At 59.3% G+C, this 115,343-nt stretch carries 110 protein-coding genes (2 of these 110 only partly in view); 24 read left to right on the top strand and 86 right to left on the bottom strand.

Annotation, left to right across the window (positions count from 1 at the left end):
• The 26 genes from M5G26_RS01825 to M5G26_RS01700 all read right to left on the bottom strand — a co-directional run.
• A protein-coding gene (locus tag M5G26_RS01825) for a phage tail sheath subtilisin-like domain-containing protein (RefSeq protein WP_122608697.1) crosses the window boundary here: on the bottom strand, positions 1-1,382 show its 5' portion. The gene continues 115 nt to the left of window position 1, outside the view; only the first 1,382 of its 1,497 coding nucleotides appear in the window; its start codon is at positions 1,380-1,382; the stop codon falls past the left edge of the window.
• A complete protein-coding gene (locus M5G26_RS01820) occupies positions 1,382-1,561 on the bottom strand; it encodes a DUF2635 domain-containing protein (RefSeq protein ID WP_007908782.1) in 180 nt (59 codons plus the stop codon). Before M5G26_RS01820 ends, M5G26_RS01825 begins: the two co-directional genes overlap by 1 nt.
• On the bottom strand, positions 1,558-2,142 hold the full coding sequence (locus M5G26_RS01815) for a phage tail terminator protein (protein WP_273914293.1): 585 nt from the start codon (positions 2,140-2,142) through the stop codon (positions 1,558-1,560). Before M5G26_RS01815 ends, M5G26_RS01820 begins: the two co-directional genes overlap by 4 nt.
• A gap of 143 nt (positions 2,143-2,285) precedes the next feature.
• Positions 2,286-3,317, bottom strand: coding sequence for a phage late control D family protein (locus M5G26_RS01810; RefSeq protein WP_273914292.1), 1,032 nt, complete (start codon positions 3,315-3,317; stop codon positions 2,286-2,288).
• A 9-nt stretch (positions 3,318-3,326) separates the two neighbouring features.
• Entirely contained in the window at positions 3,327-3,539 is a 213-nt protein-coding gene (locus M5G26_RS01805; protein WP_134176885.1) for a tail protein X, read from the bottom strand.
• A complete protein-coding gene (locus M5G26_RS01800) occupies positions 3,532-3,915 on the bottom strand; it encodes a phage tail protein (RefSeq protein WP_116254554.1) in 384 nt (127 codons plus the stop codon). The genes M5G26_RS01805 and M5G26_RS01800 overlap by 8 nt, the downstream gene beginning before the upstream one ends.
• Positions 3,915-6,122 carry a phage tail tape measure protein gene (locus tag M5G26_RS01795; protein WP_273914291.1) on the bottom strand — a complete coding sequence of 736 codons (2,208 nt, stop codon included), beginning with the start codon at positions 6,120-6,122 and terminating at the stop codon, positions 3,915-3,917. The genes M5G26_RS01800 and M5G26_RS01795 overlap by 1 nt, the downstream gene beginning before the upstream one ends.
• Positions 6,123-6,251: 129 nt before the next feature.
• Complete coding sequence (locus M5G26_RS01790; protein ID WP_273914290.1) at positions 6,252-6,833, bottom strand: phage tail assembly protein; 582 nt, start codon at positions 6,831-6,833, stop codon at positions 6,252-6,254.
• Positions 6,834-6,990: 157 nt separating this feature from the next.
• Complete coding sequence (locus M5G26_RS01785) at positions 6,991-7,497, bottom strand: phage major tail tube protein (protein ID WP_016985055.1); 507 nt, start codon at positions 7,495-7,497, stop codon at positions 6,991-6,993.
• The gene (locus tag M5G26_RS01780; protein WP_273914289.1) at positions 7,497-8,663 is read right to left on the bottom strand and encodes a phage tail protein; all 1,167 of its coding nucleotides are present in this window, start codon (positions 8,661-8,663) and stop codon (positions 7,497-7,499) included. Before M5G26_RS01780 ends, M5G26_RS01785 begins: the two co-directional genes overlap by 1 nt.
• 2 nt (positions 8,664-8,665) lie before the next feature.
• Positions 8,666-8,851: a hypothetical protein gene (locus M5G26_RS01775; RefSeq protein WP_016985057.1), complete on the bottom strand. Its 186-nt coding sequence runs from the start codon at positions 8,849-8,851 to the stop codon at positions 8,666-8,668.
• A 100-nt stretch (positions 8,852-8,951) separates the two neighbouring features.
• A complete protein-coding gene (locus M5G26_RS01770) occupies positions 8,952-9,494 on the bottom strand; it encodes a DUF4376 domain-containing protein (RefSeq protein ID WP_273914288.1) in 543 nt (180 codons plus the stop codon).
• Positions 9,495-9,503: 9 nt separating this feature from the next.
• The gene (locus M5G26_RS01765) at positions 9,504-11,402 is read right to left on the bottom strand and encodes a phage tail-collar fiber domain-containing protein (protein WP_273914287.1); all 1,899 of its coding nucleotides are present in this window, start codon (positions 11,400-11,402) and stop codon (positions 9,504-9,506) included.
• The gene (locus M5G26_RS01760) at positions 11,403-12,038 is read right to left on the bottom strand and encodes a phage tail protein I (RefSeq protein WP_273914286.1); all 636 of its coding nucleotides are present in this window, start codon (positions 12,036-12,038) and stop codon (positions 11,403-11,405) included.
• Positions 12,035-13,030, bottom strand: coding sequence for a baseplate J/gp47 family protein (locus M5G26_RS01755; RefSeq protein WP_273914285.1), 996 nt, complete (start codon positions 13,028-13,030; stop codon positions 12,035-12,037). Before M5G26_RS01755 ends, M5G26_RS01760 begins: the two co-directional genes overlap by 4 nt.
• A complete protein-coding gene (locus tag M5G26_RS01750; RefSeq protein WP_038357957.1) occupies positions 13,027-13,359 on the bottom strand; it encodes a phage baseplate protein in 333 nt (110 codons plus the stop codon). The genes M5G26_RS01755 and M5G26_RS01750 overlap by 4 nt, the downstream gene beginning before the upstream one ends.
• Positions 13,360-13,373: 14 nt before the next feature.
• The gene (locus tag M5G26_RS01745; RefSeq protein WP_273914284.1) at positions 13,374-13,982 is read right to left on the bottom strand and encodes a phage baseplate assembly protein V; all 609 of its coding nucleotides are present in this window, start codon (positions 13,980-13,982) and stop codon (positions 13,374-13,376) included.
• Between the two features lies 1 nt (position 13,983).
• On the bottom strand, positions 13,984-14,505 hold the full coding sequence (locus M5G26_RS01740; RefSeq protein WP_273914283.1) for a hypothetical protein: 522 nt from the start codon (positions 14,503-14,505) through the stop codon (positions 13,984-13,986).
• A gap of 71 nt (positions 14,506-14,576) precedes the next feature.
• Entirely contained in the window at positions 14,577-14,915 is a 339-nt protein-coding gene (locus tag M5G26_RS01735; protein WP_038357950.1) for a phage holin family protein, read from the bottom strand.
• A gap of 144 nt (positions 14,916-15,059) precedes the next feature.
• Positions 15,060-15,482, bottom strand: a complete 423-nt coding sequence (locus M5G26_RS01730; RefSeq protein ID WP_273914282.1) for a tail fiber assembly protein — start codon at positions 15,480-15,482, stop codon at positions 15,060-15,062.
• 554 nt (positions 15,483-16,036) lie between these two features.
• Entirely contained in the window at positions 16,037-16,771 is a 735-nt protein-coding gene (locus M5G26_RS01725) for an XRE family transcriptional regulator (protein ID WP_150691980.1), read from the bottom strand.
• Positions 16,772-16,909: 138 nt separating this feature from the next.
• Positions 16,910-17,092 (bottom strand): hypothetical protein, encoded by a 183-nt coding sequence (locus M5G26_RS01720; protein WP_007908822.1) that lies wholly within the window; start codon positions 17,090-17,092, stop codon positions 16,910-16,912.
• An 89-nt stretch (positions 17,093-17,181) separates the two neighbouring features.
• Positions 17,182-17,562 carry a DUF1090 domain-containing protein gene (locus M5G26_RS01715; RefSeq protein WP_273914281.1) on the bottom strand — a complete coding sequence of 127 codons (381 nt, stop codon included), beginning with the start codon at positions 17,560-17,562 and terminating at the stop codon, positions 17,182-17,184.
• Positions 17,559-17,918 (bottom strand): hypothetical protein, encoded by a 360-nt coding sequence (locus M5G26_RS01710; RefSeq protein ID WP_273914280.1) that lies wholly within the window; start codon positions 17,916-17,918, stop codon positions 17,559-17,561. Before M5G26_RS01710 ends, M5G26_RS01715 begins: the two co-directional genes overlap by 4 nt.
• A 198-nt stretch (positions 17,919-18,116) precedes the next feature.
• On the bottom strand, positions 18,117-18,608 hold the full coding sequence (locus M5G26_RS01705) for a hypothetical protein (RefSeq protein ID WP_273914279.1): 492 nt from the start codon (positions 18,606-18,608) through the stop codon (positions 18,117-18,119).
• Positions 18,575-19,333 carry a winged helix-turn-helix domain-containing protein gene (locus tag M5G26_RS01700; protein ID WP_273914278.1) on the bottom strand — a complete coding sequence of 253 codons (759 nt, stop codon included), beginning with the start codon at positions 19,331-19,333 and terminating at the stop codon, positions 18,575-18,577. Before M5G26_RS01700 ends, M5G26_RS01705 begins: the two co-directional genes overlap by 34 nt.
• A gap of 251 nt (positions 19,334-19,584) precedes the next feature.
• Here M5G26_RS01700 and mutS point away from each other — a divergent pair, with 251 nt between their 5' ends.
• Positions 19,585-22,155, top strand: a complete 2,571-nt coding sequence (gene mutS / locus M5G26_RS01695) for a DNA mismatch repair protein MutS (RefSeq protein WP_191625112.1) — start codon at positions 19,585-19,587, stop codon at positions 22,153-22,155.
• 163 nt (positions 22,156-22,318) lie between these two features.
• On the top strand, positions 22,319-22,642 hold the full coding sequence (gene fdxA, locus M5G26_RS01690; protein WP_007908827.1) for a ferredoxin FdxA: 324 nt from the start codon (positions 22,319-22,321) through the stop codon (positions 22,640-22,642).
• A gap of 527 nt (positions 22,643-23,169) precedes the next feature.
• On the opposite strand, the gene rpoS is transcribed toward fdxA, so the two are convergent.
• The 8 genes from rpoS to M5G26_RS01650 all read right to left on the bottom strand — a co-directional run bounded on the left by rpoS (position 23,170) and on the right by M5G26_RS01650 (position 30,390).
• Positions 23,170-24,180 (bottom strand): RNA polymerase sigma factor RpoS, encoded by a 1,011-nt coding sequence (gene rpoS / locus M5G26_RS01685; protein WP_038357938.1) that lies wholly within the window; start codon positions 24,178-24,180, stop codon positions 23,170-23,172.
• A gap of 106 nt (positions 24,181-24,286) precedes the next feature.
• Positions 24,287-25,168 carry a peptidoglycan DD-metalloendopeptidase family protein gene (locus tag M5G26_RS01680; RefSeq protein WP_273914277.1) on the bottom strand — a complete coding sequence of 294 codons (882 nt, stop codon included), beginning with the start codon at positions 25,166-25,168 and terminating at the stop codon, positions 24,287-24,289.
• Between the two features lie 212 nt (positions 25,169-25,380).
• Positions 25,381-26,016 carry a protein-L-isoaspartate(D-aspartate) O-methyltransferase gene (locus tag M5G26_RS01675; RefSeq protein ID WP_171057346.1) on the bottom strand — a complete coding sequence of 212 codons (636 nt, stop codon included), beginning with the start codon at positions 26,014-26,016 and terminating at the stop codon, positions 25,381-25,383.
• 41 nt (positions 26,017-26,057) lie between these two features.
• Positions 26,058-26,807, bottom strand: coding sequence for a 5'/3'-nucleotidase SurE (gene surE, locus M5G26_RS01670; RefSeq protein ID WP_007908831.1), 750 nt, complete (start codon positions 26,805-26,807; stop codon positions 26,058-26,060).
• A complete protein-coding gene (truD, locus tag M5G26_RS01665; protein ID WP_273914276.1) occupies positions 26,795-27,853 on the bottom strand; it encodes a tRNA pseudouridine(13) synthase TruD in 1,059 nt (352 codons plus the stop codon). Before truD ends, surE begins: the two co-directional genes overlap by 13 nt.
• A complete protein-coding gene (ispF, locus tag M5G26_RS01660) occupies positions 27,850-28,323 on the bottom strand; it encodes a 2-C-methyl-D-erythritol 2,4-cyclodiphosphate synthase (RefSeq protein WP_034149878.1) in 474 nt (157 codons plus the stop codon). The genes truD and ispF overlap by 4 nt, the downstream gene beginning before the upstream one ends.
• Before the next feature lie 43 nt (positions 28,324-28,366).
• The gene (fghA, locus tag M5G26_RS01655; protein ID WP_273914275.1) at positions 28,367-29,212 is read right to left on the bottom strand and encodes an S-formylglutathione hydrolase; all 846 of its coding nucleotides are present in this window, start codon (positions 29,210-29,212) and stop codon (positions 28,367-28,369) included.
• Positions 29,213-29,277: 65 nt separating this feature from the next.
• Entirely contained in the window at positions 29,278-30,390 is a 1,113-nt protein-coding gene (locus M5G26_RS01650; protein WP_007908835.1) for an S-(hydroxymethyl)glutathione dehydrogenase/class III alcohol dehydrogenase, read from the bottom strand.
• A gap of 116 nt (positions 30,391-30,506) precedes the next feature.
• On the opposite strand from M5G26_RS01650, the gene M5G26_RS01645 reads away from it, so the two are divergent.
• Positions 30,507-31,403: a LysR substrate-binding domain-containing protein gene (locus M5G26_RS01645; protein WP_038357927.1), complete on the top strand. Its 897-nt coding sequence runs from the start codon at positions 30,507-30,509 to the stop codon at positions 31,401-31,403.
• 87 nt (positions 31,404-31,490) lie between these two features.
• On the opposite strand, the gene ispD is transcribed toward M5G26_RS01645, so the two are convergent.
• The 23 genes from ispD to rpsB form a co-directional block, all read right to left on the bottom strand.
• The gene (gene ispD / locus M5G26_RS01640) at positions 31,491-32,198 is read right to left on the bottom strand and encodes a 2-C-methyl-D-erythritol 4-phosphate cytidylyltransferase (RefSeq protein ID WP_038357925.1); all 708 of its coding nucleotides are present in this window, start codon (positions 32,196-32,198) and stop codon (positions 31,491-31,493) included.
• The gene (ftsB, locus tag M5G26_RS01635; RefSeq protein WP_007908838.1) at positions 32,195-32,473 is read right to left on the bottom strand and encodes a cell division protein FtsB; all 279 of its coding nucleotides are present in this window, start codon (positions 32,471-32,473) and stop codon (positions 32,195-32,197) included. The genes ispD and ftsB overlap by 4 nt, the downstream gene beginning before the upstream one ends.
• Before the next feature lie 171 nt (positions 32,474-32,644).
• Positions 32,645-33,934 (bottom strand): phosphopyruvate hydratase, encoded by a 1,290-nt coding sequence (gene eno / locus M5G26_RS01630; RefSeq protein ID WP_042557893.1) that lies wholly within the window; start codon positions 33,932-33,934, stop codon positions 32,645-32,647.
• 157 nt (positions 33,935-34,091) lie between these two features.
• Positions 34,092-34,937: a 3-deoxy-8-phosphooctulonate synthase gene (gene kdsA / locus M5G26_RS01625; RefSeq protein WP_016985082.1), complete on the bottom strand. Its 846-nt coding sequence runs from the start codon at positions 34,935-34,937 to the stop codon at positions 34,092-34,094.
• Positions 34,938-34,942: 5 nt separating this feature from the next.
• Positions 34,943-36,574: a CTP synthase gene (locus tag M5G26_RS01620; RefSeq protein ID WP_093436570.1), complete on the bottom strand. Its 1,632-nt coding sequence runs from the start codon at positions 36,572-36,574 to the stop codon at positions 34,943-34,945.
• Positions 36,575-36,848: 274 nt separating this feature from the next.
• Entirely contained in the window at positions 36,849-38,177 is a 1,329-nt protein-coding gene (tilS, locus tag M5G26_RS01615; protein ID WP_273914274.1) for a tRNA lysidine(34) synthetase TilS, read from the bottom strand.
• A 108-nt stretch (positions 38,178-38,285) separates the two neighbouring features.
• Positions 38,286-39,233, bottom strand: a complete 948-nt coding sequence (locus tag M5G26_RS01610) for an acetyl-CoA carboxylase carboxyltransferase subunit alpha (protein WP_038357918.1) — start codon at positions 39,231-39,233, stop codon at positions 38,286-38,288.
• A 139-nt stretch (positions 39,234-39,372) separates the two neighbouring features.
• Complete coding sequence (dnaE, locus tag M5G26_RS01605) at positions 39,373-42,894, bottom strand: DNA polymerase III subunit alpha (protein ID WP_273914273.1); 3,522 nt, start codon at positions 42,892-42,894, stop codon at positions 39,373-39,375.
• 76 nt (positions 42,895-42,970) lie between these two features.
• A complete protein-coding gene (gene rnhB, locus M5G26_RS01600) occupies positions 42,971-43,597 on the bottom strand; it encodes a ribonuclease HII (RefSeq protein ID WP_038357914.1) in 627 nt (208 codons plus the stop codon).
• An 11-nt stretch (positions 43,598-43,608) separates the two neighbouring features.
• The gene (gene lpxB / locus M5G26_RS01595) at positions 43,609-44,739 is read right to left on the bottom strand and encodes a lipid-A-disaccharide synthase (RefSeq protein WP_122600842.1); all 1,131 of its coding nucleotides are present in this window, start codon (positions 44,737-44,739) and stop codon (positions 43,609-43,611) included.
• A 2-nt stretch (positions 44,740-44,741) separates the two neighbouring features.
• Positions 44,742-45,518 carry an acyl-ACP--UDP-N-acetylglucosamine O-acyltransferase gene (gene lpxA, locus M5G26_RS01590; RefSeq protein ID WP_007908847.1) on the bottom strand — a complete coding sequence of 259 codons (777 nt, stop codon included), beginning with the start codon at positions 45,516-45,518 and terminating at the stop codon, positions 44,742-44,744.
• Positions 45,515-45,955 carry a 3-hydroxyacyl-ACP dehydratase FabZ gene (fabZ, locus tag M5G26_RS01585; RefSeq protein ID WP_003222142.1) on the bottom strand — a complete coding sequence of 147 codons (441 nt, stop codon included), beginning with the start codon at positions 45,953-45,955 and terminating at the stop codon, positions 45,515-45,517. The genes lpxA and fabZ overlap by 4 nt, the downstream gene beginning before the upstream one ends.
• Positions 45,956-46,061: 106 nt before the next feature.
• The gene (gene lpxD, locus M5G26_RS01580) at positions 46,062-47,117 is read right to left on the bottom strand and encodes a UDP-3-O-(3-hydroxymyristoyl)glucosamine N-acyltransferase (protein ID WP_273914272.1); all 1,056 of its coding nucleotides are present in this window, start codon (positions 47,115-47,117) and stop codon (positions 46,062-46,064) included.
• A 3-nt stretch (positions 47,118-47,120) separates the two neighbouring features.
• The gene (locus M5G26_RS01575; protein WP_007908849.1) at positions 47,121-47,624 is read right to left on the bottom strand and encodes an OmpH family outer membrane protein; all 504 of its coding nucleotides are present in this window, start codon (positions 47,622-47,624) and stop codon (positions 47,121-47,123) included.
• A gap of 45 nt (positions 47,625-47,669) precedes the next feature.
• A complete protein-coding gene (bamA, locus tag M5G26_RS01570; protein ID WP_038357906.1) occupies positions 47,670-50,045 on the bottom strand; it encodes an outer membrane protein assembly factor BamA in 2,376 nt (791 codons plus the stop codon).
• A 74-nt stretch (positions 50,046-50,119) separates the two neighbouring features.
• Positions 50,120-51,472 carry a sigma E protease regulator RseP gene (rseP, locus tag M5G26_RS01565; RefSeq protein ID WP_095119289.1) on the bottom strand — a complete coding sequence of 451 codons (1,353 nt, stop codon included), beginning with the start codon at positions 51,470-51,472 and terminating at the stop codon, positions 50,120-50,122.
• Positions 51,473-51,526: 54 nt separating this feature from the next.
• Entirely contained in the window at positions 51,527-52,717 is a 1,191-nt protein-coding gene (gene ispC / locus M5G26_RS01560) for a 1-deoxy-D-xylulose-5-phosphate reductoisomerase (RefSeq protein ID WP_273914271.1), read from the bottom strand.
• Positions 52,714-53,520 (bottom strand): phosphatidate cytidylyltransferase, encoded by an 807-nt coding sequence (locus M5G26_RS01555; protein ID WP_095119291.1) that lies wholly within the window; start codon positions 53,518-53,520, stop codon positions 52,714-52,716. Before M5G26_RS01555 ends, ispC begins: the two co-directional genes overlap by 4 nt.
• Positions 53,520-54,275 (bottom strand): polyprenyl diphosphate synthase, encoded by a 756-nt coding sequence (uppS, locus tag M5G26_RS01550; protein ID WP_034156332.1) that lies wholly within the window; start codon positions 54,273-54,275, stop codon positions 53,520-53,522. Before uppS ends, M5G26_RS01555 begins: the two co-directional genes overlap by 1 nt.
• Before the next feature lie 14 nt (positions 54,276-54,289).
• Positions 54,290-54,847, bottom strand: a complete 558-nt coding sequence (gene frr, locus M5G26_RS01545; RefSeq protein WP_007908855.1) for a ribosome recycling factor — start codon at positions 54,845-54,847, stop codon at positions 54,290-54,292.
• Complete coding sequence (pyrH, locus tag M5G26_RS01540; protein WP_003222124.1) at positions 54,844-55,587, bottom strand: UMP kinase; 744 nt, start codon at positions 55,585-55,587, stop codon at positions 54,844-54,846. Before pyrH ends, frr begins: the two co-directional genes overlap by 4 nt.
• 210 nt (positions 55,588-55,797) lie before the next feature.
• Positions 55,798-56,661, bottom strand: coding sequence for a translation elongation factor Ts (gene tsf / locus M5G26_RS01535; protein WP_034156334.1), 864 nt, complete (start codon positions 56,659-56,661; stop codon positions 55,798-55,800).
• Between the two features lie 192 nt (positions 56,662-56,853).
• Entirely contained in the window at positions 56,854-57,591 is a 738-nt protein-coding gene (gene rpsB, locus M5G26_RS01530; protein WP_003222119.1) for a 30S ribosomal protein S2, read from the bottom strand.
• A gap of 373 nt (positions 57,592-57,964) precedes the next feature.
• Between rpsB and map the strand changes: the two genes are divergently transcribed.
• From map to M5G26_RS01510, 4 genes are all read left to right on the top strand, one after another.
• The gene (gene map, locus M5G26_RS01525) at positions 57,965-58,747 is read left to right on the top strand and encodes a type I methionyl aminopeptidase (protein WP_007908857.1); all 783 of its coding nucleotides are present in this window, start codon (positions 57,965-57,967) and stop codon (positions 58,745-58,747) included.
• A 41-nt stretch (positions 58,748-58,788) separates the two neighbouring features.
• Positions 58,789-61,491, top strand: coding sequence for a [protein-PII] uridylyltransferase (locus M5G26_RS01520; protein ID WP_273914270.1), 2,703 nt, complete (start codon positions 58,789-58,791; stop codon positions 61,489-61,491).
• A 43-nt stretch (positions 61,492-61,534) separates the two neighbouring features.
• A complete protein-coding gene (dapC, locus tag M5G26_RS01515) occupies positions 61,535-62,734 on the top strand; it encodes a succinyldiaminopimelate transaminase (protein WP_273914269.1) in 1,200 nt (399 codons plus the stop codon).
• A gap of 204 nt (positions 62,735-62,938) precedes the next feature.
• Complete coding sequence (locus M5G26_RS01510) at positions 62,939-63,616, top strand: M12 family metallopeptidase (protein ID WP_273914268.1); 678 nt, start codon at positions 62,939-62,941, stop codon at positions 63,614-63,616.
• Position 63,617: 1 nt separating this feature from the next.
• On the opposite strand, the gene M5G26_RS01505 is transcribed toward M5G26_RS01510, so the two are convergent.
• Positions 63,618-65,249 carry a Na+/H+ antiporter gene (locus M5G26_RS01505; RefSeq protein ID WP_134176915.1) on the bottom strand — a complete coding sequence of 544 codons (1,632 nt, stop codon included), beginning with the start codon at positions 65,247-65,249 and terminating at the stop codon, positions 63,618-63,620.
• A gap of 278 nt (positions 65,250-65,527) precedes the next feature.
• Here M5G26_RS01505 and M5G26_RS01500 point away from each other — a divergent pair, with 278 nt between their 5' ends.
• The 4 genes from M5G26_RS01500 to M5G26_RS01485 all read left to right on the top strand — a co-directional run bounded on the left by M5G26_RS01500 (position 65,528) and on the right by M5G26_RS01485 (position 68,700).
• Positions 65,528-65,890 (top strand): ArsC family reductase, encoded by a 363-nt coding sequence (locus tag M5G26_RS01500; protein ID WP_134176916.1) that lies wholly within the window; start codon positions 65,528-65,530, stop codon positions 65,888-65,890.
• Between the two features lie 31 nt (positions 65,891-65,921).
• Positions 65,922-66,956, top strand: coding sequence for a 2,3,4,5-tetrahydropyridine-2,6-dicarboxylate N-succinyltransferase (gene dapD / locus M5G26_RS01495; RefSeq protein WP_011332675.1), 1,035 nt, complete (start codon positions 65,922-65,924; stop codon positions 66,954-66,956).
• A gap of 131 nt (positions 66,957-67,087) precedes the next feature.
• Positions 67,088-68,293: an aminotransferase class V-fold PLP-dependent enzyme gene (locus tag M5G26_RS01490; protein ID WP_134176917.1), complete on the top strand. Its 1,206-nt coding sequence runs from the start codon at positions 67,088-67,090 to the stop codon at positions 68,291-68,293.
• Positions 68,290-68,700 carry a SufE family protein gene (locus M5G26_RS01485; RefSeq protein WP_273914267.1) on the top strand — a complete coding sequence of 137 codons (411 nt, stop codon included), beginning with the start codon at positions 68,290-68,292 and terminating at the stop codon, positions 68,698-68,700. The genes M5G26_RS01490 and M5G26_RS01485 overlap by 4 nt, the downstream gene beginning before the upstream one ends.
• Positions 68,701-68,840: 140 nt before the next feature.
• On the opposite strand, the gene tcdA is transcribed toward M5G26_RS01485, so the two are convergent.
• Positions 68,841-69,659, bottom strand: a complete 819-nt coding sequence (gene tcdA, locus M5G26_RS01480) for a tRNA cyclic N6-threonylcarbamoyladenosine(37) synthase TcdA (protein ID WP_134176919.1) — start codon at positions 69,657-69,659, stop codon at positions 68,841-68,843.
• A 213-nt stretch (positions 69,660-69,872) separates the two neighbouring features.
• On the opposite strand from tcdA, the gene M5G26_RS01475 reads away from it, so the two are divergent.
• The 4 genes from M5G26_RS01475 (at position 69,873) to M5G26_RS01460 (ending at position 75,078) form a co-directional block, all read left to right on the top strand.
• Entirely contained in the window at positions 69,873-72,461 is a 2,589-nt protein-coding gene (locus M5G26_RS01475; RefSeq protein WP_273914266.1) for a glycosyltransferase, read from the top strand.
• Between the two features lie 203 nt (positions 72,462-72,664).
• Positions 72,665-73,816 carry a succinyl-diaminopimelate desuccinylase gene (gene dapE / locus M5G26_RS01470; protein ID WP_038357869.1) on the top strand — a complete coding sequence of 384 codons (1,152 nt, stop codon included), beginning with the start codon at positions 72,665-72,667 and terminating at the stop codon, positions 73,814-73,816.
• Positions 73,816-74,625 carry a putative RNA methyltransferase gene (locus tag M5G26_RS01465; RefSeq protein ID WP_134176921.1) on the top strand — a complete coding sequence of 270 codons (810 nt, stop codon included), beginning with the start codon at positions 73,816-73,818 and terminating at the stop codon, positions 74,623-74,625. Before dapE ends, M5G26_RS01465 begins: the two co-directional genes overlap by 1 nt.
• Positions 74,626-74,700: 75 nt before the next feature.
• A complete protein-coding gene (locus tag M5G26_RS01460) occupies positions 74,701-75,078 on the top strand; it encodes a hypothetical protein (RefSeq protein WP_122609637.1) in 378 nt (125 codons plus the stop codon).
• A 91-nt stretch (positions 75,079-75,169) separates the two neighbouring features.
• On the opposite strand, the gene M5G26_RS01455 is transcribed toward M5G26_RS01460, so the two are convergent.
• Positions 75,170-75,379, bottom strand: a complete 210-nt coding sequence (locus M5G26_RS01455; RefSeq protein ID WP_007908870.1) for a cold-shock protein — start codon at positions 75,377-75,379, stop codon at positions 75,170-75,172.
• 237 nt (positions 75,380-75,616) lie between these two features.
• Here M5G26_RS01455 and plsB point away from each other — a divergent pair, with 237 nt between their 5' ends.
• From plsB to M5G26_RS01440, 3 genes are all read left to right on the top strand, one after another.
• Complete coding sequence (plsB, locus tag M5G26_RS01450) at positions 75,617-78,118, top strand: glycerol-3-phosphate 1-O-acyltransferase PlsB (RefSeq protein ID WP_273914265.1); 2,502 nt, start codon at positions 75,617-75,619, stop codon at positions 78,116-78,118.
• 124 nt (positions 78,119-78,242) lie between these two features.
• Positions 78,243-78,641, top strand: coding sequence for a YbaY family lipoprotein (locus M5G26_RS01445; protein WP_134176923.1), 399 nt, complete (start codon positions 78,243-78,245; stop codon positions 78,639-78,641).
• 40 nt (positions 78,642-78,681) lie between these two features.
• Positions 78,682-79,371 carry a DUF4197 domain-containing protein gene (locus tag M5G26_RS01440; RefSeq protein ID WP_273914264.1) on the top strand — a complete coding sequence of 230 codons (690 nt, stop codon included), beginning with the start codon at positions 78,682-78,684 and terminating at the stop codon, positions 79,369-79,371.
• Here M5G26_RS01440 and M5G26_RS01435 read toward each other — a convergent pair.
• From M5G26_RS01435 to M5G26_RS01425, 3 genes are all read right to left on the bottom strand, one after another.
• On the bottom strand, positions 79,368-80,759 hold the full coding sequence (locus M5G26_RS01435; protein ID WP_273914449.1) for a Fic family protein: 1,392 nt from the start codon (positions 80,757-80,759) through the stop codon (positions 79,368-79,370). The genes M5G26_RS01440 and M5G26_RS01435 overlap by 4 nt on opposite strands.
• 772 nt (positions 80,760-81,531) lie before the next feature.
• Positions 81,532-84,600 (bottom strand): efflux RND transporter permease subunit, encoded by a 3,069-nt coding sequence (locus M5G26_RS01430; RefSeq protein WP_273914263.1) that lies wholly within the window; start codon positions 84,598-84,600, stop codon positions 81,532-81,534.
• Positions 84,601-84,606: 6 nt separating this feature from the next.
• Entirely contained in the window at positions 84,607-85,707 is a 1,101-nt protein-coding gene (locus tag M5G26_RS01425) for an efflux RND transporter periplasmic adaptor subunit (protein ID WP_134176926.1), read from the bottom strand.
• Positions 85,708-85,801: 94 nt separating this feature from the next.
• Between M5G26_RS01425 and M5G26_RS01420 the strand changes: the two genes are divergently transcribed.
• Positions 85,802-86,437 carry a TetR/AcrR family transcriptional regulator gene (locus M5G26_RS01420; RefSeq protein ID WP_095119312.1) on the top strand — a complete coding sequence of 212 codons (636 nt, stop codon included), beginning with the start codon at positions 85,802-85,804 and terminating at the stop codon, positions 86,435-86,437.
• Positions 86,438-86,569: 132 nt separating this feature from the next.
• Here M5G26_RS01420 and M5G26_RS01415 read toward each other — a convergent pair whose 3' ends face one another.
• Positions 86,570-87,352, bottom strand: a complete 783-nt coding sequence (locus M5G26_RS01415) for a class I SAM-dependent methyltransferase (protein ID WP_134176927.1) — start codon at positions 87,350-87,352, stop codon at positions 86,570-86,572.
• Between the two features lie 92 nt (positions 87,353-87,444).
• Here M5G26_RS01415 and M5G26_RS01410 point away from each other — a divergent pair, with 92 nt between their 5' ends.
• A complete protein-coding gene (locus M5G26_RS01410; RefSeq protein ID WP_102900554.1) occupies positions 87,445-88,065 on the top strand; it encodes an energy transducer TonB in 621 nt (206 codons plus the stop codon).
• Between the two features lie 3 nt (positions 88,066-88,068).
• On the opposite strand, the gene M5G26_RS01405 is transcribed toward M5G26_RS01410, so the two are convergent.
• The 7 genes from M5G26_RS01405 to ppc all read right to left on the bottom strand — a co-directional run bounded on the left by M5G26_RS01405 (position 88,069) and on the right by ppc (position 95,353).
• Positions 88,069-88,761: an extensin-like domain-containing protein gene (locus tag M5G26_RS01405; RefSeq protein ID WP_273914261.1), complete on the bottom strand. Its 693-nt coding sequence runs from the start codon at positions 88,759-88,761 to the stop codon at positions 88,069-88,071.
• Positions 88,762-88,763: 2 nt separating this feature from the next.
• Positions 88,764-89,585: an isocitrate lyase/PEP mutase family protein gene (locus M5G26_RS01400; protein WP_273914260.1), complete on the bottom strand. Its 822-nt coding sequence runs from the start codon at positions 89,583-89,585 to the stop codon at positions 88,764-88,766.
• Positions 89,586-89,615: 30 nt separating this feature from the next.
• On the bottom strand, positions 89,616-90,476 hold the full coding sequence (locus tag M5G26_RS01395; protein WP_273914259.1) for a DUF72 domain-containing protein: 861 nt from the start codon (positions 90,474-90,476) through the stop codon (positions 89,616-89,618).
• Complete coding sequence (locus M5G26_RS01390) at positions 90,476-90,784, bottom strand: hypothetical protein (protein ID WP_007908889.1); 309 nt, start codon at positions 90,782-90,784, stop codon at positions 90,476-90,478. The genes M5G26_RS01395 and M5G26_RS01390 overlap by 1 nt, the downstream gene beginning before the upstream one ends.
• Before the next feature lie 222 nt (positions 90,785-91,006).
• Complete coding sequence (gene tsaB / locus M5G26_RS01385) at positions 91,007-91,681, bottom strand: tRNA (adenosine(37)-N6)-threonylcarbamoyltransferase complex dimerization subunit type 1 TsaB (protein ID WP_123374582.1); 675 nt, start codon at positions 91,679-91,681, stop codon at positions 91,007-91,009.
• A gap of 93 nt (positions 91,682-91,774) precedes the next feature.
• Entirely contained in the window at positions 91,775-92,422 is a 648-nt protein-coding gene (gene adk / locus M5G26_RS01380) for an adenylate kinase (protein WP_134176932.1), read from the bottom strand.
• Positions 92,423-92,722: 300 nt separating this feature from the next.
• Positions 92,723-95,353, bottom strand: a complete 2,631-nt coding sequence (gene ppc / locus M5G26_RS01375; protein ID WP_273914258.1) for a phosphoenolpyruvate carboxylase — start codon at positions 95,351-95,353, stop codon at positions 92,723-92,725.
• 213 nt (positions 95,354-95,566) lie between these two features.
• On the opposite strand from ppc, the gene M5G26_RS01370 reads away from it, so the two are divergent.
• The 3 genes from M5G26_RS01370 (at position 95,567) to M5G26_RS01360 (ending at position 97,524) form a co-directional block, all read left to right on the top strand.
• On the top strand, positions 95,567-95,911 hold the full coding sequence (locus tag M5G26_RS01370; protein WP_008078374.1) for a hypothetical protein: 345 nt from the start codon (positions 95,567-95,569) through the stop codon (positions 95,909-95,911).
• Between the two features lie 365 nt (positions 95,912-96,276).
• Positions 96,277-96,681 carry a DUF4398 domain-containing protein gene (locus M5G26_RS01365; protein ID WP_016983303.1) on the top strand — a complete coding sequence of 135 codons (405 nt, stop codon included), beginning with the start codon at positions 96,277-96,279 and terminating at the stop codon, positions 96,679-96,681.
• A gap of 54 nt (positions 96,682-96,735) precedes the next feature.
• Positions 96,736-97,524, top strand: a complete 789-nt coding sequence (locus tag M5G26_RS01360; protein ID WP_273914257.1) for an OmpA family protein — start codon at positions 96,736-96,738, stop codon at positions 97,522-97,524.
• 461 nt (positions 97,525-97,985) lie between these two features.
• Here the strand turns inward: M5G26_RS01360 and M5G26_RS01355 are convergent, their stop codons facing one another.
• From M5G26_RS01355 to M5G26_RS01285, 15 genes are all read right to left on the bottom strand, one after another.
• On the bottom strand, positions 97,986-98,315 hold the full coding sequence (locus M5G26_RS01355) for a hypothetical protein (protein ID WP_273914256.1): 330 nt from the start codon (positions 98,313-98,315) through the stop codon (positions 97,986-97,988).
• Positions 98,312-99,217, bottom strand: a complete 906-nt coding sequence (locus M5G26_RS01350; protein WP_273914255.1) for an alpha/beta hydrolase — start codon at positions 99,215-99,217, stop codon at positions 98,312-98,314. The genes M5G26_RS01355 and M5G26_RS01350 overlap by 4 nt, the downstream gene beginning before the upstream one ends.
• 166 nt (positions 99,218-99,383) lie before the next feature.
• Complete coding sequence (locus M5G26_RS01345) at positions 99,384-100,634, bottom strand: flavohemoglobin expression-modulating QEGLA motif protein (RefSeq protein WP_191625110.1); 1,251 nt, start codon at positions 100,632-100,634, stop codon at positions 99,384-99,386.
• Positions 100,635-100,694: 60 nt separating this feature from the next.
• Positions 100,695-101,249: a hypothetical protein gene (locus M5G26_RS01340; RefSeq protein WP_150691954.1), complete on the bottom strand. Its 555-nt coding sequence runs from the start codon at positions 101,247-101,249 to the stop codon at positions 100,695-100,697.
• A gap of 151 nt (positions 101,250-101,400) precedes the next feature.
• On the bottom strand, positions 101,401-102,114 hold the full coding sequence (locus M5G26_RS01335; RefSeq protein ID WP_016983549.1) for a TetR/AcrR family transcriptional regulator: 714 nt from the start codon (positions 102,112-102,114) through the stop codon (positions 101,401-101,403).
• Positions 102,115-102,219: 105 nt separating this feature from the next.
• Positions 102,220-103,722: a lysine--tRNA ligase gene (gene lysS, locus M5G26_RS01330; RefSeq protein WP_007908910.1), complete on the bottom strand. Its 1,503-nt coding sequence runs from the start codon at positions 103,720-103,722 to the stop codon at positions 102,220-102,222.
• A gap of 111 nt (positions 103,723-103,833) precedes the next feature.
• Positions 103,834-104,929 (bottom strand): peptide chain release factor 2 gene (prfB, locus tag M5G26_RS01325; protein WP_104995687.1). Its coding sequence is split into 2 segments (ribosomal slippage): positions 103,834-104,856 and positions 104,858-104,929, totalling 1,095 coding nucleotides; the frame shifts between segments, so codons are not numbered across the junction.
• Between the two features lie 312 nt (positions 104,930-105,241).
• Positions 105,242-106,243 (bottom strand): response regulator, encoded by a 1,002-nt coding sequence (locus M5G26_RS01320; protein WP_095126472.1) that lies wholly within the window; start codon positions 106,241-106,243, stop codon positions 105,242-105,244.
• Between the two features lie 48 nt (positions 106,244-106,291).
• Entirely contained in the window at positions 106,292-107,302 is a 1,011-nt protein-coding gene (locus tag M5G26_RS01315; RefSeq protein WP_273914254.1) for a chemotaxis response regulator protein-glutamate methylesterase, read from the bottom strand.
• On the bottom strand, positions 107,299-109,587 hold the full coding sequence (locus M5G26_RS01310; protein WP_122600879.1) for a hybrid sensor histidine kinase/response regulator: 2,289 nt from the start codon (positions 109,585-109,587) through the stop codon (positions 107,299-107,301). Before M5G26_RS01310 ends, M5G26_RS01315 begins: the two co-directional genes overlap by 4 nt.
• Positions 109,584-110,267, bottom strand: a complete 684-nt coding sequence (locus M5G26_RS01305; protein WP_134174854.1) for a chemotaxis protein CheW — start codon at positions 110,265-110,267, stop codon at positions 109,584-109,586. Before M5G26_RS01305 ends, M5G26_RS01310 begins: the two co-directional genes overlap by 4 nt.
• Positions 110,264-111,535: a CheR family methyltransferase gene (locus M5G26_RS01300; protein WP_273914253.1), complete on the bottom strand. Its 1,272-nt coding sequence runs from the start codon at positions 111,533-111,535 to the stop codon at positions 110,264-110,266. The genes M5G26_RS01305 and M5G26_RS01300 overlap by 4 nt, the downstream gene beginning before the upstream one ends.
• Positions 111,532-112,068 carry a chemotaxis protein CheW gene (locus M5G26_RS01295; RefSeq protein ID WP_134174850.1) on the bottom strand — a complete coding sequence of 179 codons (537 nt, stop codon included), beginning with the start codon at positions 112,066-112,068 and terminating at the stop codon, positions 111,532-111,534. The genes M5G26_RS01300 and M5G26_RS01295 overlap by 4 nt, the downstream gene beginning before the upstream one ends.
• Entirely contained in the window at positions 112,068-113,690 is a 1,623-nt protein-coding gene (locus tag M5G26_RS01290; RefSeq protein ID WP_095112550.1) for a methyl-accepting chemotaxis protein, read from the bottom strand. Before M5G26_RS01290 ends, M5G26_RS01295 begins: the two co-directional genes overlap by 1 nt.
• Positions 113,691-114,058: 368 nt before the next feature.
• Complete coding sequence (locus M5G26_RS01285; protein WP_134174846.1) at positions 114,059-114,781, bottom strand: tellurite resistance TerB family protein; 723 nt, start codon at positions 114,779-114,781, stop codon at positions 114,059-114,061.
• A 177-nt stretch (positions 114,782-114,958) separates the two neighbouring features.
• Here M5G26_RS01285 and M5G26_RS01280 point away from each other — a divergent pair, with 177 nt between their 5' ends.
• Positions 114,959-115,343: the 5' portion of a LysR family transcriptional regulator gene (locus M5G26_RS01280; RefSeq protein WP_007949637.1), read on the top strand. The gene runs 530 nt beyond the window's last position; 385 of the gene's 915 nt are visible here — the first part of the coding sequence; its start codon is at positions 114,959-114,961; its stop codon lies beyond the right edge, outside the window.

The raw sequence follows: 115,343 nt of genomic DNA, 5'->3' as shown, positions 1-115,343 counted from the left end.
CGCTCGACGATCAGGTGCTCGGCGAACAGCTCGGCGTTCTCCACGTGGCCTTCCAGTTCGAGCTTGGCGTACTGCGCGATCAGCTCACCGCGAATGGTCGCTGGCGTCACGATCGGCTGGCCGGCGCCGAAGCGGGTGCCGTCGGAAGCCAGTTTGTGCCGGCCGTACTTGCTGGTGATCACGCTTTGCAGACGACGCACGATGAACGCCGACTGGTGCATGGTTTCGCTGTCCAGATAGGAGTTGTCGGCCTGGCCGTAAGCATTTTTCTGGTAAGTAGTGATCGAGCGCTGGATGCGCACGTAACCGCCTTCGTAGTACGCAGTGGCAATGCCGTAGTTGAGCAGCGACTGACGTTCGGTCAGGGTGAAGCGCTCGCTGGCCGGTGCCGGGTCAACACCCGGCAGGCTGCCGCTCTGGGTTGGACGGCTGGCGTCGGCGGAGATGAACACCGCGGTGCGTGCAGCCAATGCAGCGGCTTGTACCCAGAACGGTTGTGGAACGCCCGGCTCCAGCGCCTGAATGGTCATGTGCTGGTCATTGCGTGCCTGGCCTGCTGCAACCAGCGTACCGACAGTGCCGCGTTTGGCGCTGTAGACGTGACCGAACAGTTGCTTGGCCCACGACCAGCGACCGGTGCTGTCATCCATGACCGCTTGCCAGGTGTTGAGGGTCGACAGATCGGACCATGGCAGCGCGATGAATTCGAACGGCTCGTCACCCAGCGCGGCGATAGCCGCGACCTGATCCGGAACACCGGCGCCGCCCGTCATGGCGGTGATTGCAGTGGTCAGGCCGGCCGGAGTTTCTTCGCCGTTGCTCTTGCCCAGGCGGTTGAATTGCAGGCTGATGTCGTTGCCGCTGTCGCCAGTCCATTTGGCGTTCAGAGTGACCACACCTTCGGCAGCGGCAGCGCTGACCGGCAGGTCGGCGGTGGCGTTGATTTTCTGCGCCAGGGCGGTGGCCGCTTGCGCAGCAGTGGCACCGTTGACCACGGTGGCTTGCACACGCACGCCGCCGACATACAGATTGAGCACGCCGGCCTGAGTGGCGGTGCCGGTCAAAGTCAGCACGCCTTTGGCGATGGCGCCTTCAGCGTTGTGCAGCGGCAGGCACCAGATCTCACCGATCGGGTCAGCCTTGCGGAAGGTTTCGTACATCGAGGCGAGCATCGAGCCTTGGCCGCCGATGCTCTTGGCAAGCGCGGTGCTGGAAACCAGCACCAGCTTGCCGACTTCGGTCGGGGCAATGTTGTCGTTGACCTGAGCGACGATCAAACGACGCAGGGTCGAACTCGCGCTATTGGCAGCCGAGTTGTCCATTTCGGCATAGAACAGCGGTACACGAATGTCCGCGGGGATGTTGCTGAATCCGATCGCCATTATTTGGCTCCCTTTTGTTTGGCTGGTGCGGTTTTGAGGGTGATATCGCCGTCGGCCAGACGTCGGCGCCACCAGGCGCTGTCCAGCACTTCACGGCCTTCCAGCGGCAGCAGATCGCCCGCCTCCGGGTCAGGTACAACGCGGCCTTCGGCCGGCAGTACGGTGATGCGATTGCTCATGGGGTTACGTCTCCAGAGAAAGTCATTTCCACGCGCCCATCGGGGCCCGGGCGTTTCAGGTTGGGGTCGGCGGGGTCGATCGCATCGACCCGCACGGTGGCCCCGGTAAAGGACGACAAACCGTCCAGTTCGCGTTCGTGCCAACTCTCCGCAGGCTGACTTGGCAGATTGCGGCCGAGCTGGAACTCGGCAAAAAAGCGCAGCCGGTAGAAGGCGCGGCTGCTGTTGATCAAGACCAGTTCGCCGCCGTCGTAAACGATGGCGCTGTAGTCTTTGTCGGGCTTGAACCCCACCACTGCGCGCCACAGTTCGGCGCGCAGGTCGTGCAACAGATCCAGCGCTTTTGTAGCGTCAGTGGCGTCAAGCGCCAGGACGATTTCGAAGCGGTCGCGGATCGGTTGGGTGATGAGGTTTTGGGTGGTGCTTTCACTCGCCAAGTCGGCCAGTGGCAGCACGTGGGCCGAGGGTGTCGGCAGATCCGGGTTGCCTTGCAGCAACGCCAGGTCGACACCCGCCGAAATGTGATTGGCAAGGCCAGGGCATTGCCCACGCAGTTGCGTGAGGATCGGGGTGATCTTCATGGGGGGTGTTCCAGAATGATGAGAATGGCGCAGGACCCAATGTGGGAGCGAGCCTGCTCGCGAAAGCGGTGTCTCAGTCGCATTCAATGCTGGATGTTCCAGCCTCTTCGCGAGCAGGCTCGCTCCCACAGGGAGTTGTGTCGTCAGTCTTCGGCTTCGGCTTTGGGATCGAGGCCGCTGGCATCGATCAGGCAGCGATAGCTGTTCTCGCGATTACCACTGGCGGTGACCTTGTCGATCGACCAGCGCCCGCGCATGAAGTCCGGCCAGGTGTCATCGAGCAGTACCAAGCCCTCAGCGGCCAGTCGCGGATCGCCGGGGCAGGTGATCTTCACCTTGTACTTTTGCCGGAGCATTTTGCGCACTTCGCCCTCACCGACGGCGATGGCATCCGCTTCATTGGGTTGCTTCTGGCGGATGGTCTTGAACGGCGCAAGTCCCGTCTCGACCCAATGCAAAACGCCTGTAACAGCATCGACAAAACAGGTCTTGCAGCCCTTGGCCTGTTCGCGGGCGGCCTCTTCCAGCGTGGCGCTGATGAAGGCGTGATCGCCGGGACGATTGTCGTGGGTGACCGACAACGTCACATCCTGCAGTTTCTGCCCCGAGATGGATTTGATCTGCCCAGGCCGCGCCAGCACATACGCATCGCCATAAGGTTTGGCGACCAGGTTGTACTTCTTCGCCAGCCGCGTCAGAAAGCCCATATCGGTTTCATTGGACTGGTCGACGTGGGCGATCTTGATCATCGACACGTCCGCAGCGACACGCGATGAAAAACCGTGCTGCGACACCAGTTTGCTAAACAGTTGGCCGAGCGTCGTCGGTCCATGACTGGCGGTGCGGCGCTGCTTGAAGCCGGTCTCATCATCCTTGCTGAAAGGCGCTGCAGTGGCCACCAGGGTCAGGCGAAACGGAAACAGCGTCGGCGTCAGGCGAGTGACTTTGAACTGGCCCTTGTCGACCATCTCTTCCATTTCCAGATAACCCACCAGCAGGCCGATTTTCCCGCCCAGATTTGGCAGCCCTTCGAGACCTTCCAGATCAATGGTCAGGGTCAGTTGATCCGACTCGATACCGGCGGCATCAATGTGCTCCCAACTGATCAGACGCTGGTTGAGCAGATCCGCGTTTGCGCCATAAATCTGCACGACCGGGGTATAACCCAATGCCATACAACCTCCTTAATCCCAGGCCGTGAGCGCTTTGATCGCGGCGGCTTTGCTGTCGAGTTCAGGCAACGCGACCCAGATACCCGCAGGCAGGATCGGGCCGTGCTCGGCCAGGGTCGGATTGAGTTTCCACAGGGCTTCTTCAGCGACGTCATCACTGCGCCCGGTTTCGCGGTAGAGCAGCAGATTTACCGAATCACCGGCCACGCTTCGAACCTTACGCATTGTTGAACTCCGCCAATTCGATGACCCAATCGACGACCATCGCCGTGCCGTCATCGATGATCTGGGTCTGGGTTTCCTGAACGTTGTTGATCCGCCACAACCCCCAGTTGCGACCAATGCCATCGATCAGCGGCAGCGGAATACGCAGCGCCTGCAAGGCGCGCAGCTCATCCAGCCGATCCATGGCCACGGCGTACATCGATTTGCCGGTGATGGTCAGGGTTTCCGGTTTCTGTCCGGTCTGGCTGGATTTCGGTTTGCTGGTGAGGATCTGTATTTCGGTCCAGCCGCCATCGGATTTGCGCAACAACGAGTGGTACGCAAATTGGCGCGAGAGGCCGAAGATGAAGCTGCCTAATGCCATTTGTTGTTTCATCAGGCGACTCCATCGGTCAGGGCTGCGTCACGGCGGGTGGCGAGTGGGTTGTTGGTCAACAGCGGCAGGAACTGGCCGTGGAATTGTCCACTCAGTTGCTGCCCGATGATTGTGCGGATTTGTTCAGCCGTGTCCGGAGCCGGACAGGTGACCTGGATCAACGGTGAAAAGCTCACCTGCTGATTTTGCGTCTGCGCGCTCGGCAGTTCTTTGGCGACGTCTGCCGGCGGGGCGAGTTTGTCGGAGGTCGGTGCCAGTTTTTCACCGAGCCAAGAACCGCCCATGCCGCCCATCGTACTGCCGACGATGCCGCCCACCACGCCACCGATGGCCGTGCCGATGACGGGAATGAAACTGCCGATCATCGCGCCGGCAACCGCACCGGCATAACCACCGGCCAGACTGCCGCCGGCTGAACCCAGCGCACCGCCGACCAGTTTGTTATCACCTTCCTCCAGCCCCTTCAACACATCGGGAGCCGCAGCGGCCACGGTCAGCAGTGCATTGGTTTTGCTGAATCCCTTGGCCAGGGATTTGGCGTCGGTGAAACGGCTGCGCAATGTCGGGCGTGGTTGCTCAGGTGCTAGCGGCTCGACAGATGGGAGGTTGACGGAGGCTTTGGGTTTGGCCGGGTTTCGGCGCTTTTTGGGCTTGCCGGTTTTTTCGGGTTTGTCAGTTTTTTCAGGCTTTTCGGGCTTGTCGGGCTTGCCGGTGTCGCCAGCGCTGGCAGGCTGATCCAGAACATCAATAAGAGGACCGGCGCCTGCCGTCGTCAGCAATTTTGTCGCCGCACCGCGAATGATCGAGGTCGTGGCGGCTTTGATTTGCGCGCCCCGGGACAAGGCAATAACGCCGCCCAGCATTAGCAGCGCCGCCGTCGCCCTGGGTTGCTCCTCGGCAAAACGGGCCATGCCACTGGCGACAGCATCCAGAGAGACCACCACAACATCGAACGCATTGGTCAGTGCGCCGCCAGCGGCCGTAGACAACCGCGTGACACTGGCGTCCAGCGCATTGACGCGTCCTTGCGAGGTGCCCCCCAATTGCTCAGCGTCTTTGGCAACTGACCCGGCGTAATCGAGCTTCGACGGGGCTTCGGGATTCGGCACAGTCAGCAGACTGAACGCCTTGGTCACGTCCTCAGGCTTTTTCAGCAACTTGAGAATGGCGTCGTTGCCACTGAAGAGGGTCTTGGTCAAAGCCTCCTTCTCTTCGGGCTTCTTGTCCTTGAGGGCTTCCATGACCTTGATGATGGTCGCCGACGCATCGGTCTTCATGCCAGTGGCGACTGCCTCCGGCCCCAGTCCATTGCCCAGCGAAGCCCAGGCAGTGCGCTGCTCATCCGTGGCCGTGTCGGCCTTGGCTAGCACCGTCATCAGACTGTTGAGCCCGGCTCCCGCTGCGGACTTGTCGACACCACTGTTCAAAAACGCTGCGGCCAGTGCCGCGACCTGCTCCGGCGTGAGTCCGCCAGCGACGGCTTTTTCACCAACATTCTGTACGACCGAGCCGATGTCCGCCGATGTCGCGTCCAGCGTGCTGTGCCCCAGATAGTTGGTCGCATCGGCCAGGGTTTGGCTCTTGCCACGATCAAGGTTCATCGCGGATTGCCAGGCCAGCATCATCTCGCTGGCTGTTTTCACATCAACGCCGAACGCCGAAGCGTTGATCGCCGCGTCACGAGCGAAGTCGGTCAAGGCGGCAACTTTAAGCTCGGGTTGAAGGCCTTCACCCACCCCCGACTTGGCCGCAGCCAGTTGCACCTGCAGCAGATCGACGCCGGTGGCGCCACTGGGAGCAACCTGTTTCTCGCTGGCCATCCTCAGGGTTTCTTGTGAAAGCGCCTCAAGCTGATCTTTATCCAGTTTCAGAACTCTGTTGAGTTCTGACAAAGAGGTCTGCTGCGCCATCGCTGCTTGCATGGTTTTAGGGGGTGAGCGCTGCTCGACCTCCGCCTTGAGCTTTGACTTCGGCTCACTATTGGCAGCAGGGGCTGCCGCCACAACCTTGAATAGCGATCGCTGGCTGACCAACAGTTCGCGCAGCTTGATCTGCTCCTGAGTCAGCAAACGAATATCCACGCTTGCCAACGCCAACGTGACGTTCAAATCCTGCAGCGGTTTTCCGAGGTTGTCGGGCAGCGTAAATCCGCCCGTTGTATTGCCGCTCTCACCGGCGTATGTGAGCGCATATCTGTTCTCTGCCATTGCCGCTCTACTCCTGTTTCACGCCAAGGCGAGTGATCGCTATGTCGTAGCGGCGCAACGCCTTTTCGGCGTCCCATTCGAGAATCTCCGCCTCACTTACCGGGTAAATGAGCGGGACGATATCGAGGATTACTTCGATGTCGCGTTCCGAAAGTAGGCCGCCGGCTGGTTTAAAAAATCGTCGATGCGCACCTGCAATTGCGTCCAGTCCGGGACGGTCATCAGGGCCAGATCGGGGATCATCAGGCCGGTGCAATGGGCGGTGATGAACTCGGCGCGTTCCTTGGCCGTTTTCAGTTTCTTCATCACTTTGGTGGCGCGCAGCACGGGCATTTCCAGGCTCAGCGAGGTCACGGTGCGGCCGGTGACGGCGAGCGGTTGCAGCAGCTGGATCTGATCGGGATCGTCGGATTTTTCCGCGTCTTCGACCTGATCGAGAAAGTACGCCGCCGGTTGGGTCGACATCTCGTGCACGTACTGGGCGATGCTCACGTAGTCCGGGCGCTTGAGCTGGTCGAGTTCCTTGACCGACAGGCCGGTGGCGAGCAGCGCCAGTTCGAAGAACTGATCGTCTTCGTCATCGCCGGCGCGTTCCAGCGCTTCTTTTTGCGCGGCGTAGAACAGCGGCTTGAGCTGAATTGTCTCGATCTGCGAGCCGTCGTCGCCGGTGATCGGCGACAGCAGGTCATGCTGGGGTGGCATCCACGACATGTATGAATTCCTTGGTGATTCTTTTTTAGGGGTGTCGCTATTCCCTTGTAGGAGTGAGCCTGCTCGCGATAGCGGTCTTGCAAGCACATTGATGTTGCATGTGCTGACCTCATCGCGAGCAGGCTCACTCCTACAGGGTTTTGTGTTGTGCCGAGGGTTACGGCATCAGCACCGCACGCCGCGCATCACCAAGGATGTCGACGCCGTTGAGCACGAACTTCTGGGTACGCACGTCGATGTCGATCACCGGCACGCCGTTTTCCAGGCGGTTATAAGTGCGGCAGGACAGCTCCAGATTGGTCTTGGGTTTTTCACCCATTTTCACTGCGGTTTCTTCGAGGGATTTCAGCTTGCCGCCGACGGTGTGATAGGTGAACCAGGTGTTGCCATCCTGATCCTGACCGGCTTCACGCACATTCAGCAGGATGTCGTCACCCAGCTTCACGCCGAGTGCGAGCATGACTTCAGCGCCGAGACCTTGCAGGGTCAGCTTGGCGTTGAGCGCTTTGCCGCCCTTGGCCATTTCTTCGACGATAAAGCGGCCGCCACGCATCTCTTCCACGTCGAATTCGATCTTCGGCGGGGTGAATTCTTCAACGGTCGCCGACAGCGGCAGGCCTTGCAGGGTGGCCGCGATGGCCTGTCTTACGCGGTTGGTAAACATTAGAGAACGTCCTCCAGGAACTGCTCGATGATTTCATCGCGGGCGTTGAGTTGATAAACCATGTGTTCGTTCGGCGCGTAGCGGCCGTAGTCGATGACCACGTACCAAGTACCGTTCTTGTATTTCTCGACGCTGTTGAGTTCCGGGTGCAGATACACGCTGCCGCCAGGAATGGTTTCGTCGGCGACCAGGGTCTGCAGCCAGTCGTTGATGCGCTTGACCTCTTGATCCATGAAGGACTTGGTGAGGTTCTTGGCCATGGCTTTCTGGCCGGCCTTGACCAGCTTGCGGCTGATCGCATCTTCGAGGCCGACGTAGCTGATGAACTTGCCGGTGATCGAGCGGTTACCCAGCAACGAGAAGCCACCGAGCACGGTACGGGCGTAGTAACTGACGCCGTAGCGGTTGAGCAGATCGCCTTCGGTAGAAGTGTCGAGGATGTTGTATTCAACGACCCGCGAAACGTCTTCGGCGTAGGTCACCTGATTGCCCGGGCTCTCCCACTGCTTGACCTTGGCCAGCGCGGCAATCGCCAGACTCGACGGCGACAGGAAGACGTTTTTCTTCGCCGCTTTCGAATACACGGCAGGCATGTTGTGCACCACCAGGCAACGGTCGAAACCAAGGTCGGCGCCGCCGAGTTCCTGGCTGTACACCACTTGATCAGCGACCGAAGCGTCCTTGCCATCCAGCACCACACGGGCCTTGATGCGCTTGCCGAACGAGGCGAACTCGCCGGCCACCGCTTTGGTGCCGGTGAAGCCCGGCGCGCCGATGATGGTCAGGTCTTCCGGGACGCTACCCAGTGCAGCCAGACCCAGTTTGCGACCGGTCGCCGGCTCAACACCACCGATCACTGCGTTGACCGTGTCGGCCGGGGTCGCGCCCGCTTCGACGATGACCACGTACACCGGCACCTTGACCACTTTGAGGATCTGGTAAACCGCGTGATACAGGGTGCCCTCTTCGGAACCGGTCGGATCGAGCAGCGCGTGGGTGGTGAAGCTGTTGATGCGGAACGGCGCGTTACGCGGAATCAGCGGATCGGCTTTCGGCGCAGTGCCGACCAGACCGATAACGTTGTCACCCAGGCCACCCGTGGCCTCAGGGGATTCGGTGGCATTGACGGTAATGCCGTTGTGCTCGAAGTTCAGAACCTCAGCCATATTCAGTCAGCCTTCTTGGCAGCGGCCTTTTTGGCCTGGGTGGAGGGGGTTTTCAGTTCCAGTCGACCGGCGAAGTGCAAGGCACTGGCCTCGACGTCGAGCAGATCAAGGTCTTGACCGATGCTCGACCAATGCCCACCGCCGGTGGGGAATGGGACGAGCACGGTGTAGGTTTGGCGGGTTGCCATTTTTCGTTTCTCCATAAACGGGAAAGCCCCTCGTGGGGAGGGGCTTGGCGGGTGTTGAATGCGTTTGGGGGATAAGAAAACGCCCCGAGGTGCGGGGCGTTTATTGCAGATTTGCGGATTCAGGTAGCGATGAATCCGGCCAGCCCTCGGCGAGCATTTCATCGCGATACTCGCCCGCCTCGATTGCACGCAACAAGGTGAGCTCACGGTCAAAACAGGCTTGGACGTGTGCCCGAACTGCCTTGGCAATGACGATGATCTGCGCGGATCCGATCTCGACGAAACCGGTCAGGGTTTTGAAATTGCAGCGGTAATTGGGGTCGAGGACGGCAGCCAATCCGGTACTCGCAATGAGCGCCTGGCTATCGCGAGTGGTTTCGACGTGTAGGCCTTCGACAAAGACCCCCGTAGCCTCGCGCTTATACCGCTCAGCGGCGACTAGCTGCTTATAGTTCGGAACCACGGCCGGGAAAGGCTGTTTGACAATATCGTCACCCACCCGTCGCCAGATTCCGTCAGTTTCTTGGGTTATCTGAAAAAACAACGATTCGCTCAGTTTTACAGCAGAGTCCGGAATGACGTGTAGACCATCGATCAGACAGGTTTGCAGCGTCGAGTCATCGTTAAATACAGCGTATTTCATATGCCCCCCTTAATGACCAATGGCGATGTAGCGGGCAGAGGATGCTCCTTGACCGTCTGTGCCGATTGATCTGACTGTCAGCGTTGTTTTGGATGTCATACCGGAAGCGGTCGCGTAGAGGGTTATGCCAGCGATTACGCCAGCCGATTTATCCCCCATGCTCACGACGGCTTGAAAGACCCCGTTGGGGAACGCAATTGGATATAGCGCCGACTGATCTCCGGTTGTGCCGTTGACAGTGCCCCACTGAATGATCATCCCCCCCAACCAACTCGGGAAAACGATATAGCCATTCGTGGCCTTTTGGATCTGAACCCCCCAGCGCAGCTTTTTCGGGGTCACAATTGTGGCGTCGTCAGACCCTTCTACCATTTGAGTCTGGGTGGCAACCTTCGCCGTACCTTGATTAATTTCCGAGGCTTGCTGCGCGAGAACGGCCAACGCGGCGATATCGATGTTGCCCTGATTGATCGGCGCGTTCCAAGCTTTGATACACCACATGACTGCGAGGTTTCGGGGACGGGTTTCCGTGGAAGTACGCGCCACTTTCGAAGCATCAAAGTACACGCCATGGTAGGCGTTTTTCTGGTTGAGCGGAGTTGAAGAGATGCTCATGTTATTTAACGAGAACGCACCGGATGCCGTGGTGATATCAAGATAGCCATCGAAGTTTCCGGTAATGTTCTGCAGGGTATCTACCTGGGAACTTCCGATTGCCCTTCCCACATCAACACCGCGCCCATGATCCCAGCCACGCAAGAACTCACCGCGCCCATCCGGCAAACGGAAATTGCCCGCCCCTTCATCGCCTTTGTTGTACTTGCCGGCCAGGTAAGCATTCAGGTCAGGATAAAGAGCCGCACTCTTGACACTGTTATCGAGTTCGAGAAAACCCACCGGTGGTGTAGCGCCCGGGAACGCAACGATCGTCCCTACTGGTAGCATCGAGGCGTTTGCAATCATTCCCTCGATTTCAGTTTTGGTGTAGGAGTCCTTGATCCCGAATCCGGCCAGCGTCTGAGGATTTGCTCCCCCCGTTGCCCGGCCATATTCGTCGACGGTCAGAGTCTTGTAAGTCCCGGCCGCAATTCCGGTGCGGCCCGCGAGCATCTTGAATGTCAGCGCAGTCGTACCGAGTGTAATTGGCGCATTGGTAGTCAGGTGCCACAGCGAATCACCGTTGGCCATCCCCTCCTCGACCATGACTGTCAGGCCCGGCGTCACCTTGGCGCTGCTGTTGGCATCGGTCGCCCGCACCCAATCACCATTGGCGACAATCCACAGGCCGTTATCCTTGGCCAAGGTCTGGTTCGCAACCAGCACGCGGTCCCCGGCAATCACTGCAACACCATCGATTTGCTGCGCACCGTTCAGCACCACGTTGGTGGTAGCCGCAACACGCACCGATTGCTTGCCATCGAGTTTGCCGAGTTCTTCGGCGAGGTAACTCATGACCCAGGCACGCGTGGCTTTAACCACGGTGTCATCGATCAACAACGTCACCAGCGACGCATTACTCGTTTCGAAAATCGAGCGAATGTAGAACTCTTTACCCGAACCCGACGTCGCCAGCACCGGTTTGAACGACTCCGGATATTTGACGATGGCGTAGAGAATCCCGGTATCAGTCCACAGCCCCGCTTCACGCACATACCAGCCACCCACATCCGGCGGAATGGTCACTTCGGCGAGCAGCCAGCTCGGATTCTTCTCGTCCTGGAACAGCGCATTCAGCGGCCCGCGCCAGACTTCGCGTTTCAGCGCAGTGGCCGTCGCGGCCGGGTTGTAGACCGAGCCGCCGCCGTCGCCGACGGAAATCTGCGTCAACTTGATCGGCGTGCCCGCGGCTTTACACGCCGTTTCGTAGGCAATCCCTGCGTTGGTGAGCAGGGTGTAATAGTCAGCCATTCAGGCCCCCTGAGGATAAATAGTGGATGTTTCGACGGTGTACATACCGGCAGCCATGAACGCCTCTCCCGAGGTTTCGAGCCCTTCGATGAACACCGGATAAACCGTGGTCAGTTCGCCGCAGAACGTCGCGGCGCCGATGACGTGATTGCCGAAAGTGCTCAGGCCGACCGAGACCGACAGCACATCGCGCTCGCTCTTGGCATCAGCCAGACGTCGGTCGAGACGGGCGTCGATTTCTTCGCTGTAGGGTTGGTCGCTGAAGGCTCGTACGGAAAAGCTGTACGGCGCACCGGGCGGTGTCTGTTCGTACCATGCGCGGATCTCGGGTCTTAACTGCAAACCCTTGGCGGCGTTTTCCAGCGCCTTGCGAGTGCCGGCCTGGCGCGCGGTGGGCCAGGCCAGCTCGACGGTCAGGCGTTTTTCTGCCTCCGGCGCGGTGGTGCTCCATTCAGCAACACCGCGATCAGCTGCCAGATACGGCAGAAAGGCGACCGGGGTTTCTGCGGGGTTCATCAGTTCGGGAAATGGCGGCGCGATGCGATCAAGCAGTGCGCCGAAACCCAGATCCAGACCTCGTTCAAGTGCCGAACTGTTGGCCGGCAACAGCGTCGGGCGCTGAGTCTTTTCACTCATAGCGTCAGCACCTCGACTTCGACTGCGGTGCAGTACGGCGCTTGAAACGCTGTCGTCACGATCGGCGCCAGCGGTTCGAGAATCTGCAATTGCACAGCGCCGGCGCTGTGCAGCGTGTAATCGATCCAGCTTGGATCAACGCGGCCTTCAAGACGATGGCAACTGTCGGCGTAAGCCTGCAATTGCTGTTGCGCGGCGACTTTGGTCAGGCCTGAATCGGGGCCGGAATTGATCTTGGCGACGACGCGAATCTTGTAGCGCTGAATGTCGGCAGCCTTGACGGTGACGAGGTCGGTTTCAGGTCGTACATCCGGTCGTGCGAAGTGCTGACGAACGCCGTCGAGCAATGTCGCGGAAGGCGTGCCATCGCCGTCGCGGGACAGCACAGTGACCTGCACTTCGCCCGGTGCCGTGCGACGCCCGTTGCCATCCTTGACCTGCGCGGCGAGGCCGTCCGGGTTGAAGGTGTAAGTGACATTCACCACACCCGCCTCAGTGGATTCGACTTGCACCGTCGGACGCTCGCCGAGGGTGAAAACTTCGCGGCGATACTGCATGCGCGAGCCAGCCGCCGGAGCGTGTGGCGCCAGGTAATAACGCAGGCGGGCGTCGTCGTCGCTTTCGTAGATCGCTGGCACCGGCGGGAATGCTGCCGGGTCGCCCGCATCCAGCAACTGCCGCTCCAGGCCCATGTCCGCCAGCCGCGCATCAAGGTTGCTACCCGTCGCCCACCACGCCAGCATCTGTTTGATGCGGGCGTTGTATTTGCGCTCGTGGGTTTGCAGCCGCACGCAGAAAGCCTCAAGCGCCAGGGTCAGCAGTTCACTCTCGTTTTCCAGGCTGGTCTTGAGTTTTGCGGCGCTGTCCGGCGAGCGCGCACCGACGTATTCGATGACGAAAGTCTTGAACTCGGCGAGCAGATCTTCGAAAGCCTCGACGGTAATCAGCGCGGGTTCGGCCAATTGGTTCTGGCCGGGGATCAACATGCTCATGTCACGACCTCGAAGGTTTGTTGACGGTTTTTCCAGGTGCCGGCGAAACGCAACAGCAGGCCGGCGCCCTGACGGCTGGCGACGATCACTTGCGGTTGAAAATCGCTGATGCCGTTCTGCGCGTTGTAAAACGCTTGCGCCGCATGGCTCTGGGCTAACAGCAGGACGTCATCGCCAAGGTTCTGCCCCAACAGCGTGGGGATCAGCGATCCGTACAAGGGCCGTTTTTGCCGGGTGCCCAGCGGCGTGGTCAGGGCCCGGGTCGCGCGCTGCACAAACTGCAGCCAATCGTCGACCGTGGCCCCGCTGTCTCTATCGATTCCGATCATGGAAGGCTCTTGAATCAGGGGCTGATGACGCGGCCCTGGTGATCGACCAAGGGGCCGCTGAAGTGCACGCCAGAAGCGTCGATGGTCAGGCCGACCGCACCCAGTTGCAGGCTGATCAGTTGTTGCGTCATTGCCAGGCGTGCCGGGCCGATGCTCAGTTCGAGTGATTCGCGTGAGCCGCTGAATGCTGCCGGACCGTTCTGCCAATGCAGGGTGTGCGAGGCATCGTCGTAACCGCTTTCACTGCCGTCCTGATGCACTCGACGGGTCAGCGTCGGCACCGTGGAGGTTGGCGGAAAGCGGTCACTGTTCAAACCGAACAACGCCACGCTCTGTGCACCGCTTTCGCCGCTGCCGTAGTTGAACAGCAGACACTGCTCGCCCACTGTTGGAATCCGCGACTCACTTTGTGCGCCGGCGCTGGGGTTGAAAAACTTGATGGCTGGCGTGAGCAATCCACCGTGACTGACCTGACAGGTGTTGCTCGCGGCGTCGACGGTCTGGCAAATTCCGATGCGGCAAAAGCTTTCGGCGCGGCGGTGCAGGTCGTCGATTTCCGCTTCCATCTCGGCCAGGCGCTCGATGATCGGGCCGAGTTGCATGCGCAATAGTCCATCGAACATCTCAGGCCTCCAACGCGGTGTATTGGTCGGGGTCGTCGATGTTGCTGACTTCCCAGGTGCGAGCGAATTTCGGCGTGCCCAGCGGATCGTCAAGTAAGGTCGGGCCGAGGTAGAGGGTCTGGTTGAACGTCAGTGTCCAGGCCTTGTATTGCTGGTCGGCGCGGATGAGCAATGACGGCAAGCCATCGATGTTCATTGGCAGATCGCACTGGTCGCCGGGCAAGTTCCAAGCGTTGTCGGTGATCAGGTTTTTCAACACAGCGATCAGATCGCACGCCGCAAATGCGCTGGCGGCAAGGGCCGGGATGACTTGCAGGGATACCGTCATGACATGAGCAATTCGCCCGTCAGCGGCGCGCATTCCAGGTGCATTGCGGTCGAAGCCAATCAGCACCCAGGCCTGATCGTCCGGTGCAGTGAAATCATCGTGATTGCCGACATTGAGGTTGAGCCCGGCGGTGTTGCGCAGCGTCGTCGCGATGGCGGTGAACAGTTGCGACGGCTGCTGGATCGGTGTGGGCATACATGACCTCCTTTTCAATCGTCCACGCGAAACCCTGCCGCCAAAATGGCGGCACGGAAAATTGGTTTTGGTTAAGGTTGGTCGCGAGGCGGAACTTCGCAGACGCCGATGCGCTTGGCGGCCCAGCGTTCGTACAACCCGATGGCGACGTCGGCGCCGGCCATCGCTGTCAGGCAACCGAACGCGCCGGCGGCCCAGATCGAAAGTCCTGCGGCATACAGCAGCATGATTGCCGACACGCCGCAGATCATGCAGGCGCCGGAGCGCAGGGCCAGGCGTCGCAGCAATGACCAGCCGCGTGCGCCCTCCTTGTCGGCGCGCCACATTTCGCCGGACACCCCGCCGACGACGGCCAGGAGGATGACCAGCCAGATCGGCATGTCCGCCAACGCTTGTTGCTCGCTTGTCATGTCACGCCTCCCGGGGGTGATTGATGAGTGATGTGTGTTGGGTTCAATCGTTTTCTCTTGAGGTAGGCATTCCAAAAAGCCCGGAGCTAGAGCCGGGCTTTTCAGTAATGCGGTCCCCGAGCAGGGCTGATTCGCGTAGTTGAATCAGAAGGGAGCTACCGGCCAATTGACGATGTTCGGGTAGCCGGATTGTTTTTTAACCTCGCTGACATCGATGCAGTACTGCTTGTACGCAGTTAACAGCGCCTGCTCTTCAGGTGTGGCAACGCCGACGTCGTCCTTATATTGGAGCGGGTGCAACAACAGCCACTGGCCAGCCACATTCATCAACGTCAGAACATCGTGAGCGACGTCTTTTTCACGTTCTTCATAGGTTGGTTCACTGAATATCCAATCAACGTAATTTACAGTGGTGGCCTTCCACCCCAGTTGAACGTCCGTGTTTCCGGTGATATCAACCCAGAAACCATTAGAGAGCCACTCTGGGGTCTCCTCAGAGTCGACAAACTTCATCACTTTGTTAAACGGTTTTGCATAGTCAACTCGAACATAAGCATAACGATTCATTCATTGCTCCTTTTGGTAACTAAACGGCGTATTTGCCGTTACGTTCTGCACTCCAGAATGTCCGCACCATTGTCTAGAGCGGAACAAATCAGGCAGGCATTCCAAAAAGCCCGGCAGTCCGCCGGGCTTTTCAGTAATGCGCTCCTTCGCCTTCCTTCCAATCCTGTGTTCAAGAAGGAAGCTGACTTTTCGGCGCTACTGGCGCGGTACGAGTCCATTCAGATTGTTTTTCCGACCGCGGTCCCTGCCCGCCGGATAACTGCTTCTGGTGCTTTACGCTGCACACCCGGGTCAGTTGCCAACCCTCTGAACCGTTGAGGCCGGTTCATCGCTGCCTGTTCTTGTGGAACTAAAGAGCTTTCTTGCCAGCCGCTTTGTCGAGCGGCTTGGTGGCAATAATATGCACGAATGCATATCCAGTCAATGCGTAAATGCATTTATTTATGCATTAGAAATGCGCAAGCGCATGAAAGCCCCGCAACTCAAGGGTTTGGCGGTTTCATCAAGGCGAAAAAAAACCCGCCGATTGGCGGGTTTGTCTGAAGAGGGTCGGGTTAACGGGCGTACATGCCCCACCAAAAGACGTGACCGAGGATTACGATCTGCTCTTCCTGGATTTCCTGGAAGCTGTAGTCCTCGTCCGGATGCTCATCGCGATTGAAGCTGCGCAGACGAATGCCGGTAGGCAAGCGGTAAAGCTGCTTTACGCGTAACTGGCCGTTGTGATTGATCGCGTACAGGTCGCCATCAATGATGTCGCCGATGCCGCATTTACCGGCGTTGACGCCGACGGTGGCACCATCACGCAACACCGGCAACATGCTGTTGCCGCGCACTGTCACGCATTTGGCCTGGTCGAACTGCACGCCGTTATGGCGCAGGCTGCGCTTGCCGAAGCGCAGGCTAGAGCGCTCGCTCTCTTCGATGACGAATCTTCCTGATCCAGCAGCCAATTCAACCTCGCGAAGGAACGGCACCGATACTTCGTCATCATCGACAGGTGTATCGTCGTCCCACAGCATTATGTCCTTGAGTTCCGCGTGTACGTCATCACGCACGGCACCGGTCGACTGCGCGACATCTGCGCGCCCGCGCAATTGATCGGTGCTCACGGCGAAGTACTCGGCGATCTTCGAGATATGTTTATCCGAAGGATCGACGATCTTCCCGCTGAGAATCCGCGAGAGAGTGGATTGAGGCACGCCGGTGCGACGGTGGAGCTCCGTGGGGGAGATCCCGTGCTGGTCGAGCAGTGCTCTTAAGACGGAGGCTACGTTGCGTTTTTGCATAACGCGCATAGTGCTTGAAGTTATCCGCGAAGACAAATGCTGATTTGCATAATTAACGCATAAATATGAATTCAGCCACAAAATGATATTACCGAGCCATCACTTTGAATTGAATAACGGCCCGGTTCCAGCGTGCGGTCATCCCTTGACGCGACGCGCGGCAGCATTGGCTTTTTTAAGTCGATCGGTTCTGGCCTTCCTGTCGTAATCGTCCTTGGCGCCCATGATTCCACCGGCAGCATGTACCCAGTCGGTAGCGGTACAACCAGAGATCAGCACAGCAGAAGTAAAAACCGAAGCAAAGATAAGGATGTTTTTCATATTCGATTTCCCGGTGTCACTGATGAATACATTGAATTGCAGGGTTGAAAAAGAAGACCTGCTGCGGTTCGTTGACGGTGATTGACCCTTTACTCATCCATGAGCCTTTGCAGCTTTGTCTGAGCCCGTTCGAGCCTGGCTTCCTGTTTCTTGATCACTTTCACATCGCCATACTGACGCGCGGCCTTCAGATAGTTCTGTCTGCGCCGTACTTCGGCTTCTGCCTTTTGGATGGCGCTTGAACGGTTATTTTGCGCGGAGGGTTCTTGGCAATAGCGCTCGACATTGGCAAGGGCCTGTTCCAGACCTGACCTGCGATAAACATTGCTCGTTGCCTCAGCGCGTTCAATTTGGAACAACAGTTCGGCGCGACGCTGCGCACAACTTTCCCGCGCGCCAGCCCAAGAACTATCGATGATAAAAACACCACCAACTAACAGAGACAGATTCCAGAGCAGGGTCGATCTCATGAGACAAACCCCAGATAATTTTTTTCTCCCGCGCGCCCACGAAAATGGCTCACCCGAGACCATGCTCTACGACAACCCAACGCTTCTTGTACACCAGAAAGTGCCGCCATCATCATGTCGCGACAGCGAGTTCTGCACATCGGAAAGTGTTCAACCATCCACGCAACTGGTACGTAAACATGATCGAAACAAAGCAAAACCGGAGTGCGATCAAACAACGTGGAAATACTCACATCCTTTTCTTTCCCAGCAATAACCGCCGGCACAAACACAATACCTTCCCGATTTATTGCAATTGATCGCTTCCAGGCGGGAGACTTGGTTCCATGAGAACTGCGCAGGCAAAACCAGAGCATCTATAACGTTCCTCAACAGCCTAAACATCGTCATGTTATTCAAGGCAACTAACAGCCAGACTGCGCTGACTCTCCGGCAGTCGCAGGGGCTGTAGACTTGACTCGAATCACATTAACAACGAAGGACCGTTGAGTCCTTACTGGCGTCTTACTTAGTCTTACTTAGTCGCCGGAGGCCTTGCACCCTGGGGGTTTGAGCTAGCGAGGGACGTGGCATACGCCATTGATCAGGTTATTGACATTGTAGTAATACTCGGTATCGGAGAAGTAATTGAACGTCACCATACCGCCTTGAAAACCTCTTTCCATAAACGGAAGTTCATCGCCGGCGGTGTCCGCGTCAAACTTTACAATCGAGCGCGTCTTGAACAGAAACCTGGATGTATCCAGATGCGTTAGTACAATTTCGAACTTACGATCATAAGTATAGACCTTGCCTTCAGGGGCTTTAACGATGTAGTGCACATAGAGAGCGCCCTCCGTTGGGTCGATCGTCATTTCCCCAACGCCATGCCAGCGAACTTTGTGATCATTCGTATGGACAAAATCTATGGATGCAAAACAGGGTGCGCGTGGAATATCGCGATTGATCAAATAAAAATGCTTTACAACCAGAATACCGAAGACAAATACAGACAAAGCGGCAATCACTGCGATTATTTTTTTCCAACGAGTTGGTAGTTCACGCATATGGCCTCCCCTTTGCTTTCTGGCTTGATGCACTTGACCAGTAATTGGGAGAGTGGTTTCCGTACATAGTAGTTGATATCGGACAACACAATGGGTGGTTCGAACTCGCTGAGCGCCTTGACAATATCCTCTTTGGACATTCTTTCACTTTCTTCTACATACAATTTCGCTTCGCCTTCTTGCCAGATGAGTTTCCACTCCTCCAGATCGGCTGGTTTTTTTAACACCAGGTATGCGTAAAAGACCGGAAGAGCAATCGCTGGCACCAGGATTGTCGCCAAAAGAAAGCGCCAGTAACGACTGAATGGCTTTTTCGCCGTGGGGGCGTCGACGATAAATGGTTCAGCATCGTTTACCAGCGCAGGCGGCGACTCAGAGGATTGAGTCTGCGCGGTGACCAAGCGGATTTCACACAACAGCACCACGCCCCGGCGTGGCAAAGTCTTGAGACTGTCCCGTGGCAAACCAACGTCAGCGAAATGCGCGCGGAGCATGTGCAGCGTCTTGTAATAACTGCTGTCGGAAATCACCAGCCCGCGCTCCCCCCAGACTCGGGAGATAAGCAGTTCCTTGTCGGTCACGCCGGCTATCAGCGCCAGCAGCAGGTCGCTTTCATTGCTGCCCAGCAAAGCTGTCCGCCGCGCCCGGCTGAGGGTCATTTTTTCTGCATCGTAGTAACAATCGCTCGCTGACGCTTGTGAGCCGATGCCCTCTGATTGTTCCAAGCTGCGTCCTCAACTGATCTGCAATCCTCGAATTCCGATCATTCGATAGCTTTTCGGCACTATAGGACACAATGCCAACCCAAGCGGCGGTGCGTTGCTGCATCCACCTCAAAAAAACTTCATACTCGGCCCCACTGAATCAACCCACGGGCCGCATCGCTGGCAAACACTCGCCATTTTGAAGATGCGAACGACCCCGTTATTGCCTCGTCACTTTTTCCGGTAAAGCTAAACCACTGATGAATAAAGCTATTTCTGACCTGTCCTCCCACACCCCGATGATGCAGCAATACTGGCGCCTGAAGAATCAGCACCCGGATCAGCTGATGTTCTACCGCATGGGCGACTTCTACGAGATCTTCTACGAAGACGCGAAGAAGGCGGCCAAGTTGCTCGACATCACCCTGACCGCGCGCGGACAGTCGGCGGGGCAGGCTATTCCGATGTGCGGGATTCCGTATCACGCGGCGGAAGGCTATCTGGCAAAACTGGTCAAGCTTGGCGAGTCGGTGGTGATTTGCGAGCAAGTCGGCGACCCGGCAACCAGCAAAGGCCCGGTGGAGCGTCAGGTCGTGCGCATCCTCACGCCGGGCACGGTCAGTGATGAGGCGCTGCTAGACGAACGCCGCGACAACCTGATTGCAGCGCTACTGGGTGACGAGCGCCTGTTCGGTCTGGCCGTGCTGGACATCACCAGCGGTAACTTCAGCGTCTCGGAAATCAAAGGTTGGGAGAACCTGCTGGCTGAACTGGAGCGGATCAATCCGGTTGAGTTGCTGATCCCGGATGACTGGCCAAGGGACCTGCCAGCGGAAAAACGCCGTGGCGTCAGTCGTCGTGCGCCGTGGGACTTCGAGCGTGATTCAGCACTGAAAAGTCTTTGCCAGCAGTTCTCCACCCAAGACCTGAAGGGCTTTGGTTGCGAGAACCTGACCCTGGCCATCGGCGCTGCCGGTTGCCTGTTGGCGTACGCCAAGGAAACCCAGCGCACCGCCCTGCCCCATCTGCGCAGCCTGCGCCACGAACGTCTCGACGACACGGTGGTGCTGGACGGTGCGAGCCGCCGCAATCTTGAACTCGACACCAACCTGGCCGGTGGCCGCGACAACACCCTGCAATCGGTGGTCGATCGCTGCCAGACCGCCATGGGTAGCCGTTTGCTGACCCGCTGGCTGAATCGCCCGTTGCGCGATCTGACGGTATTGCTGGCGCGCCAGACCTCGATCACTTGCCTGCTCGATCGCTACCGTTTCGAAAAGCTGCAACCGCAGCTCAAGGAAATCGGCGACATCGAGCGAATTCTCGCGCGGATCGGCCTGCGCAACGCGCGTCCTCGTGACCTTGCCCGGCTGCGCGACGCCCTTGGTGCCTTGCCTGAATTGCAAGTGGCGATGACCGATCTGGAAGCGCCGCACCTGCAGAGTCTGGCGACAATCACCAGCACCTATCCGGAGCTGGCGGCGTTGCTGGAAAAAGCCATCATCGACAATCCGCCTGCGGTCATCCGTGACGGCGGCGTGCTGAAAACCGGCTACGACAGCGAACTCGACGAGCTGCAATCGTTGAGCGAGAACGCCGGCCAGTTCCTCATCGATCTGGAAGCCCGCGAAAAAGCCCGAACTGGTCTGAGCCATCTGAAAGTCGGCTACAACCGCATTCACGGCTACTTCATCGAGCTGCCGAGCAAGCAGGCTGAATCGGCGCCAGCGGATTACATCCGGCGCCAGACGCTGAAAGGCGCCGAACGCTTCATCACGCCTGAGCTGAAAGAGTTCGAAGACAAGGCCCTCTCTGCCAAGAGCCGTGCCTTGGCGCGCGAAAAGATGCTTTACGAAGCGCTGCTGGAAGATCTGATCAGCCAGTTGCCACCGTTGCAAGACACCGCCGGCGCGCTGGCTGAACTGGACGTGTTGAGCAACCTCGCCGAGCGTGCGCTGAATCTCGACCTGAACTGCCCGCGCTTCGTCACCGAGCCTTGCATGCGCATCACCCAGGGACGTCACCCGGTGGTCGAGCAGGTACTGACCACGCCGTTCGTGGCCAACGACCTGAGCCTGGACGACAACACGCGCATGTTGGTGATCACCGGCCCGAACATGGGCGGTAAATCCACCTACATGCGCCAAACCGCACTGATCGTGTTGCTGGCGCATATCGGCAGCTTCGTGCCGGCCGCCAGTTGCGAACTGTCCCTGGTCGACCGCATTTTCACCCGTATCGGTTCCAGCGATGACCTCGCGGGCGGCCGTTCGACCTTCATGGTCGAAATGAGCGAGACCGCCAACATCCTGCACAACGCCACCGAGCGCAGCCTGGTGCTGATGGACGAAGTCGGTCGCGGCACCAGCACCTTCGACGGTCTGTCGCTGGCATGGGCGGCGGCGGAGCGCCTGGCCCATTTGCGCGCCTATACGCTGTTCGCTACGCACTACTTCGAACTGACCGTGTTGCCGGAAGCCGAGCCATTGGTGGCCAACGTCCACCTCAACGCCACCGAGCACAACGAACGCATCGTGTTCCTGCACCACGTGCTGCCCGGCCCTGCCAGCCAGAGTTACGGTCTGGCAGTGGCGCAATTGGCCGGTGTGCCGAGTGAAGTGATCGTGCGTGCCCGCGAGCACTTGAGCAGACTGGAAGAAACCGCTTTGCCCCATGAAGCGCCGAAACCTGCCGCCAAAGGCAAACCGGTAACGCCGCAGCAAAGCGACATGTTCGCCAGCCTGCCGCATCCGGTACTCGATGAGCTGGCTAAACTGGATCTGGATGACCTGACCCCGCGTCGTGCGCTCGAAATGCTCTATGCATTGAAGAACCGGATATAAGCACTGAAGAAGCGGATATAACGCAAACGGCTTCAAGCTGTTAGAATCTCGCGCGGTTTGGGATGCTGCTGGCTAATAGCCTGGCCAGCAGGTATCGCTCCCGAACCTGGCGACCCCAACCGTGAAGGGGCAACGCTGCCGCCGCCTGAGGAGAAAATTAGAAATGACCTTCGTCGTCACCGACAACTGCATCAAGTGCAAGTACACCGACTGCGTAGAAGTCTGTCCGGTGGACTGCTTTTACGAAGGCCCGAACTTCCTGGTGATTCACCCGGATGAGTGCATCGACTGCGCCCTGTGCGAACCGGAATGCCCGGCCGTAGCCATTTTCTCCGAGGACGAGGTTCCGGAAGAGATGCAGGAGTTCATTCAACTCAACGTTGAGCTGGCTGAAATCTGGCCGAACATCACCGAGAAGAAAGAATCGCTGCCGGATGCCGAAGAGTGGGATGGCGTCAAAGGCAAGATCAAAGACCTCGAACGCTGATCTGCCCCGCGCTCGAATGAAAAGGCCCCTCGCGGGCCTTTTTGCTTTTCTGTGTTTTACTTTTCTGCGGGCAAAAAAAGGGGCGGTATGACCCGCCCACATTTTTTCCCTATTCCCTGTATTCCTTTTCATCGTCCTGATGAATCGCGTCCTGCGATGTCCGTTCCCCTCATCCTTGAAGGGCGTGTCTGTCCGTCGACACAACCCAGATACTAGAGAATTCCCCGGCGAGAGCAATCGGCCCTAAGACCGCAAAAGTGCTGTAATAAGCACTTCACATTAAAAAATAAATATACAAATCAACAAGTTAAATTGCTCTACCGAAAGTGATCGACGTCTACCGTACTGTAAAAATAGTGAACACTTACGAAAGAGTAAGCCAAGGCTTACACCGAGAGACTACAAACGATGGAATTGCCAACCGTACGTCCGGCAATGAACCGGGTGGCGTGAGATAACCAACAAATCCATGCCAACAAAAAGCCCCGAACCAGTCGGGGCTTTTTGCGGGCGGGCGTGTGAGGCGCTTACTGAAACAGCGACTCGCTCGACAGGCCATTCTTCTCGAGGATTTCACGAAGGCGTTTGAGGCCTTCTACCTGGATCTGCCGTACCCGTTCCCGGGTCAGACCGATCTCCAGGCCTACGTCTTCCAGCGTGCTGCTCTCGTGACCGCGCAGGCCGAAGCGACGCACAACCACCTCGCGCTGCTTGTCGGTCAGCTCCGACAGCCATTGATCGATGCTCTGCGACAGGTCGTCATCCTGCAGCAGTTCACACGGATCGGTCGGACGATCATCGGTGAGGGTGTCCAGCAGGGTTTTATCCGAATCCGGACCCAGCGAGACGTCGACCGAAGAAACCCGTTCGTTCAGGCCGAGCATGCGCTTGACCTCGCCCACCGGTTTTTCCAGCAGGTTGGCAATTTCTTCGGGTGAAGGTTCGTGGTCGAGCTTTTGCGTCAGCTCCCGTGCAGCCCGCAGGTACACGTTGAGTTCCTTGACCACATGGATCGGCAACCGGATGGTCCGGGTCTGATTCATGATCGCGCGCTCGATGGTCTGACGAATCCACCAGGTCGCGTAGGTCGAGAAGCGGAAGCCGCGCTCGGGATCGAACTTTTCCACCGCGCGGATCAGCCCGAGGTTGCCCTCTTCGATCAGATCCAGCAGCGACAGCCCCCGATTGACGTAACGCCGGGCGATTTTCACCACCAGCCGCAGGTTACTTTCAATCATGCGCTTGCGCCCGGCCGGATCGCCACTTTGCGACAGTCGCGCAAAATGAACTTCTTCCTCCGGGGAGAGCAATGGGGAAAAGCCGATTTCGTTGAGATACAACTGTGTGGCATCAAGTGCCCGCGTGTAGTCGATGTACTTATGTTGTTTAAGTGAAGCGGAGTGTTTGGATTTGGAACGAACGGAAGGTGGAGCAGCCCCTTCATCATTCGACATCGAAGATTCCGAATCGATGCCGGTCTCCATAAGGAGAACCTCATCGTCGATGTCAAACTCCGGCACTTCTTTACTGAGAGCCATTGTTATAGTCCTTTGGTGAGTTCGACCCCAAGCTCAAGCGACGCCTTTATCCTTGGCAGCGCTGGAGCCTGTCCCCTCTACGCGACGGAACAGGCTGGCTTACAAATCAACGTCTTGGCAGGAACTGCAGTGGATCTACAGGTTTACCTTGGCGGCGAATCTCAAAATGCAGTTTCACCCGGTCTGTACCCGTTGACCCCATTTCGGCAATTGTCTGTCCGACCTTGACCTGCTGTCCCTCCCGAACCAACAGCCTGCGGTTATGTCCGTAGGCACTGACGTAGGTTTCGCTGTGTTTGATGATGACTAATTCGCCGTAGCCCCTTAAGCCACTCCCGGCGTATACCACCGTCCCATCAGACGCAGCTAAAACAGGCTGTCCCAAATCTCCGGCGATATCAATTCCTTTATTCAAACTACCGTTTGAAGAGAATTTTCCAATCAGAATGCCATTAGATGGCCATCCCCAGCCGGTCGGGGCCGGGCCAGCCGGAGGCAGTGGAGCGGGTGCCGACTTGTTGGCGACGGACGGTGCAACGCCCGCCGAACCGCCCGTAGAACCGGTGGTTGTGGTGGTCGTCGTGCCATTTGCCTGGCGCCGGATTACCGTGGTTTTGCTCGACGAAGAAGGCGAAGAACTGCTGTTGCTCACCACCGCGGTCGACGTTGAACCGGTGCGACCATCAAAGCGAATTGTCTGACCCGGATGGATCGTGTACGGCGTAGGAATATTGTTCCGGGCGGCGAGGGCTTTGTAGTCCCAGCCGTAGCGAAACGCGATCGAAAACATCGTATCGCCGGGACGGACTACATACTGCCCGGTCGTCACGGTAGGACGCTGGGCCACCGCGCTGTTGCGATCGACCACCCGGACATTGCTCGATTTGGTGCTGGAGCAACCGACCAGCAAGGTGCTCAAGACAAGGCCAGTCACCAGGCGCTGAAAGCTCGTGTTACCTATACGCTGCGCAATGACTGTGAGACTCACCCGCCGCTCCCTTTGTGGTGGCTGAAAAATGTGAAATGCCGGATTTCGGCATGAGGTGTCGCCAGTATAACGGGCCGGATCGGCTTTACCTTTAATGAAGCGAAATCGCTTCGCGCACACGTTTGCAAGTTGACAGTCTGCTGCGTTTAAACCATCGCTGCCGGAGTAAGACACAGACGAACGAAAGGAATTCAGCGCACCTGAATAAATGCTCAGGCCAGTGGCCCATTGAGCAACGGCACGAAACGAACTGCCCCCAGAACGTGTCGGGAAAAGCCGTTTTCCTCACGCACGATCAGCAACAATTGCTGCACTTCTCCGGAACCCACCGGAATCACCATGCGCCCGCCCGGAGCCAATTGGTCGAGCAAGGCTTGCGGGACATCGGTGGCCACGGCGGTGACGATAATGCCGTTATACGGCGCCAGCGCCGGCCAGCCTTCCCAGCCATCCCCCCAACGAAACACCACGTTGCGCAGATTCAGCTCGACCAGGCGTTCCTTGGCGCGATCCTGCAGCACCTTGATGCGCTCAACCGAGAAGACGCGCTCGACCAGTTGCGACAACACCGCTGTCTGGTAACCGGAACCGGTGCCAATCTCCAGCACTTTATCCAGTGGCCCAGCCTCCAGCAGCAGCTCGCTCATGCGCGCCACCATATAAGGCTGAGAAATCGTCTGGTTGTTGCCGATCGGCAGCGCCGTGTCTTCGTAAGCGCGGTGTGCCAGCGCCTCGTCGACGAACAGGTGACGCGGTGTACGCCGAATCACTTCCAGCACCTTGGCGTTGGACACACCTTCTTCGTACAGGCGCTGGATCAACCGCTCGCGGGTACGCTGGGACGTCATGCCGATGCCGCTGCGCAGCCGGTCTTCGTGTTCACGGGCCATCAGCGCAGTCCCTCCAGCCAGCCGTCGAGGCTTCTGAACGCATCATTGAAGGTGCGATCGAGCTGCAACGGCGTGATGGAAACGTAGCCCTGCATCACCGCGTGAAAGTCCGTACCCGGACCGCCATCTTCGGCATCGCCGGCAGCGGCAATCCAGTAACCGGCCTTGCCACGCGGATCGACCACCTTCATCGGCGCCGCCGCCCGGGCGCGATGGCCCAGTCGGGTCAGCTGGATGCCGCGAATGTGGTCGATGGGCAGGTTGGGAATGTTCACGTTGAGCACCGTGCGCGGCGGCAGATCGAGCCCGGCATGGGCTTCAACCAGTTTGCGCGCAAAGTACGCCGCCGTCGGTAGATTATCCACTTGACGCGAGACCAGCGAGAAAGCGAACGACGGACGCTCGAGAAAACGTCCCTCAAGGGCGGCCGCCACTGTCCCGGAATACAGCACATCATCGCCAAGGTTGGCACCGAGATTGATCCCGGAAACCACCATGTCCGCCTCGCGCTCCAGCAGGCCGTTGAGGCCCAGGTGCACGCAGTCGGTCGGTGTACCGTTGAGGCTGATAAAGCCGTTGGCCAGGTATTGCGGGTGCAGCGGACGGTCGAGCGTCAGCGAACTGCTGGCGCCGCTTTTGTCCTGCTCCGGGGCGATAACCACGCACTCGGTGTAATCCGCCAGCGCAGCATAAAGCGCGGCAAGACCGGGAGCGGTTACCCCATCGTCGTTAGAAATCAGAATACGCATGGGCTGTCCGTCTGCCCCACCGGCACCAGATCAACGAGCTCGCGCACCAATACGGTGGCGAAGCATCCGGCCGGGAGGACGAATTCCAGTTGCAGAATGTCAGGCTGAGGATAATGCCACGTCAACCCGCCAATGGGCAGCCGCAGGATGCGACGTTCATGGCTCATGCCGGCATGAACCAACCAATCGCGCAGCTCTGCTTCATCGGCGGCAATCCCCTGCTCCAGTTCATGGACAGCGCCTGCGGTCGGCGAGTCACCTTCGCCCCACTGCGGGCCGGTCGGATGCAGATCGAGTATCGCCAGCCGCGGGTCGCTGCACTCGGCCTCACCGGCCGGAAAAAAGCTGCGGCTGTCGGTGAAGGCCAGCAGATCGCCGACCTGGGCTTTTTGCCAGGTGCCATCGGCAACACGCGCCGCCAGCACCTTGTTGAAGAGGAAGCTGCGCGCGGTCGAGAGCAGGCGCGAACGCACATTACGTTGCTCCGGCAAGGCTTTGCGCGCAGCCCACGCACGGGCATCAACGACGTTGCCGCCGTCATGGCCAAAACGCTGGGCGCCGAAATAATTGGGAATGCCTTGTTTGGCGATCAGTTGCAGACGCTCTTCGATTGCAGCTTTGTCGCCGGCGAATTGGGTCAGACGCAGCGTGAAACCGTTGGCCGAATGCGCACCGCGTTGCAGCTTGCGTTTGTGGCGGATGGTCTTGAGGATCTTCAGCGTATCGTTTTCCGCCGCTGTCAGATCCGGATCGGCCTTGCCCGGCAATTGCACGCTGAACCACTGGCGGGTCAGCGCCTGACGATCCTTGAGACCGGCATAGCTGACGGTACGCAACGGCACGCCGGCAGCCTTGGCGATACGCCGTGCGGCTTCCTCAGTGTTGAGGCCACGCTTTTCAACCCAGATCCACAGGTGTTCGCCGTCGCCGCTGAACGGAATGTCGAGGACTTCATCCACCTGAAAATCTTCAGCGATGGCTTTCAGTACCGCGGTGCCCAAAGGTTCGCCATAGGCGCGCGGGCCGAGCAATTGCAGTTCATTCATGCGCGCAGCAACAAGGCAACGGAGTGCACGGCGATGCCTTCTTCGCGACCGACAAAGCCAAGCTTTTCGGTGGTGGTAGCTTTCACGTTCACTTGATCCAACTCAACTTGAAGATCCGCCGCGATCAGCGCGCGCATCGATTCGATATGCGGGGCCATTTTCGGCGCCTGGGCAACGATGGTGTTATCGACGTTGCCGACTTTCCAGCCTTTGGCATGGATCAGCGCGACCACATGACGCAGCAGCGCACGGCTGTCGGCGCCCTTGAATTGCGGGTCGGTGTCCGGGAAATGCTTGCCGATATCACCCAGCGCAGCGGCGCCGAGCAAGGCATCGCTCAAGGCGTGCAGCAGGACGTCACCGTCGGAATGAGCGAGCAGCCCGAAGCTGTGTGCAATGCGCACGCCGCCCAGAGTAATGAAATCGCCTTCAGCGAAACGGTGCACATCATAGCCGTGGCCAATACGCATAAAAAAACGCCCCGATTTTTGTCAGGGCGTGATTCTACCTGCATTAACCGCGCAGGGCGCGTGCGTGATGCTGCAAGTGGTCGTCTATAAAGCTTGAGATGAAGAAATAGCTGTGGTCGTAGCCCGGTTGCAGACGCAATGTCAGCGGATGGCCCGCTTGTTTTGCCGCTTGTTGCAGGGCTTCGGGTTTGAGCTGATTTTCGAGGAAGTCGTCGCGATCACCTTGATCAACCAGCAGCGGCAATTTTTCATCCGCTTCGGCGATCAGTGCGCAGGCATCCCACTCTTTCCACTTCGAACGGTCCTCGCCCAGATAACGGGAGAACGCCTTCTGGCCCCAAGGGCAATCCATCGGATTGTTGATTGGCGAAAACGCAGACACCGATTGGTAACGCCCCGGATTGCGCAACGCGCAGACCAGCGCACCGTGACCGCCCATGGAGTGGCCGCTGATGCTGCGTTTATCCGAAGCAGGGAAATGCGCTTCAACCAGTGAAGGCAATTCCTGCACGACATAGTCATGCATCCGATAGTGGCGCGACCAAGGTTCTTGCGTGGCATTCAGATAGAACCCGGCGCCAAGGCCGAAATCCCAAGCGTTGTCCGGATCACCCGGGACATCGGGGCCGCGCGGGCTGGTGTCCGGCGCAACAATGATCAAACCCAGTTCGGCAGCCATGCGCATCGCGCCGGCCTTCTGCATGAAGTTCTCATCGGTGCAGGTCAGGCCTGACAGCCAGTACAGCACCGGCAACTTACCGCCCTGCTCCGCCTGTGGCGGCAGGTACACGGCGAACACCATGTCGCAACCGAGCACGTCGGAGCGATGGCGATAGCGCTTGTGCCAACCGCCAAAACTTTTCTGACAGGAGATGTTTTCCAGACTCATGTAAAGACTCCTACGCGGTCACGGCAACAAGCCTTCACGACTTGTTGCCATGTCGCCACGATTGATCAGAAATGAATGACGGTACGGATGCTCTTGCCTTCGTGCATCAGGTCGAACGCCTTGTTGATGTCTTCCAGGCCCATGGTGTGGGTGATGAACGTATCCAGCGGGATCTCACCGCTCTGAGCCATGTCGACATAGCTTGGCAATTCGGTACGACCGCGCACGCCACCGAACGCCGAACCGCGCCAGACGCGACCAGTCACCAACTGGAATGGACGGGTAGCGATTTCCTGACCGGCACCGGCAACACCGATGATGACCGACTCGCCCCAACCTTTGTGGCAGCACTCAAGGGCGGCGCGCATCAGTTGCACGTTGCCGATGCATTCGAAGGAGAAGTCCACACCACCATCGGTCATGTCGACGATCACTTCCTGGATCGGACGATCAAAGTCTTTCGGGTTCACGCAGTCGGTGGCGCCGAGTTGTTTGGCGATCTCGAACTTGGCCGGGTTGATGTCGATGGCGATGATGCGCGCAGCCTTGGCTTTCACTGCGCCGATGACTGCAGACAGACCAATGCCGCCCAGACCGAAGATGGCCACGGTGTCACCGGGTTTGACCTTGGCGGTGTTGAGCACCGCACCGATACCGGTGGTGACGCCGCAGCCCAGCAGGCAGACCTTTTCCAGTGGCGCATCCTTGGAGATCTTGGCCACGGAGATTTCCGGCAACACGGTGTATTCCGAGAACGTCGAAGTGCCCATGTAGTGGAAAATCGTTTCGCCCTTGTAGGAAAAACGCGAAGTACCGTCCGGCATCAAACCTTTACCCTGAGTGGCGCGAATTGCCTGACACAGGTTGGTCTTGCCCGACTTACAGAATTTGCACTGGCCGCATTCCGGGGTGTACAGCGGAATAACGTGATCGCCCACGGCAACCGAGGTCACGCCTTCGCCGATGGCTTCAACGATGGCGCCACCTTCGTGGCCGAGGATCGACGGGAAGATGCCTTCCGGATCAGCACCGGACAGCGTGTAGGCGTCGGTGTGGCAAACCCCGGAAGCCACCACGCGCAGCAGGACTTCACCGGCCTTGGGCATGGCGACATCGACTTCTACGATTTCCAGCGGCTTTTTGGCCTCGAAGGCAACGGCGGCGCGCGACTTGATCATGCTGACTCTCCAGTGAATCCAATGAATAAAAAACCAGACAAGGAGTGTAATACACAGCTTTACGATGAATAATCAGGACAAAAGCAAAACATTATTGCCATACAGGGATAATCCTGATGTCCGAAAACCGCTGGGAAGGCATCGACGAGTTCGTCGCCGTTGCTGAATGCAGCCAGTTCACTGCCGCTGCCGAACGTCTTGGGGTTTCGTCCTCGCACATCAGTCGACAAATCGTACGCCTGGAAGAAAGACTTCAGACGCGACTTCTCTATCGCAGCACACGCCGGGTGACGCTGACCGAGGCCGGGCAGACCTTTCTGCAACATTGCCAACGCTTGCAGGACGGTCGCGAAGAAGCCTTGCGTGCAGTCGGCGATCTGACCAGCGAACCGAAAGGCATGCTGCGCATGACCTGCGCCGTAGCCTACGGTGAGCGTTTCATCGTGCCGCTGGTGACGCGGTTCATGGGCCTGTATCCGCAGTTGCGCATCGATATCGAACTGAGCAATCGCCAGCTCGATCTGGTGCATGAAGGTCTGGATCTGGCGATTCGCTTGGGCCGCCTGCAGGACTCGCGGTTGGTCGCGACACGTTTGGCGCCAAGGCGAATGTATCTCTGCGCGTCACCGTCCTACGTTGAGCGGTACGGCCGCCCCCACAGCCTGTCGGAGTTGAGTCGGCATAATTGCCTGATTGGCAGCTCGGACATCTGGCAGCTTGAGCAGAACGGGCGCGAGTTTTCTCAGCGCGTGCAGGGCAACTGGCGCTGCAACAGTGGGCAAGCTGTGCTGGATGCGGCGCTTCAGGGAGTGGGGTTGTGTCAGTTGCCGGATTATTACGTGCTGGAACATTTGCACAGTGGCGCGTTGATTTCGTTGCTGGAGGCGCATCAGCCGCCGAATACGGCGGTGTGGGCGTTGTATCCGCAGCAGCGGCATTTGTCGCCGAAGGTGCGCAAGTTGGTGGATTTTCTCAAGGAAGGGTTGGCTGAGCGGCCGGAATATCGAGGTTGAAAAGCAAAAGATCGCAGCCTTCGGCAGCTCCTACAAAGGCATGCGAACCCATGTAGGAGCTGCCGAAGGCTGCGATCTTTTGATCTTTTAGCGGCGATTCGCCCAACGCTGGCGCAACCATTCAAGATCTTCCGGCCGGGTGACCTTGAGGTTATCCGCCCGCCCTTCAATCAGACGCGGCTTGAGACCGGCCCACTCCATCGCCGAAGCTTCATCAGTAATCAGCGCATCAGCCACCAGACTGTCCGCCAACGCCCGATGCAACGCGCCGAGGCGAAACATCTGCGGCGTATATGCCTGCCAGATCACGCTGCGATCGACGGTTTCCACCACCCGACCATGCTTGTCGACTCGCTTCAAGGTGTCGCGCGCAGGGACGGCGAGCAAACCGCCGACCGGATCATCCGCCAGTTCATCCAGTAACTTGTCGAGGTCTTCGCGACTCAGATTCGGTCGTGCCGCATCGTGCACCAGCACCCAATCTTCATCATCGGCACCCTGCGCATGCAAGTGCAGCAAGGCATTGAGCACCGAACCAGAACGCTCGGCCCCGCCTTCAACCCGCTGAATGCGCGGATCGCTGACGCACGCCAGGTTTGGCCAATAAGGATCATCAACAGCAAGACTGACCACCAGCCCTTTAAGGCTTGGGTGATCAAGGAAACAGCCGAGGCTGTGTTCGAGAATTGTGCGCCCGCCCAGTTGCAGATATTGCTTGGGACGGTCCGCGGCCATTCGGGCACCGACGCCCGCGGCAGGAATCACGGCCCAGAAGGCCGGCAGGGAATTGATCATTGGGCCAACTGGTAAAGGGTTTCGCCGTCCTTGACCATGCCCAGTTCGTGACGAGCCCGTTCTTCAACGGTCTCCATGCCCTTCTTCAACTCACTGACTTCAGCGTCCATCACTCGGTTGCGCTCCAGCAAACCTTCGTTCTCGGCGTGTTGATCAGCAATCTGCTGATTCAGCTCGGCGACTTGCGCCAGACTGCCATTGCCCACCCACAGGCGGTACTGCAGACCGGCCAGTAGCAAGAGCAAAACGAGAAACAACCAGTAAGGACTGCGCATCGAATATCAGGTATCCAGTGAAAAAAGACAGCCACGCCAAAACTTTGAAGCATCTGATAGCACGAAGCCTGGAAGACCCAGGCTTGTGCTGTTAAGGCATCAGATTAGTGGCAAATCCATCGCTGTCACGACTTTTTCGACACAATCCGGTGTCCTTCCATCGATTTGTACTTAGCCGCGGAACTCGCTGCGACCGTTGTACTTGGCCTTGCCATTCAACTGCTCTTCGATACGCAGCAGTTGGTTGTACTTGGAAACGCGGTCGGAACGGCACAGCGAACCGGTTTTGATCTGGCCAGCCGAAGTGCCCACAGCCAGGTCGGCAATGGTCGAATCTTCGGTTTCGCCCGAACGGTGCGAGATCACTGCGGTGTAACCGGCAGCCTTGGCCATCTGGATGGCTTCCAGGGTTTCGGTCAGGGTGCCGATCTGGTTGAACTTGATCAGGATCGAGTTGGCGATCTTTTTATCGATGCCTTCTTTCAGGATCTTGGTGTTGGTCACGAACAGGTCGTCGCCCACCAGTTGAACCTTCTCGCCGATCTTATCGGTGAGGATCTTCCAGCCAGCCCAGTCGGACTCGTCCAGACCGTCTTCGATCGAGATGATCGGATAACGTTCGGTCAGACCTTTCAGGTAGTCAGCGAAACCTTCAGCGGTGAACACCTGGCCTTCGCCGGACAGGTTGTACTTGCCGTCTTCGTAGAATTCGCTGGCCGCGCAGTCCAGAGCCAGAGTCACGTCAGTGCCCAGCTTGTAACCGGCATTGGCCACCGCTTCGGAGATCACTTTCAGCGCGTCTTCGTTGGACGCCAGGTTCGGTGCGAAACCGCCTTCGTCGCCAACAGCAGTGCTCAGGCCACGGGCCTTCAGCACGGCTTTCAAGTGATGGAAAATCTCGGTGCCCATGCGCAGACCTTCCGAGAACGACTTGGCGCCAACCGGCTGCACCATGAATTCCTGGATGTCGACGTTGTTATCGGCGTGCTCGCCACCGTTGATGATGTTCATCATCGGCACCGGCATCGAGTAAACACCCGGAGTGCCGTTGAGGTTGGCGATGTGTGCGTACAGCGGCAGGTCCTGATCCTGTGCAGCAGCCTTGGCCGCAGCCAGGGACACGGCGAGGATGGCGTTGGCGCCAAGGGTCGCTTTGTTTTCCGTACCGTCGAGCTTGATCATCGCGTGGTCCAGAGCTTTCTGGTCGCTTGGGTCGGTGCCCAGCAGCAGATCGCGGATCGGACCGTTGATGTTGGCTACCGCTTTGAGCACGCCCTTGCCCAGGTAACGGCTCTTGTCGCCATCACGCAGCTCGAGCGCTTCACGCGAGCCAGTGGATGCACCGGACGGCGCGCACGCGCTGCCGATGATGCCGTTGTCGAGAAGCACGTCCGCTTCCACGGTGGGATTGCCACGGGAGTCGAGAACTTCACGACCTTTGATGTCGACGATTTTTGCCATTGTTGTAAACACTCCAAAGTTGACGAAAACGACGCAGCTAGAGGAAATCTTTTTACCGTCGGCAAGGAATGTGCAGCGGGCAGACTTGCAGACGATAACGCTCATGCCCGAGGGCATGAGCGACAAATCGTGCGGTACTTTACCGGAGAATTGAGTGTTACGCGGTTTCTACCGTCGGAAAACTCTTCACCAGTTCGTCCAGAGCTTTGAGCTGGGCCAGGAAAGGCTCCAGTTTGTCCAGACGCAAGGCGCAAGGGCCGTCGCATTTGGCGTTGTCCGGGTCCGGATGCGCTTCGAGGAACAGACCCGCCAGCGACTGGCTCATGCCGGCCTTGGCCAGATCCAGAACCTGTGCGCGGCGACCGCCAGCGGAGTCGGCACGACCACCCGGCATTTGCAGCGCATGGGTCACGTCGAAGAATACCGGGTACTCGAACTGCTTCATGATGCCGAAGCCGAGCATGTCGACCACGAGGTTGTTGTAGCCGAAGCTCGAACCACGCTCGCAGAGGATCAATTGATCGTTACCCGCTTCCACGCACTTGTTCAGGATGTGTTTCATTTCCTGAGGCGCGAGGAACTGGGCTTTCTTGATGTTGATCACTGCATTGGTCTTGGCCATCGCGACGACCAGATCGGTCTGGCGCGACAGGAAGGCCGGCAGCTGAATGATGTCGCAGACCTCAGCGACGACCGCGGCCTGATCAGGCTCGTGGACGTCGGTGATGATCGGCACGCCAAAGGCTTGTTTGATGTCCTGGAAGATGCGCATGCCCTCTTCCAGGCCAGGACCACGATAAGAGGTCACAGAAGAACGGTTGGCCTTGTCGAAACTGGCCTTGAACACGTAAGGGATACCGAGTTTTTCGGTGACCTTCACGTACTCTTCGCAAACCTGCATGGCCATGTCACGGCTTTCCAGCACGTTCATGCCGCCGAACAGCACCATGGGTTTGTCGTTGGCAATCTCGATGTCGCCGACGCGGATGATCTTCTGTGCCATCGGGGTTACGCCTTCTTCTGGTGTTGAGCCAACGCAGCTTTGACAAAACCGCTGAACAGCGGATGGCCATCGCGTGGTGTCGAGGTGAACTCAGGGTGGAACTGGCAAGCGACGAACCATGGGTGATCGGCCGCTTCAACCACTTCAACCAGCGCCGCATCAGCGGAGCGGCCGGAGATTTTCAGGCCGGCTTCGATCAGCTGTGGCAGCAGGTTGTTGTTCACTTCGTAACGGTGACGGTGACGCTCGACGATCACGTCCTTGCCGTAGCAGTCGTGAACCTTGGAGCCGGCTTCGAGCAGGCAGTCCTGAGCGCCAAGGCGCATGGTGCCGCCCAGGTCGGACGACTCGGTACGCACTTCAACGGCACCGGTCGCGTCTTCCCACTCGGTGATCAGACCGACAACCGGATGGCCGCTGGCGCGATCGAACTCGGTGGAGTTGGCGTCTTTCCAGCCCATTACGTTACGGGCGAACTCGATAACTGCCACTTGCATACCGAGGCAGATACCCAGGTATGGAACCTTGTTTTCGCGAGCGTACTGAACGGCAGTGATCTTGCCTTCCACGCCGCGCAGACCGAAGCCACCCGGTACGAGGATCGCGTCGACACCTTCGAGCAGCGCAGTGCCCTGGTTTTCGATGTCTTCGGAATCGATGTAACGCAGGTTGACCTTGGTGCGGTTGCTGATGCCGGCGTGACTCATCGCTTCGATCAGCGACTTGTAGGCGTCCAGCAGCTCCATGTACTTGCCGACCATGGCGATGGTCACTTCGTGTTCCGGGTTCAGCTTGGCGTCAACCACCGCGTCCCACTCGGACAGATCAGCGCTGCCGCATTGCAGGCCGAAACGCTCGACAACGAAGTCGTCCAGACCCTGCGAGTGCAGGATGCCCGGGATCTTGTAGATGGTGTCGGCGTCTTCCAGCGCGATCACCGCACGTTCTTCAACGTTGGTGAACTGAGCGATCTTGCGACGCGACGAGATGTCGATCGGGTGATCGGAACGGCACACCAGCACGTCTGGCTGCAGGCCGATCGAACGCAGCTCTTTTACCGAGTGCTGGGTTGGCTTGGTTTTGGTTTCACCAGCGGTGGCGATGTACGGCACCAGCGTCAGGTGCATCAGCATTGCGCGCTTGGCGCCAACTTCGAAACGCAGTTGACGGATGGCTTCGAGGAACGGTTGCGACTCGATGTCACCGACGGTGCCACCGATTTCAACCATCGCCACGTCAGCGTCACCGGCACCCTTGATGATGCGGCGCTTGATTTCGTCGGTGATGTGCGGGATCACCTGGATGGTTGCACCCAGGTAGTCACCACGGCGCTCTTTGCGCAGCACGTGCTCGTAGACACGGCCAGTGGTGAAGTTGTTGTTCTGGGTCATGGTCGTGCGGATGAACCGCTCGTAGTGACCCAGGTCCAGGTCGGTCTCGGCGCCGTCGTGGGTGACGAACACTTCACCGTGCTGGAACGGGCTCATGGTGCCCGGATCGACGTTGATGTACGGATCCAGCTTCAGCATGGTGACCTTAAGTCCCCGCGCCTCCAGGATGGCTGCCAATGAAGCCGATGCAATGCCTTTCCCCAATGAAGAAACAACACCGCCCGTGACGAATATGTAGCGCGTCATGAAAAACCCTAGAAGTCTGCGTTAAAGCGGTACGAGCCGCCGGGGAAAGCGAAGGAAGGCCGAAGCCCCCGATCACCTGCATTAATCACAGTGCACCTTTCAAAAAAACCGCCGCGTTGGGACAGACCGGCAGGTGAAACACCGGTACGTTGCTCGCTACACATTTTTTGGAATCGCCCAGCAAAGACTGCTTGGTAATCGGCAACTCCTGCAATTCAGGCGAATCCACAGAAGTTGTATCAAGAAGGGAGCGTAGTCTACCGGAATGCTCCTTTCAGCTCAAACCTTGATCTTCGTCTGTTGGCAGCCAATGCAATTTCCAACCGTGCTGCAAATGGCCATCAAGTCCCGGCAGGTTCGCCACCGCGAGCAATTCATCGCCGCGAAACAGCAGCGGCAATCTGCCACGGACGAAGCCCGGCACTGCGCGCTCATTGAGCAGGCGCTTGAGATCACGGTGGCCGCGATCCGCGATTTGCATGACTTCGCCGCCCTGCCGATAGCGAATCTGCAAAGGCCCGGAGGGAGCCTGCCCGCTGAGCATGACACGTCCATTATCAGCCAAGCGTAGCGCTGACGCCGGGCTCTGCCACTCGCAGCCGATCACTGGCGTACGCAGCCAGCCGCCGCTGAGCCACCACAGGCGCCCGGCGCTGCGGTGCAGTTCGCCATCTGCCAGACGCCAGATAGGGGAAGCATCAGGAGCGGCATCACAGAGATCCGTCCAACCCGACCAATGGTCGGTGTCGGGTAACTGTGTGAAGGGTTCAAGCCAATGGCTGATCGCGTTCCGTTGGCGGGCGGCAGACAGTGCGGCGAGTGGCGCCAGCTCCAGCGACGGCAATCCCAGCCATTCGAATTCATGAGCGATGGCGGCGTGCGCCAGATCAATCTGCGCCAATTCATCGAGCAGCCCCTGCGCCTCACGCAGATGCGCGGCGCTGCGGGCCATGCTCGCCAGCGCTTGCGGCCAGCGCCCGGTCAGCAATGGCATAACCTGATGGCGCAGGTAGTTGCGCGAGAATTGCTGATCCTGATTGGACGGGTCTTCGATCCAGACCAATTGGTGAGCCTGCGCATAGGCTTCCAGCTCGGCTCGAGAGACATCCAGTAACGCGCGAATCAGTGCGCCCTGCCCCATTGGCCGCTGCCTGGGCATCCCCGCCAATCCGCGCACACCCGTACCACGCATGAGTCGAAACAACAGCGTTTCCGCTTGATCATCACGATGCTGGCCAGTGAGCAACACGTCATTGGCTTGCGTCAGCGAACTGAACACGGCGTATCGCGCATTCCGCGCCGCCTGCTCCAGACTCGCGCCCGGTTGCACCTTCACCCGCTCAATCAGCAACGGCACCCCCAGCGCATCACAGACAGACTGGCAGTGTTGTGGCCACGCATCAGCCGCAGCCTGAAGGCCGTGATGGATATGGATGGCGCTTAGCGCAGGGAGGGATTCAGATTTTGCCAGAGAGGCAAGCAGATGCAGCAGGACGGTGGAATCGAGACCACCAGAGAAGGCGATGCGCCAATGAGCGGCGTTGCGCCAAGGCTCAAGGTTCAGCAACAGCCGGGAAGGCAAATCACTCTTCGAAGAATTCATAGAGAGGGTCGCTTCTCAAGGATCCTGTAGGAGCTGCCGAAGGCTGCGATCTTTTGATCTTGAAAGATCGCAGCCTTCGGCAGCTCCTACAGGGGTATTGCGTTCGACTTAGAGACCGTAGCTCATCAGTCGATCATAACGACGCTTCAACAGCGCTTCGTTATCGAACTTCTTCAGCATCGCCAGTTGCGAGCTCAGCTCGGCACGGATCGACGCAGCAGCGGCGGCCGGATCACGGTGCGCGCCGCCCAGAGGCTCGCCAATCACCTTGTCGACAATGCCCAAACCTTTCAGACGCTCAGCGGTGATGCCCATCGCTTCAGCAGCATCCGGCGCTTTTTCTGCGGTTTTCCACAGAATCGAAGCACAACCTTCCGGCGAGATCACCGCGTAGGTCGAGTATTGCAGCATGTTCAACTGATCGCAGACGCCGATGGCCAGCGCACCGCCGGAACCACCCTCACCGATAACGGTGGCGATGATCGGGGTTTTCAAGCGCGACATCACGCGCAGGTTCCAGGCGATCGCTTCGCTCTGGTTGCGCTCTTCAGCGTCGATACCAGGATAAGCACCCGGGGTGTCGATGAAGGTCAGGATCGGCATTTTGAACCGCTCGGCCATTTCCATCAGGCGGCAAGCCTTGCGGTAGCCTTCCGGACGCGGCATGCCGAAGTTGCGGCGTACCTTCTCGCGCACTTCACGGCCCTTCTGGTGACCGATGATCATCACCGGTTGGTCTTCCAGGCGGGCGATGCCGCCAACGATTGCTGCGTCGTCTGAGAAGTGACGGTCGCCGTGCAGTTCGTCGAACTCGGTGAAAATGTGCTCGATGTAGTCGAGGGTATACGGGCGTTTCGGGTGACGCGCCAGACGTGCGATCTGCCAGCTGGTCAGCTTGCCGAAGATGTCTTCGGTCAGCGTTTTGCTCTTGTCCTGCAGGCGGGAGATCTCATCGCCGATATTCAGCGAATTGTCATTACCGACCAAGCGCAACTCTTCGATCTTGGCTTGCAGGTCGGCGATCGGCTGTTCGAAATCTAGAAAATTCGGGTTCATAGGCGTCCGTCTTGGGTCGTGTCCCAAATGAGCTTGGGCCGGCCGGTTGTCTATTCGCGCCCTACCTTAAGGGAGAGGCGCGCTGAGGTCGAGATTAAAAATTCAGGTTGCGGGCAAGCGCAATCATGGCACTTGCCGGTCAACGGTATTGGAGGAAGACGTTGTCTCGCCCGAACTGGTCACGCAGGGCTTGAATCAACGCATCCGCCGGATCAATTCGCCAGGTCTCGCCGAACTGCAGCAAGGTCTTCGCATCCGGGCTGGTGTACTCCATGGTGATCGGGCACGCGCCGCGATGACGCTTGAGCAAATCACCCAACCAGCGTAGCTGATCGCCTTTCAGGTCCTGGGTTTGCAGCTTCAGGCGCAGGCTCTCGGCGAGGTTGGTGCGCGCATCTTCCATGCTCATCACGCGTTTGACCCGCAGGCGCAGGCCGCCGGAGAAGTCATCGTTGCTGACTTCGCCCTCGACCACCACCATCGCGTCGGTCTGCAACAACGACTGCGCAGAATGGAACGCATCGGCAAACAACGATGCCTCGATCCGACCAGAGCGGTCGTCGAGGGTGATGAAGCCCATCTTGTCGCCTTTTTTGTTCTTCATCACGCGCAGGGCAATGATCATCCCTGCCACGGTTTGCGTGTCGCGCGCCGGCTTCAGGTCGATGATGCGCTGACGGGCGAAACGGCGAATCTCGCCTTCGTATTCGTCGATCGGGTGACCGGTCAGGTACAGGCCCAAGGTGTCTTTTTCACCTTTGAGGCGTTCCTTGAGGGTCATCTCCTTGGCCTTGCGATGGGACGCATAAACGTCGGCGTCTTCCTCGACAAACAGCCCGCCAAACAGGTCGGCGTGGCCACTGTCGTGGGTGCGCGCGGTCTGTTCGGCCGCCTTGATCGCCTCTTCCATCGCCGCCAGCAGCACCGCGCGGTTGCGGTCGATGTTGGCCTGATAAGCCTTCTGTTCGTCATGGAAATACGGCCCCAGACGATCCAGTGCACCGCTGCGGATCAGACCGTCCAGCGTACGTTTGTTAATGCGCTTGAGGTCGACCCGCGCGCAGAAATCGAACAGATCCTTGAACGGACCTTCCTGACGCGCCTCGGTGATCGCCTCAACCGGGCCTTCACCGACACCTTTGATCGCGCCGAGGCCATACACGATGCGGCCGTCGTCGTTCACCGTGAACTTGAACTCCGACGTGTTCACGTCCGGCGCGTCGAGGCGCAGCTTCATCGTGCGCACTTCCTCGATCAAGGTCACGACCTTGTCGGTGTTGTGCATATCCGCCGAGAGTACCGCGGCCATGAACGGCGCCGGGTAGTGGGCTTTCAGCCATGCAGTCTGGTACGACACCAGACCGTAAGCGGCGGAGTGGGATTTGTTGAAGCCGTAACCGGCGAATTTTTCTACCAGGTCGAAAATGTTACCGGCAAGGTCGGCGTCGATGTTGTTGGTCGCGCAACCTTCAATGAAACCGCCGCGCTGCTTGGCCATCTCTTCGGGCTTTTTCTTACCCATGGCGCGACGGAGCATGTCCGCACCGCCGAGGGTGTAACCGGCCATGACCTGAGCAATCTGCATCACCTGTTCCTGATACAGGATGATGCCGTAAGTCGGTGCCAATACTGGCTTGAGGCCTTCGTACTGATAGTCCGAGTGCGGGTACGCCAATTCGGCGCGACCGTGCTTACGGTTGATGAAGTCGTCCACCATGCCGGACTGCAGCGGGCCCGGACGGAACAGGGCCACCAGTGCGATCAAGTCTTCCAGGCAGTCGGGTTTGAGCTTTTTGATCAGCTCTTTCATGCCGCGCGATTCAAGCTGGAACACCGCGGTGGTTTCAGCTTTCTGCAACAACGAGTACGTCGGTTTGTCGTCCAGCGGGATAAACGCGATATCCAGCGGTGGCTCGTTGACCTTGGCGCGATCGCGGTTGATGGTTTTCAGTGCCCAGTCGATGATCGTCAGGGTCCGCAGACCGAGGAAGTCGAACTTCACCAGACCGGCCGCTTCAACGTCGTCCTTGTCGAACTGGGTTACCAGACCGTCACCGGCCTCGTCGCAATAGATCGGCGAGAAGTCAGTCAGCTTGGTCGGCGCAATAACCACACCACCGGCGTGCTTACCAACGTTACGCACCACGCCTTCGAGCTTGCGCGCCATCTCCCAGATTTCCGCTGCTTCTTCATCGACCTTAATGAAGTCACGCAGAATTTCTTCCTGCTCGTAGGCTTTTTCCAGGGTCATGCCGACTTCGAACGGAATCATCTTCGACAGACGATCCGCCAGGCCATAGGACTTGCCCTGTACCCGAGCCACGTCGCGCACCACAGCCTTGGCGGCCATGGAACCGAAAGTGATGATCTGGCTTACCGCGTTGCGGCCGTACTTCTCGGCCACGTAATCGATCACGCGGTCACGACCGTCCATGCAGAAGTCGACGTCGAAGTCGGGCATCGATACCCGTTCCGGGTTAAGGAAACGTTCGAACAGCAGGTCGTATTCCAGCGGATCAAGGTCGGTGATCTTCTGTACATAAGCCACCAACGAACCGGCACCCGACCCACGGCCCGGACCTACCGGCACGCCGTTGTTCTTGGCCCACTGGATAAAGTCCATAACGATCAGGAAGTAACCGGGGAACCCCATCTGGATAATGATATCCAGCTCGAAATTCAAGCGGTCGACGTAGACCTGACGCTTGGCTTCGTAGTCTTCGGTGGTGTCCTTGGGCAGCAGCACCGACAAGCGTTCTTCGAGACCGTCGAAGGAGACTTTGCGGAAATATTCGTCGATGGTCATGCCATCGGGAATCGGGAAGTTGGGCAAAAAGTGCGTGCCCAGTTTGACTTCGATGTTGCAGCGCTTGGCGATCTCAACGGTGTTTTCGATGGCGTCGGGAATATCGCTGAACAGCTCGATCATTTCCTCGGCGCTTTTCAGGTATTGCTGGTCGCTGTAATTCTTCGAACGGCGCGGATCGTCGAGGGCGCGGCCCTCACCGATGCACACGCGGGTTTCGTGGGCGGCGAAATCTTCCTGCTTGATGAAGCGCACGTCGTTGGTCGCCACCAGCGGCGCGCCCAGTTTGTCGGCGAGGGCGACGGCGCCGTGCAATTGTTCTTCATCGTTGGGACGGTTAGTGCGCTGGATTTCCAGATAGAAACGATCCGGGAACACCGCCATCCATTCGCGCGCCAAGGCTTCAGCTTCAGCCGGGTTACCGCCGATCATGGCCATGCCGATCTCGCCTTCTTTGGCGGCGGACAGCATGATCAGGCCTTCGTTGGCTTCAGCAACCCACTCGCGCTCGACGATGATCATGCCGTTGCGCTGGCCTTCAATGAAACCGCGCGAGATCAACTCGGTGAGGTTGCGATAGCCCTTGGCGTTCATCACCAACAGGCTGAGCCGGCTCAGCGGTGCGTCCGGGTCTTTGTTCGACAGCCACAGGTCGGCACCGCAGATCGGCTTGATGCCCGCGCCCATGGTGTTTTTGTAGAATTTGACCAGGGAACACATGTTGTTCTGGTCGGTGACCGCGACCGCCGGCATGTTCATGGCCGTCAGTGCCTTGACCAGCGGCTTGATCCGCACCAGCCCGTCGACCAGGGAGTATTCAGTGTGCAGGCGTAGATGAACGAATGAAGCCGGCATAGTGATCCTGTCCAGTTACATAGAGACAACAAGGCCCGGATTGTACCGGGCCTCGAACAAAACATCAGCCTTGCGACTAAACCTGCGTCAGACCTTCCAGCGCTTCGTAAGCCAGACGCACCGGGGCGAACGAGCGCCGGTGAATCGGCGTCGGGCCAAGACGCGCCAACGCTTCCAGATGAACGGGCGTCGGATAACCTTTATGGCCACCGATGCCGTAACCCGGGTAGATCAATTCGAAGGCAGCCATTTCGCGGTCGCGGCTGACCTTGGCCAGAATCGATGCGGCAGCGATGGCTGGAACCTTGCCGTCGCCCTGCACGACCGCTTCGGCGCGCATCGGCAGTTGCGGGCAGCGGTTGCCATCGATCATCGCCAGTTTTGGCTGGATGTGCAGCCCGGCAACCGCGCGCTGCATGGCCAGCATGGTCGCGTGCAAAATATTCAGCTCGTCGATTTCCTCGACTTCGGCGCGGGCGATGCACCAGCTCAGGGACTTCTCGATGATTTCGTCGTAGAGCTTTTCGCGCTTGGCTTCGGTGAGCTTCTTCGAGTCGTTAAGCCCGAGGATCGGCCGGTTCGGATCAAGGATCACCGCCGCCGTCACCACCGCACCGCACAACGGGCCGCGACCGACTTCATCGACGCCGGCAACCAGTTCTTCAACTTCGGCGACCAGGGTGAAATCCAGGCCCATCTGCATGCTTGTCTTGCTCATCGTGTCTGACCGATCAGGTTGAGGACGGCATCCGCCGCCTGATTGGAGGCGTCCAGGCGCAGTGTGCGATGGATCTCATCGAAGCCACGCGTCTGTTCTTCGCCACCTTCGATCAATGGCGACAGGGTCTGCGCCAGTGCTTCGACCGTCGCATCATCCTGCAACAATTCTGGCACCAGCAGACGCTGGGCCAGCAGGTTCGGCAAGGACACGTACGGGCTCTTGACCATGCGTTTCAGAATCCAGAACGTCAGCGGTGCCAGGCGGTACGCCACCACCATCGGCCGCTTGTACAACAGCGCTTCAAGGGTGGCGGTGCCGGAGGCGATCAACACGGCGTTGCACGCGGCCAGAGCCAGATGGGATTTGCCATCGAGCAGGGTCACCGGCAGATCGCGACCCGCAAGCAGCTCTTCAAGTTGCGCGCGGCGCTCCGGGTTGGCGCACGGGATGACAAAGCGCAAACCCGGGCGCAATGCACGCAGACGTTCAGCAGTATCGAGGAACAGCGCGCCCAGTCGGGACACTTCGCCGCCCCGGCTGCCGGGCATCAACGCCACCAGCGGGCCATCGGGCAAGCCCAGCTCGGCACGGGCCGCAGCACGATCGGCCTCCAATGGAATGGTATCGGCCAGGGTGTGACCGACGAACCGCACTGGCACGCCCTTCTCTTCGTAAAATTTTGCTTCGAACGGCAGCAGCGTCAGCATCAGATCACAGCCTTCGCGGATCTTCAGTACACGTTTCTGCCGCCATGCCCACACCGAAGGGCTGACGTAATGCACGGTTTTGATCCCGGCCTGACGCAGCTTGAGTTCGATATTGAGGTTGAAGTCCGGCGCGTCGATGCCGATGAACACATCAGGCTTCTCGGCGATCAGCGTCGCGATCAGGTCTTTGCGGCGCTTGAGCAATTCGCGCAAACGACCGAGGACTTCCACCAGGCCCATGACCGACAAGCGCTCCATGGGAAAGTAGGAAGTCAGGCCTTCAGCCTGCATCAACGGGCCACCGACGCCGATGAACTCGACCGCCGGATGCTGAGCCTTGAGCGCGCGCATGAGGCCGGCGCCGAGAATGTCACCGGAAGCTTCACCCGCCACCAGCGCAATACGCAGATTGGCCATGATCAGCGAGTGATGCCGCGAGTCGACGACTGGATGGAGTCACGGAATATCGCGACTTCCGGGAACTGCGCAGCAGGCTCGGCCAGTTCGGCCAACGCCTGTTCGACCGTGAGGCCTTGGCGATAGACGGTTTTGTAAGCGCGACGCAGCGTGTGGATCGCGTCCTCGCTGAAACCACGACGGCGCATGCCTTCGAAGTTCATGCTACGCGCTTCGGCCGGGTTGCCGAACACGGTGACGAACGCCGGAACGTCCTTGCCAATGGCGGTACCCATACCGGAAAAGCTGTGGGCGCCGATATGGCAATACTGGTGAACCAGGGTGAACCCGGAGAGGATCGCCCAGTCATCCACGTGCACATGGCCAGCCAACGCGGTGTTGTTGACCAGAATGCAGTGGTTGCCGATGACGCTGTCGTGACCGATGTGCGCATAGGCCATGATCAGGTTGTGATCGCCCAGCGTGGTTTCCGAACGGTCTTGCACGGTGCCACGGTGAATCGTCACGCCTTCGCGGATGACGTTGTGGTCACCGATCACCAGACGGGTTTCTTCACCCTTGTACTTCAGATCAGGCGTGTCTTCGCCTACCGAGGAAAACTGGTAGATGCGATTGTGCTTGCCGATGCGGGTCGGGCCTTTGAGGATTACATGCGGCCCGATCACGGTACCCTCGCCGATTTCCACACCTGCGCCGATGATCGACCACGGGCCGACCTCGACGCCATCAGCCAGAACGGCCGACGGATCGATGATTGCGCGAGGGTCAATCAAACTCATAGCTTGCGTTCCGCACAGATGATTTCAGCGGAGCAGACTGGCTTGCCGTCGACCGAGGCCTGGCATTCGAACTTCCAGATCTGACGCTTGCAGCTGATGAACTTGGCTTCAAGGATCAGTTGATCGCCCGGCAACACCGGCTGACGGAAGCGCAGCTTGTCGGAACCGACGAAGTAATACAGGGTGCCGTCGGCAGGCTTCACATCAAGCATTTTGAAACCGAGGATCCCGGCAGCCTGAGCCATCGCTTCGATGATCAGCACGCCCGGCATGATTGGATGCGCCGGGAAGTGACCATTGAAGAACGGTTCATTGATGCTGACATTCTTGTAGGCGCGAATGCGCTTGCCTTCAGTGTCCAGTTCCACCACCCGGTCCACCAGCAGGAACGGGTAACGGTGAGGCAGGTATTCGCGAATCTCGTTGATGTCCATCATTTCGGGGGGAAGCCTATGTAAAGATTGGGAGCGCGACTGACGCGCACTCCTCTAGCAAATCAAGGAGGCAGTCTAGAGGCTGTGCACACTTGATATGGAAATGGTATCAGCCATCAGATGAAGCATTGCCGTCAGGGGTCACTTCCCCTACGCGCTTTTCCAGCTGTTTCAAACGTCGCGCGATGTCATCGAGCTGACGGATGCGGGCCGCGCTTTTGCGCCATTCGGCCGCCGGTTGCATGGCTGTACCGGAAGAATAGGCACCCGGCTCGGTAATCGAGTGGGTCACCATGGTCATCCCGGTCAGGAAAACGTTGTCGCAAATATCAATGTGGCCGACCAGACCGACACCGCCGGCGAGCATGCAATGCTTGCCGATTTTGGTGCTACCGGAGATCCCGACGCACGCCGCCATGGCGGTGTGATCACCGACCTGAACGTTGTGGGCGATCTGGATCTGGTTGTCGAGCTTCACGCCATTGCCGATCACGGTATCGGCCAGAGCGCCGCGGTCGATGGCGGTGTTCACGCCAATCTCGACATCGTCGCCGATGGTCACGCCACCGATCTGGGCGATTTTCTGCCAGATACCTTTTTCGTTGGCGAAGCCGAAGCCTTCACCCCCGAGCACAGCACCGGACTGAATCACCACACGCTTGCCGATGCGCACGTCGTGATACAGCGTCACGCGCGGGGCAAGCCAGCCGCCTTCGCCGATTTCGCTGCGGGCACCGACGACACAATGCGCACCCAGTGTCACGTGCGCACCAACGCGTGCGCCGGCCTCGATCACTACAAAAGGGCCGATGCTGGCGGTTGGATCAACCACCGCGTCCGCCGCAATGACCGCTGAAGGATGGATACCCGCAGTGGCTTTTGGCTTGGGATCGAACAGATGAGAGATACGCGCGTAAGCCAGGTAAGGATCAGGCACGACCAACGCATTACCGGCAAAACCTTCGGCATCAGCTTCTTTGAGCAGCAATGCAGCTGCCTGCGAGCCCGCCAGGTATTTGCGATATTGAGGGTTTGCCAGAAAGCTCAACTGAGCTGGGCCAGCCTCTTGCAAAGTGGCTAGCCCAGTAATTTGCTTCTCAGGGTCGCCACGCAGGGTGGCGCCGAGGAACTCGGCCAACTGGCCGAGTTTGATAGTCACGGTCATGGGTTACTTCAGCTGATTCATGCGCTCGATAACCTGGCGCGTGATGTCGTACTGAGGTTTGACATCGATCACTGCGCCACGCTCGAACACCAGGTCAAAACCACCTTTCTTGATGACTTCTTCCACTGCGCTATCCAGTTTCGGCTTCAGTTGCTTGAGCATTTCGCGGTCGGCAACAGCTTTGGCTTCGTTCAGCTCTTTGGACTGGAACTGGAAGTCACGGGCCTTTTGCTTGAATTCCAGCTCCAGACGCTCACGCTCACCTTGCTGCATTTTGTCGCCACCGGCCATCAGACGATCCTGAATGCCCTTGGCGCTGCTTTCCAGTGTCTTCAGCTTGGTCAGTTGCGGACCAAACTTCTTCTCGGCATCCACGGCGTATTTCTTCGCCGCGTCGGATTCCAGCAAGGCCATCTGATAGTTCAGAACGGCAATTTTCATGTCGGCAAATGCCGGGCCTGCCACCATCAAGGAGGCCAGGAGAACCAATTGAGTCAACTTACGCACGATGCACTCCTACAAAATCCATTGTCGTTATCTTGGGTCAGACGCTTAGAACGTCTGGCCGAGGGAGAATTGGAACACTTGAGTTTCAGCCTCATCCGGCTTCTTGATCGGCATGGCCAACGCGAAGCTCAGAGGACCCAGTGCGGTGACCCAGGTCACACCCACACCAACGGAACTGGCCATGTTGCTCAGGCTGATGTCGTTGCACTTGGTGTTCGACGTCGAGCCGTTTGCATTGGTAGTGTCCTTGCACTGCGAGTCAAATACGTTACCCACATCCCAGAAAACAGAGGTACGCAGGGAACGCTGATCTTTCACGAACGGCAGCGGGAACAGAACCTCGACACCACCCTGGATCAGGACGTTACCACCGAACGGCAGTGGATCCTGGTCCGGGTCAGCCAGCGTACCCGGGTTGGTACCACGGCTCGGCGTACTGCGCGGGCCGAGGGTGCTGTCCTTGAAGCCACGAACCGAGTTGAAACCACCAGCATAGTAGTTTTCATAGAATGGCAAGCCATCGGTTCCGCCGTATCCGTCGCCATAACCCAGCTCTGTGTGCAGACGCAGGGTGTAGTTCTCGCTGATCGGCTGGAACAGCTGACCGCGGTAATCAAGTTTGTAGAACGACAGGTCGCTGCCCGGCACTGTGGTTTCCAGGGTCAGACTCTGGGAACGACCACGGGTCGGCAGTACGCCTTTGTTCAGGGTCGACTCGGACCAGCCGGCCGAAGCCTTGAAGTTCAGGTACTTGTCGCCTTCCTTGTTAACGAAGTCGAAAATCTCGTCAACGGTATAGGTACCGGTCTTGATCTCGTCCTGTTGAACCGACAGACCAAACGTCAGACGCGAAGTCTCGCTGATCGGGTAGCCAACGTTTACGCCGGCACCCAGGCTGTCTACCGCATAGCTCGCTACGTCGACGTCGAGGTCTTTGTAGTCAGTGGTGCGATAGAACGCGTTGTAACCCAGGCTCACGCCATCGGCGGTCCAGTACGGGTCAACGTAGCCGAAGTTGTAGCGGCTCTGGTATTCGCTGCGGGTCAGGCCGATGCTGACGCGGTTACCGGTACCCAGGAAGTTGTTCTGAGTGATCGAACCACCGAGGATCAGACCGGCGCTCTGGGCGAAACCGACGCTGGCGGTAATCGAACCGGAAGCCTGTTCTTCAACGGCGTAGTTCACGTCAACCTGATCGTCGACACCCGGGACAGCTGGAGTTTCAACGTTCACTTCTTTAAAGAAGCCCAGACGCTCAAGACGGGTCTTGGACTGGTCGATCAGGTAAGTCGAAGCCCAGCCGCCTTCCATCTGACGCATTTCACGACGCAGCACTTCGTCTTCGGACTTGGTGTTGCCACGGAAGTTGATGCGGTTGACGTAGGCACGCTTGCCCGGATCAACAGCGAACAGGATATCGACGGTGTGATCTTCATCGTGCGGCTGAGGTACGCCGTTGACGTTGGCGAAGGTGTAACCCTCGTTACCCAGACGACGGGTGATCAGCTCGGACGTGGTGGTCATCAGTTTGCGCGAGAACACCTGACCCTTCTGCACCAGCAGCAGGGACTTGACCTGATCTTCAGGGACTTTCAGATCACCACTGAGCTTGACGTCACGAACGGTGTACTTCTCGCCTTCGGTAACGTTGACAGTGATGTAGACGTGCTTCTTGTCCGGGGTGATCGACACCTGAGTCGAAGCGATATCCATGTTGATATAGCCACGATCCAGGTAGTAGGAACGCAGACGCTCCAGGTCACCGGACAGCTTTTCACGGGCGTACTTGTCATCGTTCTTGAAGAACGACAGCCAGTTGGTGGTCTTCAGTTCGAACAGGTCGGTCAGGTCTTCCTCAGGGAAAACCGTGTTGCCCACCACGTTGATGTGCTGAATCGCCGCAACGGTACCTTCGTTGATCTTCACTTTCAGGCCGACGCGGTTACGCGGTTGCGATACCACTTCGGTATCGACCGTAGCCGAGTAGCGACCTTGCGCGACGTACTGACGTTGCAGTTCGTTACGCACGCCTTCAAGGGTGGCGCGCTGGAAGATCTCGCCTTCGGCCAGACCGGATTGCTTGAGACCTTTCATCAGGTCTTCAGTCGAGATCGCCTTGTTGCCTTCGATTTCGATACTGGCGACCGACGGACGCTCGACGACCGTGATTACCAGAACGTTGCCTTCGCGGCCCAGCTGGATATCTTGAAAGAAACCGGTTTTGAACAACGCACGAGTGGATTCCACCAGGCGACGATCATCCGCCTGCTCACCGACGTTCAACGGCAAGGCACCAAAGACGCTACCCGCGGAGACCCGCTGGAGGCCATTGACGCGAATATCAGAGATAGTGAAGGACTCGGCGTGAACTTCGGCGATCATCAATACGGTGAGAACCGCAGTTAGCAGCAGACGTTTCATGAAGTCCTTTCTTATTCCAACTGGCAATAAACAAACTGCCGCAAAATGCGGCAGATTCGCAATTCAGCGAAGCGTTACAGTCGACCCAGATCGTTGACCAGAGCAAGCAACATCACCCCGACCACCAAACTGATACCGATCTGTATCCCCCAACCTTGCACCCGATCCGACAAGGGACGACCACGCGCCCACTCGATCAGATAAAACAACAAATGCCCCCCATCCAGTACAGGAATGGGCAGCAAATTCAGAACCCCCAGGCTAATACTCAGATAAGCAAGGAAATTCAGGAAATCAGCAACGCCCGACTGGGCAGAAGCGCCCGCCACTTTAGCAATGGTTATCGGTCCACTCAAGTTTTTTACCGAGAGCTCGCCGAACAGCATTTTCTTTAGCGAATCGAGCGTCAGAATGCTCATGGTCCAAGTGCGACGGGCACCCTCGCCAATCGCAGCCAGAGGCCCGTAACTGACCTCGCGAATCATCTCCGGCGGCCAGTCGACAGCTTTTACGCCCGCGCCCAGATAACCGCTTGGCGATTTGCTTTCACCGCGCGCTGCCAGAGTCACAGGGACGTCGATTTGAGCACTGTCGCGCTCGATGCGCAGCATGATTTTGGTATCAGGACGCGTACGAACGGTATCGACCACTTGCTGCCAGTCATTCAGCGCCTGACCGTCGAGCGCCAACAGGCGATCACCGGTCTTCAGGCCGGCGGCCTGGGCCGGGCCTTTCGGATCAAGCTCAGCAAGCACCGGCGGCAGAGCCGGGCGCCAAGGACGAATACCCAGAGAGCGAATCGGATCCGGCTCATCAGCACCCTTGAGCCAGTTATCCAGCTTCAGCTCACGCGGCGTATCCGCAGTCGAACCCTGTTCACGCACCAGCAATTGCAGAGAACCGCTTTCACCAAGGCGTCGTACCAATTGCAAATTGACAGCCGCCCAACCGGAAGTCGGCTCACCATCGATCGCGACGATTTCCTCACCGGCGCTCAAACCGGCACTGGCGGCGATGCTGCCGGACTCAACCGCACCGATGACCGGACGCACTTGCTCGCTGCCGAGCATGGCCAATACCCAGAAGAACACCAACGCCAACAGAAAGTTGGCAATGGGGCCGGCCGCAACAATGGCGATACGCTGACGTACGGATTTGCGGTTGAAGGACTGATCAAGCTGATCGACCGGCACTTCACCTTCGCGCTCGTCGAGCATCTTGACGTAACCGCCCAGCGGTATCGCCGCGACCACAAACTCCGTGCCCTGCTTGTCATGCCAGCGCAGCAGCGGCATGCCGAAGCCTACGGAAAAACGTAGAACCTTGACGCCACAGCGACGCGCGACCCAGAAGTGGCCGAATTCGTGAAAGGTGACCAGCACACCCAAGGCGATCAGGGTGCCGGCAATCATATAGAGCGCGCTCATCTACTTTCTCCGCAAACCTGTTCAGTGCCGCGTGTAGCCATTGTGTTGCAAATTCTATCGATCGTGACGCTTCAACCACTGCCCGGCCAGCACTCGCGCCTTGGCATCTGCCGTAAAGACGGCATCGAGATCCGCCAGTGCAACCACCGGTTCGAGATTCAAGACTTCCTCGATGATACTCGCGATTTCCAGGTAACGGACCCGTCCGTCGAGAAACGCTGCCACCGCCACTTCGTTGGCCGCATTGAGCATCGCCGGCGCACTGTCGCCAGCCTCGGCAGCTTGACGTGCCAGACGCAGGCACGGGAAGCGTCCTTCATCCGGCGCTTCGAAGTCCAGCCGCGCGATGGCGAACAGATCCAGCGGTGCCACACCGGAGTCAATGCGCTCCGGCCAGGCCAGGGCGTTGGCGATCGGCGTACGCATGTCGGGATTGCCCAACTGCGCCAGCACCGAGCCGTCGACATAATCAACCAACGAGTGAATCACGCTCTGCGGGTGGATCAGCACCTCGACCTGTGAGGGTTTGGCATCAAACAACCAACAGGCCTCGATCAGTTCAAGACCTTTATTCATCATGCTGGCCGAATCGACCGAAATCTTGCGCCCCATGGACCAGTTCGGGTGCGCACACGCCTGCTCAGGTGAAACATGCGCCAGTTCACTCATCGGCGTCTGTCGGAACGGTCCGCCAGAGGCTGTGAGTAAAATCCGACGAACACCGACCGAACTCAGCCCACGGGCAAAATCCTGTGGCATGCACTGGAAAATTGCGTTGTGCTCGCTGTCGATCGGCAGCAACACCGAACCGCTCTTGCGCACCGCCTGCATGAACAAGGCGCCGGACATCACCAGCGCCTCTTTATTGGCCAGGAGAATCTTCTTGCCAGCCTCAACGGCCGCCAGAGTCGGGCGCAGACCTGCTGCACCAACGATCGCTGCCATCACCGCATCGACTTCCGGGGCAGCAGCGACCTGACACAGGCCCTCCTCCCCCACCAATACGCGGGTCGGCAAACCGGCGGCGCGCAAATCGTCCTGCAAACCGCGCGCAGCGACCGCCTCTGGCACCACGGCAAATTGCGGCACGTGACGCACGCACAAGGCGAACAGCTCACTCAGACGCGTGAAACCACTCAACGCGAAAACCTGATAACGCTCAGGATGACGAGCAATGACATCCAGCGTGCTCAGGCCGATCGAGCCCGTCGCGCCCAGAACGGTAATCTGCTGAGGGCGACTCACGGTGCAGCCATCCACAACAGCACGGCAAACACCGGAATTGCCGCGGTCAGACTGTCGATGCGATCAAGCACGCCGCCATGGCCAGGCAGCAGATTACTGCTGTCCTTGATGCCGGACTGACGCTTGAACATGCTTTCGGTCAGATCGCCGACAACGGAGATGAAGACGATCAGCGCAGCGCCGATCAAGCCTTTAAGCAGTTCGGCGACGGTCCAGTCACGCACAAACGCGACAATGGCGGTAATCACCAGACTTAGCGCCAGACCACCGTAGACGCCTTCCCAGCTCTTGCCCGGGCTGACTTGCGGGGCCAGCTTGCGCTTGCCGAATTTGCGACCAGAGAAGTAGGCACCGATATCGGCACCCCAGACCAGCACCATCACGGCCATGATCAGCCAGTTACCCAGCGGGTACTGCTTGATCTGCACCAGACCTTGCCAGGCCGGCAGCAGAATCAGCAGGCCGATGACCAGTTTGGTTGCCGCACTGGACCAATGCACGCTGGAGCGCGGATAGGTCAGCACCAGCCAGGTCGCCGCCGCCCACCACAACACAGAAGCGCCCAGCACCCAAGGGGCAAGCCCGGGCAGGATGTACATGATGAACAGCATGAACGCGACCACGGCGGCAAAACCCACGCGGAACGCTTGCCCGGTGAAGCCAGCCAGACGCGCCCATTCCCAGGCGCCCAAAGTCACAACCAGACCGATAAACAAGGCAAAACCGGAGCCTTCCAGCAGGAAAAACCCGCACAAAGCGATCGGCAGCAGGATCAGTGCAGTGATGATTCGTTGTTTAAGCATTAAACCCGGGCTCCAGCTTCGACCTGTTCGCTCGTTTTACCGAAGCGACGCTGGCGCGAAGCGAAATCGGCCAGCGCATTGCGCATGGCATCGTGTTTGAAGTCCGGCCAGAACAGGTCGGAGAAGTACAACTCGGCGTAAGCCAGTTGCCACAGCAGGAAGTTGCTGATGCGGTGTTCGCCACCGGTACGGATGCACAGGTCCGGCAATGGCAGATCGCCGGTCGCCAGACAGGTTTGCAGCAGATCCGGGGTGATGTCTTCCGGACGCAGGTGCCCGGCCTGAACTTCACGCGCCAGACGCTGAGCCGCTTGGGCGATATCCCACTGACCGCCGTAATTGGCGGCGATCTGCAGAATGAAGCGGTTGGAGCCGGCGGTCATGGCCTCGGCTTCGCGCATCGCCGCCTGAAGCTCCGGATGAAAGCGCGAACGATCGCCAATGATGCGCAGGCTGATGTTGTTGTCGTTGAGGCGCTTGGCCTCACGACGCAATGCCTTGAAGAACAGGTCCATCAAGGCACTGACCTCATCGGCCGGGCGCTGCCAGTTCTCACTGGAAAACGCGAACAGGGTGAGCACTTCGACCTTGGCCTCGGCGCACACCTCGATCACGGCACGCACAGCATCCACGCCCGCTTTATGCCCGGCGACACCCGGCATAAAGCGCTTTTTCGCCCAGCGATTGTTGCCATCCATGATGATCGCGACATGGCGCGGCACCGCGGACGGCGCAGTCTGCTTGGTCTTGTCCATTAAAAGCTCGAACCTTATACGGCCATCAGATCCGCTTCTTTTTGCTTGGTAGCCGTGTCGATATCAGCCTCGGCCTTGTCGGTGAGCTTCTGAATATCGGCAGCGGCACGACGCTCTTCGTCTTCGCTGATTTCTTTGTCCTTGACCAGTTTCTTCAGCTCGCCCAAGGCGTCACGACGGATGTTGCGCACGGCAACACGAGCGTCTTCAGCAGCACTGCGCGCCTGCTTGGTGAAGCCCTTGCGGGTTTCTTCAGTCAGTGCAGGCATGGAGATCAGCAACAATTCGCCCAGGTTGGTCGGATTGAGGTTCAGGCCAGCGCTCTGGATTGCCTTGTCGACCGCCGCGAGCATGTTGCGCTCGAACGCAACGACTTGCAGGGTGCGCGAGTCTTTAACGGTGATGTTCGCCACTTGGGTGATGGAGGTGTCTGCGCCGTAATACGGCACCATCACGCTACCCAGAATGCTTGGGTGAGCCTTGCCGGTACGAATCTGACCAAATGCGTGGGCCAGAGAGTCCAGGGATTTCTGCATGCGCTCTTGAGCGTCTTTCTTGATTTCGTTGATCATTGTTGACCTTCCTCGATCAGGGTGCCTTCAGCGCCGCCATGGACGATGTTCAGCAGGGCACCAGGCTTGTTCATGTTGAATACGCGCAGCGGCATCTTGTGGTCGCGGCACAGGCAAATAGCTGTCAGATCCATTACACCCAGCTTGCGATCCAGCACTTCATCATAAGTCAGATGATCGAACTTCTCGGCATGCGGGTCTTTGAACGGGTCAGCGGTGTAGACGCCATCGACCTTGGTCGCTTTGAGCACGACGTCGGCATCGATCTCGATTGCGCGCAGGCAGGCTGCAGAATCCGTGGTAAAGAACGGATTACCGGTACCGGCCGCGAAAATCACCACGTCCTTGGAGTTCAGGTGGCGCATGGCTTTGCGGCGATCATAGTGATCGGTCACGCCAACCATGGAAATGGCCGACATCACGATGGCCGAGATATTGGCACGTTCCAGCGCATCACGCATGGCCAGGGCGTTCATCACAGTGGCCAGCATGCCCATGTGGTCGCCTGTAACCCGATCCATACCGGCTTTGCTCAAGGCTTCGCCACGGAACAGATTGCCACCGCCGATCACCAGACCGACCTGCACGCCGATGCCGACCAGCTGGCCGACTTCCAGTGCCATCCGATCCAGCACTTTTGGATCGATCCCGAACTCTTCCGAGCCCATCAGGGCCTCGCCGCTAAGCTTGAGTAGAATGCGTTTATAGCGAGCCTGATAACCACTGCCCTGCTGAGCCATTGCGAATCTCTCCTGCGGCGTATTTAAAAATTCTTTGCGAGCTGTTTACAGCTGGCGTTCACTCTAGCTTGGCGCTGCTTCAGCGCCATCGGAACATGGCTTTGTAAGTCAGTTCCAAGTGGAAACCAATTAAAAATTGGCAACCCCATCTGAAAAGAGGCTGCGCGCGTGAGCGGGCAGCCTCTTTCGGGCGACAGTTGAAAAACCGTCTTATTGCTTGGCGGCAGCCAGCTGGGCAGCAACTTCTTCAGCGAAGTTGTCGACCGGCTTCTCGATGCCTTCGCCTACTTTGTAGTAAGTGAAGGAAACGATTTCAGCACCGGCTTTCTTGGCCAGCTCGCCAACCTTGATTTCAGGGTTCTTGACGAACGCCTGCTCAACCAGGCTCGCTTCAGCCAGGAACTTGCTGATACGGCCTTTGACCATATTTTCAACAATGTTTTCTGGCTTGCCTTTGATTTTTTCTTCGTTCAACTGCAGGAACACAGCTTTTTCGCGCTCGATCGCTTCAGCCGAAACTTCCGATGGCAGCAGGAACTCAGGGTTGCTTGCCGCTACGTGCATCGCGATGTCTTTGGCCAGCTCGACGTCACCGCCTTTCAGAGCCACAACAACACCGATCTTGTTGCCGTGCAGGTACGAACCTACAACGTCACCTTCGATACGGGTCAGACGACGGATGTTGACGTTCTCGCCTACTTTGGCAACCAGTGCTTCACGAGCAGCTTCTTGCGAAGCGATCAGCGGAGCAGCGTCGGTCAGCTTGTCAGCGAAGGCTTTTTCAACGCTGGCAGCAACGAAGTTCTTGAAGTCGTCTTGCAGAGCCAGGAAGTCGGTCTGCGAGTTCACTTCCAGGATAACGGCAGCTTTACCGTCGTCCTTGATTGCGATTGCGCCTTCAGCGGCAACGTTGCCAGCCTTTTTCGCAGCCTTGATCGCGCCCGAAGCACGCATGTCATCAATGGCTTTTTCGATGTCGCCGTCAGCCTTTTCCAGGGCTTTCTTGCAGTCCATCATGCCTTCGCCGGTACGCTCGCGCAGTTCTTTAACCAACGCTGCAGTAATTGCTGCCATTTTCAAATTCCTCTTGGATAGGTTTTCAACCATTCCACCCGATCGAACGGGCGTTCAATTCGTCCCGAGCCCCACCTTGTAGCCGCTGCACGTTACAGATGCTGTAGCTGCGCTGCCGACAAATGGTTTTCGAGGTGGCAAAAAGGGGGCCAAGCCCCCTTTTTGCTTACTGAGTCAACGCCAGGGCGTTAATTACTCAGCTGCAGCCTGAGTTTCTTCAGCTGCGAATTCTACAGTGCCGCCAGCAACATTGTTGCGACCACGGATCACTGCGTCAGCCATCGAACCCATGTACAGCTGGATAGCGCGGATTGCGTCATCGTTGCCTGGGATGATGTAGTCAACGCCTTCCGGGCTGCTGTTGGTGTCGACAACGCCGATTACCGGGATGCCCAGCTTGTTGGCTTCGGTGATCGCGATGCGCTCGTGGTCAACGTCGATCACGAACAGTGCGTCAGGCAGACCGCCCATGTCCTTGATGCCGCCCAGCGAACGATCCAGCTTTTCCAGGTCACGGGAGCGCATCAGCGCTTCTTTCTTGGTCAGCTTGGCGAAAGTACCGTCTTCGGCTTGAACTTCAAGGTCACGCAGACGCTTGATGGAAGCACGAATGGTTTTGAAGTTGGTCAGCATGCCGCCCAACCAGCGGTGATCGACGTACGGCGAACCGCAACGTGCTGCTTCTTCAGCAACGATCTTGCCAGCGGAACGCTTGGTGCCGACGAACAGAATCTTGTTTTTGCCCTGGGCCAGACGCTCTACGAAAGTCAGAGCTTCGTTGAACATTGGCAGGGTTTTTTCAAGGTTGATAATGTGAATCTTGTTACGCGCGCCGAAAATGTACTTACCCATTTTCGGATTCCAGTAACGGGTTTGGTGACCGAAGTGCACACCGGCCTTCAGCATATCGCGCATATTGACTTGGGACATGATAGTTCCTTAATAAGTCGGGTTTGGCCTCCACGTATCCCAATGACCAACCAGTGGCATAAAGCCAAAAGCACCCAGGTCATCGTGTCGACACGTGTGTGGATTTAAGCTTTTCGGGGTATCCCCGGAAAGCGGCGCATTTTATACCACAGGGTGCGCAGAAACGGAACCCGGAATCTGTATTCGCACCAAGGACATGGGCGCAGCCCCCTTGGAATCGGCCCCGAACGCACCATTGTATAGAGAGAAGCGATGCACGCGGGCGCTGAATTGCGCCGTGCGTCTGTTAGAATCGCGTTTTTCAGGGTCGCAAAACGATCACCTGCCGCCCTATTCGTATCAGCAAGCGCCGCCGAGCGCAGAGAGAGCCTGTATGACCGTCAACCTCAAAACCCCCGAGGACATCGCTGGCATGCGCGTCGCCGGCAAACTGGCCGCCGATGTGCTGGAAATGATTGCCGAACATGTCAAACCGGGCGTCACCACCGATGAGCTGAACCAGATCTGCCACGACTACATCGTCAATGTGCAGCAAGCCATCCCGGCCCCGCTCAACTACAAGGGTTACCCGAAGTCGATCTGCACCTCGATCAACCACGTAGTCTGCCATGGCATCCCGAATGACAAGCCGCTGAAAAACGGCGACACCCTGAACATCGACGTGACCGTGATCAAAGACGGCTACCACGGCGACACCAGTCGCATGTTCCATGTCGGCGAGGTACCGGTCTGGGCCGAGCGTCTGTCGCAGATCACTCAGGAATGCATGTACAAGGCGATCGAGATCGTCAAACCCGGCTGCCGCCTCGGCGACATCGGCGAAGTGATCCAGAAGCACGCCGAGAAGAACGGCTTCTCGGTGGTTCGCGAGTTCTGCGGTCATGGCATCGGCAAGGTTTTCCACGAAGAGCCGCAGATCCTGCACTACGGGCGCGCCGGCACCGGCATGGAACTGAAGGCCGGCATGACCTTCACCATCGAGCCAATGATCAACCAGGGCAAGGCCGACACCAAAGTACTGGGCGACGGCTGGACCGCGATCACCAAGGACCGCAAGCTCTCGGCACAGTGGGAACACACCCTGCTGGTCACCGACACCGGTTACGAGATCTTCACCCTGCGCGCCGACGACACCATCCCGCGCGTCTCGGCCTGATCCACACAACGCTCCCAGCCTTATAGAAGGAAAGCCAATCGATGCCGCAGGTGGATCCCGAACTCTTCGACCGCGGCCAGTTCCAGGCTGAACTGGCCCTGAAAGCGAGTCCTATCGCGGCGTTCAAGAAGGCGATCCGCCAGGCTCGCGAGGTGCTCGACACGCGTTTTCGCAATGGCCGCGACATTCGCCGCCTGATCGAAGACCGTGCCTGGTTCGTCGACAACATCCTGCAAAAGGCCTGGGAGCAGTTCAACTGGAGCGAAGACGCCGACATCGCGCTGGTCGCGGTCGGCGGCTACGGCCGCGGTGAGCTGCATCCGTATTCCGACATCGACTTGCTGATCCTGCTGGACAGTGCGGATCACGAAGTTTTCCGCGATTCCATTGAGCGTTTTCTGACTTTGTTGTGGGACATCGGCTTGGAAGTCGGCCAAAGCGTGCGCTCGGTCGATGAATGCGCCGAAGAAGCCCGCGCCGACCTGACCGTGGTCACCAACCTGATGGAAAGCCGCACCATCTGCGGTCCCGAGCGCCTGCGTCAGCGCATGCTCGACGTCACCAGCACCGCACACATGTGGCCGGCCAAGGAGTTCTTCCTGGCCAAGCGTGCCGAACAGAAGGCTCGCCACCACAAATACAACGATACCGAATACAACCTGGAACCCAACGTCAAAGGCTCGCCTGGCGGACTGCGGGATATCCAAACGATTCTGTGGGTGGCCCGGCGTCAGTACGGCACCCTCAACTTGCGCGCCCTCGCCGGCGAAGGCTTTTTGGTCGAAAGCGAAAACGCCCTGCTCGCCTCTTCCCAGGAGTTTCTCTGGAAAGTGCGCTACGCCTTGCACATGCTCGCTGGTCGCTCCGAAGACCGCCTGCTGTTCGATCATCAACGCACCATTGCCGGACTGCTGGGCTTTGAAGGTGACGACGCCAAACAGGCGGTCGAAAACTTCATGCAACAGTATTTCCGCGTGGTAATGAGCATTGCCCAGCTCAGCGACCTGATCATCCAGCACTTCGAGGAGGTCATCCTCGCCCCGGAAGACGAAGCGCCGCCGCAGCCGATCAACTCGCGCTTCCAACTGCATGACGGCTATATCGAGGCACGCAACGACAACGTGTTCCGCCGCACGCCGTTCGCCATGCTCGAGATCTTCGTGCTGATGGCTCAGCAGCCGGAAATCAAAGGCGTACGCGCCGACACCATTCGTCTGCTGCGCGAGCACCGTCACCTGATCGACGACAACTTCCGCAACGATATTCGCAACACCAGCCTGTTCATCGAGCTGTTCAAGTGCAAGATCGGCATCCACCGCAACCTGCGCCGGATGAACCGTTACGGCATTCTCGGGCGCTATCTGCCGGAGTTCGGCTTTATCGTCGGGCAGATGCAGCACGACCTGTTTCACATCTACACGGTCGATGCGCACACGCTGAACCTGATCAAGCACCTGCGCAAATTGCAGTACACCCAGGTCTCGGAGAAATTCCCGCTGGCCGCCAAGCTCATGGCCAAGCTGCCCAAGCCCGAACTGATCTACATGGCGGGTCTGTACCACGACATCGGTAAAGGTCGGCATGGCGATCACTCGGAAATCGGCGCCGTCGATGCCGAGGCGTTCTGCCAGCGCCATCAGTTGCCGGTATGGGACAGCCGTCTGATTGTCTGGCTGGTGCAAAACCATCTGGTGATGTCGACCACCGCCCAGCGCAAGGACTTGTCCGACCCGCAAGTGATTCACGATTTCGCTCTGGCCGTCGGCGATGAAACCCGTCTCGACTATCTCTACGTGCTGACCGTGGCCGACATCAACGCGACCAACCCGACGCTGTGGAATTCGTGGCGCGCCAGCCTGTTGCGTCAGCTCTACACCGAGACCAAACGCGCGCTGCGTCGCGGCTTGGAAAACCCCGTGGATCGCGAAGAGCAGATCCGCCAGACCCAAAGCGCGGCGCTGGATATTCTCGTGCGCGGCGGCACCGACCCCGACGATGTCGAGCAGTTGTGGGCGCAATTGGGCGATGACTATTTCCTGCGCCACACCGCCGGCGACGTGGCCTGGCACAGCGATGCGATCCTGCAGCAACCGGTCGATGGCGGGCCGCTGGTGCTGATCAAGGAAACCACCCAGCGCGAGTTTGAGGGTGGCACGCAGATCTTCATTTATGCACCGGACCAGCATGACTTCTTCGCCGTAACCGTGGCCGCGATGGATCAGCTTAACCTGAACATTCACGACGCCCGGGTCATCACCTCGAGCAGCCAGTTCACCCTCGACACCTACATCGTGCTCGACAACGAAGGCGAGTCGATCGGCGACAACCCGGCACGGGTCAAGCAGATCCGCGAAGGCCTGACCGAAGCCCTGCGCAATCCGGACGACTACCCGACGATCATCCAGCGCCGCGTGCCACGCCAGCTCAAGCATTTCGCCTTTGCGCCACAGGTGACGATTCACAACGACGCGCAGCGTCCGGTAACGGTGCTGGAGTTGACCGCACCTGATCGCCCCGGACTGCTGGCGCGGATCGGCGGGATTTTCCTCGAATTCGACCTGTCGCTGCAGAACGCCAAGATTGCGACCCTGGGCGAGCGCGTGGAAGACGTGTTCTTCATCACCGACGCCCACAATCAACCGTTGTCCGACCCGTTGCTGTGCAGCCGTTTGCAGGATGCGATCGTTGAGCAACTGAGCGTCAATCAGGAACCTGATATCAAATTGTCGCGCATCAGTATTTGATGGCGCCCCGGATTCAAATGGCTTTGCGAGAGACCCAGCCCCAATGAACAACGCTCTGAACCAGCTCCAGCCGTACCCGTTCGAAAAGCTCCGCGCCCTGCTCGGTACCGTGACCCCGAACCCGGACAAGCGCCCGATCGCCCTGTCGATCGGCGAGCCGAAACACCGCTCGCCAGGCTTTGTCGCCGAAGCGCTGGCGAACAGTCTGGATCAGATGGCGGTGTACCCGACCACCCTCGGCATTCCGGCGCTGCGTGAAGCCATTGGCGGCTGGTGCGAGCGTCGTTTCGGCGTGCCAAGCGGATGGATCGATCCGGCGCGCAACGTGCTGCCGGTCAATGGCACCCGTGAAGCGTTGTTCGCGTTCACCCAGACCGTGGTCAACCGTGGCGACGACGCGCTGGTGGTCAGCCCGAACCCGTTCTATCAGATCTACGAGGGCGCAGCGTTCCTTGCCGGGGCCAAGCCGCACTACCTGCCGTGCCTCGACGAGAACGGCTTCAACCCGGACTTCGATGCGGTTTCGCCAGACATCTGGAAACGCTGCCAGATCCTGTTCCTCTGCTCGCCGGGCAATCCGACTGGCGCGCTGATCCCGGTCGACGCCCTGAAAAAGCTGATCGCCCTGGCCGACGAGTACGATTTCGTGATCGCCGCCGACGAGTGCTACAGCGAGCTGTACTTCGACGAACAAACCCCGCCGCCGGGTCTGCTGACTGCCTGTGTCGAACTGGGCCGCAAGGACTTCAAACGCTGCGTGGTGTTCCACAGCCTGTCCAAGCGCTCCAACCTGCCGGGCCTGCGCTCGGGTTTTGTCGCCGGCGATGCCGACATCCTCAAAGGCTTCCTGCTTTATCGCACCTACCACGGCTGCGCGATGCCGGTGCAAACGCAACTGGCCAGCGTGGCGGCGTGGAATGACGAAGTGCATGTGCGCGCCAACCGTGCGCTGTATCGCGAGAAATTCGATGCGGTGCTGGAGATCCTCAGCCCGGTGATGGACGTACTACGTCCGGATGGCAGCTTCTATCTGTGGCCGAACGTGCAAGGCGATGACGCAGCGTTCTGCCGCGACCTTTTCGAGCAAGAGCACGTGACCGTGGTGCCGGGTTCTTACCTGTCCCGTGACGTCGACGGCGTCAATCCGGGCGCTGGCCGTGTGCGTATGGCGCTGGTAGCGCCGTTGGCCGAATGTGTCGAAGCCGCGCAACGGATCCGCGCGTTTATCACTCGCCAGCAATAAACAAGTTGGCCCGCGCCAGGCAATCTGGCGCGCGGCTTGATCACCGCGACACACATCAAAGCAATTAGCGACTTCCCCCTCTGCCCTTCCAAAGATAGTCTTCAGACGCACAGTCACTGCAACTATCAGTCGTTACGCATCGACTTCAGGAAAGAACTTCCGAACCCACCCAAACAAACCAGTCAATCAATATGGATATTGATCATGCACCGTTACCCTCTCGTCAAAATATATAGTTGCAACTTTTCCTCCGGACAACGCCGCAAGCGCTCGATCGCCTATTCCAACCGATTATGGGACAACGCCAGCACGGTAACTTTTTCCTTCATGGAGGATTTACCCGATGAACTTGAATATCGGGTCGAACGGGTAATACGCCAATGGGAACCCTTTGTCAGCCTGACATTTGAACAAGTCGAACTAGGCCAGATCCGCATCGCCCTGAACGGCAGGGAAAACTACTCGGCAATCGGCACCGAAGCATTGGAGTTCGATCCTGCCGAACCTACGCTGGTCATCCAGACGGACCCGCAAGATCCACTGTTTGAAGCGACCCTATTGCATGAGTTCGGCCACGCCCTTGGGTTTCATCATGCCCATCTGCATCCCGACGCCAATATTCCCTGGGATAAAGAAGCCGTCTACAAGTACTACCGGGAAACAGCAGGCTGGAACGACGATGATGTCGAACTGAATATTTTCAGCCTCGACAGTCGCAACAGTATCTCTCAAGGGGAATACGACCGACTTTCCATCATGCATTACCCGGTACCGAACTTTATGACCCGGGGCAATTTCGAGATTCCGTTCAATCTGAAAATCAGTGAACGGGATAAACGCCTGGCCAGGCTAAGTTATCCCGCCATTGATTATCGGGTATAGGTTATTTGACCTGCCCCAAGTTGGCCTCACTCAAATCAAGATCGGCCAACACCTCTCTGAGGACGTCATCACCTATCTGGTGATGGCGACTGAGGCTGTAGAGCTCCAGGCGTTGCGCCCTTAGCGCTTTCAAGCGCAGACGACGCTCGAGCAGATCCATCTGGAACGCCAACGCCTGGGCTTCAGCAGAATCGTTGAAGACATCGAGCTGATGGCGATACTCGGACATGATCCGCGCCTTCAGCTCTGCCGACAAAGCAGCCTGAGCAGCATCCTGCGGAGTGGTTTCCTCTGTCTCGAGCGCATGAATCGCCGCTTCCGCAGTTTTACGCCACGCATCGCGTACTTCCTGGCGCCGTTTGTCATCCGGACTTTTCTCGATGCCGCGCAACAACAGAGGCAGCGCGATACACGCCGAAACCAGCGACAGCAGAATCACCCCGGCAGCGATGAAAATCAGCAGATCACGCTCGGGGAACGCGTCCGCCCCCATCAACATCGGCACCGACATCACGCCGGCCAGCGTCACCGCACCGCGCACACCGCCGACGGTCAGCAGCCAGCAGGAGCGCGCAGTCGGCACTTGTGTCAGCTCGCCCTTGCCGCGCAAGCGTCGCAGCAGCACCGACAAACGCCAGATGCTCTGCACCCAGATAAACCGCAACAAAACCAGCGCAAGAAAAATCGCGACGACATCGAGGCAGCGATAGAACAATGTCGGCCACAGCGTCGGCTCGTGGCTGACCACGGCTTTGATGATGTCCGGCAATTGCAGGCCAAGCAGCAGGAAGATCAAGCCATTGAATGCGAACTCCAACAGCGACCAGACACTGCGATTGAGCAAGCGGGTGCTGGTCTGCCGAGGCAACAGATCGAGCCAGCTCTGCATCATCCCCGCCGCCACGGCTGAGAGAATGCCCGAGACGCCAAGACGTTCCGCCAGCACATAAGCGGCGAACGGCAGCAGCAACATGAACACCACGTGGGTGGCCGGGTCATCCCAGCCGCGGGCGATCATCCACGCCCGCAATCGCCCCACCAGCCAGCTCAATGCCACACCGACCGCCAACCCGCCGAGCGCCACCATGACGAAGGTCAGGCTGGCGTTGGTCAGCGAGAACACGCCTGTGATGGCCGCCACCAGGGCGAACTTGAAGGTCACCAGACCCGAGGCATCGTTCATCAGCGCCTCGCCCTGCAAGATATGCATCAGCGGGGTCGGCAAACGGTTTTGCGAAATGGCCGACACCGCCACAGCGTCCGTCGGCGACAACACTGCCGCCAGGGCGAAGGCCACCGGCAGCGGAATTGACGGCAATAACCAATGAATGAAGTAGCCGGCGCCGACTACGGTGAACAGCACCAGCCCGACCGCCAACGTGAGAATCGGCCCGCGCAAATGCCAGAACTCGCGCTTGGGCATGCGCCAGCCATCGGAAAACAACAAGGGGGGCAGGAACAGAAACAGGAACAATTCGGGATCAAGCGCCACATGCAGACCCAAAGTCGGCCAGGCGAGCAAGGCGCCAGCGGCGATTTGTACCAGCGGCAGTGGCAACGGGATGACCCGTCCGACCAGCCGCGAGACGCTGACCAACATCAGCAGGATCAGCACGGTGTAAGCGGTTTGCATAAAGCGGAAATCTCAGACAATCGACAGCGTTGAACTGCCATATTAGCTGCTTAGGATGGATCTGACCGTTGCACCTATGTCGCACTGCCCCAATTGATGTCCGCACACCAATGTGCAGGAGCTGCGGCACGCTGCGATCTTTTGATCTTTAAAGACACAATCAAAAGATCGCAGCCTCGTTTCACTCGACAGCTCCTACAGGGTTTTGCGTATTCGCCGAAGGGTCATGGCATAATCCGACACCATTTTTCTCCAGCACCTGTAAAGGGGGCGATTCCTTGACCGTTTCAAGTAAAACGTTGCACCTTTTCGGCATCAAAGCCTGCGACACCATGAAGAAGGCGCGCACCTGGCTCGATGAACACGCTGTCAGCTACGACTTTCACGATTACAAAACCGCCGGTATCGACCGTGAACACCTGACCCAATGGTGTAACGAACACGGCTGGCAAACGGTGTTGAACCGCGCAGGCACGACCTTTCGCAAACTCGACGACGAACGCAAAGCCGATCTCGACCAGCCGAAAGCCATCGAACTGATGCTCGCTCAACCCTCGATGATCAAGCGCCCGGTGCTCGATCTCGGTGACCGAACCCTGATTGGCTTCAAGCCAGACATCTACGCGGCCGCTCTGAAGTAAGCAGCCCGTCACTCTTTGTAGAGGTAATCACATGTCCAATTCCCTGTTCAGCATCGCCTTTGGTGTCGGCACCCAGAACCGTCAAGGCGCCTGGCTGGAAGTGTTCTACGCACAGCCACTGCTCAACCCATCGGCCGAACTGGTTGCCGCTGTTGCGCCGATCCTCGGTTACACCGAAGGCAACCAGGCCATCACTTTCACCACCGCACAGGCTGCACAACTGGCTGAAGCCGTGAAAGGCATCGACGCCGTGCAAGGCAAGCTGCTGACCCGCCTCGCTGAAAGCCACAAGCCGCTGGTCGCCACTTTGCTGGCCGAAGACGCACAGCTGACCTCGACGCCTGAGGCGTATCTGAAGCTGCACCTGCTGTCGCACCGTCTGGTCAAGCCACACGGCGTGAGCCTGGCCGGGATCTTCCCGCTGCTGCCGAACGTAGCCTGGACCAGCCAGGGTGCAATCGACCTGAGCGAACTGGCTGAACTGCAACTGGAAGCGCGTCTGCGTGGCGAACTGCTGGAAGTGTTCTCGGTAGACAAGTTCCCGAAAATGACCGACTACGTGGTACCGGCCGGCGTGCGTATCGCTGACGCGGCGCGTCTGCGTCTGGGCGCTTACGTCGGTGAAGGCACCACCGTGATGCACGAAGGTTTCATCAACTTCAACGCCGGCACCGAAGGCCCGGGCATGATCGAAGGCCGCGTTTCCGCTGGCGTATTCGTCGGCAAGGGTTCGGACCTGGGCGGCGGTTGCTCGACCATGGGCACCCTGTCGGGCGGCGGCAACATCGTGATCAAGGTCGGCGAAGGCTGCCTGATCGGCGCCAACGCCGGTATCGGTATCCCGTTGGGCGACCGCAACACCGTTGAGTCGGGCCTGTACGTGACCGCGGGTACCAAGGTTGCGCTGCTGGACGAAAACAACAACCTGGTCAAGGTTGTGAAGGCACGTGAGCTGGCCGGCCAGACTGACCTGCTGTTCCGTCGCAATTCGGAAACCGGTGCTGTGGAATGCAAGACCCACAAATCGGCGATCGAACTGAACGAAGCGCTGCACGCTCACAACTAAGCAGCACATCGACCTCCTGTGGGAGCGAACTTGCTCGCGAAGCTTTTGGCGTATTCAAGAACGCCTTCGCGAGCAGGCTCGCTCCCACAGTGTCTTGTGTACATCCCGCCCAAGTTCACAGGGCTGAACAAATGATGATTCCCTCCCCGTGGCGTGCCGATTTTCCGGCCATCGCCGCCCTGCAACGGCAAGACCAGACCTATCTGGACAACGCCGCCACCACGCAAAAACCCCAAGCCCTGCTCGACGCGCTGACGCATTACTACGCCAATGGCGCAGCCAATGTGCATCGCGCGCAACACTTGCCCGGCGCCCACGCCACGCAGGCGTTCGAGGACAGTCGGCTGAAGGTAGCCCAGTGGCTGAATGCCGGTGACAGCGGGCAGATCATCTTCACCCACGGCGCCACCAGTGCGCTGAATCTCCTGGCTTATGGCCTGGAGCATCTTTTCCACCCGGGCGATGAAATTGTCATCAGCGCCCTGGAGCATCACGCCAACCTGCTGCCATGGCAGCAACTGGCACAACGGCGCAACCTGAAACTGGTGGTCCTGCCGCTGGATACCGACGGCTTGATCGACCTTGCGGCCGCCGTGCATCTTATTGGTCCGCGCACGCGATTGCTGGCGGTCAGTCAGTTGTCCAATGTGCTCGGCGCCTGGCAGCCGTTGCCGGCATTACTCGGCATGGCCAAGGCGCAGAACGCGCTGACTGTGGTCGATGGCGCGCAAGGCGTGGTGCATGGTCGGCATGACGTGCAGGCGCTGGGTTGCGACTTCTATGTATTTTCCAGCCACAAGCTCTATGGCCCTGATGGCCTCGGCGTATTGTTCGGGCGCAACGCAGCACTTGAGCAACTGAAACCATGGCAGTTCGGTGGCGAGATGGTACTGGAAGCCAACTATCACGACGCGCGTTTCCGCCCTGCGCCGCTGGGCTTCGAGGCCGGTACGCCGCCGATCGCCAGTGTCATCGGCCTTGGCGCGACGCTCGATTATCTGGCCGGGCTGGATCAGGACTCGGTGTCGGCCCATGAAGCGGCGCTGCATGACTATTTGCTGCGCGGCCTCGCAGCGCGTAACGGCATTCGATTGCTCGGCAAGCCGCAATTGGCGTTGGCGAGTTTTGTCGTCGAGGGTGTGCATAACGCTGATCTGGCGCACTTGCTGACCGAGCAAGGGATTGCCGTGCGCGCCGGGCATCACTGCGCGATGCCGCTGCTGAAAAGTTTTGAGCTGGCCGGGGCGATTCGGGTGTCGCTGGCGCTGTACAACGACTCCGAGGATCTGGAGCGCTTCTTTGAGGCGCTGGATCAGGCGCTGGAGTTGTTGCGATGAGTTTGCCGGGCGAGGCAGCCGAGGCGTTGCAGACTTTTCAGAATGCAGCGGGCTGGGAACAACGGGCGCGATTGTTGATGCAGTTTGGTGATCGTCTGCCGCCGTTGGATGACACGGACAAGTGCGAGGCTAACCGGGTGCATGGCTGTGAGAGTCAGGTGTGGCTGGTTGGGGAATTGCGCGACGGTCACTGGCAGTTCAGCGCCAGCAGCGATGCGCGGATGATTCGCGGGTTGGTGGCGTTGTTGCTGTTACGGGTTAACGGGTTGTCGGCCGCCGACTTAAAGCAAGTTGATTTGCCGGACTGGTTCAATCAGCTCGGCCTTTCGCGGCAGTTATCGCCCTCGCGCAGCAATGGCCTCAATGCCGTGCTCCAGCGAATGAATGAGTTGGCCTCCACCCTGTAGGAGCTGCCGCAGGCTGCGATCTTTTGATCTTGAAAACAGGATCAAAAGATCGCAGCCTCGTTTCACTCGACAGCTCCTACAGGGGAATGCAGTCCAATGTGGGAGCTGGCTTGCCAGCGATGAGGCCATAAGCCTCAGCATCAAATCTGAGGTTTAACTCGGTCAGCCGGGCGCCGAACACCCGCGACAATCTTGTCCACAGCCTTGGTCGCCGCGACCATGCCGAACGTCGCCGTGACCATCATCACCGCGCCAAACCCGCCGGCGCAGTCCAGCTTCACGCCATCGCCGACAAAACTCTTCTGCAAACAAATGCTGCCATCCGGTTTCGGATAACGCAGCTGTTCCGTGGAAAACACACACGGCACGCTGTAATGCCGGGTCACGGTGCGCGAAAAGCCATAATCACGACGCAACGTCGAACGCACTTTCGAGGCCAACGGGTCGTTGAACGTACGGTTGAGGTCGCAGACCTGAATCAACGTCGGATCGATCTGCCCGCCCGCCCCGCCAGTGGTGATGATCTGGATCTTGCGGCGTTTGCACCAGGCGATCAGCGCAGCCTTGGCGTTGACCGCGTCAATGCAGTCGATTACGCAATCGATGTTCGGCGTGATGTATTCGGCCATGGTGTCGCGGGTGACGAAATCCGCCACGGCGTGCACGGTGCAATCCGGGTTGATCCCGCGCAGACGCTCGGCCATCACTTCGACCTTGGGTTTGCCGACGGTGCTGTCCAGCGCGTGCAACTGGCGATTGGCATTGCTGACGCAGACGTCATCGAGGTCGAACAGCGAAATCTCGCCGACGCCACAACGGGCCATGGCTTCCGCCGCCCAGGAACCGACGCCACCGACGCCGACGATCGCCACATGGGCCGCGCGCAAGCGCTCCATGCCTTCGATGCCATACAAACGGGCGATGCCTGCAAACCGCGGATCTTCTGTACTCATGACCATTACCCCAAAAACCGGCGCGCATTATAGGGCTACACGGCGACAAGTTCTAAACATCAGCTACAAGTGTAAGAACTTAAGTCAAAGTCGGCTGCCCAATGTCGGGCATTTCCCTGTCTGATGTACGACTTGTGAACTGCCGGTGTAGGATGCGCGCCCCTCGGGCGTCTAGCCGACCGATCCTTCGTTCCACAGCCTTTGGAACCCGAAATAGCTATGTCATCGCGTAAATTTGGACTCAACCTGGTGGTGGTTCTGGCAATCGCCGCCCTGTTCACCGGTTTCTGGGCGCTGATCAATCGCCCGGTTTCCGCGCCGAACTGGCCGGAGCAGATCTCCGGTTTCTCCTATTCGCCGTTCCAGCAGGGACAATATCCGCAGAAAGATCAGTACCCGACTGACGACGAAATGCGCCGCGATCTGGAGATCATGAGCAAGCTGACGGACAACATCCGCATCTACTCGGTCGACGGCTCGCTGCAAGACATCCCGAAACTGGCTGAAGAGTTCGGCTTGCGCGTGACCCTGGGGATCTGGATCAGCCCCGATCAGGAACGCAACGAACGGGAAATCACCCGCGCCATCGAACTGGCCAACACCTCGCGCAGTGTGGTGCGCGTGGTGGTCGGTAACGAAGCGATCTTCCGTAAGGAAATCACCGCCCAAGAGCTGAGCGTGCTGCTCGATCGCGTGCGCGCGGCGGTGAAAGTGCCGGTGACCACATCCGAGCAATGGCACGTCTGGGAAGAACACCCGGAGCTGGCCAAGCACGTTGACCTGATCGCCGCGCACGTTCTGCCGTACTGGGAATTCATCCCTGTCGACAAGGCTGGGCAGTTCGTTTTCGACCGCGCCCGCGATCTGAAAAAGCTGTTCCCGAAAAAACCGCTGCTGCTCTCCGAAGTCGGCTGGCCGAGCAACGGTCGCATGCGCGGTGGCGCCGATGCGTCGCCGGCGGATCAGGCGATCTACCTGCGCACCCTGGTCAACAAGCTCAATCGCCAGGGCTTCAACTACTTCGTGATCGAAGCGTTCGACCAGCCGTGGAAGGCCAGCGACGAAGGTTCGGTCGGCGCCTACTGGGGCGTGTTCAACGCCGCGCGTCAGCAGAAATTCAACTTCGAAGGCCCGGTGGTCGCGATTCCGCAATGGCGTGTGCTGGCAGTCGGTTCGGTGGTGTTGGCGTTGCTGTCGCTGACCCTGCTGATGATCGACGGCTCGGCGTTGCGTCAGCGTGGGCGGATCTTCCTGACCTTTATCGCGTTCCTTTGCGGGTCGGTGCTGGTGTGGATCGGCTACGACTACAGCCTGCAATACAGCACGTGGTTCAGTTTGACGGTGGGCTTCCTCTTGGCGCTCGGTGCGCTTGGGGTGTTTATCGTCTTGCTGACGGAGGCGCATGAGCTGGCCGAAGCGGTGTGGATCCACAAGCGTCGGCGCGAGTTCCTGCCGGTCGAGGGCGACTCCAGCTATCGTCCGAAAGTGTCGATCCACGTGCCGTGCTACAACGAGCCGCCGGAGATGGTCAAACAGACCCTCGACGCACTGGCAGCGCTCGATTATCCGGACTACGAAGTTCTGATCATCGACAACAACACCAAGGACCCGGCGGTGTGGGAACCGGTGCGCGACTACTGCGAAACCCTCGGCCCGCGCTTCAAGTTCTTCCACGTCTCGCCGCTGGCCGGTTTCAAGGGCGGCGCGCTGAACTACCTGATTCCGCACACCGCCAAGGACGCCGAAGTGATCGCCGTGATCGACTCCGATTACTGCGTGCACCCGAACTGGCTCAAGCACATGGTGCCGCACTTCGCCGACCCGAAAATCGCTGTGGTGCAGTCGCCGCAGGATTACCGCGATCAGAACGAAAGCACCTTCAAGAAGCTCTGCTATGCCGAATACAAAGGCTTCTTCCACATCGGCATGGTCACCCGTAACGACCGTGATGCGATCATTCAGCACGGCACCATGACCATGACCCGCCGCTCGGTTCTGGAAGAATTGGGCTGGGCCGACTGGTGCATCTGTGAAGACGCCGAACTGGGTCTGCGCGTGTTTGAGAAAGGCCTGTCGGCGGCGTACTACCACGACAGCTACGGCAAGGGTCTGATGCCGGATACGTTTATCGACTTCAAGAAACAGCGTTTCCGTTGGGCTTACGGTGCGATTCAGATCATCAAGCGTCACACCGGCAGCCTGTTGCGCGGCAAGGACACCGAGCTGACCCGTGGCCAGCGCTATCACTTCCTCGCGGGCTGGTTGCCGTGGGTCGCGGACGGCATGAACATCTTCTTCACCGTCGGCGCGCTGTTGTGGTCGGCGGCGATGATCATCGTGCCGCAGCGGGTCGATCCGCCGCTGCTGATCTTCGCAATCCCGCCTCTGGCGTTGTTCGTGTTCAAGGTCGGCAAGATCATCTTCCTCTACCGTCGCGCCGTCGGCGTGAACCTGAAAGATGCCTTCTGCGCGGCACTGGCCGGGCTGGCGTTGTCGCACACCATCGCCAAAGCGGTGCTGTACGGCTTCTTCACCAGCAGCATTCCGTTCTTCCGTACGCCGAAAAACGCTGACAACCATGGCTTCTGGGTGGCGATTTCCGAAGCGCGGGAAGAGCTGTTCATCATGCTGCTGTTGTGGGGCGCGGCGCTGGGGATCTTCCTCGTCAACGGCATGCCGAGCAACGACATGCGCTTCTGGGTGGTGATGTTGCTGGTGCAGTCGCTGCCGTATCTGGCGGCGCTGATCATGGCGTTCCTGTCGTCGCTGCCGAAACCGGCGGCCAAGGCTGAGCCGGCAACAGCATAATCGCTAACGGATAACGTCAAACGGCGGCCTTCGGGCCGCCGTTTTGCTTTAGAATGACCGCCTTTTTCAATGCCAACAAACTCGGTAGGAGCTGCCGAAGGCTGCGATCTTTTGATCTTGCTGTTGATTTTAAAAAACAAAATCAAAAGATCGCAGCCTGCGGCAGCTCCTACAGGTTTACCGTGCGCACCCGGAGTTATTACATGACGGCCCACGCCGACCTTTCGCCGACCCTCCAACTCGCCATCGACCTGATCCGCCGTCCGTCCGTGACGCCGGTCGACGCCGATTGCCAGAAGCAGATGATGCAGCGCCTGGGCGATGCCGGTTTCACTCTCGAGCCGATGCGCATCGAAGATGTGGATAACTTCTGGGCGACTCACGGCAACAACGACGGACCGGTGCTGTGCTTCGCTGGCCACACCGACGTGGTGCCGACCGGTCCGGTGACCGCGTGGCAGATCGACCCGTTCAACGCGGTGATCGACGAACACGGCATGCTCTGCGGCCGTGGCGCGGCGGACATGAAAGGCAGCCTGGCGTCGATGACCGTTGCCGCTGAGCGTTTCGTCGCCGATTACCCGAACCACAAGGGTAAAGTCGCGTTTCTGATCACCAGCGACGAAGAAGGCCCGGCGCACCACGGCACCAAAGCAGTGGTCGAGCGTCTGGCCGCGCGTAATGAGCGTCTGGACTGGTGCATCGTCGGCGAACCGTCGAGCACCACCCTGGTTGGCGACGTGGTGAAAAACGGCCGTCGCGGTTCGCTGGGCGCCAAGCTCACGGTCAAAGGCATTCAGGGTCACGTCGCCTATCCGCACCTGGCGAAGAATCCGATCCACCTCGCCGCTCCGGCGCTGGCCGAACTGGCCGCCGAGCACTGGGATCACGGCAACGATTTCTTCCCGCCGACCAGTTTCCAGATCTCCAACGTCAACTCCGGCACCGGCGCGACCAACGTGATTCCGGGGGATCTGGTGGCGGTGTTCAACTTCCGGTTCTCCACCGAATCGACCGTCGAAGGCCTGCAGAAACGCGTGGCCGATATTCTCGACAAGCACGATCTGGACTGGCACATCGACTGGGCACTGTCCGGCCTGCCGTTCCTCACCGAACCGGGCGCGCTGCTCGACGCGGTGTCGGCGAGCATCAAGGACATCACTGGTCGCGAGACCAAGGCGTCGACCAGCGGCGGCACCTCCGATGGCCGCTTTATCGCGACCATGGGCACGCAAGTGGTTGAACTGGGCCCGGTCAACGCGACTATTCACCAGGTCAACGAACGCGTGCTGGCAGCCGATCTCGACGTACTGACCGAGATCTACTACCAGACCCTGATCAAGTTGCTCGCCTGATGCTCGCTTGCCCCATCTGCAGTGAACCGCTGAATACAGTCGACAACGGCGTGGTCTGCCCGGCAGGCCACCGCTTCGACCGCGCGCGGCAGGGTTATCTGAACCTGTTGCCGGTGCAGCACAAGAACAGCCGTGATCCTGGCGACAATCAGGCCATGGTCGAAGCGCGCCGTGACTTCTTGAACGCAGGCCATTACGCGCCGGTGGCCAAGCGTCTGGCTGAACTGGCGGCGAGTTATGCGCCGGATCGCTGGGTCGACATCGGTTGTGGCGAGGGTTATTACACCGCGCAAATCGCCGAGGCCTTGCCGAACGCGGATGGCTACGCACTGGATATTTCCCGTGAAGCGGTCAAACGCGCCTGCAAACGTAATCCGGCGATCACCTGGTTGATCGCCAGCATGGCCCGTGTGCCGTTGGCATCGGGCAGTTGCCAGTTTCTCGCCAGTGTTTTCAGTCCGTTGGACTGGGAAGAAGCCAAGCGTCTGCTCAGCGTCGGCGGCGGTCTGATGAAAGTCGGCCCGACCAGCGGCCACCTGATGGAACTGCGCGAACGCCTGTACGACGAAGTGCGCGAATACACCGACGACAAGCACCTGGCCCTGGTGCCGCAAGGCATGGCGCTGGCGCACAGTGAAACCCTGGAATTCAAACTGACGCTGGACAAGCCCGAGGATCGCGCCAACCTGTTGGCGATGACGCCCCACGGCTGGCGCGCCAGTGCCGAGCGTCGCGCGGCGGTGATCGAACAGGCCGAGCCGTTCGAGACCACCGTATCGATGCGCTACGATTATTTCGTTCTTCAATAACTTTTGGTCTCGGGCGAGTGCCCGGGGCCGGCTAAATCCGCGAATGGATTTTTCAGACCCGCAGTGAGGACATCCATGCGCCAACCGGACATCGAGATTTACCTGAAAGACGCTGACGTCGACCACAAGGCCATTTCCGCTTGGCTGGGCGAAGCGTTGGGCCCGTGCAGCGACTGGGTACAGAAAGGCCAGACTTACAAGTGCAAGGCCGGCAACGTGCCGGTGACCTGGTTGCCGAAAGCCGTGGGCAAGTGGAACAGCCTGTACCTGGAAAGCGACCAGACCCCATGGGACGACGACATCGCCTGCGCGCGTGCAGCGTTTGCTGCGCTGAACGTGGAAGTGCGTTGTGCACCGGGGACGTGGGTCGAGGAAGAAGGTGAGGAAACGGCGGATCGCTGGATTCGCATCAGCGCAGACGGTGAAGAAGAAATCACCTGGAAAACTGCCTAAAAGCAAAAGATCGCAGCCTTCGGCAGCTCCTACAGGGTCATGTGTACACCCGTAGGAGCTGCCGAAGGCTGCGATCTTTTGATCTTCAAGGTTACAGGCCTACAACGTCCTCAGCCTGCAAACCCTTCTCGCCAGTAATCACTGCGTACTCAACCTGCTGGCCTTCAGTCAGCGACCGATGCCCTTCGCCGCGAATCGCGCGGTAATGCACGAATACGTCCACCCCGTCTTCGCGCTGGATAAAGCCGTAGCCTTTGGCGTCGTTGAACCACTTCACGTTGCCGGTTTCACGGGTTGCCATCTGTTCATACTCCTTTTTTATTATTGAACAGGCTTTTCGCAGGAAAGCCTTTGCGGAACGTCAGCCTGCGCCCGACGTCCATAAATGGGCCCCGGCGACAGACCGCCGAGTATATGACAGGCGCGAAAACTCTCAACAGGAGTTTACTTCGCCGCTTTTTTGCCGATTTTCGGTGAATACGGCAAACTGTCGACCTCCCGAGCAACCGCTCGGTTTATCAACTCATGCAGAAGCCGTATGACCCGTTCCCCGTTCCGCCGTCTTGTGTTTGGCACCTTGCGCCGACTGTTGTACCTCTGGGTTCGCTCGGAGACGATCAACCAGTCGTCGTTCACCCTCAACCTCGACCGCAGTCGTCCGGTGTTCTACGTCCTGCAAAACCCTTCGCTGACCGATCTGGCCGTGGTCGACACCGAGTGCACCAAGGCCGGCCTGCCGCGTCCGGTGCTGCCGGTGTCGGTGGGTTCGCTGATCGAGCCGGCGGCGTTTTTCTACCTGACGCCGGATCCGGACTGGCTCGGGCGCCAGGACAAACGCGGCGCGCCGCCGACCTTGACCCGTCTGGTCAGCGCGCTGACGCAGAACGCTGCCGAAGACGCGCAAATCATTCCGGTCAGCGTGTTCTGGGGTCAATCGCCGGACAGCGAAAACAGTCCGTGGAAGCTATTGTTCGCCGACAGCTGGGCCGTTACCGGACGTCTGCGCCGGCTGCTGAGCATCATCGTCCTCGGCCGCAAGACCCGCGTGCAGTTCTCCGCGCCGATTCATTTGCGCGAGCTGATCGAACACAACAAGGGCCACGAACGCACCGTGCGCATGGCCCAGCGCATCCTGCGCGTACATTTCCGCAATCTGAAAGCAGCGGTCATCGGCCCGGACATTTCCCACCGTCGCAACCTGGTCAAAGGTCTGCTCAATCAGCCGCTGGTCAAGCAAGCGATCCTCGACGAAGCCGAGCGCGAAAACATTTCGCCGGAAAAAGCCAAGGCTCAGGCCTTGCGCTACGGCAACGAGATCGCCTCGGACTACACCTACACCGCGATCCGCTTTCTGGAAGTGGTGCTGAGCTGGTTCTGGAACAAGATTTACGACGGCATCAAGGTCAACCACATCGAAGGCGTGCAGAAGGTCGCGCAAGGTCACGAAGTGATCTACGTGCCGTGCCACCGCAGCCACATCGACTACCTGCTGCTCTCCTACCTGCTGTTCCGCAACGGCCTGACCCCGCCGCACATTGCCGCCGGGATCAACCTGAACATGCCGGTGATCGGCAGCCTGCTGCGCCGTGGCGGCGCATTCTTCATGCGCCGCACGTTCAAGGGCAATCCGCTGTACACCTCAGTGTTCAACGAATACCTGCACACCCTGTTCACCAAAGGTTTCCCGGTCGAGTACTTCGTCGAGGGCGGTCGTTCGCGCACCGGACGCATGCTGCAACCGAAAACCGGCATGCTCGCGATTACGATGCGCAGCTTCCTGCGTTCGTCGCGCATGCCGATCGTGTTTGTGCCGGTGTACATCGGTTATGAGCGCGTGCTGGAAGGTCGAACCTACCTCGGCGAACTGCGCGGGGCGAGCAAGAAGAAAGAATCGATCTTTGATATTTTCAAAGTCATCGGCGCGCTCAAGCAGCGTTTCGGTCAGGTCGCAGTGAACTTCGGTGAGCCAATCAAACTGGCGGAATTCCTCGACGCCGAGCAACCGGACTGGCGCCAGCAGGAACTCGGCCCGCAGTACAAACCGGCGTGGCTCAACGAAACCACCAATCGCCTCGGCGAGAAAGTCGCGCAGCATCTCAACGAAGCAGCGGCGATCAACCCGGTCAATCTGGTGGCGCTGGCGCTGCTGTCGACCACGCGTCTGGCGCTGGACGACCGGGCCATGGCGCGGGTGCTGGATCTGTATCTGGCGCTGCTGCGCAAAGTCCCGTACTCGCCGCACACCACCTTGCCGGAAGGTGATGGCCGCGCGCTGATCGAGCATGTGAAGGACATGGACCTGCTCGCCGAGCAGAACGATGCGCTGGGCAAGATTCTCTATCTGGACGAGCAGAACGCCGTCCTGATGACCTACTACCGCAACAACGTCTTGCACATCTTCGCCTTGCCGGCGTTGCTGGCGAGTTTCTTCCAGAGCGCCTCGCGCATGAGCCGCGAACAGATCCTGCGCTACACCCGCGCGCTGTATCCGTACCTGCAATCGGAACTGTTCATTCGCTGGACGCTGGACGAACTGGACGGTGTGGTTGATCAGTGGCTCGAAGCGTTCGTCGAGCAAGGCCTGCTGCGCTTCGAGAAAGACGTCTATCTGCGTCCGGCGCCAAGTTCGCGACATTTCGTCCTGCTGACGCTGCTGTCAAAGAGCATCGCCCAGACCTTGCAGCGCTTCTACATGACCGTGTCCTTGCTGCTCAACAGCGGCCAGAACAGCATCAGCGCCGAAGAGCTGGAAGACCTCTGCACGGTCATGGCCCAGCGCCTGTCGATCCTCCATGGCCTCAACGCCCCGGAGTTTTTCGACAAGAGCCTGTTCCGCCACTTTATCCAGACCCTGCTCGACCTCGACGTGCTGCGTCGCGACGAGGCCGGCAAACTGAGTTATCACGAACTGCTCGGCGAACTCGCCGAAGGTGCGGCCAAACGCGTGTTGCCGGCGGAGATTCGCCTGTCGATCCGCCAGGTGGCGCTGCATCGCAGTGAGGATGCTGCCGATCAGGTCGTCGCCCAACCCGAGACCTGATGCAAACCTGGTGGGAGCGACGGTACGACTTGCTCGCGAAGACGTTGCTTCAGTCACTGTTAATGTCGACTGACACACCGCTTTCGCGAGCAGGCTCGCTCCCACATTGAAAGGAGAACTTCCGATGAAAAAACTCACCCTGCTCGCTGCCGCCACAATACTGAGCGCCTGCCAATCGACCACTCCTGCCGGCAAGGTCGGCCTCGACGGTGAAGTGTTCTACCTGCAGCGCATCGCCCTGCCACCGAGCGCGACCCTCAGCGTCAGCCTGCAGGACGTTTCGCTGGCCGATGCGCCAGCCGTGGTGCTGGACGAGCAGAAAGGCCCGGTCAAAGGCCAGGTGCCGCTGCCCTTCCACTTGAGCTACGATCCGACGCAGGTCAAACCCGGCCATCGTTACTCGGTCAGCGCGCGCATTGAAGTCAACGGCGAACTGATGTTCATCACCACCGAAAACCACGCCGTGCAACTCGACGGCAACGACCCGCAGCCGCTGAAAATCCGCGTCGACGCCGTTCGTTAATTCATTTTCCGCAACCCTTTTCCGCAACAAGGAAGCCGCCATGCTCCGCCCTACCCTTCGCTTCGCCGGCCTCTGTGCAGGCCTGATGATCTCCGCCAGCGCGCTGGCCCTGTCGCTCAGTGACCTGTCACAAAAAGACGCCACCGGCGGCCTCAAGGATGCCCTGACCCAAGGCGCACAAATCGCCGTCAAACAACTCGGCACACCCGGCGGTTTCAGCAACAACCCCGACGTGAAGATCGAGCTGCCGGGCAAACTCGGCAAAGCCGCGAGCAAAATGAAAGCCTTCGGCATGGGCGCTCAGGTCGAAGAACTGGAAACCGCGATGAACAAGGCTGCGGAATCCGCCGTGACCCAGGCCCAGCCAATCCTCGTCGACGCCGTGAAGAAAATGAGTGTGGAAGACGCCAAAGGCATCCTCAGCGGCGGCAAGGATTCGGCCACGCAATACCTCGACAAATCCAGCCGCGAACAGATCCGCGCCAAGTTCCTGCCGATCGTCAAACAGGCGACCGACAAGGTTGGCGTAGCGCAGAAGTACAACTCGTTCGCGGGCCAGGCCGCTGCGTTTGGCGTTGTCGATGCGAAGAGCGCCAACGTTGAAAACTACGTCACCGAGCAAGCGCTGAATGGCCTGTTCGAGATCATCGGCAAACAGGAAGAAACCATCCGCCAGAACCCGGCCGCTGCGGCGACCAGTCTGGCGAAGAAGGTGTTCGGGACGCTTTAAGCAGTCGTAACACGGGGGCGATTCGATTCGCTCCCGTGCTTCCCTCCACGTACAGAACTACGTAAAAAAAACACCCACTCGCGCCCCATCTTCCTTCTCTCAAAAAGCTGCAATTGGTCCAGCCCCTCCAGAGCCGAAGTCGCCTCGCTGTACGAGCAACCAAAATTTTCCGCCACATTATTCGCTGTGAACTCCTTCGCCTCCCCGCTTTTTGCCGCCTGATACACCGCGCGCTGTTTTTCCGTCATCTGATCGAAGTAGCCAGAATTCGTCAGCCAGCGCTCGAACGCTTCGGTGTAGGCCACGCTCTTGCGGTAAACATCCGTGAACCCGAGCACCGCTCGTTGAATGACCGAACACTGGAACTCGATGAAATAAGTCAGATCCAGCTCATCCGCCTCGGTATGCAGGTATGAACGTCCATATTTCACCGGTGCATTACGCAGTAACAAACTGATCGCTATGTAGCGAAACGCCGCAAACTCGTTCTTGAACATGAACCAGTAAAACAACGCCCTGGCGACCCGCCCGTTACCGTCGCGGAAGGGATGTTCGTAGCCCAAGGCAAAATGCAGCGTGATCGCCTTGATCAGTGGATGCAGGTAGCTCGTCTCTTGCGGTGAGCCTTCGGGCAGGTTGATCCAGTGCGACAGTTGCTCCAGCCGCGACACCAACCCTGCTGCAGGTGGTGGCCGGTGTACGGTGTTGCCCGCCCCATCCTGAACGACCACTTCGTCGTTGGTTCTGAACACCCCGGGGGAATACTGCTCGTCATCGATGCCCTCGACCCCCACCCGATGAATCGCTGCGATCAACTCCACACTCATGGGTTCGAAACGTCTCTCCCAGGCAAAATTCATCATCCGGTAATTACCCATCACCATGCGCTCATCCGGAGTACGGGGCTGGCGCCGCTGCTTGAGCATGTCCTTGGCCACACGCGTAGTCGTCGCAGCGCCTTCCAGCTGACTGCTGGCGATGGCTTCATCTTCGATCAAATCGTTAAGCAGATAACTGAAGTGTGCCCGTTCGCCGATCTGGCTGGTCATGTATTCCAGCGCCGCCGTACTGGCCTGCCGATCCACAATTGAGATGGTTTTCTGTGCCAGCGGCGTCAACAGATACTTCCCCCACTGCACAGGCTCGCCCAGTGGCAGAAGGTTGATGTATTGGGCCGCCCGCGCCTTTTTGACCAACGCCCAGCACAGTCTGGCATCCAGCCCCGCGGCCCAGCGATAACGCAACGCCTCAAATGGCAGATAACGACCTTGATCATCGAGCGGCTTGAGCAGCGCAAGATAGTCAGCCAGACGATGCTTGTGGGGCGGGCGCACCAACAAGTCGAACACCGGGTCGGATCGGCCCTTCAACGGTGGAGGCTTTTTCATCAAAACAAACTCAGAAAAGCTGGAAAGCAGAGGCTGGAGTACAACATCCGAGGCAATCTGGCTCAAGATCAGAGCCTTCTGAAAAAGATGTAGGAAGTGGCGCAGGTAAAGCGGGCTATGGGTCGTCAGCTAGAGACTGGTCGGCAATCAGGCTCGCACACAGTTGAACCGAGTACACCTGCAGAAAACAGGTCGGCTATCAGGCCGCCATCGCGAGCAGGCTCACTCCTACAGTTGGATTGAGTACACCTGCAGAAAACAGGTCGGCTATCAGGCCGCCTTCGCGAGCAGGCTCGCTCCCACAGTTGAATTGAGTACATCTGCAAAAAACAGGTCGGCTGTCAGGGCGTCATCGCGAGCAGGCTCACTCCCACAGAAGAGCAAGAGCAGACCGCTTCTGCTCCTCACCACTCAACAGGATGAGCGTTAGCTCGGCTGCAGCTTTTGATCTTAGAGCCCGTCGGCAGGCTGAGTGGAGGGATTGATCCGGGGGTGGGAGCGCAGCGACCGTTCGACGAAGTCGAACACATCGAGAGGAGGTGCAGCGAAGCAAACCGTAGGCGATGCCCCCGGATCGATCCCGGAGCGAAGGAACCCCGAGCCCCAGCGAGCGGGCCGAACGTCAGGGCAAAGACCTTTGGTTCCTTTGGGGCGTTTGCCAAAGGGACTCGCCGTAAGGGCGAAACCGCCAGCGGCAGCACCCACAAAAACGGATATTCACCCAAAACCCCAAGAACATGGTCGGCCCGAAGGCCGCCACGTCACAAAAGAATCAAGCGTCCTTACGCACCCGGAACCAAGCCGCATACAACGCCGGCAAAAACAACAGCGTCAGCGCAGTAGCAACAATCAACCCGCCCATGATCGCCACCGCCATCGGCCCAAAAAACACACTGCGCGACAACGGAATCATCGCCAGCACCGCCGCCAGCGCCGTCAACACAATCGGCCTGAAGCGTCGAACCGTAGCCTCGATAATCGCCTGCCAAGGCTTAAGCCCCGAAGCAATATCCTGCTCAATCTGATCCACCAGAATCACCGAGTTGCGCATGATCATCCCGGACAACGCAATCGTCCCCAACATCGCCACAAACCCGAACGGCTGACGGAACACCATCAAGAACAACGTCACCCCGATCAACCCCAACGGCGCCGTCAAAAACACCATCGCCGTGCGCGAAAAACTGCGCAACTGCACCATCAGCAACGTCAGCACCACGACAATAAACATCGGCACCCCGGCATTCACCGACTTCTGCCCACGCTCGGAATCCTCCACCGTGCCGCCGACATCCAACAGATAACCATCGGGCAATTCAGCACGAATAGAATCCAGCGTCGGCATGATCTGCTTCACCAGCGTCGCCGGCTGCTCCTTGCCATAAATATCGGCCCGCACGGTCACGTTCGGCAGGCGATTGCGGTGCCAGATAATCCCTTCCTCAAAGCCGTATTCCAGCGTGGCGATCTGCGACAACGCCACACTGCGGCCGTTATCCGTCGGCACCGCCAGACTCGGCAACAACGACAACTCGGTACGCTCATGCACCGTGCCGCGCAGCAGAATCTCGATCAACTCATTGTCTTCGCGGTACTGGCTGACACTCGACCCGGTCAACGAACTCTGCAGGAATTTCGCCAGATTGGCCGTGCTCACACCCAACGCCCGGGCACGATCCTGATCGATATTCAGGTACACGACCTTGCTCGGCTCTTCCCAATCCAGATGCACATTGACCACATGCGGATTCTCGCGAACCTTCGCTGCAACCTTGCGCGCCAACGCGCGGACTTCTTCGATGTGTTCACCGGTGACGCGGAACTGCACCGGATAACCCACCGGCGGACCGTTTTCCAGACGCGTAACCCGCGACCGCAGCGCCGGGAATTGCTCGTTAAGCGTTTCGATCAACCAGCTGCGCAACGCCTCACGCTCCTCGATGTTCTTCGCCAACACCACAAACTGCGCGAAGCTCGCCGCCGGCAATTGCTGATCGAGCGGCAGATAGAAACGCGGCGATCCGGTGCCAACATAGGCGACGTAATTGTCGATGCCGGCGTGATCCTTGAGCATCGCCTCAAGCCGTTTCACCTCACCGGTTGTATTGGCCAGAGAAGCGCCTTCAGCCAGTTTCAGATCGACCATCAATTCCAGTCGATTGGAAGCCGGGAAAAACTGCTGCGGAACGAAGCGGAACAACATCACCGACGCGATAAACAGCCCCACCGTCAGCACGATCACAGTCTTGCGGTGCGCCACGCACCACTCCACCAAGCGCCGAACGCGCTGATAGAACGGCGTGCCATACGGATCAGCCTGACCATCGGCGGTACCGTGTTTGGCCGCGTGAATTTTCGCCAGATCCGGCAGCAGCTTTTCCCCCAGATACGGCACGAACATCACGGCCGCCACCCACGAAGCAAGCAGCGCGATGGTCACCACCTGAAAGATCGAGCGGGTGTATTCGCCGGTACCGGATTGCGCCGTGGCAATCGGCAGAAATCCGGCGGCAGTAATCAATGTCCCGGTGAGCATCGGGAACGCGGTGCTGGTCCAGGCATAGCTCGCTGCGCGGATGCGATCAAAGCCCTGCTCCATTTTGATCGCCATCATTTCCACGGCAATGATCGCGTCGTCCACCAGCAAACCCAGCGCCAGCACCAACGCGCCAAGGGAAATCTTGTGCAGACCGATGCCGAGGTAATACATACAGGCGAAGGTCATCGCCAGCACCAACGGAATGGTCAGCGCCACCACCATGCCGGTACGCACGCCGAGGGAGAAGAAGCTCACCAGCAAGACAATCGCCAGCGCCTCGACCAGCACCTGGACGAACTCGCCGACCCCGGTTTTCACCGCCGCCGGTTGATCGGAAACCTTGCGTAATTGCATACCGGCCGGAAGGTTTTTCTGGATGCGCGAGAAATCGCCCTCCAGCGCTTTACCCAGCACCAGAATGTCACCGCCGTCCTTCATCGCCACCGCCAGACCAATCGCGTCTTCGCCCATGAAGCGCATGCGCGGCGCCGGTGGATCGTTGAAACCGCGACGCACATCGGCGACATCGGAGATGCGGAACGTACGATCGCCGACGCGGATCGGGAAGTTTTTTATCTCATCGACTGTCTGAAAATTCCCCGAGACCCGTAGTTGCAAGCGCTCGCTACCGGTTTCAAAGAACCCGGCGGTCGACACCGCGTTCTGCTCTTGCAGCGCTTGTTGCACCGCCGCCAGCGGCAAGCCGAGGGTCGCCAGCTTGACGTTGGACAGCTCGACCCAGATTTTCTCGTCCTGCAAACCGAGCAGGTCGACCTTGCCGACATCCTTGACTCGTTGCAGCTGGATCTGGATGCGATCGGCGTAATCCTTGAGCACCGCGTAATCGAAACCATCGCCGGTCAGCGCATAGATATTGCCGAACGTGGTGCCGAACTCATCGTTGAAAAACGGCCCCTGAATATCCGGCGGCAAGGTCTGACGAATATCACTGACCTTCTTGCGCACCTGATACCAGAGATCGGGGATTTGCTTGGAATGCATCGAGTCGCGGGCAATGAAGGTGACCTGCGATTCGCCGGGGCGCGAGAACGACACGATGCGTTCGTACTCACCGGTTTCCATCAGTTTCTTTTCAATGCGTTCGGTGACCTGCCGCGAGACTTCCTGCGCGGTCGCACCCGGCCAACGGGTTTGAATCACCATGGCCTTGAAGGTAAACGGCGGGTCTTCACTCTGGCCGAGTTTGGTGTAGGACAGCGCACCGACGATGGCCAGCAAAAGCATCAGGAACAGTACGATCTGGCGATTACGCAGCGCCCATTCGGAAAGGTTGAAGCGCATCGGGACTTACTCCTTGTCCGCCAGATTGACCACACGGTTGGAGCGATCCACCGGACGCACCTGCTGACCCTCGAGCAACACGTGAACGCCGGCGGCGACCACCCAGTCGCTGGCGTTCAGGCCTTCGAGCACCGGCACGGTTTTTTCGCCAAACGGGCCGACGCGCACCGGGGTTTTCTTCAAGGTGTTGTTGCCGTTGACGACCCAGACGTAGGTCGCGCCGTTTTCGGCGGTGAGCGCCGAGAGCGGCACCGACAGGGAAACGCTATCGGCCGATTGCACGAACACGCGGGCACTCTGGCCCAGTTCGGCCGGGACTTTGCCGCTGGTGAAGGAAATACGTGCAGCAAAGGTGCGTGAGCGTGGATCGGCGGCGGGTGACAGTTCGCGGATCTGCCCGGCAAAGCGCTGGTTCTGTTGCGTCCACAACTCAACAGTGACTGGCTGACCGACCTTGAAGCGCCCGAAGCTCTGCTCGGGCAGGCTGATCAACACTTCACGCTCGCCGTCGGTGGCGAGGGTAAACACCGTTTGCCCAGCGGCAACCACCTGACCGACTTCCACCGAACGCTTGGCCACCACGCCATCCTGCGGCGCACGCAGCACCGCGTAACTGGCCTGATTGGTCGATACGTTGAATTCGGCTTTGATTTGTTTAAGGCGGGCTTCACCGGAGCGGTAAAGGTTTTCGGCATTGTCGTAGGCCGAGCGGCTGACCATCTGCCGATCCATCAGGGTCTTGTAGCGATCACGCTCGGCACGCACCAGGTTGAGATTGGCTTCGGCGGCGGCGACCTGGGCACGGGTGGCTTCCAGTTGCAGGCGCACGTCCTGCGGATCGAGTTCGGCGAGTGGCTGATCAGCCTTCACGCGCTGACCTTCATCGACCAGTCGTCGGCTGACTTTGCCGCCAATGCGGAACGCCAGATCGGGTTCGTAGCGGGCGCGTACTTCGCCCGGATAACTTTCCATCGCCTGCGCCGACGGCTCTGGCTGCACCACCATGGCTGGTCGCACGGTGACTTGCGTCGCCTCTTCCTGACCACACGCTGACAAAAGGAACGCCAGACTTACTGGCAACGCGAGGGACAACGCATGGCGGAACATGGTGACGGACCTTTCGCTAATGGTGCTTGGAATAATTATACTGGCGGGTATGTTATTAATAGCAAACTCACCAGTCCAGTATTAAAAGCGAAGAATGTCGAACAATCTTTCAGCTCCAAACGGTCCGGGCCGCCCCAAGGATCTGGCCAAGCGCCAGGCAATCCTCGACGCGGCGAAAATTCTGTTTCTGAGTCATGGCTATGCCAACACCAGCATGGACGCGGTCGCCAGCGAGGCTGGCGTGTCGAAGCTGACGGTCTACAGCCATTTCAACGACAAGGAGACGCTGTTCTCCGCCGCCGTGGTGGCCAAATGCGAGGAGCAATTACCGCCATTGTTCTTCGAATTGCCCGAAGGCATTGCCGTGGAAAATGTGTTGCTGAACATTGCGCGCGGCTTTCATCACCTGATCAACAGTGATGAATCGGTGAATCTGCACCGATTGATCATGGCGCTGGGCAGTCAGGATCCGAAGCTGTCGCTGATCTTCTTCGAGGCGGGTCCGCAGCGCATGGTGCAAGGGATGGAGCGGTTGTTGACGCGCATTCACGAAACCGGCGCGCTGAGCATCGATCTGCCGCGCAATGCCGCCGAACATTTCTTCTGCCTGATCAAGGGTGCGGGGAATTTTCGGCTGTTGTATGGGTGCGGGGAGCCGTTGACTGAAGAGGCAGCGGAAAGCCATGTGCAGGAAGTTGTAGCGTTGTTTATGCGCGCCTATCGGCCTTGATTTCTGCGGTGTCGGCACTGACGCCATCGCTGGCAAGCCAGCTCCCACAAGGATTTGGGTGTGATCACAAATCGTGTACACACCACCAAACCCTGTGGGAGCTGGCTTGCCAGCGATGAGCGCGACTCGGTATCAAGCCTTGAGCGCTTTCTTCGGGTAGATGTCATAGCGGCTCGATTTGCCATCCAGCGCATGACTCGGCTTCGGCCCCTCAATGCACGGCGCCTTGCGTGGGCGCTTGACCACCACCCGGTGCGTCGCCAACGCCAGCGCAGCCTGCAACAGCGCCGGCGCGTCCGGATCATCGCCCACCAGCGGCCGGAACAGGCGCATTTCCTTTTTCACCAGCGCGGTCTTCTCGCGATGGGGAAACATCGGATCGAGATAAATCACCTGCGGCGGCTCACCTTGCCAGTTCTGCATGACTTCGATGGAGTTGCCCTTGAGCAATTTCATCCGCGCCACGATCGGCGCAACATCGAAATCTTCCGCCGCCCGCGCCAGACCATCCTCCAGCAAGGCGCCAATCAGCGGCTGGCGTTCGATCAGGCTCATTTCGCAACCGAGGCTGGCCAGCACAAACGCATCCTTGCCCAACCCTGCCGTGGCATCCAGCACGCGCGGGCGCACGCCTTGGGCGATGCCGACAGCCTTGGCGATCATCTGCCCGCTGCCGCCGCCGTATAGCCGACGATGCGCCGCGCCACCCTCAACAAAGTCGACCCGCACCGGCCCCGGTGCGTCCGGGCCGAGCTGTTGCAGTTGCAAACCCTGCTCGCCGACCTGCAAGGCAAACTCGCCGTCCGCCACTTCAAGCGGCAGGCCCAAGCGCTCGGCCCACTGCCCGGCTTGCGCTTCAAACGTCGGGCCGAGGGCCTGAACATGGATGCGGCAGGCCGCAGGTTGCTCGATCATGGAAAACACGCTCAAAAATTCAAGGATCGGCAAAAACCGCCGATAATTCATTCAACGCGCATTTTGCCAGAGCTGAGCGTCAACCGAAAAAAATGTCAGGCATTCTTCCCACATCGATTGGCTACATCTCGCCCCATGGCGACTTTAGCCGTCACAACACTCAAGCACTGAGCGGCGTCAGTCACCTGTGGCAGGATTTCTTTGCCCAGGCGATGGCCGAACAGACGAGTGAAGTGGTGCCTGCCTGCGGCACGTTTCCGCCGGTTGACCTGAGCAGCCCGGAAGAACCGACCATTGGCAGCGAGCTGCACGCGCACATCGTCAGCCAGCGCGAATGCGATGTGGTCGAAACCGAAGTGCGTCCGCCGGAGCCGCTGTTCCTGCCGATCGCCGAATTCGAAATGGACTTGCTGGACAAACCATTCCCGCCGTTCCCGCCGGAAGAACTGAAAGCTCAGCAAGAGCAACAGGATTTCGACAGCAGTTGGGTGCGCCCGGTGGTGATCAACAATGGTCAGCCCGTTCCAGAGCCAGGCCCGGCCCCGCAGAAGAAACCGCTGTACCTGCCGATTGCCGAGTTCGACCTCGACCTGATGCAGAAGCCTTACCCGCCGTTCCCGCCAGAAGAAATCGTCGAGCAACAGAAGGCGCTGGACTTTGATAATGGCTGGGCGCGCCCGATCGTTCTGCAAAACCTGCGCCTCGCCGCCTAAACCTCAGCGACACACACTCCAGCGCCCGACATCGACATGAAAATGATTACGATGGGCGGCGTTGTAATCCGGACTCAACACCACACTGAATGCCTCGCAGGCGCCATCGCGCAGCTGACGGAGAAACTGCGCGTCCTGATTTTGCTTGGGCCAGTCCTTGAGCACGCTGACCGTGCGGCCATCGGCCAGACGAAACCCGGCGATGTCCAGCGCATCAGCACTGGCATGACGGCTGAGCGCGCCGCTTTCGCGATTGTAGACATTGCGACAGGCGAAGCTGCCGAGGTGATCAACCCGCGCGACCTTTTGCCCGTAAACGGATTGAGCGGCGGGTTGCAGCGTGTGGTGTTCAAACATCGCGTAGGCCACCGCCAGCGGACAACTGGCCAGGAAGCTGCTGCTCAGCGCCTCCTCACCGCCCTGTACGCGCAACACGCCGATCAGTGGACACTTGGCGTCGGGGCTGTCGGATTGCCGCGTGACGCTCAGATCAGAGCTGCTCAAGGCCTGGGCGCAGCGTTCAGGGTCACTGCGCAAGCGCATCAGCTTGTAGCCGGTCAGCCAGTTGGGCGCAGCTTTGACGTCCAGTGGCGCCCATGGATTCCATGGCGGCGGCACGTCTAGCCAACCGCGCCAGACACTGACCGCAGCGCCGCCAATCATCAGCAGCACCAACCAGAATATCCACCGCCCCATGTTCAGCCTTTGAAAAACTGGTTGGCTTTGGCGTACGGCATCGAGTGCGAGGTAAAGCCGAACGTGCCGGATTGCTGGATCTCTTCAGCGGCACGGAAGAACTCGCCGAATGCCGCCAACGCCAACGCCGAGCCGGTGCTGATCCGCCGCACACCCATTTCTTGCAGCTCCTGCACGGTCAGTTTCAAACCGCCGGACATCAGCACGTTGACCGGTTTCGGTGCCACCGCGCGTACCACCGCCAGTACTTCTTCGGCGTTGCGCAAACCTGGCGCGTACAACACGTCGGCGCCCGCTTCGGCGAAGGCCTGCAAGCGGCGGATGGTGTCGTTGATATCAGGATTGCCGTGCAGGTAGTTTTCCGCGCGCGCCGTCAGGATGAACGGGAATGGCAGCGTGCGCACGGCGGCGACGGCGGCTTCGATGCGCGCCACTGCGTGTTCGAAGCAATAGATCGGCGCATCCGCGCGGCCCGTGGCGTCTTCGATCGAGCCACCGACGGCGCCCGCCTCGGCTGCGCGAAGCAGGCTTTTAGCGGCCTCGGCCGGGTCATCGGCGAAACCGTTTTCCAGATCCACCGCTACCGGCAAATCGGTGGCCGCGACAATCGCGCGGACATTGGCCAGGGTCTCGTCGAGACTTAAAGCACCATCGGCCTTGCCCTGAGAAAACGCATAACCGGCACTGGTCGTTGCCAACGCCTGATAGCCGAGGCTGGCGAGCATTTTCGCCGAACCGGCATCCCACGGATTGGGAATGACGAAAATCCCCGGACGTTCATGCAGGGCTTTGAAGGCGTGTGCTTTAACGGCTTGGGCATCCATCGGCAGGCTCCAGGGCAGGAAAAATCCGCTTCAGAGCAGGCCAAGTTGCTCCGCAGCGGGTTCTCTGTATAGCTCAGGCAGCGCTGGCAGGCCAGGCAAACGTTGCATCAGTTGTGCGTGAAAACGTTGCGCCAGCTTCGCTGCGAGGAGGTTGTCGGCGGTGTGCAGGAAGATGTACGGCGTGCGGCCCTCTTCGATCCACTCGGCGATTTTCGCCACCCACGGCACCAGGAACGGGTCGTTGGCTTCAAGCTCGGGATGGCCAATGAAGCGCACCTGCGGGAACTGGGTGAACGCCGCCGGGCGCGTCGGCACGCGTGGCTTTTTCGATTGTGCGTGGATTACCGAGGACTCGGTCGACAGGCAACTGAACAGCGCACGCGGATCGAGACAAATGCGTTCAACGCCACGGTCCAACAGCAGGCGATTGAGCAAGCGTTCGCTCTCGCCCTTGGCGAAGAATTGCTCATGCCGCACTTCCACCGCCAACGGGCAATCCAGCGCATCAATGAACGCCGCCAGTTCCGGCAGGCGATGCGGTGCGAAGCTTTTCGACAGTTGCAGCCACAGCGGCGAAACGCGTTCACCGAGCGGCTTGAGTAATTGCAGGAAGGTTTCGGCGGCGGTCAGTTGCTCGCGCAAGTCACCGCTGTGGCTGATGTCGCCGGGGAATTTGGCGGTGAAGCGAAAGTGCTCGGGCATGACCTCGGCCCAACGCTGCACCGTGGCGGGCGACGGGCTGGCATAAAAGGTCGTGTTGCCTTCAACGGCGTTGAACACTTGCGAATAGAGACTGAGGAAATCGGAGGTTTTGGCGTCTACCGGGTACAGATATTCGCGCCAGGCGTTTTCGCTCCAGGACGGACAACCGAGGTAGTAAGGCAGAACCATCAGATGTACAGATCGAGGCCCAGCACGTCTGCATCCCAATCAACAAAACCGGCGGTACTCAGGTAACTGGCCAAGGCCATCGCTACGCTCTTTTTCATCGCACGGTGATAGATCATGTCTTGCTGACGGGCAGGCAGATTGCTCAGGCGTTGGGCCGAGGCTTTGGCAGCGCGGGCGGCCAATTGCTCTTCAGTCGGAAATTCCAGCTCGCCGTCGATATCGTCGACGGATTCATCCAGCGCCACATTGCCTTTGCGAGGCTTGCGCTTGATGGGGTAGGACTGAGAGGAGAGGCCGTCTATACGCATAAATTCATGCTCGGTATCGATGATGGCAATTTAGCGGCACTTGACCGACTTAGCAAACCGCCGAGTGATAACTAGAACACATAAAGCGCAAAAGGTTTAAAGCGAGGGGTTAGAAACTGACGATTGGCTTCAGAAGATCAAAAGATCGCAGCCTTCGGCAGCTCTTACATTTGGAATGCGATCCTTGTAGGAGCTGCCGAAGGCTGCGATCTTTTTAAAGGCTCAACGAGCCTTGGGGGTGGCGACTTTGTCGCGCAGGTAAACCGGTTGCGCGTCATCCGCCGGAATCGACTCGCCGCGTTCCCAGGCAAAACGCGCCAGCGTCAGCAGGTCTTCGGCGTGGGGCAACATGCCGGCGTCGGAGCCGGTCAGCTCGACCGCGATACGCTCGCCATAACCCCAACCCGTGCCAGCACCAAACCAGTCGCCACTGGCATCGGCCGGCAGCGCGGCGACTTCCGGTGGCAACACCGCTTCGGCACCGACCAGACGCATCTCCCCCGCCGTCTCGCGGTAGCAGCCCCAATACACTTCATCCATCCGCGCATCGATGGCCGCCGCGACCTGGCTCACACCGTGTTCACGCAACGCGCGCTGGGCCAGCACGGCAAGGTTGGACACCGGCAGCACCGGGCGATCCAGCGCGAACGCCAAACCCTGCACCACACCGATGGCAATCCGCACCCCGGTAAACGCACCCGGCCCGCGACCGAATGCGATCGCATCGACCGCCTGCAACGTGGTGCCGGCGTCGGCCAGCAGTTGCTGGATCATCGGCAACAGCTTCTGCGCGTGCAGGCGCGGGATCACCTCGTAATGACTCGTGACCTTGCCGTCATGCAGCAAGGCAACGGAGCAAGCTTCAGTCGCGGTGTCCAGGGCCAGCAAGGTGCTCATCGATGTTTCCAAAACAGGGGTGGGGAAAAGTGCGTCAGTATAAACAACTACGGCCCGCAAGCGGGCCGTGGATGATGCAGCCGATCAGACTTTTCAGCTCAGCGCGGCCAGCACCTTGGTGGTGATCGCATCAACCGAACCAACGCCTTCGATGTGGCTGTACTTCGGCTTGCCGTTGGCAGCCGACAGCTTCTGGTAGAAATCCACCAGCGGCTTGGTCTGCGAGTGGTAGACCGACAGGCGATGACGCACGGTTTCTTCGGTGTCGTCCTTGCGCTGTACCAGCTCTTCGCCGGTGATGTCGTCTTTGCCAGCGATTTTCGGCGGGTTGTAGACGATGTGGTAAACGCGGCCGCTGGCTTCGTGAACACGACGGCCGGCGATGCGTTGAACGATTTCTTCGTCTTCAACAGCGATTTCAACCACAGCATCCAGCTCGACGCCGGCAGTCACCAGGGCTTCAGCCTGCGGAATGGTGCGCGGGAAGCCGTCGAACAGGAAGCCGTTGGCGCAGTCAGGCTGAGCGATACGGTCCTGAACCAGTGCGATGATCAGGTCATCCGACACCAGGCCGCCAGCATCCATGATGCTCTTGGCTTGCACGCCCAGCGGAGTACCGGCCTTGACCGCTGCACGCAGCATGTCGCCAGTGGAAATTTGTGGAATGCCGAATTTTTCGGTGATGAACTTAGCCTGAGTACCTTTACCGGCCCCGGGAGCTCCCAGCAGAATGACGCGCATTAGATGTGCTCCTCAATTTTTTTATAAAAAGCTTTTACAAAACAAAGGATTCGCCGCTTGGGACGAATCCTGAAAATACGGGTCGTGGCCGCACAAACGGCCAAAGGCTGATCAAGATACACAGCAGGCTGCGCCCACACAAGACGCCAAAAGTCGGAGAAACCGACGCCCCCCGCGACCTTGCGACGCGGTAACCCAAGTCGCAACCCCGTCATTAACTGTCGCCTGCCGGCACTTTCCGCCATCAGGCAAAGCGGCATCCGGTGCGTGTTCCGGGGGCCGCGTGCCCAGACAAAAACATTAGCCGGTATTTCGCAAACCAGCGGCAATCCCCGCCACAGACACCAGCAACGCCTGTTCTACCGGGCTGCCCTGCTCGACATCTTGCTGCCGCGAGCGGGCCAGCAGTTCGGCCTGCAATAGATGCAGCGGGTCGAGGTAGGTGTTGCGCAGCCGGATGAATTCAAGGGTATCCGGGCTATGTGCCAGCAGCTGCGACTGGCCAGTCAGGCCGAGCACCACGGCGCACGCCTGCGACAATAGGTCGCGTAACTGCGCGCCCAACGGCAGCAGATCCGGCTCGACCAGACGCTGATCGTAGGACAGCGCGATATCCGCGTCAGCCTTGGCCAGGACCATTTCCAGCATGTCGATGCGCGTACGGAAGAACGGCCACTGCTCGCGCATCTGCCCGAGCAACTCGCCTTCGCCGCGCTCCAGGGCTTTGCTCAGCGCCGACTCCCAACCCAGCCACGCCGGCAGCATCAGCCGCGTTTGTGTCCAGCCAAAGATCCACGGGATCGCCCGCAGACTTTCGATACCGCCCGCGCGACGTTTGGCCGGGCGACTGCCCAGTGGCAAACGCCCCAACTCCTGCTCCGGCGTGGATTGGCGGAAGTACTCGACGAATTGCGGGTTTTCCCGCACCACCTGGCGATAAGCGCTGACACCGTCCGCCGCCAATTCATCCATCAGATGGCGCCATTCCGGTGTCGGTGGTGGTGGCGGCAGCAATGTCGCTTCAAGCACCGCCGCCAGATACAGATTGAGGTTTTGCTCGGCGATGTCCGGCAGGCCGAATTTGAATCGAATCATTTCCCCCTGCTCGGTGGTGCGGAACCGCCCCGCCACCGATCCCGGTGGCTGCGACAGAATCGCCGCGTGCGCCGGTCCACCGCCACGTCCTACTGTGCCGCCACGACCGTGGAACAGCAGCAATTCGACTTGTTGCTCGCGGCAGATCTCCACCAAGCGTTCCTGTGCACGATATTGCGCCCAGGCCGCTGCGGTGGTGCCGGCGTCCTTGGCCGAATCGGAATAGCCGATCATCACTTCCTGCGGGCCTTGCAGCCGTGCGCGGTAACCTGGCAGCAGCAACAGCCGCTCCATCACCGGCCCGGCGTTATCGAGGTCAGCGAGGGTTTCGAACAGCGGCACCACACGCATCGGCCGCAACACGCCGGACTCTTTGAGCAGCAGTTGCACGGCGAGCACGTCGGAAGCGGCGCCGGCCATGGAGATCACGTAGGAGCCGAGCGAAGCGCCCGGGGCTGCGGCAATTTCCTTGCAGGTGTTGAGCACTTCGGCGGTGTCGGCCGACGGCTTGAAATGCGCCGGCAGCAATGGCCGACGATTGCTCAATTCGCGGGTCAGGAAGCTGATGCGCTGCTCTTCGTCCCAGTCTTCATAGCGACCGAGGCCAAGGTAATCGGTGATTTCGGTCATCGCCGAACTGTGGCGCGACGAGTCTTGGCGCACATCGAGGCGAACGAGGAACAGGCCAAAAGTCACCGCACGACGCAGACAATCAAGCAGCGGGCCATCGGCGATCACACCCATGCCACATTCGTGCAGCGAGTTGAAACAAAGCTCCAGTGGATCGAGCAGATCGCGGTTGTTGTGCAACACATCGGCCGGAGCAGGCGTCGGTGCGGTCAGCGCGGCGTGTGCCCAGTTGCGCGTCGCGCGCAGGCGTTCGCGCAGTTGTTTGAGCACCGCACGGTACGGTTCGGCGCTGTCACCGGCCTTGGCTTTGAGGGCATCGCTGGCCTGTTGCATCGACAGTTCAGCCGCGAGGTGATCGACATCGCGCAGGTACAAATCGGCGGCCATCCAGCGCGCCAGCAGCAACACTTCGCGGGTCACTGCGGCGGTGACGTTGGGGTTGCCGTCACGGTCGCCGCCCATCCACGACGCGAAGCGAATCGGTGCTGCCTCCAATGGCAGACGCAGGCCGGTCGCTTCGAACAAGGCCTTGTCGGCCTTGCGCATATGGTTGGGGATCGCTTGCCACAGCGAATGCTCGATCACTGCGAAACCCCATTTGGCTTCATCGACTGGCGTCGGGCGCGTGCGGCGGATTTCTTCGGTGTGCCAGGCTTCGGCAATCAACCGTTGCAGGGTGTTTTGGATCTGTTCGCGTTCGGCTGTGGTCAAGTCGCGATGGTCTTGCGCGGCGAGTTGCCCGGCGATCGCGTCGTACTTCTGGATCAGCGTGCGCCGCGCGACTTCGGTCGGGTGCGCGGTCAGCACCAGTTCAATTTCCAGTCGCGCCAGTTGCCGCGCCAGCGACTCGGCGCTGTGGCCTTCGTTGCGCAAACGCGCGAGCAATTCCGGCAGCACGCGGGATTCGAACGGCGCCGGCTGCGACTCTTCGCGCCGATGGATCAACTGATACTGCTCGGCGATGTTCGCCAGGTTGAGAAACTGGTTGAACGCCCGCGCCACCGGGAGCAATTCGTCTTCGCTCAATTGATTGAGGCTGGCGCTCAGTTCTGCGTCCATCGAGCCACGCCGGTCGGCCTTGGCGCCCTTGCGAATCTGCTCGATCTTGTCGAGAAACGCCTCGCCGTACTGATCTCGAATGGTGTTGCCCAGCAGCTCTCCGAGCAGGTGAACGTCTTCGCGCAAGCGTGCATCAATATCGGTCATCAGCAATTCCCCAGCAGTAATCCGGACGGCTTAGAAACGAGTGCATGACCTAGAGAGTGCCGCTCTACGGCGCTTCTTACAAGCAGCCGACGAAGGGACGTTAAACCTTGCGGGCGAAAGCTAGTCTCAACAGTAAGCCGTACAACGGCTTGCCGCCGGCGCTGCCGGACACTCACCCAGGCCTGCCATGAGCAGGCGCGAAATGAGGTCATCATGAAAATTCGTGAACTCGCCCAGCATTGGGAAGAAAACGCCAAGGGTCGCCTGACCGACACTGGCTACACGATCCATCTGGACGTCGAAGCCGCTGCGCGTCTGGCAGCGATTGCCGAGATGTACCCCAAACGACATGCCGAAGAACTGCTCGGCGAACTGATCGGCGCAGCCCTCGAAGAGTTTGAAGCGAGCCTGCCGTATGTGAAGGGTTCGACGGTAGTGGCGACCGATGAGGAAGGTGATCCGTTGTATGAGGATGTTGGGCCGACGCCGCGGTTTCTGGCGTTGTCGCGCCGGCATTTGCATGACCTCTCGGCCGCTGCCGGCAAGCAAAAACACTGATCCGACATTGCGTTAACCCTGTGGGAGCTGGCTTGCCAGCGATGGCGTCAGTTCAGTCACCGATGTGTTGAATCTGATGGCCCCATCGCTGGCAAGCCAGCTCCCACAGGGAATGTATTTTTCCTCCAGCACTACGTTTTTTTCCCCGCGCGTACCGCTTCATCTCGTCAAAGTTCCCGCTTTAGAGCCTTGTCCATTCGGTCAAAGTTTTTTTTGGCGATAGGCCATCTTTTCTGAACTTTTGAAAAATCCCGCCGGTCGGAACCTGTAACCACGCCTGGAACGAGCGTTTCAAAAACGCGCTTTCACACGTCGCTTGCGGCTCCTCGACCAGGATGGATTCAGATGTATTCAGGAGATGCCTAATGGAGTTGAAGACCATGAAAAACCAAACCACATTTGCACACTTGCGCGGTCTGAAACTGGCCGCTCTGGCCATCGGCACCAGCTTCGTGCTGGCCGGTTGCGCCGGTAACCCACCGACCGAGCAATACGCCGTGACCCAATCGGCCGTGAACAGCGCAGTCAGCGCCGGCGGTACCGAGTTCGCTGCGGTTGAGATGAAGCAAGCGCAGGACAAACTCAAACAAGCCGAAATCGCCATGCACGACAAGAAGTATGACGAGGCTCGCACCCTGTCCGAGCAAGCCGAGTGGGACGCTCGCGTCGCCGAACGCAAGGCTCAGGCAGCGAAGGCTGAACAAGCCGTGAAGGATTCCCAGAAAGGTGTTCAGGAACTGCGTCAGGAAAGTCAGCGCACCGTGCAGTAAGCGCGCATCCCGATCGCAACGCTGAAACTTTATCGATAGAAAGGACGAAAAATTATGCGTAAGCAACTGATGATCCCAGCTCTTCTGGCCGCAAGCGTCGCTCTGGCTGCCTGCTCTACCCCGCCTAACCCGAACCTGGAACAGGCGCGCACCAACTACGCCGGCCTGCAAGCCAACCCACAAGCGAGCAAAGTCGCGGCACTGGAAACCAAAGACGCCAGTGACTACCTGGACAAGGCCGACAAGGCGTATATGGACAAGCAAGACGCCGCCAAGGTCGACCAACTGGCCTACCTGACCAACCAGCGTGTGGAAGTGGCCAAGCAGACCATCGCCCTGCGCACCGCTGAAAACAATCTGAAGAACGCTGCCGCCCAACGTGCCCAGGCGCGTCTGGATGCGCGTGATCAGCAGATCAAACAGCTGCAGGACAGCCTGAACGCCAAGCAGACCGATCGCGGTACGCTGGTGACTTTCGGTGACGTGCTGTTCGCCACCGACCGTGCCGACCTGAAATCCAGCGGTCTGGTTAACATCAACAAACTGGCACAGTTCCTTCAGGAAAACCCGGATCGCAAAGTGATCGTCGAGGGTTACACCGACAGCACCGGTACCGCCAGCCACAACCAGTCGCTGTCCGAGCGTCGCGCCAACTCCGTGCGTACCGCACTGGTGAAAATGGGCGTTGATCCAGCGCGTATCGTCACCCAAGGCTACGGCAAGGAATACCCGGTTGCCGAGAACGGCAGCGTCTCCGGCCGTGCGATGAACCGTCGTGTGGAAGTAACCATTTCCAACGACAACCAGCCAGTGATGCCACGTTCGGCGGTCAGCTCGAACTAAGCGCCCTGCTGTAACGCAAAAGCCCCGCCTGAGTGATCAGGCGGGGCTTTTTTGTGCGGGCTGAAATCGCGCCCCCTCACCCCAGCCCTCTCCCGAGGGAGAGGGAGCTGATTTATGGCGCTTTCAGAACTTGTGTTCGACACGATGGATCAGGCCGGGCTTTTTTGTGTGGGCTGAAATCGCAGCCCCTCACCCCAGCCCTCTCCCGAGGGAGAGGGAGCTGATTTATGGCGCTTTCAGAATTTGTGTTCGACACGATGGATCAGGCGGGGCTTTTTTGCGGGGGCGGAAATCGCAGCCCCTCACCCCAGCCCTCTCCCGAGGGAGAGGGGGCCGATTTATGGCGTTTTCCAAATTTGCGTTCAACTCGGCGGGTCAGGTCGGCGTATAGCGAAAGAACACCCCCGGTCAGTCCCCTCTCCCTCTGGGAGAGGGTTAGGGTGAGGGCTGAACCTGCAGAATCACTCCTCCAGCTTCTGCGGGGTCTCTTCACCCATGCAGCGCACAGCTTTTTTCTGCGCGTTGATCAACACGCCGGTCAGGCCTTTCTGCTCGGTGTCGAACAACACCAGCACGCCATCGATGCACTGCGCGACTTGCGGTGCAGGCTGAAGCGAAATCTTGTAATCCTCACCCGGCACCGTCTTGAGCATGGTGAATTCATTGAGCAGCAACGCATCCTCGGGTTTGGCGAAATGCAGGTAGCCGTAGTACCACAGCGCCCCGACGGTGCCGAGGATGCTGCAGATACCGGTGATGATCAGCGGGATGGCGTTACGTTCTTCACTCATTGCGGACTCTCATCTTCAGAATTCGGGGGTTGCGGATAATTGGGGATTTCGCCGAGGCGGCGCAGGCCGTTGAAATGCTCGGGGTCGTCAAGGTAGCGCAGCATGACTTGGCGCCAGACCGGGTCGCCGAAGGTCTGCACATGACCGCCGCGGGTCAGTTGCAGCACGCGCGGTGGCGGCGCAGCTTGATACAGACGGATGCCGTTGGACAGCGGCACCAGTGGATCGTCGATGCTGTGGAAGATCAGTTTTGGCACGCCGTTGAGTTGCGGCATCGAGTTGATTGCACTGTCACCATCCGGCACCAGCCACGACAACGGCACCTGGAATGGCCAGGTCAGCCAAGAAGTGCTCAGCGCATACTGGCCGACGCTGCGGTAACTGGCGGGCACGCCGTCGAGCACAAAGGCCTTGAGCTGTTTTTGCCGCTCGGGATGCTGCACCAGCCAATGCACCGCCATCGAACCGCCGAGGCTTTGTCCGAGCAGGATCAGCGGCTTGCCTTTGACTTCCGGCGCTTTGTCCAGCCAGGCGAACGCGGCATCGATGTCCTGATAGATCGCCGGCAGGCTCGGTTTGCCCTCGGACAAGCCATAACCGCGATAGTCGACCAACAGCACTTGATAGCCGTTTTTCGGCAGCCACCAACTGCCACCCAAGTGCATCGGCAGATTGCCGCCGTTGCCGTGCAAATGCAGGACGGTACCTTTGACCTCGACTCCGGATTTGGCCGGCAGCCACCAGGCATTGAGCTTCAAGCCATCCGCCGTGACCAGCGTGACGGTGCGGTATTCGAGCTTGGCTTTTTCCGGGGTAAAGATCTGGCCCGGCTCGGGGTAGAACAACAGCGAACTGCAACCGCCGAGGGTCAGGAGCAGGCAGAAGATGCCGAGGATTCTCATCCGGTGAAACCTCGCAAAAGAAATTGGCAAACAAACGATTCAGAGAAAAACATATAACCCTGTGGGAGCTGGCTTGCCAGCGATGGCGGTGGGTCAGCCAACATCAATATTGACTGACAGAATGCAATCGCTGGCAAGCCAGCTCCCACAGGGGATTGTGTTCGGGCTAGAGGATATTGGAGTAATCCGCTTCGATCCGGTCCAGGCTCAAATGATTGAGGAAGTTGGAGAAGCACATCCACGCCGACAACGCGTTCAAATCACGGAACTGGTCCGGCAGGTATTTCGGCGGCACCACCAACCCTTCATCCACCAGCTGACGCAAGGTCCGCATGTCTTCCAGCGTGGTCTTGCCACAAAACAACAACGGAATTTGCTCAAGTTTGCCCTTACGCACGGCCAACTGAATGTAGTTGTAAACCATGATAAAGCCCTTGAGGTAGGACAAGTCTTTGGTGAATGGCAGACCGGTCGGCGTCGATCCACGGAAAACGCGACTGGCGTTGCCGTAACTTTCCGCCATCTCGAAGCCCTGCTCGCGGAAGAACTCGAAGATCTGCAAGAAGTCCGCGCCCTCCTCGACCATATGAATGGCACGGGTACGGTTGGTCAGTTTGCGCAGACGACTCGGGTAAGAGGCAAAGGTGATGATTTCCATGAGGATCGCCAGGCCTTCCTGGGTCACCGTCGACGACGGCGGGCCTTTGGACAGGAAGGTGCAGATCGGCTGGTTCAAACCGTTGAGCGTAGTGCCGACGTGCACCAGGCCTTCGTGAACTTCCAGCGCACGTACGTCGCGGTCGTTGAACAACGCATCGGTGCGGATCTTGATGTAGTCAGCGCCTGCCGCTGCGTCGGCAACAATGCCGTCGGACTCGAATACGCGGATGGTTTCCTCAGCCTCGCCAAAAACCTTGTTCAGACGAGTCTGCAGCAGGTGCACGGCGTCCTTGGCGGTGAGGATTTTCGGCTCGTCCTTCAGGTCGCCACGGCCGTCGATATTGTTCAGGTAGTCGGACATCATCAAGCCGAGGTCGGCCAGGGTCGGGTCGCCGGCGTGGAAGGCATCGGAGGCGGCACCATACAGCTCTTGCGAGATCAGGCCGAAATCCTCGGTGCCGCGCGCTTCGAGCATGCGCACCACCATGCGGTATTCCTTGCACATGCGCCGCATGATCTGCCCGACCGGGTTGAACTGGCCGAGCTGGCGGGTGATGTCGCGCTCGATGTTCTGGAATTCCAGTTTGACCTTGCTCGAATCGAAGGTCAGCGGCCGGTTGAGGTAGTAGTCGCGATCAACGGCGGGCATCTCCTTGCCCTTGGCCTTGAGAAAGCCCTTGCGCACGTTCTCGTCCCACTTGACCGCGTCGAGTACGCGGATCGGCGTCTGCGCCAGCACAATGCGATCGGACAACATGCGTATCGTCTGCTGGTAATCGTCCACCCGAAACTCCTGTAGAAAACCTGACGTAATGAATTATTGGGCGCGCGCCTGGCGCTGGTAGCGCACGGCTTCAACGAAGACATCGGAATTGGCCGGATCGTCGAGGTAAGCAAAGACCTTGTCGAGGCTACTGTCGACGTGCACGCCGGCGCCATCGTCGGTCTGGAAGGCCTGACCGTCGAGGGCTTTTTGCTTGATCGCTTGATTGATCTGCTCGAGATCGAGGTTGTAGACCACCAGTTCGTGTTTGTCGGTGAGTTCGAAACCGGCGATGGTGAAGTGGCCACCGTACTGCGCCGGGACTTTCGCCGACAGATACCAGCGGTTGCCATGGCGCGACACGGTGAACGGATAGGCTTCGCGTTCGCGGGGCTTGGCCTTGAAATACGTGACCGCCTGATAGCGGTCGTTGCCCAGGCGCGTCAGCTCAAGGTTCATCGGCTCGCCCCAGGCGTTGGTGCTCGACCATTTACCGAGCAAGCCCTTGGGCGCCGGGTCACTGGCGGTCAGCGGCTCCTTGAAGGTCACCAGACAGCCACTGAGCAGCAGGAACGACAAGGCGATCAGCACGCCACGCCAGGCTTTCATTCAATACTCCCTATGAATCTGAAACACCTTTCCCCTGTAGGAGCTGCCGAAGGCTGCGATCTTTTGATCTTGGTCTCTAAAAGCAAGATCAAAAGATCGCAGCCTTCGGCAGCTCCTACATTGGGATCGGCGTCAGGCGGCAACGATTGCGTTACACCGACGCAAGCACCAGGTGCATATACCGCGTCAGAATGCCGAGCATGTCCTCTTCGGCCAAAGGCTCGGCGTCGTTGAGCAGGCCCTGATATTCCATCCGTCCGATAATCGCCGTCAACACCTTGGCATCCTGTTGCGGTTCACGCGAGCCCAATACCTGAAACAACTGGCAAGTGCCCTGCAACAGAATCTGCTGATGCGAACGCACCAGAATCGCCAGGCGCGGGTTGAGCAGCGCCTCCTGACGGAATGCCTGCTCAGCCATCAAATGCTCGCGGCGGTTAACCAATTGCCGATGCACGTAGTCGGCCATCAACCGCGCAATGTCGTCAGCCAATTGCGAGCGCGACTCCGGGCTGCCGTCGCCACTGACGACCATGTCACGCAACAGCCCTTCATTGTTGATCCACAACTTGGCCATGTACGCCGCGCTGCGTTCAACGTATTGGGCGAAGGTATCGGTGAGCAGGTCATCGATGTCCTTGAAGTAGTAGGTGGTCGCCGACAGCGGCACGCCGGCCTCGGCGGCCACTGCGCGGTGGCGCACGGCACGTACGCCGTCACGCACGACAATACGCATCGCTGCATCGAGAATGTCCTGTCGACGCTGCTCACTGCCCTGTCGGCTGGCCTTGCGACCCTGGTACTGAACACTTTCAGCGACCGCAGTGGCGATACCCGCTGCACCCTCTTGAGCTATTGCACCCATCACGACAGAACTTCCTCTGCTATTGCAAAATTAACCAATTGATACATTTGTACCAGACAGGCAATAAAAAGCCGCCTGTTTTAGGCGGCTTTTTAACTGAAACGTTTACGCTTGCGGTCGCATGTGCGGGAACAGGATCACATCGCGGATCGACGGCGAGTTGGTCAGCAACATCACCAGACGGTCGATGCCGATACCTTCACCGGCCGTTGGCGGCATGCCGTACTCCAGCGCGCGCACGAAGTCGGCGTCGTAGTGCATGGCTTCGTCGTCGCCGGCGTCCTTGTCGGCCACCTGCGCCATGAAGCGCTCGGCCTGGTCTTCCGCGTCGTTCAACTCGGAGTAGGCGTTGGCGATTTCACGGCCACCGATGAACAGCTCGAAACGGTCGGTGACGTTCGGGTTGTCGTCGTTGCGACGGGCCAGCGGCGACACTTCGAACGGGTACTGAGTGATGAAGTGCGGCTGTTCCAGCTTGTGCTCGACCAGTTCTTCGAAAATCATCACCTGCAGCTTGCCCAGACCTTCGAAGCCCAGCACCTTGGCGCCGGCCTTCTTGGCGATGGCGCGGGCCTTGTCGATGTCGTTCAGATCATCGGCAGTCAGCTCAGGGTTGTACTTGAGGATGGAGTCGAACACCGACAGACGCACGAACGGCTCGCCGAAGTGGAACACCTTGTCGCCGTACGGCACGTCGGTGCTGCCCAGCACTAGCTGCGCCAGTTCGCGGAACAGTTCTTCGGTCAGGTCCATGTTGTCTTCGTAGTCGGCGTAAGCCTGGTAGAACTCCAACATGGTGAATTCTGGGTTGTGACGAGTCGAAACGCCTTCGTTACGGAAGTTGCGGTTGATCTCGAAGACCTTTTCAAAACCACCGACCACCAGACGCTTCAGATACAGCTCTGGCGCGATACGCAGGAACATTTCCATGTCCAGCGCGTTGTGGTGGGTTTCGAACGGCTTGGCTGCGGCGCCGCCAGGAATGGTCTGCAGCATCGGCGTTTCGACTTCGAGGAAGTCGCGCTTCATCAGGAAGCTGCGGATGTGCGCGATCACTTGCGAACGTACGCGGAAGGTCTGACGCACGTCTTCGTTGACGATCAGGTCAACGTAGCGCTGGCGGTAGCGCTGTTCGGTGTCGGTCAGGCCGTGGTGCTTGTCCGGCAGCGGACGCAGCGATTTGGTCAGCAGACGCACGCTGGTCATTTCAACGTACAGGTCGCCCTTGCCGGAACGCGCCAGGGTGCCTTCGGCGGCAATGATGTCGCCCATGTCCCAGGTTTTCACCGCGGCCAGGGTGTCTTCCGACAGGGTTTTACGGTTGACGTAGACCTGGATGCGACCGGTCATGTCCTGGATCACCATGAACGAGCCACGGTTGAGCATGATGCGACCGGCAACCTTGACCGGGATTGCAGCCTCTGCCAGCTCTTCCTTGGTCTTGTCCGCGTATTTCTTCTGCAGATCTTCGCAGTAGTTTTCGCGGCGGAAGTCGTTCGGGAAGGCGTTGCCCTTGGCGCGCTCGGCAGCCAGCTTTTCCTTGCGCAGCGCGATCAGGGAGTTTTCTTCCTGTTGCAGGGCTTGCGGGTCGAGTTGTTGGTCGCTCATGTCTTTAGATATTCCATCAGGTTCGTTGCCCCCGGGCCTTGCGGCCCGGGGATCGCCAGCAGGCTGGCTCCTACAGGGATCGCGTTGCATCAGCGATCCTGTGTGCGTCTTTTACAGCCCCGATTTCAGGCTGGCTTCCAGGTATTCGTCGATATCGCCGTCGAGCACCTTGTCGCAGTCGCTGCGTTCGATGTTGGTGCGCAGATCCTTGATCCGCGACGCATCAAGCACGTACGAGCGAATCTGGTGACCCCAGCCGATGTCGGACTTGGTGTCTTCCAGCGCTTGCGACGCGGCGTTGCGTTTCTGCATTTCCTGCTCGTACAACTTGGCCCGCAGCATTTTCATGGCGGTGTCCTTGTTGGCGTGCTGGGAACGTTCGTTCTGGCAGCTGACCACGGTGTTGGTCGGTACGTGAGTGATACGTACGGCCGAGTCGGTGGTGTTTACGTGCTGACCACCGGCACCGGAGGAACGATAGGTGTCGATCCGCAGGTCTGCCGGGTTGATTTCGATTTCCACCTTGTCATCGATCTCTGGCGAGACGAAAACCGCGGAGAACGAGGTGTGACGACGGTTGCCGGAGTCGAACGGGCTCTTGCGCACCAGACGGTGCACACCGATCTCGGTACGCAACCAGCCAAAGGCGTATTCGCCCTTGATGTGCACGGTCGCGCCTTTGATACCGGCGACTTCACCGGCCGACAGTTCCATGATGGTCGCGTCGAAACCGCGTTTATCCGCCCAGCGCAGGTACATGCGCAGGAGGATGTTGGCCCAGTCCTGGGCTTCGGTGCCGCCGGAACCGGCCTGGATGTCCAGGTAGGCGTTGTTCGGGTCCATTTCATGGCTGAACATGCGGCGGAATTCCAGCTTGGCCAGATTTTCCTCGAGACGGGCCAGCTCGGCGACGACATCGCCCACTGCGCCTTCGTCGTTTTCTTCGACGGCCATGTCCAGCAGGTCGCGGCAATCGGCCAGACCGGCGTTCAGTTCGTCGAGGGTATCGACGATCTGTGCCAGCGCGGCGCGCTCGCGGCCCAGTTCCTGGGCATACTCAGGTTTGTTCCAGACGCTCGGATCTTCAAGCTCGCGATTGACTTCAGTCAGACGCTCATGCTTTTGATCGTAGTCAAAGATACCCCCGAATAGTTTCGGAGCGCTCGGACAGGTCCTTGATGGTGTTCAGGATCGGGTTGATTTCCATGACGGGCAGCACTCGTTGGCGAACTTTTGAAAGCCGGCGAGTATAACGTAATCAGGCTGTGACGGCAGCCCGTCTGGCGGGTGCTGGGGATCATTAAACCCTTGTGCCCTCACCCTAACCCTCTCCCAGAGGTAGAGGGGACCGATTGGGGGATATTCGGGAGGTACACCGACGTGAAACGTCTTAGCCGAATCCATGATCGCCACGCTTACAGATCCATAATCGCCGAGGTCTTTCAGGTCGATGCAGAACCCAAGACACCTCGGTCGGCCCCCTCTCCCTCCGGGAGAGGGATGGGGTGAGGGTCAGCCGCTACTCGATTCCGACCTGATTACGCCCACTGTTCTTCGCCAGATACAACCCACGATCCGCCGCCGAAATCAGCAACCGGCAATCACTACCCGCCTGCGGCACCATGGTCGCCAGGCCAATACTGATCGTCAGGCTCGCCCCTTCCGCCGGGGTGTTGTGCGGAATTTTCAGCGAAGCCACGGTCTGGCGCAGTTTCTCCGCCACCAGCCGCGCGCCGCCCGGCGAGGTGTTCGGCAGCACCAGCACAAACTCCTCACCGCCATAACGCGCTGGCAGATCCGAAGGTCGGGCGCTGGCCTCGCGGATCGCCGTGGCGACCTTGCGCAGCGCTTCGTCGCCTTCAACATGGCCAAAGCTGTCGTTGTAGGACTTGAAGTAATCGACATCGATCATCAACAACGACAGCTGGCTCTGATCGCGCAGCGAACGCCGCCACTCCAGTTCCAGGTACTCGTCGAAGTGGCGGCGGTTGGACAGCCCGGTCAGGCCATCGGAATTCATCAGCCGTTGCAGCACCAGATTGGTATCGAGCAATTGCTGCTGGCTGACGCGCAACGCACGGTACGCGGCATCGCGTTGCAGCAGCGTCATGTACGAGCGCGAGTGATAGCGGATTCGCGCCACCAGCTCGATGGTGTCCGGCAGTTTCACCAGATAATCGTTGGCGCCGGCGGAGAACGCCGCGCTCTTGATCAGCGGGTCTTCCTTGGTCGACAGGACGATGATCGGGATGTCCTTGGTCGCCGGGTGATTGCGGTATTCGCGCACCAGGCTCAGGCCATCGAGGCCGGGCATCACCAGATCCTGCAGAATCACCGTCGGCTTGATCCGCACGGCCTGCGCGATGGCCTGCTGCGGGTCGGAGCAGAAGTGAAAGTCGATGTTTTCCTGATTCGACAGCCCACGGCGCACCGCTTCGCCGATCATCGCCTGATCGTCCACCAACAACACCATGGCGGCGTTTTCGTCGGTTTTAATGTCGTCGATCTGTAAGTCATTCATGGGCGGTCACCTGTGTACTGCGGGGGCCAGGATTGCGGATAAACCTGTTCATTTGGGAAAAATCTCCAGCAATCGTGGCGCTATCTTTTCCAGTGCACGAATTTCAACCGCGGCATCAATCGCCGCAGCAGCCTTGGGCATGCCGTACACCGCACTGCTTTGCTGATCCTGCGCGATGGTCAGGTAACCCTGCTGACGCATGAGCTTAAGCCCTTGCGCCCCGTCGCGCCCCATCCCGGTCAATAAAACCCCGACGGCATCGCCATTCCAATAACTGGCGACACTCTCGAAAAACACATCGATCGAGGGCCGATAGATTTCGTTGACCGGCTCGGCGGTGTAGGCCAGCGTGCCGTTTTTCAATAAGCGAATATGGTGATTGGTGCCGGCCAGCAGCACCGCCCCGGCTTGCGGCGGTTCGCCCTCGCGGGCCAGACGCACATCGAGGCCGCTGGCGCTGGCCAGCCATTCGGCCATGCCGGCGGCGAACACCTGATCGACGTGCTGCACCAGCACAATTGCCGCCGAGAAATCCTTGGGCAAGCCCTTGAGCAGCAATTCCAGCGCCGCCGGGCCGCCCGCAGACGATCCGATCGCCACCAGCCGCTTGCACGAAGCGGAGCTGCGCTGGGGTGTCGGCGCCGGGCGTGAGCGTTGCGGCTTGTCGCCGATCAGCCAGCCAATATTGAGGATCTTGCGCAGCAACGGCGCCGCCGCTTCCTGCGCATTGCCAGCGCCGAGGGCTGGGGTATCGACCACGTCCAGCGCGCCGTGGCCCATGGCTTCGAAGACACGGTGCACGTTCTGCTGGCGGTCGACAGTGACGATGACGATCGCGCACGGCGTTTCGGCCATGATCCGCCGGGTGGCCTCGACGCCATCCATCACCGGCATGATCAGGTCCATCAGGATCAGGTCCGGGGTATTATCGGCGCACAGTTGCACCGCCTCGGCACCGTTGCGGGCGACCCAGACCACCTGATGCGCCGGTTCGAAGGCCAGCGCCCGGCGCAGGGCCTCCACCGCCATGGGCATGTCGTTGACGATTGCGATCTTCATGCCCGCGCTCCTCCGATAAGCTCGACCACTGCGTCGAGCAGGGCGTCGTCATGAAAACTGGCTTTGGCTAAATAATAGTCGGCACCGGCATCGAGGCCACGGCGGCGATCCTCTTCACGATCCTTGTACGACACGACCATCACCGGCAGCGATTGCAGACGGTTGTCGCGGCGCAGCAGGGTGACCAGTTCGATGCCGTCCATGCGCGGCATGTCGATGTCGGTGATCAGCAAATCGAAGTCCTCCGAACGCAGCGCGTTCCAACCGTCCATGCCGTCCACCGCCACCGCGACGTCGTAGCCGCGATTGAGCAGCAGTTTGCGTTGCAGCTCGCGCACGGTCAGCGAGTCGTCGACCACCAGCACGCGCTTGCGCGCCGCCTCGGCAGCCTGATTGCCATGACGGGCGATGCGCTCAAGGCGCCCGGTATTGAGCAGTTTGTCCACCGAACGCAGCATGTCTTCGACATCGACAATCAACACCACCGAGCCGTCGTCAAGTAACGCGCCAGCGGAGATGTCCTGCACTTTGCCCAGACGCTCGTCGAGTGGCAACACCACCAGCGTGCGCTCGCCAATGAAGCGCTCCACAGCAACCCCGTAAACCGCATCGCGCTCACGGATCACCACAACTTTAAGGGTTTCGCCACTGTTCTGGCTGGCCGGGCGGTTGAGCAACTGACTGGCTGCGACCAGCCCGACGTGCTGGCCTTCGTGCCAGAAATGCTGACGGCCTTCGACCTGCACGATGTCCTCCGGCGCCAGATCACACATGCGCTCGATGTGCGCCAGCGGGAAGGCATACGCTTCTTCGCCAACTTCCACCACCAGACTGCGCACCACCGACAAGGTCAGCGGCACTTCCAGATGAAAGCGACTGCCCTCGCCCGCCGTTTGCTCCAGCACCACCGCACCGCGCAACTGGCGAACCATGTGTTGAACAGCATCGAGGCCAACGCCCCGCCCGGACACTTCGGTGACGGTGTCGCGCAGGCTGAAACCGGGCAGAAAGAGGAAGGTCAGCAGCTCCTCTTCGCTTAGCTGCGCTGCGGTTTCGGCTGGGGATAACTGCCGTTCGACAATGCTGCGGCGGACCTTTTCCAGATCGACGCCATTGCCGTCATCGCTCAATTCCAGCACCAGCAGACCGGCCTGATGCGAGGCGCGCAGGCGGATCAGGCCCTCTTCTGATTTGCCTTTAAGCAGACGCTGCTCAGGGGTTTCGATGCCGTGATCGACAGCGTTGCGCAGCAAATGGGTGAGCGGCGCTTCGAGTTTTTCCAGGACATCGCGGTCGACCTGGGTTTTCTCGCCTTCGATCTCCAGGCGTACCTGTTTGCCAAGGCTGCGACCCAGATCCCGCACCATGCGCACTTGACCGGTGAGCACATCGGCGAAGGGCCGCATGCGGCACGCCAGCGCGGTGTCGTAGAGCACTTGCGCGCGCTGGCTGGCCTGCCAGGCGAATTCGTCGAGTTCGGCGTTTTTCTCGCTCAGCAGTTGCTGGGATTCGGCGAGCAAACGGCGCGCATCCTCCAAGGCTTCCAGCGCTTCCAGACTCAGCGCGTGTTCCTTGAGATGGACGTTGAGGTTTTCCAGCGCGCGCAGGCCGTTGTTCTGCATGCGCTTGAGACGCTGCATGGTCGCCAGGTGCGGCTTGAGCCGCTGGGTTTCCACCAGCGATTTACTCGACAGATCGAGCAGACTGTTCAGGCGTTCGGCGGTAACGCGCAAGACGCGTTCGCCACCTTCGGTGGTGCGTTTGTTTTTGCGTGGCGCCGATTCGGAGGATTCGACCGGCGCGTCCATGATAGGAGCTGGCGCGGGTTCAAACACCGGCGGTGCTTCAAGTTGCAACTCGGCCATCGGCGGCGCAACGAACGCTACAGGTGGTGTTGAAGGGTCAAGCAAACCCGCCATCAACGCTACGTAAGCTTCAATATCACTCGGCTGCGGTGCATTGGCCGGCGTGGCGATGCGCATCAGCAAATCGGTGCCCTGCAACAGCGCATCAATGTGCTCGGGCCGCAGCAGCAAGCGTCCTTCCTGCGCACTGACCAGGCAATCTTCCATGACATGGGCGACGCTGACACCGCTGTCGATGCCGACAATTCGCGCCGCACCTTTGAGCGAGTGCGCCGCACGCATGCACGATTCCAGCTGATCGGCCTGGGTCGGGTTGCGCTCCAGCGCCAGCAGCCCGGCGCTGAGTACTTGGGTCTGCGCTTCGGCTTCGAGGCTGAACAGCTCCAGCAGCGAGGCGTCGCGCATTTGCTCGGGGGTCATGTGAGGCTCCGGGTCACGGCGGACAACAACTGTTCTTCATCCAGCCAACGCAGGCTGCGACCGCGATATTGCAGAACGCCACGGGTGTATTTCGCGCTGGTTTGCGCGCCGGACTGCGATGCGGCGTCGAGAATGCGCTCGTCGATGGCATGAATGCCGTCGACCTCATCCACCGGCACCACCACCGGTCCGCCATGGGCGGCGATGATCAACATGCGCGGCATGATGCGCGCGCCGGTGGCTGGCGCGGCGTTGCCATCCAGATCAAGCAACTCAACCAACGACAGGCACGCCACCAGCGCGCCGCGCACATTCGCCACGCCGAGCAAGGCCCGCGAGCGCTGGTGCGGCAACGAGTGAATCGCCTGCAGCGGCGCGACTTCAACGAGGCTGCGCGTCGCCAGTCCCAGCCATTCTTCGCCGAGACGGAACATCAGCAACGAGCGGGTTTTCACATCACTTTCTACGGCAGTCGCCACCGGGTCGCGCTCGTCCTGCTGCAACGCATAACGGTCGAGCAAGCGCGTGGCAGCGGCGGAATACACCGAGCAATTGCGGCAATGAATGTGGTCTTCAAGCAGCGGACAGGACTTGTCGCCATGAATGCCGATGCGGTTCCAGCAATCGTCGATGGCCCGGGCGTCTTCGTGGGTGACGTTCAAGGTGTCGGACGGGATCATCGTTTACGCTCACTGTCGGCGGTGCGCCCGCTGCGGGCGGCGCGCTCCTGCAATCGTCTGGCACCGACGCTGTCGCCCTGGGCCTGCAGCAATGCGGCCAGGTGCATCAACGCTTCGGGATGTTGCGGTTCGAGGTACAACGCCTTGCGGTAGAAACCCTGGGCTTCGAGGGTCAGGCCGGCGACATCGCTGAGCAAGCCGAGCCAGTAAAAGACTTGGGCCACCGGTTCGTGGCTGCGCAAATACTGTTCGCACGCCGCCCGGGCTTCGGCGCTTTTGCCTTCGTTAGCCAGTGCGGCGATGTTGGCCAGCAACGTCGCCGCGTCCGGGTTCGCGCTTTTGCTGGCGGTTGGCAGTGGTGTTACGGCGGCAAACGGTCGATTGCGCATCGGCGCTGGCGGCATGCTGCGCTGCGGTTGGCTAATCGGCACCGCGATCGGTTTGGGTGTCGGCAGCGGTTCGGGATGCGGCTCACTGTGGCGACTGAAGGCAAAGGATTGCGGGATGCCGATCGAACGCATGCCCAACCGCCCGAGCAAACTGCCCTCGGCCGGGCCGATAAACAGCACGCCATCGAAGTGCGTCAGGCGCTTGAGCACCTCGAACACCAGTTTTTGCGTCGGCTGATCGAAATAGATCAGCAGGTTGCGGCAGAACACGAAATCGAACGCCGGCTCACTGGCCAGCAGCGTCGGATCGAGCACGTTGCCGACCTGCAAGCGCACTTGCTCACGCACGTTCTCGTTGACCCGATGGCCGTCCTGCTCAGGGGTGAAATGCCGTTCGCGAAAGTCCAGATCCTGGCCGCGAAACGAGTTTTTGCCATACAGCGCACGCCGCGCCTTCTCCACCGAGAGCGGGCTGACGTCCATGCCATCGACCTTGAACTGATGCGGTTTAAGCCCGGCATCGAGCAAAGCCATGACTATCGAATAGGGTTCTTCGCCGGTGGAGCACGGCAGGCTGAGGATGCGCAGCGCACGCATGTTGTTCAGCTCGGCGAGGCGATTGCGCGCCAGTTTGCCCAGCGTGGCGAAGGATTCCGGGTAACGGAAAAACCACGTTTCCGGGACGATCACTGCTTCGATCAGCGCCTGTTGCTCATCCCGTGAGCCTTGCAGCAATTGCCAATATTCATCGGCATGCGCGGCTTGCGAGAGCGTTGTGCGCTGGCGCACGGCCCGCTCGATGATCGCCGGGCCGACCGACGTCACATCGAGGCCGATGCGTTCCTTGAGAAAGTCGAAAAAACGCTGATCATTGCTCATGCCTGCGCCTCAAGCTGCGCCGGACTCAGCGGCGGATCGGGGAACAGCAAAGTACGCACGGCGTCATCGAGCAAGTCATTGACCCGTACCCATTGCACCAATCCGTGGGCATCTTCACGCACCGGGCCGAGGTAAGGCGCCTCGCGGTTGTCGAGGCCGTAAGGCTGAAACTCTTGCGGATGGCAACGCAGGGTGTCGGTGGCCTGTTCCAGAATCAGCCCGAGCCATTGCGCGGATTGCGATTCATCCGGCTGATAATTGACCAGCACCAGCCGGGTGCTGGTGCGCGCCTCGGCGGGATGGCCGAAGGTCAATGCGCTGAGGTCGATCACCGGCACCACCGCACCGCGATAGGCAAATACGCCAGCAACCCACTGCGGCGCCCGCGCAATCGGTTTCAACGGCAGGCGCGGCAGTACTTCCGCCACTTCGGTGGCGCGCAGGGCGTAACGTTCGCTACCGATGCGAAACAGCAGGAACAACGCCGGCTTCGCCACCTGCGCGGCGCTGCGTTTGGCGAGGATTTCGCTCATCAGACTTTAAATCGCGAAACGCCGCTGCGCAGCCCGACGGCCACCTGGCTCAGTTCGTCGATGGCGAAACTGGCTTGACGCAACGATTCGACGGTCTGGCTGCTGGCGTCGCCCAACTGCACCAGCGCATGGTTGATCTGCTCGGCACCGGTGGCCTGAGCCTGCATGCCTTCGTTGACCATCAACACCCGCGGCGCCAGCGCCTGCACTTGATGGATGATCTGCGACAGCTGCTCACCGACCTGCTGCACTTCGGACATGCCACGGCGCACTTCTTCAGAGAACTTGTCCATGCCCATCACCCCGGCAGACACCGCCGACTGGATCTCGCGAACCATCTGCTCGATGTCATACGTGGCCACGGCGGTCTGATCCGCCAGACGTCGCACCTCGGTGGCGACCACGGCAAAACCGCGACCGTATTCACCAGCCTTTTCAGCTTCGATGGCGGCGTTGAGCGACAACAGGTTGGTCTGGTCGGCGACCTTGACGATGGTCACCACCACCTGATTGATGTTGCCGGCCTTCTCGTTGAGGATCGCCAGTTTGGCGTTGACCAGATCGGCCGCGCCCATCACCGAGTGCATGGTGTCTTCCATGCGCGCCAGACCTTGCTGGCCGGAACCGGCCAGCACCGAGGCCTGATCGGCGGCGGTGGACACTTCGGTCATGGTGCGCACCAGATCGCGCGAAGTTGCCGCAATCTCACGGGACGTCGCGCCAATCTCTGTGGTGGTTGCGGCGGTTTCGGTGGCGGTGGCTTGTTGTTGCTTCGAGGTGGCGGCGATCTCGGTCACCGAGGTGGTCACCTGCACCGACGAGCGCTGCGCTTGGGACACCAGCGCGGTCAGCTCGGTCATCATGTCGTTGAAGCCGGTTTCGACGGCGCCGAATTCGTCCTTGCGATCGAGGTTCAGACGCGAACTGAGGTCACCGGTGCGCATGGTTTCGAGGATCTGCACAATGCGGTTCATCGGCGCCATGATTGCGCGCATCAACAACAGGCCGCACAGGCCGGCGGCCAGGACGGCGACCAACAGGGAAATGAACATGCTGACTTTGGCCGCGGCCACAGCGTCATCGATATTGTTCATGGCCTGGTCGGCGACTGTCTTGTTTTCGCCGATGATGTCGTTGAGCTTCATACGCCCGGAATACCAGGCTGGCGTGAGCTTGTCGTGGAACATCCTGACCGCGTCCGCTTCCAGGTTGCGTTTGTGCAGATCCAGCACGGCATCCTGAATCTGGATGTAGGCGTCGTGATACTTCTCGAACGCGGCGAACTCGACACGATCCTCGTCGGTCGCCATGGTTTTGCGATAGTTGGCCATCTGCTCCTGCAGACGCGCCTCGAACGCCTTGTAGTCGGCCGCGTCCTCGCTGGAAATCCCCTGGCCTTCCTTGAGCCCGAGCAGTTCCTGAGTCTGCAGATAACTATCGACCCACGCACCTCGAATCATCGAGCTGTAATAAACGCCGGGAATCGCGTCATCACGCACGCTGTTTTCACTGACCTCGATCTTCAACAGCCGTGAATACGAAACGACGACCATCAGCAACATGATGGCGATAATCACCGCAAAGCTCGCCAAAATGCGTTGGCGCAACGTCCAGTTCTTCACAGTGATTCCTCGTGCCTGATCGAAATGCGGGGAGTATAGCCGAGGGCGGTGTTTCATTTATAAGACGCTTTTTAACCCTCGGGCCCGTCCGGCATGGTTTGCGGGAGGGCTCTGGGGTGGGACTGTCCGACAATTGCAGGTGAGCATGCCAGTGGGGTACTGGCAAAAGGAGGCGATAGATCGGCCATGGCGTATGAAGTGAGGCTGAAACATCATCGCGAGCAGGCTCCGTGCACGCCGGAATAACCTGTGGGAGCGAGCCTGCTCGCGAAGAGGCCGGAACGGTCAACATCGATGTCGTCTGGCCCGGCGCTTTCGCGAGCAGGCTCGCTCCCACAGGGGGTTGCGATTGTTAAAGCACGCCGTCTCTACACAGAGGCCAGCCGCACCTGCTTCTCCAGCTCCGACTTCAACCCCGGCTCGAGCTTCAATTGCCGCGCCAGTTCATCCAGATAACTCTTCTCCATGAAGTTCTCCTCATCCACCAACATCACGCTGGCGATGTACATCTCCGCCGCCATCTCCGGCGTGCTCGCGGCGCGGGCGACGTCGGTCGGGTCGAGGGGTTTGTTGAGTTCGGCGTGCAGCCAGTGCTGTAGCTCCTGATCGTTATCGAGCTTGGTGAATTCGCCTTCGATCAGCTCACGTTCGCGGTCATCGATATGGCCGTCAGCTTTGGCAGCAGCGACCAGCGCCTTGAGAATGGCCTGGCTGTGTTGCTCGGCTTGTGCCGGTGGCAAACGGTCGAGGGTTTGCGGTTCGCGTTGTGGGGCGGTGCCCTTTTGCGCGTTGTAGTTGCCGTAAGCCTTGTACGCCAGCACACCCAGCGCCGCGAGACCGCCATAAATCGCGACTTTACCGCCGACCTTGCGCACTTTCTTGTTACCAAGCAGCAAGCCCATCGCACCTGCTGCCAATGCACCACCACCTGCACCTGACAGCAGACTGCCGAGGCCACCGGAGCCAGAGGCGCCGCCGAGCAAACCGCCTAAGCCACCGGCAGCCGGTTTGTTCTGCGTTCCGCCAGCCTTGTTCTGCAACAGATCCTGGCCAGATTTAAGCAGTTGATCGAGCAATCCACGGGTGTTCATGTTCCGCCTCCAAAACAGGGGTTATCCGGATCTATAAGGCCCTCAGCCTAGTTCGAAAGTGCCCCAGCCCGGCCCGCGAGTGTGCTTCCAGATGTTGCTCAGTACGCCCAAGCCGTTCGCAAAAATAGATATACACTCAGGCCAATCTATAAAAACCGCCCACTGGGTACCCTTCTCATGATGACCCTGCGTCAGATCCGTCACTTCATCGCCGTGGCCGAGACCGGCTCGATCTCTGCCGCCGCGCAAACCGCGTTTATTTCCCAATCGACCCTGACTCTGGCGATCCAGCAACTGGAAGAGGAAATCGGCGTCAGCCTGTTCAGCCGCCATGCCAAGGGCATGACGCTGACACATCAAGGTCATCAATTCCTGCGTCAGGCGCACCTGATTCTGGCGACCGTGGACAACGCCAAGCGCAGCCTTCAGCAGAGCACCGATCAGGTCGCCGGGCAGTTGATCGTCGGCGTAACCAGTCTGGTCGCCGGCTATTACCTGGCGGATTTGCTCACACGATTCCAACGCGCCTATCCCAACGTCGAAATCCGCGTGATGGAAGACG

It is taken from the genome of Pseudomonas sp. TNT2022 ID642 (assembly GCF_028656995.1).
GTDB lineage: Bacteria > Pseudomonadota > Gammaproteobacteria > Pseudomonadales > Pseudomonadaceae > Aquipseudomonas.
Note: the sequence above shows the minus strand (reverse complement) of the source record. Positions and strands in the feature narration are given on the sequence as shown.

Coding starts and splice junctions, on each gene's coding strand:
- M5G26_RS01820 (WP_007908782.1), bottom strand. CDS start 1,561: ATGAGCAATCGCATCACCGTACTGCCGGCCGAAGGCCGCGTTGTACCT.
- M5G26_RS01815 (WP_273914293.1), bottom strand. CDS start 2,142: ATGAAGATCACCCCGATCCTCACGCAACTGCGTGGGCAATGCCCTGGC.
- M5G26_RS01810 (WP_273914292.1), bottom strand. CDS start 3,317: ATGGCATTGGGTTATACCCCGGTCGTGCAGATTTATGGCGCAAACGCG.
- M5G26_RS01805 (WP_134176885.1), bottom strand. CDS start 3,539: ATGCGTAAGGTTCGAAGCGTGGCCGGTGATTCGGTAAATCTGCTGCTC.
- M5G26_RS01800 (WP_116254554.1), bottom strand. CDS start 3,915: ATGAAACAACAAATGGCATTAGGCAGCTTCATCTTCGGCCTCTCGCGC.
- M5G26_RS01795 (WP_273914291.1), bottom strand. CDS start 6,122: ATGGCAGAGAACAGATATGCGCTCACATACGCCGGTGAGAGCGGCAAT.
- M5G26_RS01790 (WP_273914290.1), bottom strand. CDS start 6,833: ATGTCGTGGATGCCACCCCAGCATGACCTGCTGTCGCCGATCACCGGC.
- M5G26_RS01785 (WP_016985055.1), bottom strand. CDS start 7,497: ATGTTTACCAACCGCGTAAGACAGGCCATCGCGGCCACCCTGCAAGGC.
- M5G26_RS01780 (WP_273914289.1), bottom strand. CDS start 8,663: ATGGCTGAGGTTCTGAACTTCGAGCACAACGGCATTACCGTCAATGCC.
- M5G26_RS01775 (WP_016985057.1), bottom strand. CDS start 8,851: ATGGCAACCCGCCAAACCTACACCGTGCTCGTCCCATTCCCCACCGGC.
- M5G26_RS01770 (WP_273914288.1), bottom strand. CDS start 9,494: ATGAAATACGCTGTATTTAACGATGACTCGACGCTGCAAACCTGTCTG.
- M5G26_RS01765 (WP_273914287.1), bottom strand. CDS start 11,402: ATGGCTGACTATTACACCCTGCTCACCAACGCAGGGATTGCCTACGAA.
- M5G26_RS01760 (WP_273914286.1), bottom strand. CDS start 12,038: ATGAGTGAAAAGACTCAGCGCCCGACGCTGTTGCCGGCCAACAGTTCG.
- M5G26_RS01755 (WP_273914285.1), bottom strand. CDS start 13,030: ATGAGCATGTTGATCCCCGGCCAGAACCAATTGGCCGAACCCGCGCTG.
- M5G26_RS01750 (WP_038357957.1), bottom strand. CDS start 13,359: ATGATCGGAATCGATAGAGACAGCGGGGCCACGGTCGACGATTGGCTG.
- M5G26_RS01745 (WP_273914284.1), bottom strand. CDS start 13,982: ATGTTCGATGGACTATTGCGCATGCAACTCGGCCCGATCATCGAGCGC.
- M5G26_RS01740 (WP_273914283.1), bottom strand. CDS start 14,505: ATGCCCACACCGATCCAGCAGCCGTCGCAACTGTTCACCGCCATCGCG.
- M5G26_RS01735 (WP_038357950.1), bottom strand. CDS start 14,915: ATGACAAGCGAGCAACAAGCGTTGGCGGACATGCCGATCTGGCTGGTC.
- M5G26_RS01730 (WP_273914282.1), bottom strand. CDS start 15,482: ATGAATCGTTATGCTTATGTTCGAGTTGACTATGCAAAACCGTTTAAC.
- M5G26_RS01725 (WP_150691980.1), bottom strand. CDS start 16,771: ATGCAAAAACGCAACGTAGCCTCCGTCTTAAGAGCACTGCTCGACCAG.
- M5G26_RS01720 (WP_007908822.1), bottom strand. CDS start 17,092: ATGAAAAACATCCTTATCTTTGCTTCGGTTTTTACTTCTGCTGTGCTG.
- M5G26_RS01715 (WP_273914281.1), bottom strand. CDS start 17,562: ATGAGATCGACCCTGCTCTGGAATCTGTCTCTGTTAGTTGGTGGTGTT.
- M5G26_RS01710 (WP_273914280.1), bottom strand. CDS start 17,918: ATGCTCTGGTTTTGCCTGCGCAGTTCTCATGGAACCAAGTCTCCCGCC.
- M5G26_RS01705 (WP_273914279.1), bottom strand. CDS start 18,608: ATGCGTGAACTACCAACTCGTTGGAAAAAAATAATCGCAGTGATTGCC.
- fdxA (WP_007908827.1), top strand. CDS start 22,319: ATGACCTTCGTCGTCACCGACAACTGCATCAAGTGCAAGTACACCGAC.
- rpoS (WP_038357938.1), bottom strand. CDS start 24,180: ATGGCTCTCAGTAAAGAAGTGCCGGAGTTTGACATCGACGATGAGGTT.
- M5G26_RS01675 (WP_171057346.1), bottom strand. CDS start 26,016: ATGACGTCCCAGCGTACCCGCGAGCGGTTGATCCAGCGCCTGTACGAA.
- surE (WP_007908831.1), bottom strand. CDS start 26,807: ATGCGTATTCTGATTTCTAACGACGATGGGGTAACCGCTCCCGGTCTT.
- truD (WP_273914276.1), bottom strand. CDS start 27,853: ATGAATGAACTGCAATTGCTCGGCCCGCGCGCCTATGGCGAACCTTTG.
- ispF (WP_034149878.1), bottom strand. CDS start 28,323: ATGCGTATTGGCCACGGCTATGATGTGCACCGTTTCGCTGAAGGCGAT.
- fghA (WP_273914275.1), bottom strand. CDS start 29,212: ATGAGTCTGGAAAACATCTCCTGTCAGAAAAGTTTTGGCGGTTGGCAC.
- M5G26_RS01650 (WP_007908835.1), bottom strand. CDS start 30,390: ATGATCAAGTCGCGCGCCGCCGTTGCCTTCGAGGCCAAAAAGCCGCTG.
- M5G26_RS01645 (WP_038357927.1), top strand. CDS start 30,507: ATGTCCGAAAACCGCTGGGAAGGCATCGACGAGTTCGTCGCCGTTGCT.
- ispD (WP_038357925.1), bottom strand. CDS start 32,198: ATGATCAATTCCCTGCCGGCCTTCTGGGCCGTGATTCCTGCCGCGGGC.
- ftsB (WP_007908838.1), bottom strand. CDS start 32,473: ATGCGCAGTCCTTACTGGTTGTTTCTCGTTTTGCTCTTGCTACTGGCC.
- eno (WP_042557893.1), bottom strand. CDS start 33,934: ATGGCAAAAATCGTCGACATCAAAGGTCGTGAAGTTCTCGACTCCCGT.
- kdsA (WP_016985082.1), bottom strand. CDS start 34,937: ATGGCACAGAAGATCATCCGCGTCGGCGACATCGAGATTGCCAACGAC.
- M5G26_RS01620 (WP_093436570.1), bottom strand. CDS start 36,574: ATGACGCGCTACATATTCGTCACGGGCGGTGTTGTTTCTTCATTGGGG.
- tilS (WP_273914274.1), bottom strand. CDS start 38,177: ATGAATTCTTCGAAGAGTGATTTGCCTTCCCGGCTGTTGCTGAACCTT.
- M5G26_RS01610 (WP_038357918.1), bottom strand. CDS start 39,233: ATGAACCCGAATTTTCTAGATTTCGAACAGCCGATCGCCGACCTGCAA.
- dnaE (WP_273914273.1), bottom strand. CDS start 42,894: ATGCCGGCTTCATTCGTTCATCTACGCCTGCACACTGAATACTCCCTG.
- rnhB (WP_038357914.1), bottom strand. CDS start 43,597: ATGCAGATGGGCCTGGATTTCACCCTGGTCGCCGAAGTTGAAGAACTG.
- lpxB (WP_122600842.1), bottom strand. CDS start 44,739: ATGGCCAATCTGCGTATTGCGCTGGTGGCGGGTGAAGCTTCCGGTGAC.
- lpxA (WP_007908847.1), bottom strand. CDS start 45,518: ATGAGTTTGATTGACCCTCGCGCAATCATCGATCCGTCGGCCGTTCTG.
- fabZ (WP_003222142.1), bottom strand. CDS start 45,955: ATGATGGACATCAACGAGATTCGCGAATACCTGCCTCACCGTTACCCG.
- lpxD (WP_273914272.1), bottom strand. CDS start 47,117: ATGACCGTGACTATCAAACTCGGCCAGTTGGCCGAGTTCCTCGGCGCC.
- bamA (WP_038357906.1), bottom strand. CDS start 50,045: ATGAAACGTCTGCTGCTAACTGCGGTTCTCACCGTATTGATGATCGCC.
- rseP (WP_095119289.1), bottom strand. CDS start 51,472: ATGAGCGCGCTCTATATGATTGCCGGCACCCTGATCGCCTTGGGTGTG.
- M5G26_RS01555 (WP_095119291.1), bottom strand. CDS start 53,520: ATGCTTAAACAACGAATCATCACTGCACTGATCCTGCTGCCGATCGCT.
- uppS (WP_034156332.1), bottom strand. CDS start 54,275: ATGGACAAGACCAAGCAGACTGCGCCGTCCGCGGTGCCGCGCCATGTC.
- frr (WP_007908855.1), bottom strand. CDS start 54,847: ATGATCAACGAAATCAAGAAAGACGCTCAAGAGCGCATGCAGAAATCC.
- pyrH (WP_003222124.1), bottom strand. CDS start 55,587: ATGGCTCAGCAGGGCAGTGGTTATCAGGCTCGCTATAAACGCATTCTA.
- tsf (WP_034156334.1), bottom strand. CDS start 56,661: ATGGCAGCAATTACTGCAGCGTTGGTTAAAGAACTGCGCGAGCGTACC.
- rpsB (WP_003222119.1), bottom strand. CDS start 57,591: ATGTCCCAAGTCAATATGCGCGATATGCTGAAGGCCGGTGTGCACTTC.
- map (WP_007908857.1), top strand. CDS start 57,965: ATGACCGTCAACCTCAAAACCCCCGAGGACATCGCTGGCATGCGCGTC.
- M5G26_RS01520 (WP_273914270.1), top strand. CDS start 58,789: ATGCCGCAGGTGGATCCCGAACTCTTCGACCGCGGCCAGTTCCAGGCT.
- dapC (WP_273914269.1), top strand. CDS start 61,535: ATGAACAACGCTCTGAACCAGCTCCAGCCGTACCCGTTCGAAAAGCTC.
- M5G26_RS01510 (WP_273914268.1), top strand. CDS start 62,939: ATGCACCGTTACCCTCTCGTCAAAATATATAGTTGCAACTTTTCCTCC.
- M5G26_RS01505 (WP_134176915.1), bottom strand. CDS start 65,249: ATGCAAACCGCTTACACCGTGCTGATCCTGCTGATGTTGGTCAGCGTC.
- dapD (WP_011332675.1), top strand. CDS start 65,922: ATGTCCAATTCCCTGTTCAGCATCGCCTTTGGTGTCGGCACCCAGAAC.
- M5G26_RS01490 (WP_134176917.1), top strand. CDS start 67,088: ATGATGATTCCCTCCCCGTGGCGTGCCGATTTTCCGGCCATCGCCGCC.
- M5G26_RS01485 (WP_273914267.1), top strand. CDS start 68,290: ATGAGTTTGCCGGGCGAGGCAGCCGAGGCGTTGCAGACTTTTCAGAAT.
- tcdA (WP_134176919.1), bottom strand. CDS start 69,659: ATGGTCATGAGTACAGAAGATCCGCGGTTTGCAGGCATCGCCCGTTTG.
- M5G26_RS01475 (WP_273914266.1), top strand. CDS start 69,873: ATGTCATCGCGTAAATTTGGACTCAACCTGGTGGTGGTTCTGGCAATC.
- dapE (WP_038357869.1), top strand. CDS start 72,665: ATGACGGCCCACGCCGACCTTTCGCCGACCCTCCAACTCGCCATCGAC.
- M5G26_RS01465 (WP_134176921.1), top strand. CDS start 73,816: ATGCTCGCTTGCCCCATCTGCAGTGAACCGCTGAATACAGTCGACAAC.
- M5G26_RS01460 (WP_122609637.1), top strand. CDS start 74,701: ATGCGCCAACCGGACATCGAGATTTACCTGAAAGACGCTGACGTCGAC.
- M5G26_RS01455 (WP_007908870.1), bottom strand. CDS start 75,379: ATGGCAACCCGTGAAACCGGCAACGTGAAGTGGTTCAACGACGCCAAA.
- plsB (WP_273914265.1), top strand. CDS start 75,617: ATGACCCGTTCCCCGTTCCGCCGTCTTGTGTTTGGCACCTTGCGCCGA.
- M5G26_RS01445 (WP_134176923.1), top strand. CDS start 78,243: ATGAAAAAACTCACCCTGCTCGCTGCCGCCACAATACTGAGCGCCTGC.
- M5G26_RS01440 (WP_273914264.1), top strand. CDS start 78,682: ATGCTCCGCCCTACCCTTCGCTTCGCCGGCCTCTGTGCAGGCCTGATG.
- M5G26_RS01435 (WP_273914449.1), bottom strand. CDS start 80,759: ATGAAAAAGCCTCCACCGTTGAAGGGCCGATCCGACCCGGTGTTCGAC.
- M5G26_RS01430 (WP_273914263.1), bottom strand. CDS start 84,600: ATGCGCTTCAACCTTTCCGAATGGGCGCTGCGTAATCGCCAGATCGTA.
- M5G26_RS01425 (WP_134176926.1), bottom strand. CDS start 85,707: ATGTTCCGCCATGCGTTGTCCCTCGCGTTGCCAGTAAGTCTGGCGTTC.
- M5G26_RS01420 (WP_095119312.1), top strand. CDS start 85,802: ATGTCGAACAATCTTTCAGCTCCAAACGGTCCGGGCCGCCCCAAGGAT.
- M5G26_RS01415 (WP_134176927.1), bottom strand. CDS start 87,352: ATGATCGAGCAACCTGCGGCCTGCCGCATCCATGTTCAGGCCCTCGGC.
- M5G26_RS01410 (WP_102900554.1), top strand. CDS start 87,445: ATGTCAGGCATTCTTCCCACATCGATTGGCTACATCTCGCCCCATGGC.
- M5G26_RS01405 (WP_273914261.1), bottom strand. CDS start 88,761: ATGGGGCGGTGGATATTCTGGTTGGTGCTGCTGATGATTGGCGGCGCT.
- M5G26_RS01400 (WP_273914260.1), bottom strand. CDS start 89,585: ATGGATGCCCAAGCCGTTAAAGCACACGCCTTCAAAGCCCTGCATGAA.
- M5G26_RS01395 (WP_273914259.1), bottom strand. CDS start 90,476: ATGGTTCTGCCTTACTACCTCGGTTGTCCGTCCTGGAGCGAAAACGCC.
- M5G26_RS01390 (WP_007908889.1), bottom strand. CDS start 90,784: ATGCGTATAGACGGCCTCTCCTCTCAGTCCTACCCCATCAAGCGCAAG.
- tsaB (WP_123374582.1), bottom strand. CDS start 91,681: ATGAGCACCTTGCTGGCCCTGGACACCGCGACTGAAGCTTGCTCCGTT.
- adk (WP_134176932.1), bottom strand. CDS start 92,422: ATGCGCGTCATTCTGCTGGGAGCTCCCGGGGCCGGTAAAGGTACTCAG.
- ppc (WP_273914258.1), bottom strand. CDS start 95,353: ATGACCGATATTGATGCACGCTTGCGCGAAGACGTTCACCTGCTCGGA.
- M5G26_RS01370 (WP_008078374.1), top strand. CDS start 95,567: ATGAAAATTCGTGAACTCGCCCAGCATTGGGAAGAAAACGCCAAGGGT.
- M5G26_RS01365 (WP_016983303.1), top strand. CDS start 96,277: ATGGAGTTGAAGACCATGAAAAACCAAACCACATTTGCACACTTGCGC.
- M5G26_RS01360 (WP_273914257.1), top strand. CDS start 96,736: ATGCGTAAGCAACTGATGATCCCAGCTCTTCTGGCCGCAAGCGTCGCT.
- M5G26_RS01355 (WP_273914256.1), bottom strand. CDS start 98,315: ATGAGTGAAGAACGTAACGCCATCCCGCTGATCATCACCGGTATCTGC.
- M5G26_RS01350 (WP_273914255.1), bottom strand. CDS start 99,217: ATGAGAATCCTCGGCATCTTCTGCCTGCTCCTGACCCTCGGCGGTTGC.
- M5G26_RS01345 (WP_191625110.1), bottom strand. CDS start 100,634: ATGTTGTCCGATCGCATTGTGCTGGCGCAGACGCCGATCCGCGTACTC.
- M5G26_RS01340 (WP_150691954.1), bottom strand. CDS start 101,249: ATGAAAGCCTGGCGTGGCGTGCTGATCGCCTTGTCGTTCCTGCTGCTC.
- M5G26_RS01335 (WP_016983549.1), bottom strand. CDS start 102,114: ATGGGTGCAATAGCTCAAGAGGGTGCAGCGGGTATCGCCACTGCGGTC.
- lysS (WP_007908910.1), bottom strand. CDS start 103,722: ATGAGCGACCAACAACTCGACCCGCAAGCCCTGCAACAGGAAGAAAAC.
- M5G26_RS01320 (WP_095126472.1), bottom strand. CDS start 106,243: ATGAATGACTTACAGATCGACGACATTAAAACCGACGAAAACGCCGCC.
- M5G26_RS01315 (WP_273914254.1), bottom strand. CDS start 107,302: ATGAAGATCGCAATCGTCAACGACATGCCCATGGCGGTGGAGGCCCTG.
- M5G26_RS01310 (WP_122600879.1), bottom strand. CDS start 109,587: ATGACCCCCGAGCAAATGCGCGACGCCTCGCTGCTGGAGCTGTTCAGC.
- M5G26_RS01305 (WP_134174854.1), bottom strand. CDS start 110,267: ATGATCCCGTCCGACACCTTGAACGTCACCCACGAAGACGCCCGGGCC.
- M5G26_RS01300 (WP_273914253.1), bottom strand. CDS start 111,535: ATGAGCAATGATCAGCGTTTTTTCGACTTTCTCAAGGAACGCATCGGC.
- M5G26_RS01295 (WP_134174850.1), bottom strand. CDS start 112,068: ATGAGCGAAATCCTCGCCAAACGCAGCGCCGCGCAGGTGGCGAAGCCG.
- M5G26_RS01285 (WP_134174846.1), bottom strand. CDS start 114,781: ATGAACACCCGTGGATTGCTCGATCAACTGCTTAAATCTGGCCAGGAT.